General features: G+C 51.6%; 111 protein-coding genes, 2 pseudogenes and 1 riboswitch (1 of these 114 only partly in view). Of the genes and pseudogenes, 64 read left to right on the forward strand and 49 right to left on the reverse strand.

The features are described 5' to 3' along the window. Positions 1-152 precede the first annotated feature (152 nt). From ACLPHM_RS07560 to ACLPHM_RS07575, 4 genes and pseudogenes are all read left to right on the forward strand, one after another. A complete protein-coding gene (locus ACLPHM_RS07560) occupies positions 153-1,670 on the forward strand; it encodes a tetratricopeptide repeat protein (protein WP_430220615.1) in 1,518 nt (505 codons plus the stop codon). Between the two features lie 435 nt (positions 1,671-2,105). Then, positions 2,106-2,882: an HNH endonuclease signature motif containing protein gene (locus tag ACLPHM_RS07565; protein WP_430220616.1), complete on the forward strand. Its 777-nt coding sequence runs from the start codon at positions 2,106-2,108 to the stop codon at positions 2,880-2,882. 66 nt (positions 2,883-2,948) lie between these two features. Continuing rightward, positions 2,949-3,569, forward strand: coding sequence for a hypothetical protein (locus ACLPHM_RS07570; RefSeq protein WP_430220617.1), 621 nt, complete (start codon positions 2,949-2,951; stop codon positions 3,567-3,569). A gap of 200 nt (positions 3,570-3,769) precedes the next feature. Continuing rightward, positions 3,770-4,723: pseudogene (locus tag ACLPHM_RS07575) on the forward strand (IS5 family transposase). A 189-nt stretch (positions 4,724-4,912) separates the two neighbouring features. On the opposite strand, the gene ACLPHM_RS07580 reads toward ACLPHM_RS07575, so the two are convergent. The 6 genes and pseudogenes from ACLPHM_RS07580 to ACLPHM_RS07605 form a co-directional block, all read right to left on the reverse strand. Continuing rightward, positions 4,913-6,019, reverse strand: a complete 1,107-nt coding sequence (locus ACLPHM_RS07580) for a hypothetical protein (protein ID WP_430220618.1) — start codon at positions 6,017-6,019, stop codon at positions 4,913-4,915. 151 nt (positions 6,020-6,170) lie between these two features. Next, positions 6,171-6,317, reverse strand: a pseudogene (locus ACLPHM_RS07585) (integrase); the annotation flags it as partial. Between the two features lie 241 nt (positions 6,318-6,558). Continuing rightward, positions 6,559-6,891 (reverse strand): YggL 50S ribosome-binding family protein, encoded by a 333-nt coding sequence (locus ACLPHM_RS07590; RefSeq protein WP_430220619.1) that lies wholly within the window; start codon positions 6,889-6,891, stop codon positions 6,559-6,561. 76 nt (positions 6,892-6,967) lie between these two features. Beyond that, complete coding sequence (locus ACLPHM_RS07595) at positions 6,968-8,371, reverse strand: ATP-binding protein (RefSeq protein WP_430220620.1); 1,404 nt, start codon at positions 8,369-8,371, stop codon at positions 6,968-6,970. Next, positions 8,361-9,029 (reverse strand): response regulator transcription factor, encoded by a 669-nt coding sequence (locus ACLPHM_RS07600; RefSeq protein ID WP_430220621.1) that lies wholly within the window; start codon positions 9,027-9,029, stop codon positions 8,361-8,363. The genes ACLPHM_RS07595 and ACLPHM_RS07600 overlap by 11 nt, the downstream gene beginning before the upstream one ends. A 21-nt stretch (positions 9,030-9,050) precedes the next feature. Next, a complete protein-coding gene (locus ACLPHM_RS07605; protein ID WP_430220622.1) occupies positions 9,051-9,362 on the reverse strand; it encodes a PepSY domain-containing protein in 312 nt (103 codons plus the stop codon). A 186-nt stretch (positions 9,363-9,548) separates the two neighbouring features. Here ACLPHM_RS07605 and ACLPHM_RS07610 point away from each other — a divergent pair, with 186 nt between their 5' ends. Next, entirely contained in the window at positions 9,549-9,851 is a 303-nt protein-coding gene (locus tag ACLPHM_RS07610) for a PepSY domain-containing protein (protein ID WP_430220623.1), read from the forward strand. 64 nt (positions 9,852-9,915) lie between these two features. Then, positions 9,916-11,232, forward strand: coding sequence for a ferredoxin reductase family protein (locus ACLPHM_RS07615; RefSeq protein WP_430220624.1), 1,317 nt, complete (start codon positions 9,916-9,918; stop codon positions 11,230-11,232). Between the two features lie 4 nt (positions 11,233-11,236). Here the strand turns inward: ACLPHM_RS07615 and ACLPHM_RS07620 are convergent, their stop codons facing one another. Further along, positions 11,237-11,878, reverse strand: coding sequence for a LysE family translocator (locus ACLPHM_RS07620; protein WP_430220625.1), 642 nt, complete (start codon positions 11,876-11,878; stop codon positions 11,237-11,239). A gap of 93 nt (positions 11,879-11,971) precedes the next feature. On the opposite strand from ACLPHM_RS07620, the gene ACLPHM_RS07625 reads away from it, so the two are divergent. The 8 genes from ACLPHM_RS07625 to ACLPHM_RS07660 all read left to right on the forward strand — a co-directional run bounded on the left by ACLPHM_RS07625 (position 11,972) and on the right by ACLPHM_RS07660 (position 18,115). Next, positions 11,972-12,883, forward strand: coding sequence for a LysR family transcriptional regulator (locus ACLPHM_RS07625; protein WP_430220626.1), 912 nt, complete (start codon positions 11,972-11,974; stop codon positions 12,881-12,883). 58 nt (positions 12,884-12,941) lie between these two features. Further along, positions 12,942-13,598: a hypothetical protein gene (locus ACLPHM_RS07630; RefSeq protein ID WP_430220627.1), complete on the forward strand. Its 657-nt coding sequence runs from the start codon at positions 12,942-12,944 to the stop codon at positions 13,596-13,598. Positions 13,599-13,631: 33 nt separating this feature from the next. Continuing rightward, positions 13,632-14,267: a DUF2946 family protein gene (locus ACLPHM_RS07635; RefSeq protein WP_430220628.1), complete on the forward strand. Its 636-nt coding sequence runs from the start codon at positions 13,632-13,634 to the stop codon at positions 14,265-14,267. Continuing rightward, positions 14,264-14,854 (forward strand): NUDIX hydrolase, encoded by a 591-nt coding sequence (locus tag ACLPHM_RS07640; RefSeq protein WP_430220629.1) that lies wholly within the window; start codon positions 14,264-14,266, stop codon positions 14,852-14,854. Before ACLPHM_RS07635 ends, ACLPHM_RS07640 begins: the two co-directional genes overlap by 4 nt. A 3-nt stretch (positions 14,855-14,857) precedes the next feature. Continuing rightward, a complete protein-coding gene (gene aat, locus ACLPHM_RS07645; protein WP_430220630.1) occupies positions 14,858-15,622 on the forward strand; it encodes a leucyl/phenylalanyl-tRNA--protein transferase in 765 nt (254 codons plus the stop codon). Beyond that, positions 15,619-16,347: an arginyltransferase gene (locus ACLPHM_RS07650; RefSeq protein ID WP_430220768.1), complete on the forward strand. Its 729-nt coding sequence runs from the start codon at positions 15,619-15,621 to the stop codon at positions 16,345-16,347. Before aat ends, ACLPHM_RS07650 begins: the two co-directional genes overlap by 4 nt. Positions 16,348-16,359: 12 nt before the next feature. Further along, positions 16,360-17,403, forward strand: a complete 1,044-nt coding sequence (locus ACLPHM_RS07655; protein ID WP_430220631.1) for a quinone-dependent dihydroorotate dehydrogenase — start codon at positions 16,360-16,362, stop codon at positions 17,401-17,403. Between the two features lie 127 nt (positions 17,404-17,530). Further along, on the forward strand, positions 17,531-18,115 hold the full coding sequence (locus tag ACLPHM_RS07660; RefSeq protein WP_430220632.1) for a TetR/AcrR family transcriptional regulator: 585 nt from the start codon (positions 17,531-17,533) through the stop codon (positions 18,113-18,115). A 94-nt stretch (positions 18,116-18,209) separates the two neighbouring features. Here ACLPHM_RS07660 and phaP read toward each other — a convergent pair whose 3' ends face one another. From phaP to ACLPHM_RS07680, 4 genes are all read right to left on the reverse strand, one after another. Next, positions 18,210-18,800, reverse strand: coding sequence for a TIGR01841 family phasin (gene phaP / locus ACLPHM_RS07665; RefSeq protein ID WP_430220633.1), 591 nt, complete (start codon positions 18,798-18,800; stop codon positions 18,210-18,212). Between the two features lie 246 nt (positions 18,801-19,046). Beyond that, entirely contained in the window at positions 19,047-19,844 is a 798-nt protein-coding gene (locus ACLPHM_RS07670; RefSeq protein WP_430220634.1) for an IclR family transcriptional regulator, read from the reverse strand. Between the two features lie 64 nt (positions 19,845-19,908). Continuing rightward, positions 19,909-20,706 (reverse strand): competence/damage-inducible protein A, encoded by a 798-nt coding sequence (locus tag ACLPHM_RS07675; protein ID WP_430220635.1) that lies wholly within the window; start codon positions 20,704-20,706, stop codon positions 19,909-19,911. Positions 20,707-20,739: 33 nt separating this feature from the next. Next, complete coding sequence (locus ACLPHM_RS07680) at positions 20,740-21,525, reverse strand: EI24 domain-containing protein (RefSeq protein ID WP_430220636.1); 786 nt, start codon at positions 21,523-21,525, stop codon at positions 20,740-20,742. A gap of 79 nt (positions 21,526-21,604) precedes the next feature. On the opposite strand from ACLPHM_RS07680, the gene ACLPHM_RS07685 reads away from it, so the two are divergent. Next, entirely contained in the window at positions 21,605-21,991 is a 387-nt protein-coding gene (locus tag ACLPHM_RS07685) for a thioredoxin family protein (RefSeq protein ID WP_430220637.1), read from the forward strand. Here ACLPHM_RS07685 and ACLPHM_RS07690 read toward each other — a convergent pair. The 3 genes from ACLPHM_RS07690 to ACLPHM_RS07700 all read right to left on the reverse strand — a co-directional run bounded on the left by ACLPHM_RS07690 (position 21,968) and on the right by ACLPHM_RS07700 (position 24,471). After that, positions 21,968-23,344 carry a DEAD/DEAH box helicase gene (locus ACLPHM_RS07690; RefSeq protein WP_430220638.1) on the reverse strand — a complete coding sequence of 459 codons (1,377 nt, stop codon included), beginning with the start codon at positions 23,342-23,344 and terminating at the stop codon, positions 21,968-21,970. The two genes, ACLPHM_RS07685 and ACLPHM_RS07690, sit on opposite strands and share 24 nt — an antisense overlap. Before the next feature lie 108 nt (positions 23,345-23,452). Continuing rightward, positions 23,453-23,791, reverse strand: coding sequence for an AzlD domain-containing protein (locus ACLPHM_RS07695; protein WP_430220639.1), 339 nt, complete (start codon positions 23,789-23,791; stop codon positions 23,453-23,455). Continuing rightward, positions 23,788-24,471, reverse strand: coding sequence for an AzlC family ABC transporter permease (locus ACLPHM_RS07700; RefSeq protein WP_430220640.1), 684 nt, complete (start codon positions 24,469-24,471; stop codon positions 23,788-23,790). Before ACLPHM_RS07700 ends, ACLPHM_RS07695 begins: the two co-directional genes overlap by 4 nt. 282 nt (positions 24,472-24,753) lie before the next feature. Here ACLPHM_RS07700 and ACLPHM_RS07705 point away from each other — a divergent pair, with 282 nt between their 5' ends. Beyond that, entirely contained in the window at positions 24,754-24,948 is a 195-nt protein-coding gene (locus ACLPHM_RS07705) for a zinc-finger domain-containing protein (protein ID WP_135862239.1), read from the forward strand. A gap of 52 nt (positions 24,949-25,000) precedes the next feature. After that, a complete protein-coding gene (locus ACLPHM_RS07710) occupies positions 25,001-26,107 on the forward strand; it encodes a YheT family hydrolase (protein ID WP_430220769.1) in 1,107 nt (368 codons plus the stop codon). A gap of 2 nt (positions 26,108-26,109) precedes the next feature. Here ACLPHM_RS07710 and ACLPHM_RS07715 read toward each other — a convergent pair whose 3' ends face one another. Genes ACLPHM_RS07715 through ACLPHM_RS07725 form a run of 3 tightly spaced genes read right to left on the reverse strand, consistent with a single transcriptional unit; the run spans position 26,110 to position 28,843 of the window. Next, a complete protein-coding gene (locus ACLPHM_RS07715) occupies positions 26,110-27,597 on the reverse strand; it encodes a M48 family metalloprotease (RefSeq protein WP_430220641.1) in 1,488 nt (495 codons plus the stop codon). Positions 27,598-27,613: 16 nt separating this feature from the next. Then, positions 27,614-28,477, reverse strand: coding sequence for a cytochrome c oxidase assembly protein (locus ACLPHM_RS07720; RefSeq protein ID WP_430220642.1), 864 nt, complete (start codon positions 28,475-28,477; stop codon positions 27,614-27,616). Positions 28,478-28,504: 27 nt separating this feature from the next. Further along, positions 28,505-28,843 carry a hypothetical protein gene (locus ACLPHM_RS07725; RefSeq protein WP_430220643.1) on the reverse strand — a complete coding sequence of 113 codons (339 nt, stop codon included), beginning with the start codon at positions 28,841-28,843 and terminating at the stop codon, positions 28,505-28,507. A 296-nt stretch (positions 28,844-29,139) separates the two neighbouring features. Here ACLPHM_RS07725 and ACLPHM_RS07730 point away from each other — a divergent pair, with 296 nt between their 5' ends. From ACLPHM_RS07730 to ruvA, 6 genes are read left to right on the forward strand one after another with little or no spacing between them, the layout of a single operon-like run. Continuing rightward, entirely contained in the window at positions 29,140-30,411 is a 1,272-nt protein-coding gene (locus tag ACLPHM_RS07730) for an FAD-dependent monooxygenase (RefSeq protein WP_430220644.1), read from the forward strand. Positions 30,412-30,451: 40 nt separating this feature from the next. Further along, positions 30,452-31,462: a tRNA dihydrouridine synthase DusB gene (gene dusB / locus ACLPHM_RS07735; protein ID WP_430220645.1), complete on the forward strand. Its 1,011-nt coding sequence runs from the start codon at positions 30,452-30,454 to the stop codon at positions 31,460-31,462. Positions 31,463-31,500: 38 nt separating this feature from the next. Then, a complete protein-coding gene (locus ACLPHM_RS07740; protein ID WP_135861587.1) occupies positions 31,501-31,740 on the forward strand; it encodes a helix-turn-helix domain-containing protein in 240 nt (79 codons plus the stop codon). A gap of 25 nt (positions 31,741-31,765) precedes the next feature. After that, positions 31,766-33,358, forward strand: a complete 1,593-nt coding sequence (purH, locus tag ACLPHM_RS07745; protein ID WP_430220646.1) for a bifunctional phosphoribosylaminoimidazolecarboxamide formyltransferase/IMP cyclohydrolase — start codon at positions 31,766-31,768, stop codon at positions 33,356-33,358. Beyond that, positions 33,358-33,900, forward strand: coding sequence for a crossover junction endodeoxyribonuclease RuvC (gene ruvC, locus ACLPHM_RS07750; RefSeq protein WP_430220647.1), 543 nt, complete (start codon positions 33,358-33,360; stop codon positions 33,898-33,900). Before purH ends, ruvC begins: the two co-directional genes overlap by 1 nt. Before the next feature lie 10 nt (positions 33,901-33,910). Then, the gene (gene ruvA, locus ACLPHM_RS07755) at positions 33,911-34,495 is read left to right on the forward strand and encodes a Holliday junction branch migration protein RuvA (RefSeq protein ID WP_430220648.1); all 585 of its coding nucleotides are present in this window, start codon (positions 33,911-33,913) and stop codon (positions 34,493-34,495) included. Here ruvA and ACLPHM_RS07760 read toward each other — a convergent pair. Continuing rightward, a complete protein-coding gene (locus tag ACLPHM_RS07760; protein WP_430220649.1) occupies positions 34,451-35,473 on the reverse strand; it encodes a threo-3-hydroxy-L-aspartate ammonia-lyase in 1,023 nt (340 codons plus the stop codon). The two genes, ruvA and ACLPHM_RS07760, sit on opposite strands and share 45 nt — an antisense overlap. A gap of 119 nt (positions 35,474-35,592) precedes the next feature. Here ACLPHM_RS07760 and ruvB point away from each other — a divergent pair, with 119 nt between their 5' ends. Further along, positions 35,593-36,663, forward strand: coding sequence for a Holliday junction branch migration DNA helicase RuvB (ruvB, locus tag ACLPHM_RS07765; protein ID WP_430220650.1), 1,071 nt, complete (start codon positions 35,593-35,595; stop codon positions 36,661-36,663). On the opposite strand, the gene recQ is transcribed toward ruvB, so the two are convergent. From recQ to ACLPHM_RS07785, 4 genes are all read right to left on the reverse strand, one after another. Then, a complete protein-coding gene (recQ, locus tag ACLPHM_RS07770; protein WP_430220651.1) occupies positions 36,652-38,475 on the reverse strand; it encodes a DNA helicase RecQ in 1,824 nt (607 codons plus the stop codon). The genes ruvB and recQ overlap by 12 nt on opposite strands. Positions 38,476-38,569: 94 nt before the next feature. Continuing rightward, complete coding sequence (locus ACLPHM_RS07775) at positions 38,570-40,321, reverse strand: ClcB-like voltage-gated chloride channel protein (protein WP_430220652.1); 1,752 nt, start codon at positions 40,319-40,321, stop codon at positions 38,570-38,572. Between the two features lie 35 nt (positions 40,322-40,356). Further along, on the reverse strand, positions 40,357-41,406 hold the full coding sequence (locus ACLPHM_RS07780; protein WP_430220653.1) for a cytochrome d ubiquinol oxidase subunit II: 1,050 nt from the start codon (positions 41,404-41,406) through the stop codon (positions 40,357-40,359). Further along, positions 41,403-42,740 carry a cytochrome ubiquinol oxidase subunit I gene (locus ACLPHM_RS07785; RefSeq protein WP_430220654.1) on the reverse strand — a complete coding sequence of 446 codons (1,338 nt, stop codon included), beginning with the start codon at positions 42,738-42,740 and terminating at the stop codon, positions 41,403-41,405. Before ACLPHM_RS07785 ends, ACLPHM_RS07780 begins: the two co-directional genes overlap by 4 nt. A gap of 114 nt (positions 42,741-42,854) precedes the next feature. On the opposite strand from ACLPHM_RS07785, the gene ACLPHM_RS07790 reads away from it, so the two are divergent. The 4 genes from ACLPHM_RS07790 (at position 42,855) to minE (ending at position 46,580) form a co-directional block, all read left to right on the forward strand. After that, positions 42,855-44,612, forward strand: a complete 1,758-nt coding sequence (locus tag ACLPHM_RS07790; protein WP_430220655.1) for a glutamine--tRNA ligase/YqeY domain fusion protein — start codon at positions 42,855-42,857, stop codon at positions 44,610-44,612. 2 nt (positions 44,613-44,614) lie between these two features. Then, entirely contained in the window at positions 44,615-45,391 is a 777-nt protein-coding gene (minC, locus tag ACLPHM_RS07795) for a septum site-determining protein MinC (protein WP_430220656.1), read from the forward strand. Between the two features lie 102 nt (positions 45,392-45,493). After that, positions 45,494-46,309: a septum site-determining protein MinD gene (gene minD / locus ACLPHM_RS07800; RefSeq protein ID WP_430220657.1), complete on the forward strand. Its 816-nt coding sequence runs from the start codon at positions 45,494-45,496 to the stop codon at positions 46,307-46,309. A gap of 1 nt (position 46,310) precedes the next feature. Then, positions 46,311-46,580 carry a cell division topological specificity factor MinE gene (gene minE, locus ACLPHM_RS07805; RefSeq protein WP_430220658.1) on the forward strand — a complete coding sequence of 90 codons (270 nt, stop codon included), beginning with the start codon at positions 46,311-46,313 and terminating at the stop codon, positions 46,578-46,580. Between the two features lie 173 nt (positions 46,581-46,753). Here minE and ACLPHM_RS07810 read toward each other — a convergent pair whose 3' ends face one another. The 3 genes from ACLPHM_RS07810 to ettA all read right to left on the reverse strand — a co-directional run bounded on the left by ACLPHM_RS07810 (position 46,754) and on the right by ettA (position 49,332). After that, the gene (locus tag ACLPHM_RS07810; RefSeq protein ID WP_430220659.1) at positions 46,754-46,987 is read right to left on the reverse strand and encodes a glycine zipper 2TM domain-containing protein; all 234 of its coding nucleotides are present in this window, start codon (positions 46,985-46,987) and stop codon (positions 46,754-46,756) included. A gap of 116 nt (positions 46,988-47,103) precedes the next feature. Beyond that, positions 47,104-47,640, reverse strand: coding sequence for an isochorismatase family protein (locus tag ACLPHM_RS07815; protein WP_430220660.1), 537 nt, complete (start codon positions 47,638-47,640; stop codon positions 47,104-47,106). 18 nt (positions 47,641-47,658) lie between these two features. Then, a complete protein-coding gene (gene ettA, locus ACLPHM_RS07820; protein ID WP_430220661.1) occupies positions 47,659-49,332 on the reverse strand; it encodes an energy-dependent translational throttle protein EttA in 1,674 nt (557 codons plus the stop codon). Positions 49,333-49,500: 168 nt separating this feature from the next. Here ettA and ACLPHM_RS07825 point away from each other — a divergent pair, with 168 nt between their 5' ends. Beyond that, entirely contained in the window at positions 49,501-49,974 is a 474-nt protein-coding gene (locus ACLPHM_RS07825; RefSeq protein WP_430220662.1) for a hypothetical protein, read from the forward strand. Here ACLPHM_RS07825 and ACLPHM_RS07830 read toward each other — a convergent pair whose 3' ends face one another. Continuing rightward, complete coding sequence (locus ACLPHM_RS07830) at positions 49,975-50,910, reverse strand: glycosyltransferase family 2 protein (RefSeq protein WP_430220663.1); 936 nt, start codon at positions 50,908-50,910, stop codon at positions 49,975-49,977. 138 nt (positions 50,911-51,048) lie between these two features. Beyond that, positions 51,049-51,177 (reverse strand): hypothetical protein, encoded by a 129-nt coding sequence (locus ACLPHM_RS07835; RefSeq protein WP_278249003.1) that lies wholly within the window; start codon positions 51,175-51,177, stop codon positions 51,049-51,051. Between the two features lie 148 nt (positions 51,178-51,325). Between ACLPHM_RS07835 and uvrA the strand changes: the two genes are divergently transcribed. The 3 genes from uvrA to ACLPHM_RS07850 are packed head-to-tail and all read left to right on the forward strand — an operon-like array spanning position 51,326 to position 58,688. Continuing rightward, positions 51,326-56,935 (forward strand): excinuclease ABC subunit UvrA, encoded by a 5,610-nt coding sequence (uvrA, locus tag ACLPHM_RS07840; protein ID WP_430220664.1) that lies wholly within the window; start codon positions 51,326-51,328, stop codon positions 56,933-56,935. A gap of 3 nt (positions 56,936-56,938) precedes the next feature. Next, entirely contained in the window at positions 56,939-58,051 is a 1,113-nt protein-coding gene (gene pabB, locus ACLPHM_RS07845) for an aminodeoxychorismate synthase component I (protein ID WP_430220665.1), read from the forward strand. 10 nt (positions 58,052-58,061) lie between these two features. Continuing rightward, positions 58,062-58,688: an aminotransferase class IV gene (locus ACLPHM_RS07850; protein WP_430220666.1), complete on the forward strand. Its 627-nt coding sequence runs from the start codon at positions 58,062-58,064 to the stop codon at positions 58,686-58,688. Here the strand turns inward: ACLPHM_RS07850 and ACLPHM_RS07855 are convergent. Next, entirely contained in the window at positions 58,685-59,476 is a 792-nt protein-coding gene (locus ACLPHM_RS07855; protein WP_430220667.1) for a tRNA threonylcarbamoyladenosine dehydratase, read from the reverse strand. The two genes, ACLPHM_RS07850 and ACLPHM_RS07855, sit on opposite strands and share 4 nt — an antisense overlap. A 135-nt stretch (positions 59,477-59,611) precedes the next feature. Here ACLPHM_RS07855 and ACLPHM_RS07860 point away from each other — a divergent pair, with 135 nt between their 5' ends. From ACLPHM_RS07860 to purU, 4 genes are read left to right on the forward strand one after another with little or no spacing between them, the layout of a single operon-like run. After that, the gene (locus ACLPHM_RS07860; RefSeq protein WP_430220770.1) at positions 59,612-60,280 is read left to right on the forward strand and encodes a gamma-glutamylcyclotransferase; all 669 of its coding nucleotides are present in this window, start codon (positions 59,612-59,614) and stop codon (positions 60,278-60,280) included. A 2-nt stretch (positions 60,281-60,282) separates the two neighbouring features. Further along, complete coding sequence (gene pdxH, locus ACLPHM_RS07865; protein WP_430220668.1) at positions 60,283-60,912, forward strand: pyridoxamine 5'-phosphate oxidase; 630 nt, start codon at positions 60,283-60,285, stop codon at positions 60,910-60,912. 19 nt (positions 60,913-60,931) lie between these two features. Then, positions 60,932-61,444, forward strand: coding sequence for a flavin reductase family protein (locus tag ACLPHM_RS07870; RefSeq protein WP_430220669.1), 513 nt, complete (start codon positions 60,932-60,934; stop codon positions 61,442-61,444). Positions 61,445-61,483: 39 nt separating this feature from the next. Beyond that, complete coding sequence (gene purU, locus ACLPHM_RS07875; RefSeq protein WP_430220670.1) at positions 61,484-62,335, forward strand: formyltetrahydrofolate deformylase; 852 nt, start codon at positions 61,484-61,486, stop codon at positions 62,333-62,335. A 688-nt stretch (positions 62,336-63,023) separates the two neighbouring features. Here the strand turns inward: purU and ACLPHM_RS07880 are convergent. Continuing rightward, positions 63,024-63,917, reverse strand: a complete 894-nt coding sequence (locus ACLPHM_RS07880; RefSeq protein ID WP_135861562.1) for a LysR family transcriptional regulator — start codon at positions 63,915-63,917, stop codon at positions 63,024-63,026. Positions 63,918-64,066: 149 nt separating this feature from the next. Here ACLPHM_RS07880 and ACLPHM_RS07885 point away from each other — a divergent pair, with 149 nt between their 5' ends. The 3 genes from ACLPHM_RS07885 to ribB all read left to right on the forward strand — a co-directional run bounded on the left by ACLPHM_RS07885 (position 64,067) and on the right by ribB (position 68,094). Further along, on the forward strand, positions 64,067-65,764 hold the full coding sequence (locus tag ACLPHM_RS07885) for a thiamine pyrophosphate-binding protein (protein ID WP_430220671.1): 1,698 nt from the start codon (positions 64,067-64,069) through the stop codon (positions 65,762-65,764). 17 nt (positions 65,765-65,781) lie between these two features. After that, positions 65,782-66,975 carry an acyl-CoA dehydrogenase gene (locus tag ACLPHM_RS07890; protein WP_430220672.1) on the forward strand — a complete coding sequence of 398 codons (1,194 nt, stop codon included), beginning with the start codon at positions 65,782-65,784 and terminating at the stop codon, positions 66,973-66,975. A gap of 150 nt (positions 66,976-67,125) precedes the next feature. Then, positions 67,126-67,295, forward strand: a riboswitch (FMN riboswitch). 112 nt (positions 67,296-67,407) lie between these two features. Then, positions 67,408-68,094 carry a 3,4-dihydroxy-2-butanone-4-phosphate synthase gene (ribB, locus tag ACLPHM_RS07895; RefSeq protein ID WP_430220673.1) on the forward strand — a complete coding sequence of 229 codons (687 nt, stop codon included), beginning with the start codon at positions 67,408-67,410 and terminating at the stop codon, positions 68,092-68,094. On the opposite strand, the gene ACLPHM_RS07900 is transcribed toward ribB, so the two are convergent. Beyond that, a complete protein-coding gene (locus tag ACLPHM_RS07900; RefSeq protein WP_430220674.1) occupies positions 68,091-68,720 on the reverse strand; it encodes a TetR/AcrR family transcriptional regulator in 630 nt (209 codons plus the stop codon). The two genes, ribB and ACLPHM_RS07900, sit on opposite strands and share 4 nt — an antisense overlap. An 86-nt stretch (positions 68,721-68,806) precedes the next feature. Here ACLPHM_RS07900 and ACLPHM_RS07905 point away from each other — a divergent pair, with 86 nt between their 5' ends. Both ACLPHM_RS07905 and ACLPHM_RS07910 read left to right on the forward strand, forming a co-directional pair. After that, the gene (locus tag ACLPHM_RS07905) at positions 68,807-70,027 is read left to right on the forward strand and encodes an arabinose transporter (protein WP_430220675.1); all 1,221 of its coding nucleotides are present in this window, start codon (positions 68,807-68,809) and stop codon (positions 70,025-70,027) included. Continuing rightward, the gene (locus ACLPHM_RS07910) at positions 70,020-70,757 is read left to right on the forward strand and encodes a siderophore-interacting protein (protein ID WP_430220676.1); all 738 of its coding nucleotides are present in this window, start codon (positions 70,020-70,022) and stop codon (positions 70,755-70,757) included. The genes ACLPHM_RS07905 and ACLPHM_RS07910 overlap by 8 nt, the downstream gene beginning before the upstream one ends. A gap of 25 nt (positions 70,758-70,782) precedes the next feature. On the opposite strand, the gene ACLPHM_RS07915 is transcribed toward ACLPHM_RS07910, so the two are convergent. Then, positions 70,783-71,697 (reverse strand): LysR family transcriptional regulator, encoded by a 915-nt coding sequence (locus tag ACLPHM_RS07915; RefSeq protein WP_430220677.1) that lies wholly within the window; start codon positions 71,695-71,697, stop codon positions 70,783-70,785. 204 nt (positions 71,698-71,901) lie between these two features. On the opposite strand from ACLPHM_RS07915, the gene ACLPHM_RS07920 reads away from it, so the two are divergent. The 9 genes from ACLPHM_RS07920 to ACLPHM_RS07960 all read left to right on the forward strand — a co-directional run bounded on the left by ACLPHM_RS07920 (position 71,902) and on the right by ACLPHM_RS07960 (position 80,298). Then, positions 71,902-73,239, forward strand: coding sequence for an aminotransferase family protein (locus ACLPHM_RS07920; protein WP_430220678.1), 1,338 nt, complete (start codon positions 71,902-71,904; stop codon positions 73,237-73,239). An 82-nt stretch (positions 73,240-73,321) separates the two neighbouring features. Then, positions 73,322-74,089, forward strand: a complete 768-nt coding sequence (locus tag ACLPHM_RS07925) for an ABC transporter substrate-binding protein (protein WP_430220679.1) — start codon at positions 73,322-73,324, stop codon at positions 74,087-74,089. Positions 74,090-74,101: 12 nt separating this feature from the next. Further along, positions 74,102-74,764: an amino acid ABC transporter permease gene (locus ACLPHM_RS07930; protein WP_430220680.1), complete on the forward strand. Its 663-nt coding sequence runs from the start codon at positions 74,102-74,104 to the stop codon at positions 74,762-74,764. Between the two features lie 3 nt (positions 74,765-74,767). Then, entirely contained in the window at positions 74,768-75,526 is a 759-nt protein-coding gene (locus tag ACLPHM_RS07935) for an amino acid ABC transporter ATP-binding protein (protein ID WP_430220681.1), read from the forward strand. 21 nt (positions 75,527-75,547) lie between these two features. After that, the gene (locus ACLPHM_RS07940; RefSeq protein ID WP_430220682.1) at positions 75,548-76,243 is read left to right on the forward strand and encodes a CoA transferase subunit A; all 696 of its coding nucleotides are present in this window, start codon (positions 75,548-75,550) and stop codon (positions 76,241-76,243) included. Then, positions 76,230-76,877: a 3-oxoacid CoA-transferase subunit B gene (locus tag ACLPHM_RS07945; protein ID WP_430220683.1), complete on the forward strand. Its 648-nt coding sequence runs from the start codon at positions 76,230-76,232 to the stop codon at positions 76,875-76,877. Before ACLPHM_RS07940 ends, ACLPHM_RS07945 begins: the two co-directional genes overlap by 14 nt. Before the next feature lie 16 nt (positions 76,878-76,893). Beyond that, complete coding sequence (locus ACLPHM_RS07950) at positions 76,894-78,201, forward strand: ArgE/DapE family deacylase (protein ID WP_430220684.1); 1,308 nt, start codon at positions 76,894-76,896, stop codon at positions 78,199-78,201. Next, positions 78,198-79,391: an acetyl-CoA C-acyltransferase gene (locus ACLPHM_RS07955; protein WP_430220685.1), complete on the forward strand. Its 1,194-nt coding sequence runs from the start codon at positions 78,198-78,200 to the stop codon at positions 79,389-79,391. The genes ACLPHM_RS07950 and ACLPHM_RS07955 overlap by 4 nt, the downstream gene beginning before the upstream one ends. 91 nt (positions 79,392-79,482) lie before the next feature. Then, entirely contained in the window at positions 79,483-80,298 is an 816-nt protein-coding gene (locus tag ACLPHM_RS07960) for an alpha/beta fold hydrolase (protein ID WP_430220686.1), read from the forward strand. A gap of 11 nt (positions 80,299-80,309) precedes the next feature. Here ACLPHM_RS07960 and ACLPHM_RS07965 read toward each other — a convergent pair whose 3' ends face one another. The 6 genes from ACLPHM_RS07965 to mog form a co-directional block, all read right to left on the reverse strand. Next, entirely contained in the window at positions 80,310-81,338 is a 1,029-nt protein-coding gene (locus ACLPHM_RS07965) for an L-threonylcarbamoyladenylate synthase (protein ID WP_430220687.1), read from the reverse strand. Continuing rightward, positions 81,331-82,503, reverse strand: a complete 1,173-nt coding sequence (locus ACLPHM_RS07970) for a 5-(carboxyamino)imidazole ribonucleotide synthase (protein WP_430220688.1) — start codon at positions 82,501-82,503, stop codon at positions 81,331-81,333. Before ACLPHM_RS07970 ends, ACLPHM_RS07965 begins: the two co-directional genes overlap by 8 nt. 23 nt (positions 82,504-82,526) lie before the next feature. Next, positions 82,527-83,036 (reverse strand): 5-(carboxyamino)imidazole ribonucleotide mutase, encoded by a 510-nt coding sequence (purE, locus tag ACLPHM_RS07975; RefSeq protein ID WP_135861669.1) that lies wholly within the window; start codon positions 83,034-83,036, stop codon positions 82,527-82,529. Positions 83,037-83,056: 20 nt separating this feature from the next. After that, entirely contained in the window at positions 83,057-83,938 is an 882-nt protein-coding gene (locus ACLPHM_RS07980) for a phosphoribosylaminoimidazolesuccinocarboxamide synthase (protein ID WP_430220771.1), read from the reverse strand. Positions 83,939-84,043: 105 nt separating this feature from the next. Beyond that, positions 84,044-85,108, reverse strand: coding sequence for a class II fructose-bisphosphate aldolase (gene fba / locus ACLPHM_RS07985; RefSeq protein ID WP_135861670.1), 1,065 nt, complete (start codon positions 85,106-85,108; stop codon positions 84,044-84,046). 83 nt (positions 85,109-85,191) lie between these two features. Next, positions 85,192-85,812, reverse strand: a complete 621-nt coding sequence (gene mog / locus ACLPHM_RS07990; protein ID WP_430220689.1) for a molybdopterin adenylyltransferase — start codon at positions 85,810-85,812, stop codon at positions 85,192-85,194. A 97-nt stretch (positions 85,813-85,909) separates the two neighbouring features. On the opposite strand from mog, the gene ACLPHM_RS07995 reads away from it, so the two are divergent. Further along, entirely contained in the window at positions 85,910-86,749 is an 840-nt protein-coding gene (locus ACLPHM_RS07995; RefSeq protein ID WP_430220690.1) for an NAD-dependent epimerase/dehydratase family protein, read from the forward strand. 20 nt (positions 86,750-86,769) lie between these two features. Here ACLPHM_RS07995 and ACLPHM_RS08000 read toward each other — a convergent pair whose 3' ends face one another. From ACLPHM_RS08000 to tkt, 3 genes are read right to left on the reverse strand one after another with little or no spacing between them, the layout of a single operon-like run. Further along, positions 86,770-87,966 (reverse strand): phosphoglycerate kinase, encoded by a 1,197-nt coding sequence (locus tag ACLPHM_RS08000; RefSeq protein ID WP_430220691.1) that lies wholly within the window; start codon positions 87,964-87,966, stop codon positions 86,770-86,772. Positions 87,967-88,026: 60 nt separating this feature from the next. Next, on the reverse strand, positions 88,027-89,043 hold the full coding sequence (gene gap, locus ACLPHM_RS08005; RefSeq protein ID WP_430220692.1) for a type I glyceraldehyde-3-phosphate dehydrogenase: 1,017 nt from the start codon (positions 89,041-89,043) through the stop codon (positions 88,027-88,029). A 15-nt stretch (positions 89,044-89,058) separates the two neighbouring features. Then, on the reverse strand, positions 89,059-91,104 hold the full coding sequence (gene tkt / locus ACLPHM_RS08010; protein WP_430220772.1) for a transketolase: 2,046 nt from the start codon (positions 91,102-91,104) through the stop codon (positions 89,059-89,061). 165 nt (positions 91,105-91,269) lie between these two features. On the opposite strand from tkt, the gene ACLPHM_RS08015 reads away from it, so the two are divergent. Then, entirely contained in the window at positions 91,270-92,019 is a 750-nt protein-coding gene (locus tag ACLPHM_RS08015) for a 16S rRNA (uracil(1498)-N(3))-methyltransferase (RefSeq protein WP_430220693.1), read from the forward strand. Positions 92,020-92,025: 6 nt separating this feature from the next. Here the strand turns inward: ACLPHM_RS08015 and ACLPHM_RS08020 are convergent, their stop codons facing one another. The 3 genes from ACLPHM_RS08020 to ACLPHM_RS08030 form a co-directional block, all read right to left on the reverse strand. Further along, positions 92,026-92,508, reverse strand: coding sequence for a barstar family protein (locus ACLPHM_RS08020; protein ID WP_430220694.1), 483 nt, complete (start codon positions 92,506-92,508; stop codon positions 92,026-92,028). A 383-nt stretch (positions 92,509-92,891) separates the two neighbouring features. Continuing rightward, complete coding sequence (locus ACLPHM_RS08025) at positions 92,892-95,183, reverse strand: NADP-dependent malic enzyme (RefSeq protein ID WP_430220695.1); 2,292 nt, start codon at positions 95,181-95,183, stop codon at positions 92,892-92,894. Between the two features lie 119 nt (positions 95,184-95,302). Continuing rightward, complete coding sequence (locus ACLPHM_RS08030; protein WP_430220696.1) at positions 95,303-96,229, reverse strand: hypothetical protein; 927 nt, start codon at positions 96,227-96,229, stop codon at positions 95,303-95,305. 92 nt (positions 96,230-96,321) lie between these two features. On the opposite strand from ACLPHM_RS08030, the gene ACLPHM_RS08035 reads away from it, so the two are divergent. Then, positions 96,322-97,482 carry a pyridoxal phosphate-dependent aminotransferase gene (locus tag ACLPHM_RS08035; protein ID WP_430220697.1) on the forward strand — a complete coding sequence of 387 codons (1,161 nt, stop codon included), beginning with the start codon at positions 96,322-96,324 and terminating at the stop codon, positions 97,480-97,482. Positions 97,483-97,543: 61 nt separating this feature from the next. On the opposite strand, the gene ACLPHM_RS08040 is transcribed toward ACLPHM_RS08035, so the two are convergent. Further along, positions 97,544-98,377, reverse strand: coding sequence for a lytic transglycosylase domain-containing protein (locus ACLPHM_RS08040; RefSeq protein ID WP_430220698.1), 834 nt, complete (start codon positions 98,375-98,377; stop codon positions 97,544-97,546). A gap of 75 nt (positions 98,378-98,452) precedes the next feature. Here ACLPHM_RS08040 and ubiD point away from each other — a divergent pair, with 75 nt between their 5' ends. Then, positions 98,453-99,997, forward strand: a complete 1,545-nt coding sequence (ubiD, locus tag ACLPHM_RS08045; protein ID WP_430220699.1) for a 4-hydroxy-3-polyprenylbenzoate decarboxylase — start codon at positions 98,453-98,455, stop codon at positions 99,995-99,997. Positions 99,998-100,037: 40 nt separating this feature from the next. Here ubiD and ACLPHM_RS08050 read toward each other — a convergent pair whose 3' ends face one another. The 5 genes from ACLPHM_RS08050 to dacB all read right to left on the reverse strand — a co-directional run bounded on the left by ACLPHM_RS08050 (position 100,038) and on the right by dacB (position 103,524). Further along, the gene (locus ACLPHM_RS08050) at positions 100,038-100,424 is read right to left on the reverse strand and encodes a hypothetical protein (RefSeq protein WP_430220700.1); all 387 of its coding nucleotides are present in this window, start codon (positions 100,422-100,424) and stop codon (positions 100,038-100,040) included. Continuing rightward, positions 100,417-100,824, reverse strand: coding sequence for a phage holin family protein (locus ACLPHM_RS08055; protein WP_430220701.1), 408 nt, complete (start codon positions 100,822-100,824; stop codon positions 100,417-100,419). The genes ACLPHM_RS08050 and ACLPHM_RS08055 overlap by 8 nt, the downstream gene beginning before the upstream one ends. Before the next feature lie 64 nt (positions 100,825-100,888). After that, entirely contained in the window at positions 100,889-101,206 is a 318-nt protein-coding gene (locus tag ACLPHM_RS08060; protein ID WP_430220702.1) for a DUF883 family protein, read from the reverse strand. Between the two features lie 157 nt (positions 101,207-101,363). Beyond that, entirely contained in the window at positions 101,364-101,999 is a 636-nt protein-coding gene (upp, locus tag ACLPHM_RS08065) for a uracil phosphoribosyltransferase (RefSeq protein WP_430220703.1), read from the reverse strand. Between the two features lie 88 nt (positions 102,000-102,087). After that, a complete protein-coding gene (gene dacB / locus ACLPHM_RS08070; RefSeq protein ID WP_430220704.1) occupies positions 102,088-103,524 on the reverse strand; it encodes a D-alanyl-D-alanine carboxypeptidase/D-alanyl-D-alanine endopeptidase in 1,437 nt (478 codons plus the stop codon). 134 nt (positions 103,525-103,658) lie between these two features. On the opposite strand from dacB, the gene queA reads away from it, so the two are divergent. From queA to lnt, 10 genes are all read left to right on the forward strand, one after another. Beyond that, positions 103,659-104,726 (forward strand): tRNA preQ1(34) S-adenosylmethionine ribosyltransferase-isomerase QueA, encoded by a 1,068-nt coding sequence (gene queA / locus ACLPHM_RS08075; RefSeq protein WP_430220773.1) that lies wholly within the window; start codon positions 103,659-103,661, stop codon positions 104,724-104,726. After that, positions 104,723-105,859 carry a tRNA guanosine(34) transglycosylase Tgt gene (gene tgt, locus ACLPHM_RS08080; RefSeq protein WP_135861688.1) on the forward strand — a complete coding sequence of 379 codons (1,137 nt, stop codon included), beginning with the start codon at positions 104,723-104,725 and terminating at the stop codon, positions 105,857-105,859. The genes queA and tgt overlap by 4 nt, the downstream gene beginning before the upstream one ends. Before the next feature lie 92 nt (positions 105,860-105,951). Continuing rightward, a complete protein-coding gene (gene yajC / locus ACLPHM_RS08085; RefSeq protein WP_430220705.1) occupies positions 105,952-106,296 on the forward strand; it encodes a preprotein translocase subunit YajC in 345 nt (114 codons plus the stop codon). 59 nt (positions 106,297-106,355) lie between these two features. Further along, positions 106,356-108,230 carry a protein translocase subunit SecD gene (gene secD, locus ACLPHM_RS08090; protein WP_430220706.1) on the forward strand — a complete coding sequence of 625 codons (1,875 nt, stop codon included), beginning with the start codon at positions 106,356-106,358 and terminating at the stop codon, positions 108,228-108,230. 12 nt (positions 108,231-108,242) lie between these two features. Beyond that, the gene (gene secF, locus ACLPHM_RS08095) at positions 108,243-109,205 is read left to right on the forward strand and encodes a protein translocase subunit SecF (protein ID WP_430220707.1); all 963 of its coding nucleotides are present in this window, start codon (positions 108,243-108,245) and stop codon (positions 109,203-109,205) included. Between the two features lie 159 nt (positions 109,206-109,364). Continuing rightward, the gene (gene miaB / locus ACLPHM_RS08100) at positions 109,365-110,762 is read left to right on the forward strand and encodes a tRNA (N6-isopentenyl adenosine(37)-C2)-methylthiotransferase MiaB (protein ID WP_430220708.1); all 1,398 of its coding nucleotides are present in this window, start codon (positions 109,365-109,367) and stop codon (positions 110,760-110,762) included. Next, the gene (locus tag ACLPHM_RS08105) at positions 110,759-111,799 is read left to right on the forward strand and encodes a PhoH family protein (protein WP_430220709.1); all 1,041 of its coding nucleotides are present in this window, start codon (positions 110,759-110,761) and stop codon (positions 111,797-111,799) included. Before miaB ends, ACLPHM_RS08105 begins: the two co-directional genes overlap by 4 nt. Further along, a complete protein-coding gene (ybeY, locus tag ACLPHM_RS08110) occupies positions 111,789-112,280 on the forward strand; it encodes an rRNA maturation RNase YbeY (protein ID WP_430220710.1) in 492 nt (163 codons plus the stop codon). Before ACLPHM_RS08105 ends, ybeY begins: the two co-directional genes overlap by 11 nt. Positions 112,281-112,339: 59 nt before the next feature. Further along, on the forward strand, positions 112,340-113,215 hold the full coding sequence (locus ACLPHM_RS08115; protein ID WP_430220711.1) for an HlyC/CorC family transporter: 876 nt from the start codon (positions 112,340-112,342) through the stop codon (positions 113,213-113,215). Further along, positions 113,212-114,081 carry the 5' portion of an apolipoprotein N-acyltransferase gene (gene lnt, locus ACLPHM_RS08120; protein ID WP_430220712.1) on the forward strand. It continues 747 nt past the right edge of the window, so 870 of the gene's 1,617 nt are visible here — the first part of the coding sequence; it begins with the start codon at positions 113,212-113,214; its stop codon lies off the right edge, out of view. The genes ACLPHM_RS08115 and lnt overlap by 4 nt, the downstream gene beginning before the upstream one ends.

A 114,081-nucleotide genomic window follows, 5' to 3' on the forward strand; every position in this document is an offset into this window, starting at 1 on the left:
TGACCACGGGACATCCTTACACTATTTAACCCTCTTTATACCTAAGCATTGTTACTCTGCCACCACCTAAACATGGGCAAGTTTATGCTTTCGCGCCCTACGCCAAACCGACTAATTAGTCTAAAATTGGCGCGAAATGACAGGAGAGGTTAATGGGTTTTTTTTCTAAGTTACTACAACGTTTGACGGGATCATCCTCCCAAAATTCTGCACCTGTGCAGTCACAACAGAATCGTGCTGAATACGCACACGGCGAGATGGAGAGCTATGATGCCGTCATCACGCGCTATGGCGATTCCACTGAAGTACAGTTCCAAGAGCAAGTCGCTAAAGCCTTGCGCAACAAAGGTATCGCGCAAAGTGAGCGTGGCGACTACCAAGCTGCATTGAACACCTTCAATGACGTTGTGACACGTTTTGGTGAGTCCACCGAACCCGTCTTGCAAGAGTTGCTAGCTCGAACCCTTCTGAGCCGCGCTACGGCACAAGACGAACACGGCGACCCTCACGCTGAAATGGCTACCTACGACGAAATAGTTCGCCGCTTTGGTGCGTCGGATACCCCAATGCTGGCAAGCTTGGCCGCTAGATCCCTGTTAAATAAAGGTATCACTCTAGGCCAACTGGAAGACCCCAAAGCCGAGATGGTTGTTTACGATGAGATCGTCAGTCGTTACGGTGACTCCGATGAGCTGCTACTGCAGCAATGGGTTGCCCGTGCCTTGATGAACAAAGGTATTACTCAGGGTCAACAAGACGACTCTCAGGCCGAAATTGTTACTTACGACGAACTGTCCAAGCGTTTTGGTGCATCCGATGACGAAGTCCTGCAAGATCAAGTCGCTAGAGCCGTTGTCAACAAAGGTATTACGCAAGGCATGCTGGACGATCACGAAGGCGCCATTGTGACCTTTGATGGTCTGATTGCGCGTTACGGTTCTTTTGACACAGAAGAGCTGCAAGATCAAATCGGTAAAGCACTGGTTAACAAAGCGGTTGCGCTGGATCAGTTGGGTCGTCATGACGAAGAAATCGCCGTGTACGACGAAATCATTCGCCGCTTTGGTGATTCCACTCTACCAAACATGCAAGAGCGTGTAGCGAAATCATTGCTGAACAAAGGCATTACACAAGCCCAAGCCGATGATTTCCAAGATGCGCTGAAAACCTACGACACCCTGATTAACCGTTACGATGCGTCTGCTTCTATTGACGTGCAAGAGCGTATCGCCAGCGCGATGCTGAACAAAGCACTGCTGTACGATCAACGCGATGAGCACGACAAAGAAGTAGAAACCTACGATGAAATTATTCGTCGTTTCAGCAACTCTGAGTCCACTTACATCCAAGAGCGTGTTGGTCGATCCATGATCAATAAAGCCATGGTAATGGACCAAAGCGGCGATCACCGCAAAGAAATGGCGCTGTACGATGAAGTGATCCAACGCTACAGTGGTTCCCCAGAACAAGCACTACAAGAATTTGTCGCCCGATCCCTGATGAACAGCGGTATTACGCTGGATGACATGGGTGATCTAAAAGGTGCAATTCGCAGCTACGACGAGCTAATCAAACGCTTTGGTGATTCTACCGACGAGAACCTGCAAGAGTTTGTAGCTAAAGCGCTGGTTAACAAAGGTGCAGTACAAGGTAGACTGGGCTCTGCCTAATCTACGCAACGCTATTGCACGGTGGGCGTAACGCCCACCCACAAAAAATGGCCGATATCAAGCCTTTCGTGCAAACCATGCGGGGCTTGAAATCATATACGGGGCAATAGGTTAGCTCTGTGTAGTGCCGCTTGCAGGGAATGCGGCGTTGTGGACCAGGAGCCACATAAGAGCCTTGGGAAAGTAAGCGAGGTCGCACTGTAGCGGCGTCGATTGCAAAAGGAGGCTGGCTTGTTTGTGGTCATCATAGCCCGTTCTCCCACCCTATAAAACAAAGACCACACCGAACTGACAGGGACGATGGATGTTGGTTTCCACTCAAAGCAGAAGTTCAAAAAAATAAGAATCTAGAGCAGTTTTAAAGGGGTGACGCCGACATTAGCCGCTGCCTGTCCATTATATATTACTAACCATGTTTAACGCAGGAGAGGTTTTGTGGCGATAACAAATAGTACAGTTTCCAAGCTATTTGGTTTGGCAGCTGGGCGATGCAGCATATGCAAGGAGCCAGTCGTTAAGCGACGTGTAAAGATTGGCGAGATGGCTCACATTATCGCCAAGAACACTGGCGGGCCACGTGGCGATCTGCCATTCATAGGGCGTAGAGACGACTACGAGAATCTTATTCTTTTATGCCCTAATCACCATACAGAAGTCGATAACGATGAAGCCAACTACCCTCCAGAAAAGTTACATCGCTTGAAGAACGAACATGAACACTATGTTGACCAAGTCTTCAAGCGTCAAACGCAAGCGCGATCCATGGATGTTGGTGCACTTATAGGGTTGATGCGATACCTGCCTCTTACCCAGATGTATTCTTTGGTGGACGGCTTACCTGCAAGATTCAGCATGAAACTCTTCTCAGTCGAAGATGTTTGTGAGAACTTTGGCAAAGACTTTCCGCACTGCCGTCCTTTCTATGACCCACACTTGGAAAGCCATTTTTATGGATTCTGGTCTGATCTTTGCCATTTGAATAACTACATTAGGACTGCAAGCTATGATGGAAGGCCGCTATATGACACTGCTGACAATGGAGATTTTAATAACCTATATATATCTAGGGCGCTGACCTATGAGCAGCGGCAAGAAGTTGATCAGGACGTGAGTGAGCGCTTGGATAAGCTCATCAAAAGCTCCAGCGATTTATTGCAGTTTTTAAAATACAACTATCAGGATGTTCATCTAGCTTCATTTATTGGGTGGTAAAAAACGCCTCATCGTGCCACTATAATGATTGAGCCGCAAAGCTGCTGGTGCAGCACTGGAGCCTAAATGGAAATTCAACTTGAAAAAGCTTTTCGGGAAGCTGCACATGCAGCAGACCGTGCTGTGAGCGCAGCTATGGCGAAGTACGCCTCTGGATATATTACGGATGAGGACGATATCACGGGTGCTCTGATAGGTCGGCTGGACGCAGCTTTTGATGAAAATATTGGCGGCGTCAACTGGTCTTCATCCATTCTGCGGCACCGCAAAGGTGTGGCTGCACAAGAGAAGAAGACCGGTGCAGACATGCTGTTTCATGTGTCGATCGAGACGCCACAGCTTACTTACTCCAAAGGGGTCCTGATTCAATCGAAGAGAGTCGATGATGGCGTTGAAATGACGGCAAGCAGTCACAAAGAACTGCTTAGTCAGTGCGACAAGATGCTGAACATCACTCCTGATTCGTTCATCTTCAACTACACGAAATCAGCAATGCGCTGTGCTTCCGCAAACAGGATTGCTGGCGCAAGTAACCGTATCTTGAACGACTCTTGCAACCTGACCTCGTATCGGTTCTTCTTGGAACTTTTCAGATGCACCACTGGAGATCGCCGCATCACTTCGGCCAAGTTTGACGATCTGCAGATACCTCAAGGCATCGCCATCAAGGGCACCATAGGGCAATAATTTTCTGAGGCAGGACACAGCGCTTCGCCCTGACACGGGTAAGGACAACACCCGGCAACAAGGGCGCAAGCGTCCCTGACGTAGCAGGCAGCCTCTTGCATGGGGCGCACGGCGGTGACGCCGACACTCATTAAGGAAGGTCTGCAAAACCTCTCTCGCTTGAGCTTCATCCAGCGCCAAGCATCCAGCACAATCCCGGCATGGATCATCAATACACCCTAGGCCTGGACCCGCTGCCCAAGAAGACCCGCAAGGAGGTCTCCCTTGAAGAGATGAATCAGGTCGTTCCCTGGGCGGCATTGGTGGCACTCATTGCCCCGTTTGCCCATGGCCCGCACCAAGCCCTCGGCGGTCGCCCGCCGTTGCCCATTGAGACCATGCTGCGCATCCACTGCCTGTAGCTGTGGTGGAACCTGAGCGATCCTACCATGGAAGAAGAACTGCACGAGCGGCCTTTGTACCGCCGCTTTGCAGACCTCGATGACACAGCACGCATGCCCGATGAGACCACCATCCTGCGTTTTCGCCACTTGCTGGAGAAGCACCCAATTGGCACCTCAGGTGCTGGCTGCCATCAACACCAGCTTGGCCCAGCAGGGCCTGATGCTCAAGACCGACACCATCGTGGATGCCACCATCATTGCAGCGCCCAGTTCGACCAAGAACAAGAACGGTGAGCGGGATCCCGAGATGCACCAGACCAAGAGAGGCAAGCTGTGGCACTTTGGCATGAAGGCGCACATTGGCGTGGATGCCGACTCAGGGCTGGTGCACACGGTCATCGGCACGGCCGCCAACGTCAACGACGTGACGCAGGCCGCGGGCTTGCTGCATGGCAAGGAACAGCACGCCTGGGGGTGATGCGGGCTACCAGGGCTTGGACAAGCGCCAGGAGATGCAAAGGAGCAAGGCACTGTGGCTCGTGGTCATGCGCCCAGGCAAGCGCAAGACGCTCGATCCAGAGCGCGAACTGCACAGGCTGCTGGACAAGGCCGAGCGGCTTAAAGCCAGCGTTCGGGGTGATCAAGCAGCAGTTTGGGTACGCCAAGGTGCGCTACCGGGGATTGGAGAAGAACACGGCGCGTCTCACGATGCTGTTTGCGCTGGGCAATCTATGGATGGCCAGAAGGCGCATCATGGTGCTGCAGGGGTAGGTGCGCCTGCGGGGTTCCAAAGTGACATCGGCGAGGCCAAAACTGGCTTGCAAACCGCGCAAGACGGGTGTAAACAAGCCGGTTGCTCAGGCATCAGGCGAGCCCGTGTGCACTACCGGGCTGCGCTGGTCTGACAAACGGGATTTTGCAGACCTTCCTTAACCGTTGGAATCTTAGGTAAATACCAAATTAAATTCCGCTGTATCTGTTAAGCCAGTTTTCTTCAAGCCTAGCTGAAAATGACTCATAGTCCTCATCAAAAACTTTGTGACCTCTAAAAATCCCTGATTTAAAGAATTTCACAATATCCTCTTGTGATTTGTTTATCTGAAAATCGTTTATTCCGGCAACTTTAGATATATATATGGCACATACATCGTATGTGATTGCAAGCACGCTTGCCGCAATTTCCCCTCGACGATTGAGGTTTTCATGTATTTCGGAAGGAATGTCAGCGGAGTGAACGACGCGATTTCTTATGGAATTTAATAGCTTTAGCCTATCCCTTTCTTCCTTGTCTGGCTCTTGCGAGAGCAAGCCTTGAGATATTAGGAAGGAGCGAAGTTTCATTAATGCTGATGGAGCAAAAATCCCTGATATTCGCGGCAAAACATCATTTGCAATAGAAGAGTTCTTAAGGCTGTCACGAATAACAGCTTCGATTTTCTTCCGAGTTTCACGTATCGCGTCTTGCTCATCCTCTCTGTAGGTCTGTCCCTCGCTCTTAAACCATTTCGTAGAGATAGTGTCCAGCGCAGCACTGGCATAGCATATTTTTCCAATCATGTCGTTTGTTGAATTGGAGTTAACCATCGCCCACAACACGGGAAACATGCCTTCTCGATGGAGTGAACTCACACCAGGCCAATTGGGACCGGCCGTGAGAAAGTAGTTCCTGCCGACAACAGACTCACCATAGTGCCCTCCTTCAAGGCCACTCATCTCCGATTCCTGAAAGACTCGGCGCCCCGTTAGAAACGACAGTAAAAGACAAAGATCGCCAATCTCATCGGAAACAAGGGGATTGTTGCGAGCATCAATGTCCTCGGACTTTGAATAGATGCGACGAACAGTTGCCGTTTTTAATATCCTACCAACTTTCGCTGGGGTTTTTGAAACAACGGGCTTGCCTTGCGGACTCCACGTCAATTTAGTGATGGCGCGCCGCGACAACTTGGCGGCTGCATTGATATTCGTCTGCGATATTTTGATCTCAAACGGATTTAATCGAATGGTTGTGGGCTTATCGAAGCCATGATCGAAGTTGTATAGGGAAAAAGTTTTTGAATATTTCATGTGCCATAACATTCCAAGAAAGATGCAAAATCTTACGACCGAAATGCTTGAGTTGGGAATGCTTCATGCCGTGCGTGTGCCCCCCTCGCCGCCGCCCCGAAGGCGGCGAAGGGGCGTTCTGGCTTTGTGCCTTGAAACCGGGGCTCTCGGTGGTGGTGAAGGTCAGGCAGCAAGTGCGTGGGCCTGCTGGGGTGATCTTACAAAGGAAGCCGGGCACCATGGTGTCCCGTAGTTCGATGGCCTTATCTTGAGGTTGTGCCGCATCGACTGCGGACTTGGTGGGCTTGATTTTCACCATAATGACTCCTCGGAAAGCCCGGTTTCCAAGAGCCGCATGGGAGCCAGGCGAGGGAAAGCCGGGTCAAGTTTCGGAAAGCACCGGCATACATTGAACTCGCCTAAGTGATTGATAAACCTGCTGTATCGAGCTTTGGCGTAGTCCAGCGAATTGCGGTACTGGAGTCATCGTGAAACAAAAAAGGCCAGAAAAATTCCTGGCCTTTTTTTGACTGTAGCCGCTGTGGCTACTTCATCCAAGCTTATTCGCTTTGGTTGATGTCAGCCAATGCGCTCACCACTACGTCGGAGCATTTAGCTTGTTCGCTCAGCCATTTTTGAACAGCTGCACGGTCATCTTCGCTTGGGGAGTCGTAACGGCCAGCAGCCACTACAAAACCACCGAAGGATGTGCTGTTTACACCGCCACCCAACAACAGGTTACGGTCTTCGATAAAAGCGGTGAAAGATTCCACCAGCGCATCGATTTCTGTTTCGCTTTCCATTGCTAGCGTGCAAGAGAATTCAAATCCCAGTACGACGAATTCACCGGTGTACAGTTTTTTTCTCAAGCGTCTGCTGCGTTGTTTTGCCATCTTTATACCTTTGCCTTAGCAATTTACATGGTATGGGCCATACGGCACTATGCACACACGCCCACTCATCCCGCTATTACACCACACCCGGCAAGCGTAGCGCCATCTTCAAGCCGCCTAGCTCTGATCGCTCAGCCTGTATGCTGCCTTGGTACAACTCCGCCATTTCAGCCACGATATGCAGCCCTAAGCCAGAACCGGGGGTTTGACTATCCAACCTCACACCACGCTTAAAGGCAGCAATGCTTTCTTCGGCTGATAAGCCTGGGCCGTCGTCTTCCACCAGAAACACCACACACTGACCATCTGCCCTAGCCTGTATACGCACCTGTGTAGTCGCCCATTTGCAGGCGTTATCAATCAAATTGCCCAGCATCTCGTGCAAGTCTTGCTCCTCACCTTTGAAGGACAAATCCGGCGGTGATACCTGTGCATGAATATCCAGCTTGCGCTCCATATACAAACGCTGCATAGTGCGCACCATGGCGGCAACCACTGGTTCTACTGGCGTATGCAGTCCGCTGGCCTGCATGGCTGCAGCGGCTCGTGCTCGTGCCAAATGGTAGTCTATTTGCCTACGAGCTATAGCGACCTGCTCACTCACTAACGCCCCCAGCGCCCCTGAGTCGTTGTGTGCGGCGTTCTCCAGAATACTTAATGGTGTCTTGATGGCATGCGCCAAATTACCTGCTTGGGTGCGGGCACGCTGTACGATTTCGGTATTGGTGGTGAGCACGGCATTGAACTCATCCACCAAAGGTTGCACTTCGCTAGGAAACTCCCCTTCTAACTGTGACGCTGTGCCCTTACGCACCAACGCTAGCTTTTGGCGCAGTCTGGCCAACGGACGCAATCCACCAGCTATCAACGCTATAGATGCCACACCCATACCCAATGCCAGTGCCCCTAGGGCTACGCTTAGCATGGTGGTGAAGTGCGCTAAGGGTTCGTTCAATAACCCCTGATCCGCCGCCACCATCAGGCGCCAATTCTGATGCGCTTCGTCTTCGTCAGTTAGCTGTATACGACGCGATAACACGTCTAAGGTTTCTAACGTGGGAGAGTCATAGGAGTACAGTGTGTCGCGCTTGCCATCCTCACGTTCAGGGCCTGCAGGTAGCACCTGATCCCACAACGAACGCGAACGCAGCACCCCAGCTTGTTTAATCTGGCCTGAGGCATCTACTACATCCACCTGCCAGTACAAGCCAGACAAAGGCTGATCTAGCCTAGGATCGCTTAAGGGAACGACTAATACAGGTTCGTCATCTTCTACCGAAAAAGCACCAGTGAGTTGGTTCAGGTGCAGATCCATTTCGTTTCTGAACTGCTGCGAAGCATGCTGTACAAACAGTTGCTGCAACGCCCAACCAGCGACGGCTACCGACACCACAATCCACATCAGGCTCCCCACCAACATGCGAAAGCGCAGGGATTGCACCCGTTTTGTCTGGGGAGGTGGAGAATGATTAGGCGTCATCAGTCATTGCCAATCGGTAGCCCATGCCGCGCACCGTTTCAATAAAGCCGTCAGGTAACTTGCGGCGCAACCTAGCAATAAACACATCAATGGTGTTGGAGTCTCTGTCGCCATCCTGTGCATAAATCGCGTCTATCAACGACGAGCGTGACACCACCTCGCCGGGTTGGCGCATCAACACTTCCAGCACTTTATATTCATGACTGGTTAGGCTTAACGGCTGCTCACTCACCAACACGCGACCACTGACGGTATCCATAACCACCGGGCCACATTGCCACTGCGCACTGGCATGCGTTCCTGCGCGTCGATTCAGTGCGCGTAAACGCGCTAGCAGCTCTTCCATGTGAAAAGGTTTAGTCAGATAGTCATCCGCGCCTGCATCGATACCCGCGACTTTTTCATACCAGTGATCCCGAGCGGTCAATATCAGCACAGGCATCGTTAGGCCTTCGGCACGCCAGCGCTTCAATACGCTGATACCGTCCATGACCGGCAAGCCTAAATCCAATACCACCGCATCAAAATGTTCCACGCTGCCCAGATAATGCCCTTGCTCGCCATCGGCTGCTTTATCCACAACATGGCCAGCGGCTTGCAGCGCCGTCACCAATTGCGCTTGTAAGGTAGGTTCATCTTCTACGACCAGAATACGCATCCGTTCCTCTGCTTGTATTGATTACTTGCTTTTAACCTTCAACACCTCGCCTGTGCGAGCATCCAGAACCAGCTTCAGCCGTTGCCCTGAAGCCTGTAACACTTTGATCTCATAGACCAACTGGCCGTCTTCGTGCTCCAGCTCTACTTCTACCACTTGGCCAGGATAATCGTTTTCCACCGTATCCAACAAACTACGTAACGGCATGATCTCGCCTGCCTCTACCGCACGGCGCGCACGTTCATGGTCAGACCTACTGGCGTCGGCTGGCCCAGCCATCATCGCAAGCCCCACACTACCTGCCACAACCAGGGCGGCTACTTTTTTGCTCAATAGGTGATTCCACATAGTTACCTCTGCCAGCACAAAGCGTGAATAGACCCTAGTTATACCGTCTGTAACATGAACGGAATATGAACAAGCGCTTCAGAATAGGTTCATGCGGGTTGGCGCAAACTGCTCAACATGAATTCCATTTTTAGGAATTTTTCTTCACGTTGACGACTAGGAGTCTACCTTATGAAAACCCGCCACGCTGTTATCACTAGTGTTTTGTGTTCCGCTCTGTTACTGGGCGGCGTCGCTCAAGCACAAACTACCGCCCCAGTCACTGCCCCTCAGGCTACCACCCAACAACAAACAGCACTAACCATCCGCGATGTGTACGACCTGCTGGAAAAACAAGGCTACCAAAACATCCGCGAAATTGAACGTGAACGCCGTCACTTTGATGTCAAAGCCGATGACGCCCAAGGCCAACGCATGAAACTGCGTATGGATCTACACACCGGTGACATAGTACGCAGCCGTTTTGATGACTAAGCCTGATTAGCTCAGCCTCTACAGGGGCTGAGCCCCACCCTTGAACACCTACTGGAGAATAAACATGATTGGGACACGCAAGGCCTTAGTTGCATTTAGTGGCGCGTTTGGCCTCGCCTGGGTAGTGGAACTGATGCTTGCCAGCCCGCTGGCAGGAGACAACCTGTGGATTCTGCGACAACAAACGCTGTACCTCACAGGGGTTTTATCCATTGCATTGATGTCTCTGTCCATGTTTCTCGCCGCACGGCCTGCATGGTTAGAAAAGCCTTTAGGTGGCTTAGACCGCATGTATGCCCTACACAAACAAAGCAGCATTTGGGCCATTATCATGGCCGCTGCACACTGGCTGAGCAAATTAGCCAGCGGCCCCCTACGCGACCTCATTGGTACCGAAAACCGTCCTGCACGCGATAGTGTGCTTTACGGTATGGAAAGCCTACGTGGCATTGCCAAAGACATGGGTGAATGGACGCTGTACCTACTGTTCGGCATGTTGCTACTCAGCTTATGGAAACGGTTTCCTTATCGCCCTTGGCGACTGCTGCACCGTAGCATGCCTGTGCTGTACTTGGTACTGGTGTTTCACACCATTGCACTAAGCCCTATGCGTTACTGGCTGCAACCCTTAGGTGTGATGTTGCTGGTCATGATGGCAGCGGGGAGTTGGGCCGCCCTACGTGCACTAAGCAACCGTATTGGCCAACAGAAAAAACATGACGGTGTAGTGCAATCTGTGACCCAGCACGATGATTTGGTAGAAGTGCAATGTAAGGTGGATAGCAACTGGCAGCACCAAGCAGGTCAATTCGCGTTGGTTACCTTTGATGCTAAAGAAAGTTCACACCCATTCACGATTTCTAGCGCCTGTATGCCCGGCACTGGTTTAGTCAGCTTTCACATCAAAGCCTTAGGTGACTACACCGCTACCTTGGCAAACTCAGTACAAGCTGGCCAAACCGTAACTATTGAAGGCCCTTATGGCTGCTTTAACACCCAACATGCCGACGACCGTTACGAACAAGTATGGGTAGCAGGTGGTATAGGTCTTACCCCTTTCTTAGCTATGTTGCAGCAACGTCAGCAGCACGCTCCTGACACACGCACACCAGTACACATGCACTACTGTACTCGTGATGCTGCACAAGATGCCTTACTGCCTACCTTGCAACAGTTATGCGTGAAAGACGGCCATGTAGAACTGACCCTACACGATGCCGCCTGTAAGCAGCGCTTTAGCGCCCAACAACTGCCTACTGCCTCTGCTTTCCAAGTATGGTTCTGTGGCCCCAAAGGCTTACGTAGCGCGCTAAAAACGGGCATTGAATCACTGCAACTGCGCTGCAAAGGCTTTCACCACGAAATGTTTGATATGCGCTAAGGCCTTATACGCTGCCCAGCAGCAAGCGCAACGCAAACCCCACTAATACAACGCCCATCCCGCGGTCTACCCAGTAGCCACTGCGGGTAAAGCGTTGTCGTACTTGCTGATTAGAAAACAGCAAACACACCAACACAAACCACGCCGCATTCACCAAACACATCCACAACCCATACAGTGCTTGTACGGACAAGGGCGTTGTTGCTTGCACCACCGATGTAAACACCGCCAAAAAGAACAACGTCGCTTTAGGATTTGTGGCATTGGTCATAAAACCAATCCAAAACGAGCGTGAGGCACTCTGCCCTGCATCTTCAGGTTTGCAATCTGGGTCCAGCGCATCCGGCGATGCAGGTTTGCTACGCAAGAAGTTAATCCCTAAATACAGCAAATACGCGCCCCCAATAAACTTGGCTGCGGTCATTAACCACGGCGTGGTATGCATCAAGGCGCTCACCCCTATGAGGGTGTACAGCACATGCACGGAAATACCTGCCCCAATACCTAAGGCTGTAAAAACCCCCGCACGTCGGCCAAAGCGCACACTTTGTCTAATGGTGATGGCGAAGTCTGGCCCAGGAGCCAACACTGCCAAGAAGTGAATCAGCGCTAATCCTAAAAATTCCTGCCAATATGTTGCCAACATGCTCAACTCGTACCTGTGGGGATTCAAGGTGATTATTGTAGCCACCTCTTAGTGCTGCGATAATCATCCAAAATATCAAATAATTATTTCCCCATGAGCACAAATCAATTACTGCCTTTACTGGCTGAAATGGCGATATTTGTTAGGGTGGTAGAGGTAGGCAGTTTTTCCGAAGCTGCTCGCCAGCTAGGTTCTACGCCTTCGGCTGTCAGCCGCGCTATTGCACGGTTAGAAAAAGCGTTGGGTAATCGCTTGCTACAACGCACCACCCGAAAGCTGCGCTTAAGCGATACTGGCAAAGCAGTGTACGCCCACTGCCAAGACATGTTGCATGCGGCCCAAGCGGCCATTGAAGTATCTGGTCATCATCATGAAGAGCCGTATGGGCAATTGCGCTTAAGCGTTCCTAAAGCCGTAGGCCATTTTCTGATTCACCCACATATTCCGGAGTTTCTGGCGCGTTACCCCAAGGTGGATATTTCCATGCGCTTGGATGATCGCTATGTAGACCTGATTGATGACGAAGTAGACCTAGCCATACGCATCACCAATCAACCGCCTCCGGGGTTGATGGGTCGCCCCTTGCTGTCTATTGAGCATCTGCTTTGTGCCACGCCAGAATATCTAGACCAACATGGCACACCACAGCACCCGCACGACCTTAAGCAACACAGTTGTATTTACTTGGGTGAAGAACCCAGTGACTCACGCTGGAAATTCACTCAAGGCAATAAGCAACTTACCGTACAAGTGCAGGGACGCTATGCTGCCAACCATACCGGTGTGCGTTTAGATGCCGTGCTACAAAATCTGGGCATAGGTAGCTTACCTTTTTTCACCGCGCGACAGGCTTTGGCAACAGGCCGTATTGTGCCTGTACTGCCTGAGTGGAATTTCAAAACCAATTACAGCGGGATGGCATGGGCGCTGTATCCACCCACCCGACATTTACCCTCTAAACTACGGGCCTTCTTAGAATTTCTCTCAGACCGTCTAGAACACTAGTAGTCCCCACATAAAGTGCCTCATAATAGAAGCTTGGCCTTTTTACACCGCATCTTGCATGAAACGTTCCCATATAGAGCAGCTGAAACAGCGTGCTAAACAATTTCACCAGCACCAACCTTTGCCATTACAGCAGGGGCTGTACAACCTGCAGCGCCTAGGCCGTTCCAGCGATGCCTTCACGTATGAGGCCAATGTCACCTTTGTACAAAATGACTACCGTGTGTATGTGCACTGGGAGCACCCTCGCCTGCGCTACATGCGTCTGGTAGAAGAACTCGCATGGCAGCAGCTACAGCATCAGCCTACGTTGGAACAAGAGTTATGGATTGCCGATAACAGTGCCAACTACCGCAACCTTAGCCTGTCATCACACCAGCTGTTAAGCTGGTCTCCTGCCTCACACGAAGCCAGACAAGCCTTCTACCAAGAGCTTAGCCAAAAGATTCAAGAAGTAGGCCCAGACACCGACTTCCATATACGCCCTGAGCTGCGTAGCTATTGGACCGCACAAGGTCGCGTGGTAGATCTGTGTTGCCCCATCGAAGTGCGTAATACCCACGACTTGCACGCGCTTACCGCCTTGGTCAAACAACTGCTACAAGGCCAGCAAAACCTCACAAGCCTGTACGCTGATGCCGACTACACCCAAGCGGACTGGGCGCGTGAATTTACATCCCCCACTTCGGCTACCACGCCTATAATGCCTGAGTGACTGTTTGATAACGCTGCTCAAGCGTGACATCTGATGGATGAACTCGTGCTGCAAGGCCAGCAAAAATGGCCTAATGTCCCGCATACTTATGGCTACCTGGCGCTTTCTGCACAGGGTAATTGGCATCTTTATGCTGCCCCCCATTCTGCACCTGATTTTGCGGCATCCAGCCGCGTCACATCGCCGGCTTTGCAGCACTTCATTGAGCGCAATTATGCGGCAGATGAGCGAGGTTGCTGGTACTTCCAAAATGGCCCGCAGCGCGTGTATGTGATGCTAGAAAAAGCACCTTTGCTGCTACGTTTGAATGCAGCCCTACAACTGTGCAGCCATACTCACCACATTATTGAACACACCTCGGCGTGGTATATCACCGATCTGGGTGAACTTTATCTGCAAAGCCCTGAGGGGTGTGGCCTGATTGCCGGCAGAGATCTACCCGCGCTTGCAGAACAATTACGTCTTAGCGATGACATGTCATTGCTGGACTATCTGGAACATCACGATCCCCACACCCTGCATGGCAAAACGTTACAGTACCACTGTGCAATGTTCGCCATACCGCAAAGTGCTACGGTGTACTACACTCAGGATCACGATCTGCCCGGGCTATCCGGCTTTGTTAGGCTCCCTGCCCCCACCCCTATCACAGACCAATCATCATTATGAGCAGCCCCTCTCCCGATTTTTATTTCCCCGTTCCACGCAGTCAAAAATATTGCAGTCAATGCGCCCATCCCCTGACACAAATGGTGCCTCCGGGGGATAACCGTCTGCGTGACGTATGTGAAAAATGCGGGGCTGTGCATTATCAAAACCCACGCAACGTCGTGGGCGTATTGCCTATTTGGGATGGCAAAATTTTGCTGTGCAAACGGGCCATTGAGCCGCGTTATGGGTTGTGGACCTTACCCGCTGGCTTTATGGAGCTCAGTGAAACCACCGCAGAAGGGGCGTTGCGGGAAACAGATGAAGAGGCAGGCGCATCCGTAGAATTAAGCAAACTGTACACGGTGATTGATGTACCGCACGCCGAACAAGTGCACTTTTACTACTTGGGTAATTTGCGCAGTCCTGAACTGAACCCCGGGCCAGAAACGCTGGAAACCATGTTTGTCACCCCCGACGAGATCCCTTGGGATGAGTTGGCGTTCCGCACTGTTCGCACCACCTTAGAACACTACTGCAACGATGTGAAGCGTGGCCGCTTTGACTCCCACTTCTACGCGCTGGAAACCCCTTTCCACGTACGCTAAGTCATGAGCACTCTGGCGCTGCTGTCCCCCCATAGCCCTTTTCCTCCTGTGGAAGCCGCCTTGCCAGGCGGTTTACTGGCTGTGGGTGCAGATTTAAGTCTGCAACGCCTGATTACCGCTTATCAACAGGGCATCTTTCCGTGGTTTAGCGAAGGCGACCCTATCTTGTGGTGGAGTCCTGATCCACGCATGGTACTGGCTACTGAGCACTTTAAGCTGTCGCGCTCTTTAGGCAAAAAATGTCGACAAATCGCTAGGCAAGAACAAGCGCCCAACGCCTCTATACAAGTACATACCGATCGTAGTTTTAGCGATGTCATACGACATTGCTCCGAAACACGTGCCGAAGAAGGTACGTGGATTACACAAGACATTATGGATGCCTACGAACGTATGCATCACGCTGGTTACGCCCACAGTGTAGAAACCTGGGTAGATGGCCAACTGGTAGGTGGGCTGTATGGTATTTGCATGGGCCGCTTCTTTTTTGGTGAGTCTATGTTTGCCCTGCAAACAGATGCCAGCAAAATTGCCCTGTATTATTTGGTGCAATTTTTACGTGCCAATCAGGTGCCCTACATAGATTGCCAGCAAGAAACCGCCCACTTGGCTAGCCTCGGCGCTGCCGCAATGCCTAGGGCTGACTTTGTGCACCTGCTACAACAAGGGCAGCGTCATGCCGCACCAACGTGGCATCAAGGCCAACTGCTGCACGATGGTGTGCTATGTTCAACATTCCAGCCTTTAGCAGACCAGAGCGCCCTATGATGCATGCGCCAGACCCCACCATACAGCCCCTGCAGTTTTACACCACAGCGCCTTACATTTGCAGTTACCTGCCTAAACGACAAGCACGTTCCAAGGTTGCGGTTCCTGCCGATGCCATTAGCCCCAGCACGTATTCACAGTTGATGGATCAGGGCTTTAGACGTAGTGGCACATTTGTATATAAACCCAACTGCCAACAATGTAAGGCCTGCACGTCGTTACGCATTGATGTGCAGAACTTTAAGGCGGACCGTACTCAGCGCCGTGCGTGGAAACGTCTGCAGCACCTGAGTGTGCAATTGCTGCCACTGGAATGGAACGAAGAGCACTACTTGCTGTATCGCGACTATCAGGCACAACGCCACGACTTGCATCAAGACGACCACGAGGTGCGTGCGCAGTATGCCCAGTTTTTATTGTCCAGTCAGGTAGAATCCCGCCTAGTTGAGTTCCGTGACCCCGATACGCATGAGCTAAAAATTGTGGCGCTTTGCGATATGCTCGACCAAGGGCTCTCTGCGGTCTATACTTTTTTTTCGCCAGACTCTACAGAGAGTCTGGGAACTTATGCCATACTTTGGCAAATACATTTCTGTCAATCTTTGGGGCTGCCTTGGCTGTATCTAGGCTACTGGATTGAGCAGAGCCGAAAAATGGCCTATAAGACCCGATTTACTCCCTACCAACTTTTACAAAACGGGAGTTGGTCGGCCCCCCAACCCTAGTTCTTTGTGCCTATGTCTCTACTATTCAAAAGTTACGCTGCTGTTCGCCCACTTCTGTTTTCCATGGATGCAGAGCAGGCCCACAACTTTACTTTGCAGCGCTTGAGTACTCTGCACCAGAACCCGGTTACTCAACGCCTACTACCTAAACCGCCTGAAGGTAAACCTATTCAACTGATGGGGCTGACCTGTAGGAATCCGGTAGGTTTGGCTGCCGGTTTGGACAAAAACGGTGCACACATTGATGCGCTAGCAAGCTTGGGCTTTGGTTTTGTAGAGGTAGGTACAGTGACCCCTCTAGCGCAGCCAGGCAACCCACAGCCTCGTCTATTCCGCTTACCTGAGCGTCAAGCGCTGATCAACCGTTTTGGTTTTAACAACGACGGTTTGGATACCTTTTTAAGTAACGTCAAACGCAGCAACTGGCGTAAACAAGGCGGTATTCTGGGGCTGAACATTGGTAAAAATGCCAGCACACCTATTGAAGCGGCCGTGGATGATTACCTTAAAGGCTTGGTAGGCGTCTACCCCGAAGCGGACTACATCACCGTCAACATCTCGTCGCCCAACACACAAAACCTGCGTGCGCTACAAGCGGCTGACGAACTCAGCAGTCTGCTACGTGCCTTGTCTGAAAAGCGTAAAGAGCTTAGCGACCAGCATCAGCGTTATGTGCCTATCGCGGTCAAAATCGCACCCGATTTGAACCAAGAGCAAATTGCTGCGATTGCTGACAGTCTGCGTGAAAACGGTATTGATGGCGTGATTGCTACCAACACCACACTAAGCCGTGAAACCGTAGAAGGTTTGCCGCATTCGGACGAGCAAGGCGGCTTATCTGGCCCGCCAGTACATGCTCTGTCGTTGTCGGTGATTCGTGGCCTACGTCGCCAACTGGGCGATGACTTCCCCATTATTGGGGTAGGTGGTATTCAATCCGCACACGATGCGCAAGACAAACTCGATGCCGGTGCTAACGCCGTGCAACTGTACACTGGCTTGATCTACCGTGGCCCCGCATTGATTCACGAATGCATACGCGCCCTGAAAGACTAACGCTATAGTCTCTCACGTCACACTAGGCAGAGTCGCATACGCGCTCTGCCTTTTTCTTTGCCTGCTGCCTTGCAGCTTCTTGGCTCCCCAGCGACAATACATGCATACCGTATGTAAGGAGAACACAATGGCCAGACGTACCCGCGCCGAAATGGAAGAAACCCGCCAACAGCTCATCACATCGGCCAGGCAAGCTTTTAGTGAGCACGGCTATGCCAACACGTCTATGGATGAGCTAACCGCTCAGGCAGGCTTTACACGCGGTGCGTTATACCATCACTTCGGGGACAAGAAAGGCTTGCTACAAGCAGTAGTAGAGCAAATAGACGCCGAAATGGATGCACGTCTACAGGCTATTTCCAGCAATGCTGACGATGCATGGGAAGGTTTTTGCGCCCGCTGCCGTGGTTATTTGGAAATGGCTTTAGAGCCTGAAATACAGCGCATTGTGCTACGCGATGCCAAATCAGTATTAGGTGGAGCCACACCCGAATCTCAACGCCATTGCATCAGCTCTATGCAAAGCCTAATCCAAAATCTGATCACGCACGGCACAGTTAGCTCGGTAGACCCGCAAGCACTGGCATCATTGATTTACGGCAGCTTGGCCGAAGCGGCCTTTTGGATTGCCGATGGTGAAGATGGCAACGCCAGACTTGGCCAAAGCATCGTCGCACTCGACTTACTCTTACGTGGTCTACGCGCACACTAGACACACATCAGACAAAAAAATCCCCCGAACCTGTCGGGGGAAAATATACAACGCAGATGAGGTACTGGCAGCCTATTGGCTGCCATGCAGCGTGTTAGGCTGGTGTGGAAGCAGCGCGTGTTGCACGGCTTACCGTTTTCTCTACAGCTTCAGCAGCTTTTTCTGTGGCTTTAACAGCGGCGTTACGAGCAGCAGTGATATTGGAATCAACCACATCGCTTACTTGGCGGCCAGCTTTAACCATGCTGTCAGCCACGTGAGTGGAGTTCAGCACAGCAGTTTTCAACACAGCAAAGAAGCTTTCGCTACCGGCTGGAGCATTTTTCTCGGCTTGCTCGATCAGCTGGCTAACTTGCTGTTGGTTTTGGTTGATTTGAGCTTCTGTCAGGTTGCCCAGATCACGTTGCAGACCAGCAATGATGTCAAACACTTGCTGACTGTAGTTCAGTGCGCCTTCAGCGGAAGGTTGCAACAATGTAGTAGCGAAGGAAGAAGCTTGCTCTGGGTTTTTCAAGCTAGCAACTTGTTGGCTTTTTTCAGCCAGATTTTCCAAAGAAGATTTGAACACTGTCAGGTTCAAATCAATCAGCGCTTCAAAACCGGCAAACATGCGATTTTGTGCTGCAACCAAATTATCTAAATTGGCTTTGCCTGTGGCGATGAATTGCTGTTGTGGGGTGCTCATGTCGTTAACCTCTGGTGGAGTAAAGTGTAAGGAGACAACTTACGAGGAAGGCTGACCGTTAACGCTACCCTACGGTTACCCTCATGCTGCAATGCAACATAACAATCATTTTACATCTTACGCCACTGCGGTCAAGTACATACGACCAAATAGTTGGTTTGCATGCACAACAGAGAGCTTTTTATTATCAGTACGTTATATAGATATAAAAAAACCGGACTACGTTTTACGGTGTCCGGTTATTGTTTAGTGACCATGTCCCAAGGCATGCGAAATGGTTTTGGCCGTGCTCATTAATACAGGTATCCAGTCGTCACGCATGCGCTCGGCCGGAGCTGATAACGATAAGCCTGCTCGCAGTTTACCCGTATCGTCGTAAATCCCAGCAGCTATGCAACGCACACCTAATTCTAGTTCTTCATTATCCCGCGCATAACCATGTCGTCGTACCAACGCTAGCTCGCGATCCAGGTCTTCGATTTGCGTAATACTATTGCGTGTCGTGCCTGATAAGCCTGTGCGCATGACGTAAGCACGCACTTGACGACTTTCCCAAGTAGACAAAAACAATTTGCCTGTAGAGGTTAAATGCAAAGGGGCATGACCACCAATAGCGCGCACTACCTGCATGCCAGAGTTCTCGCTCCACGCACGCTCTACATACACAATTTCGTCTGCTTGCTGCAAAGACAGGTTTACCGTTTGTCCGGTGATACGATGCAACTCGCGCATAGGTTCTAACGCTACCGCTCGTACGTCCAAGCGACCTTTTACCAACGAGCCTAATTCCAGCAAACGCATACCCAAACGGTATAAGCCGCTATCCACACGCTCTACATACCGCCCTACTACCAAATCATTCAGAATTCGGTGGGCAGTAGAGGTGTGCAGGCCAGTAGCCTTGGAAAGATCTTTAAGGGGAACAGGTTCGGATTGGCGGGCCAATTCATCCAGAAGGATCATGGCGCGCTCCAGTACTTGAATGGTGATTACACCTGAACCAAACGGAGAACTGGAGGAAGGATTAGTAGCTGGTCGTGACATAAGATTATTTGATGCAGCGCAACATTCCCATATTATGGAAATGTATCAACTAAAGCAAGTCATTTTAGGAAGCGGAGAGCTCACCACCCAAACGCTCTACCTCTAGCCGTAGAAACTGCAATGCAGCCGCGGCTGCTTGAGCTTCGCCTTTCACACCCAGTTCTATATGGGGGCGACCACCGGCCTCACCGACGCTAGGCAAGCTAAACACTTTGATGCCCGGCCATTGTTGCTCCACCGACTCCAATGCTGGTGTGATGCGAGACTCAGGCAAACCAAAGGCCAAAAAGGAATATTCCATGCTGGGCTGTCGGTGCTGTAACGCGCTGTAGCGGGTATCCAGCGTCCATTTCATCATGGGCCATGCCATCACCGGAAAACCGGGCATGAAGGTATGGTTCTGAATGAAAAACCCGGGGATTTTATTGAATGGGTTAGGGACGATTTCTGCCCCTTCTGGAAACACACCCATCTGCAAACGCTGCTGGTTTTCAGGGTGGTTAGGATCAGCACTGCCTTTACCAGCGGCGGCCATTTCTTGGCTACGCTCGTTAATCAGCGCAGCAGCCTCGGGGTGCAACTGTAGTGGCACACCTAATGCACGCGCGGCTGATTGACGAGTTTGGTCATCGGGCGTTGCACCAATACCGCCACAACAGAACACAATATCGGGCGTCGCAAAACTACGGCGCAAGGTTTCTTCTATGTGTGCGGGATCATCAGAAATGATTTCTGCGCCACTGAGTCGCATGCCACGCTGTGCCAACATCTCTACCAAGCTTGAGAAATGCTTGTCTTGACGTCGTCCAGAAAGAATTTCATCGCCAATAATAATCAGGCGAATTCGTTGTTGCTCTGCCATGCCGTACGCTATCCCATCAATGACAAAAGGCCATTATCCTCTAGTTAGGCGCTCTTGAGAACGTAACTGATGCAATTGCTGTAACGAGAAATGAGAAAAGGCCAACGCCGAGAACACTGGCAACACTAACCACGCCGGTGGTAAAAAGTTTAACAACGCCATCGCCAGCCCTAAGAGCCAGTATTCACGCTTGTTTTTGGCCATAATCTCATCGCGCTCCGCCCCATCCGCATGCTCAACCAGCGAGTCCATGCGCAGCAAACGGGTAAACAAGAAGCTACCCCAAAACAACGGCACTAAGAATCCCAAAAAGGGAATGAGCCACAGTGGCATGGTTAATACCCAACCCACCATAAAAATAATACCCACACTGATCGCATTCGATACGCTCAACAACGTGGCATTACTGCTTTCTTGTTTTAAATCTGGATAGTATTTTTGCTGCACATGCGCCAGCGCCAAGGGCATCACAAAGATAGAGGCCACAATCATGCCTAGCGCACCAGAAGCGGGAAAAATAATCAGCACCACAATAATAGGGATCAGGCTCGCGCTTAAGCTAAACCAGCTCAACCAACCTTGTTGCGCAAACCAACCATCTGTCTGGTTCAACCATTCTGAGTGGTTCATCCAATTGCCTACATAGAGGCTCAAAGGGGTCCACAACGTCCAGAGCATGATGATCACCCCCACCAATGCCACCACTATAGGCAGTAGCAAAGCCGCCAGCATTTTGGGGTGTAACTGTGAAACAGCGGCTTGTTTGAGAGTAAACAGCACGCGTCCCACGCTAGAAGAAAAAGAGTGTTGCGTCGTCATCAAAACATCTACAAAGGTTGAATGGGGCTATGATAATGCATACTTAGACACTTCTAACTTGTAACGTTCAACACCCGCCATGCATTTTTTACCTGACGACCTACCAGCCCTGCAACAACGTCTACAAGGGCCACACCCAGAACTGTTGGTAGTGTGTTACTGCGCCGCATGGTGCAAAACCTGTACGGCCTATCAACCACTGTTCACGTCATTAAGTGCACAGTATCCGCAGGCCGTGTTTGTATGGGTAGATGTGGAAGAAAATGAAGAACTGCTGGGCGATGCCGACGTAGACGACTTCCCCACGCTATTAGTGCAAAACAGCCAAGGCACACTGTTTTTTGGCAGCGTATTGCCGCACATAGAGCATTTACAACGTTTGCTGGATCACGCCGCAGAGATGCCCGTGCTCACTAACACGGGCCCTGGGCAATTTACTGACTTAGTAGCGACCGCCGCCAAGTAACACCCCTACCGAACGCTTACGGGTCTCGCCATTACCAGAGCGGGACTCTTGCGTGGTACTAGGTGCTGCAGATTGGGGCTGATAAGGCTTGGTAAAGAAATCATCCAGCGGTGCTTGATTGCGGCTGTAGCTACGACGGTTGTTGCTGCTATTACTGTTACCGTTGTGATTGCTACGCTCGCGAGGCTCAGCCAACTGTGGTGTTTCTTGTTTGATCTTCCGGCCAATCAGTTTCTCGATGGCATCCAATAAAGGCTGCTCAGCAGGTGAGTACAACGAAAAGGCCTCACCACTTGCCCCTGCACGACCTGTACGACCAATTCGGTGCACGTAATCTTCAGCGCTAAATGGTAAGTCTACGTTGATCACGCAAGGCACACCGGCCACATCCAGACCACGCGCAGCAACGTCAGTCGCCACCAACACATCTAACTCTTCTGCTTTAAACGCATCCAGTACTTTCATGCGCTCAAGCTGGCTTTTGTTACCGTGAATGGATTCGGCTTTCAAGCCATCACGTTCCAGCTCACGTGCTAGACGTGCTGCACCGGCTTTGGTATTGGTGAACGCAATCACTTGCTTTAAGCCTTTGGACTTCACGATATGGCTAACCGCTGCACGTTTCTGCTCGGGGCGTAAAGCGTACACCACCTGAGTCACCGTATCAGCCGTCGCGTTGCGCGCAGCCACTTCGATGGTGACAGGGTCACGCAAGAAGTTAGAAGCCAACTTGCGGATTTCTGGGCTAAAGGTAGCCGAGAACAACAAGCTTTGGCGCTGCTTAGGCAGCATCTGCACAATACGCAACAAGTCGGGCATGAAGCCCATGTCTAGCATACGATCGGCCTCATCCAGCACCAAAATGCCGACCTGAGACAGATTCACCGTTTTTTGTTCAATGTGATCCAACAAGCGCCCTGGTGTGGCCACCAGAATTTCACACCCACGACGTAGCGTATCTTTCTGAGGCGCAATATCTACACCACCAAACACGACTGCCGAACGTAGCGGCGTACCTTGTGTATATAAACGCACGCTAGCAGCGACTTGGTCGGCTAACTCACGCGTGGGTGTCAGGATCAATGCGCGCACGGGGTGGCGTGCAGGCGAAGCACTGCTATTCGCCAATGGCATCAGCCTATGCAGGATAGGCAACGAGAACGCAGCCGTTTTACCAGTTCCTGTTTGTGCCGCCCCCATCACATCTCGGCCATCCATAACCGGAGGCAAAGCTTGCGCTTGTATGGGCGTAGGTTGACTATAGCCAGCGCCTAAGACGGCAGCAAGAATGGCCGGATGTAGGCCAAAGTCAGAAAAAGATTGTGTAACGTCGAAACTTGTGGCTTCTTTCATGGAAAAAGTATAAGACCTGAGTGGCGTGTCATCAGGTGAATGCAAGGGCAACGGAGCATCATCACGATGCCATCCCGTTTACTATATGGGCCCGAGGCAGGCCGGCAATCAGGCAAAGAAGTACTTCAACAGCCAAAACATCACCATACCCGCAATAATCACGACAAGCGTGTTACGTGTACGCAAATAAGCCAGTACCGCAAAAATTGCTGCAATTGCCTTGATATCAATTTCAGGGGAACTGCCTGCTCGCCAGGGCAGAAGTTCAGGAACAATAATAGCAATCAGTGCTGCCACCGGTGCGTAACGCAACGCTCGGCGTACCGAGTCCGGCAATGGTAGGTGGTCACCAATTAACCAATAACCGGAGCGGGTTATCAAGCTGCATACAAATAGCAACCCTATAACCGCTAAAACATACCAATCATACTGCCATTGCGTACTCATGGGGTCGTCCTCTTGCGTTGCAGTTGTTCAACTACCACGCCCGCTATCACGCCACAGATGACGGCAGCAAGCAAGCCTAAGCGCAGTGGCAACAGCTGCCCAGCCCATGCCACAACACCCGCTACAACGAGACAGGCAAAGAGCGGACGCGTTGCTACCAACGGTAACAAAACGGCTAGCAACGCCAATACAGCCGCAAACTCTAGCGACCAATCATCAGGAATAAAGGTGCCAAAAAAGATACCCGCAATAGACGCTACCTGCCAAACAATCCAGCCAGGAACAACGGCGCCCATCAAGTACCACACGTGCTGAGGAATGCCACGTTGAGCACTCTCGCCAAAACGTGCCATGAATAATACAAAACTAATATCGCCAGTCAGATAGCCCAAGCCTAAACGCTTCTTCCAACTTAAGTGCCTAAAGAAGGGATACATCGCGGCAGAGAAAATCACAAACCGTATATTCACAATACAGGCCGCCACAAAGACCAACCATAACGGTGAACGAGATTCGATCAGAGGAAGCGACGTTAGCTGCGCCGAGCCGGCATACACCAACACGGTCATCCAAGAAGCCATCGCTTCTGTGAGGCCAGATTTCAGCATAGCTACGCCTGTCACAAACCCCCACACGGAGGTAGCGATCATGGTGGGCAGCAAGTCTTGAACGCCTTGCATAAACCACGACCGCCGCGTTGCATCCGGCCAGTGCTGTTTTATTTTTCTAATTGCTCCCACAACCTTTTCTCTACACGCAGTTTCTATGCATTCATGTGGATAAATGGTAGCGCAATTCCCCTACACACCCCATACGCAACCACGGTGCTATGGGATCAAAACAACAAACTGCTCGTACACCAAACAGAAACCAAACAGAATCTTACTGAACTGCCTAAGCCCGCATGGGCTTGCTACAATAGACGGCATGGAAAAATCACCTTGTTGATACAGGATCGCACCATGAGCAACACGCAACACCAAAACGACATTATCGAAGTACCTAGCGAAGACCTTCCCGTACATTGCCCTGGTCCACACACACCATTGTGGAATATGCACCCACGCGTATTTATCGATACCAGCAAAACCGGCGAAGCTAGCTGTCCTTACTGCGGTACTACGTACAAAGTGATCGGTGATCATTCTCACCACTAAACTTTTCACGTCCACTGCTGCCTAGCATGACTGCCTGCTTAGGCTCATCTCCATTACGCTTCATCTTGTGACAGCCAAACTCGACCTCTCGCCGTGCCCTCTCCCCGTCTGGTTACCCGGAGGACACCTGCAAACCATTTACAGCGCGTATTGTGCCCAACACCACAATATTGCGTTTGTACGAGAACGCGTGGACACACCTGATGGCGACTTCGTTGATTTAGATTGGGCTGGCCCCGGTTTATTTGCCGACCGCCTTGCCGATGGCACCATGGCGGGCAAAGACGCCCATCTGCAAAAAACGGCCGCGCGTCGTTGGCTGCAACCCGAAGATTGGAAAAGCCTGTCACAGCACCAAAATCTACAAGCCCTGATTTTATTTCACGGCTTAGAAGGCAGTAGCGACAGCCATTACGCTCAAGCCATCGCCCAATACTTTCGTGCGCGCGGCTGGGTAGTTGTGGTGGCCCATTTCCGAGGCTGTTCTGGGTTTCCTAACCGTATGGCCCGTGCCTACTACTCCGGTGACAGTGACGAAATTTCGTTCATGCTGCAAACCGTACGACAACGCCTACCCCAAGCCAGTTGGCATACAGTAGGGGTATCGTTAGGCGGCAATGCCATGCTCAAGCATTTGGGCGAACATGCCGAACAAACCGACTGGATCAAAGCCAGCGCAGCCGTTTCCGTACCCACCGACTTAGTAGCCTGTGGCGAACGTTTATCGACGGGATTTGTAGGCCGCTATATTTACTGTCCGTATTTTCTACGTAGCATGAAAAGCAAGATTTTCGACAAATCACGCCGCTTCCCCGGCATGATCGATATCCTGCGCCTAAACCATGCACGTACGTTGCGTGACTTTGATGATGTGTACACAGCACCCATGCACGGTTTCAAACATGCACTGGAATACTGGACCAAATCATCCAGTAAACAGTTTTTGAATCGCATTCAACTACCTACGTTGGTACTGAATGCACGCAACGACCCCTTTGTGCCGCCTAGCTCCTTACCTACCCTGCAAGACGTGTCTGAACACGTAGTGCTGCACCAACCTTCTCAAGGTGGGCATGTGGGCTTCACTACTGGGGCGTTTCCCGGCAACATCAATTGGTTGCCGGCACGATTAGCGCTATTTTTTGAAACCGGCCAATAAGCTTAAGAACGGAAACGTTCTAACAATAAGCGTTCGGATTCTAAGCGGCTACGCAACTCTCTAATTTGCACATCCAGTTCAGACTGCTCATAGAAGTCTTTACTGCGTGAGCGTGCTTGCTGCAACTGCTCGACCGCCGTAGGTAGCGCACCAATCATTTGGTAGTACTTCGCCATGGCCTTACGAGCCGCGATGGGTTCGCCCAAACGCTCATAGCCCTCGGCCAAGAACTTTTGAAACTGTGGAATATGCGGCCACTTGCGTAACACTGTCGTGAGGTAATCCACCGCTTGCTGCTCTTGGCGCTGTTGCTGCAACGACTGCACATACACCAACGCTACGGCTTGGCTATCCGGCCACCGACGGCGTGCTTGATCTGCCAATGTGGCTGCTTGCTGGAACTCGCCTTGGCCTTGCGCTAGGTTAATCGCCAACACATCTAACGCGCTAGACTGGTAACGCCCACCATCTCGCGCTGCCGTTAAATGCTGTTCAGCGGTAGCAAAATCCCTGCGCTGCCACGCGGCATACGCTAAACCGTACTCAGCCGCTGATCGCTGCACACCACTACCACTTTCAGCCTCGCTGCGCATGGCTTGCATGGCATTTTGCAGATTACTTCCGCTTTTAGCCTGTATGACTCGCAGTGCCGCACGCACATACCAGAAGGTAGGATCTTGGTGGAAGTTCTCTCTGCTCAGTGACGTTATACGGCTTTCTATGTCAGACAAACGCTGCAATGATAACGGGTGAGTACTGGCATACACATTACGCGGCCCTTCATTCAAACGCGATACTTCCATCAAACGTTTGAACATATCTGCCATACCGGTAGGGTCGTACCCTGCTTTCTGTAGCATCTGAAAGCCTACCCGGTCAGCCTCTTGCTCAGCCTGTCTAGAAAACCCCAACTGTCTATCTATAGCAGCCGCTTGACCAAAAGTAGCCACCCCCATCGCTAAATCCGCACTACCGGATAAGGCGGCTAGCAACGCACCCACCATCGCCGCAATCATAATATGACCCGATTGCGAGCTTTGCGTCATACCGCGTGCAATGTGGCGTTGTGCTACGTGGGCGATCTCGTGCCCTATTACAGACGCGAGTTCAGCCTCACTTTTAGAGGCCAACACCAGGCCACTGTTAATACCTATATAACCACCCGGCAACGCAAACGCGTTGATCTCCGGATCACGCAGCGCAAAGATGGTGATGTTCTGCTGCAATGAGTCGGGCGCATGTTTAGCTAGACGCTGACCTACTTCACTCAAATACTGCTCAACCATCAGGTCAGCAATATAGGTAGGGTCGCGACGCCCTTGCTCCATGATGGCATCGCCCAGCAACTTTTCTAACCCAGGCGTTAACTCTGCACCGGATGCCGCTCCCATAGACGGTATGCCTGCAGGCTGAGCCTGAACCATCATGGTAGGTTGTACTAATAGGGAAAGCGCCAGCGCTGATGACAGCAAAGTTCGCTTGAAACTCATAACCATTCCTTCCGAGTTAGGAGGCACTTTTTTTTAGTTGCGCAACAGCGGGGGTTTTACGTAGCGGCAAAGGTAGACGATTACGGCTAGACAATCGCATGACCGTTGCCAGCGCATAAATAACGCCGAAAGTCTCTACCAAACCTGCCAATACCCACATGATGATTCCACCCATACCTTGATCTTCTAAGGCATTAATAGAAGGAATTGCTCGCCCACATAAATCAAAAATGGGGTAAAGATCGTTGGCAGAGAAAGTAATCCATACACCCACAATGATTTGCGGTGTCATGGTGATAATGGGCGACAACACCCTGCCTACCGGTCGCATGGCTGCGGGCGGGCTGGGGCGTCTATCCAGAATCAGGTTCCAGTACAGCACACCGCTAATCACTACCGACCAATTCATGAAGCGATACAAACGCCAATCAATCATGGAGTAGAACTGCGGGATAGGCAGTAACCAGATGAGAACAAAGAATACGAATAAAAAGGGAATCAGTAGAGGATGCGTGAGCAAGCGCTCGGTCACTTTGCCTATGCCTGTTGCACGAAAATCGCGCAGCTTATAGCGCCAAGACATAGGCAGCCCAGCTCGCATCACCTGCCCAGGGTAGGCACCCATGATGATGAGTGGCCCTAAATGGTGCAACACCAAGTGCTGCAACCGGTGGATAAAGAACATGCGTTCGGCATAGTAATCCACACGAGTATGCAACGAGAGATACAGCATGATCAGGCCTACCCAGAACAACCACTGCCTGAATCTACCTACGTGGTGCACCCTGGCACCACGCCAGAATAGCCATGCGCTGGCGATAAACAACACCACCAGCGTAGGCGAGAATTCCCAAGGGGTAAGCCAGTCAATAACGATCATGAGAGCCCGTATTCAACATAACAGGCTCTAGTTTAATGCATTACTGCGCTGACGCGGTTCCCATTGCACATTCAAAATAGCTGGATTATCGCGCAGCCTACGGGCTTGTGTCATAAGCTCTGGACGCATTTCCGGAGGGCAACTGATGGTTACACACGCTTTGGCATTTTCATGCGAGGCATGTTCCACACTTAAGTTGCTCACACGCAGACCAGCTGCTTGAAAGTCGGTATAGATACGTTTGCGCACAGACGCCATATCTTGACGCATGCACAACACGGACAGCCGCGACTCAGAGGCCGATGCTGAACGAACCACAGGCTGCTGTACACCAGCCCGACGTAAAAAACGATTGAAGATTTTCATCGCCATCTCCCATCTCCCGGCAACGCGAAGCGCGCCCAGGATCAAAAACATAGAGGGACAGTAATGACGTGAGATTCTAGTGAGGAATAACACGCCCTTTTGCTTTGTGTAGCACCAGGGCGTGGCTGTGTAGAGAAGGCTCTAGCCTAACGCGCCTGGTTAATAAGTTGCCAGCCAATGCTGGCTGCTACTTTCACCGGGGTCTGGATTCACCACACAGTCCTTTTAAAGTTAAGTTGGCAATATTTTAGCCAATCTAACCCAATGACTCAAGCCGTGGCCAAAGAACGCCCCCTATGCGCAACATCAGCACCACAGGCCGCAAAAAGCCGTTCGGTTTTGGCATTATCAAGGCTGACCCAGCAGGCATCCGTTACAATGCCAGCACTCTTTGCTTTGACTCCAACGCCATGCACGCCACTGATTACGATCTAGTCATTTGCGGCGCCGGGCCGGTAGGTTGCGCCCTAGCATTACAGCTAGCACAACTGGCCCCCGATCCCAGCCGCATCGCCCTTATCGGCCGCCCTATGCCTGAGCACAGCACGGTTACACCCGGAGATCCTCGCGCCTTAGCGTTGAATCACGGTAGTGCCATGCTGTTAAAAGGCGTACAGGCGTGGCCGGAAACGGGCTTGGCGACGATGGAAACGGTGCACGTTTCTCAGCAAGGTAGATTAGGCCGGGCATTGATAGAAGCATCCGAGTTGCAGGTGCCCTTTTTGGGTGCCGTCATACGCTATGACACCGTTTTGCGTACTTTGCATGCCGCTATTGCTCGCAGCCCTATACACTTCTTGCACGCCGACATAGACGCCACCAAAAGCCTGCAACAGGCCAACCTTATCGTGACAGATCAAGGTCAGTTCAGTACGCGTGTACGCGTGCTCTCCGATGGCGTGCGCCCCCAAGGCATGCATAGAAACTACAAACAACACGGTGTGATCAGTACCCTACGCAGCCAACTGCCGAAAAAAGGGTGGGCCTATGAGCGTTTTACCAAAAATGGCCCTTTTGCCCTGCTCCCCCATCCTGATGGCGACGATTTATTTGCTCTGGTATGGTGCAATCCCCCAGAAATAGCGGCCAATCTCGCGGCTATGCCCGAGGAAGAGTTCAACCGCCACGCACAAGCCGCCTTCGGTTCGCGCATGGGGAACCTAAGCGTTGTAGAGAAACGATCGGTGTTCCCGTTGAGCCTATACGCAGGCGCTACGTTGCCCGACCACCACACTGTAGCGATCGGGAATGCGGCGCAAACCTTGCACCCAGTTGCGGGTCAGGGGTTAAACTTAGGATTACGCGATGCAGCGCAACTTGCGCAAGTGTTACGCCCTTGGCTAGCCTGCCCCACAAATGATGCTGCACCCGTACTTGCTCACTATGCCAACACGCGACGACAAGACCGATGGCTGACCCTTGGTGTCACCGATATATTGCCGCGTGTTTTCAGCACCACCAACCCACTGCTGCAACACGCATGTGGTCTGGGTTTGCTAGGCATGGACCTGTTTGCTGCAACAAAAAATTCCTTAGCCACGCACCTGTTGCAAGGCACCCGAATCTGAACCTTGGCCTGCATTGAGCAGGCCTCACTATCTCTGTTTTATGCATATAGGCTCCTGGTCCTTCGCTAACCCTGTCTTTGTTGCCCCTATGGCAGGGGTGACGGATCGTCCTTACCGACGTCTGTGCAAAGCGTTGGGAGCGGGCCATGCCGTATCAGAGATGGCTGCTAGCAACCCCAAGTTGTGGAACAGCGTTAAAACCTCTAGACGCATAGACCACCAAGGTGAAACCGCCCCTATTGCGGTACAGATTGCAGGTTCCGACCCCGAAATGATGGCCGAAGCCGCCCGCTTTAATGTTGAAAAAGGCGCACGCATCATTGATATCAATATGGGCTGCCCCGTTAAAAAAGTGTGCAATGTGGCGTCTGGCTCCGCATTATTGCGTGATGAGCCCCGCATTGCCGCTATATTGGAAAGCGTTGTAGCAGCCTGCCAGCCCCTAGATGTACCAGTTACACTGAAAACCCGTACCGGCTGGGATAGAGAATCAAAAAACGCATTACGTATTGCCCGTTTAGCACGCGAAAGCGGTATTGCCGCCCTCACGTTGCACGGCCGTACGCGCTGCGATCTGTACCAGGGCGAAGCCGAATACGACACTATTCGCCACGTTAAGCAAGAGGTAGATATACCCCTGATTGCTAATGGGGATATCGATAGTCCCGAAAAAGCCAAATACGTACTACAGTACACTGAGGCCGACGCAATCATGGTAGGCCGAGCAGCACAGGGCCGCCCCTGGATTTTCAGAGAAATCAATCATTACCTGCAACATGGTGAGCACCTCGCACCACCCACCTTTGGTGAGTTGCGCGATGTGTTGCTGGAACACCTAGAAGACCATTACGCTTTCTACGGTGAGTTCACGGGCGTACGTACTGCCCGTAAACACATAGGGTGGTATTTCGCCCATCTTCCGGATATCCGGACGTGGTTAGATCAGATTAATAAGATCGAAACTACGCACGAACAGTTTCACGCTATATCGCAGTGGTTTGATCAACGCGATCCTACTGCACCTTTTGTAAACGAACCTGCTGTTGCCTGATCGGAACAGCGTTGCCTGTTACACCCAATTTAGAAAATATGTCTACTACCAACCCACTAGAACAATCTGTCAGAGACCGCCTAGAGCGTTATTTTGCTGACCTAGGCGAATCTGAGCCGCGCGATATGCTGGCCATGGTCATCAGTTGTGTCGAACGCCCTGTTCTTCAAGTGGCACTGGAGCGTACCCAGGGCAACCAGTCCAAAGCTGCTGAGATGCTGGGTATTACCCGCAGCACTCTGCGTAAAAAGCTGCAATCGCATAATCTACAACCCTGATTTTTAACTACTCTCGTCTACTCTCATGAAAATCCAGACCGCTTTGCTCTCGGTTTCCGACAAAACCGGCATTGTTGATTTCGCCCAAGCGCTAGCTAGCCGTGGCGTACGCCTACTCTCTACTGGCGGCACTGCTAAGTTGTTGAAAGAAGCTGGCTTGTCCGTCACCGAAGTGGCCGAGCACACCGGCTCCCCAGAAATTCTGGATGGCCGCGTTAAAACCCTGCACCCAAAAATTCACGGCGGCTTGTTGGCTAGACGTGACGATGCTGCTCACCTGAAAACACTGGAAGAACACGGCATCAGCCGCATCGACCTGTTGGCAGTGAACCTGTACCCATTTCGCGAAACCATTGCGAAAAAAGACTGTAGTTTTGGCGACGCCATCGAAAACATCGATATTGGCGGCCCAGCTATGTTGCGTGCAGCAGCGAAAAACCACGGTAGCCCAGCAGGTGGCGTAACCGTTGTCATCGACCCTCTGGATTACAGCCGTATCTTGGCTGAGATGGATGCAGACGAAGGTCGCACCAGCTACGCATTGCGTTTGGAATTGGCTGGCAAAGTGTACGCACACACAGCGTCCTACGATGGTGCTATTGCCTCTTACCTGAGCAGCCTGACCAACCCTGAGCCTGCTGCTGAGAGCACACCTGAACGCGAAGAATGGCCACAGGTATTGAGCCTGCAACTGCACCAATCTCAAGCATTGCGTTACGGCGAAAACCCACACCAAAGTGCCGCCTTCTACAAAGACCAAGAAGTAGGCCGTGGTTTGCTGGGTAACTACCAACAACTGCAAGGCAAAGAACTGTCCTACAACAACATTGCCGATGCTGATGCAGCATGGGAATGCGTACGCAGTTTTGACGCCGGTGCATGTGTGATTGTTAAGCACTCCAACCCTTGCGGCGTAGCCTTGGGTGACACACCATTGGCTGCTTACCAACAAGCACTGAAAACTGATCCCACCTCGGCATTTGGCGGCATCATCGCCCTGAACCGTACTGTAGATGCTGCAGCAGCCACCGCCATCAGCGCTCAGTTCTTGGAAGTATTGCTGGCACCTTCTTACTCCCCAGAAGCGCTGGATATTCTGGCTCAGAAGAAAAACGTACGCGTGTTGGTAATACCTGATGGCCAATCCCATAACGACTTCAACGTGAAGCGTGTGGGCGGCGGCTGGTTGGTACAAACGCCTGACACCTACCGCGACGCTGTGGAAAACTTCAAAGTGGTTTCCGAGAAGCAGCCTACAGAACAACAACTGCAAGACATGCTGTTTGCATGGAACGTGGCTAAATACGTGAAATCCAACGCTATTGTGTTTACCGCTGGCGGTATGACATTGGGCGTAGGTGCTGGCCAAATGAGCCGCGTAGACTCCGCACGTATTGCTTCTATTAAAGCCTCTAACGCTGGCCTGACCCTGCAAGGTTCTGCCGTAGCGTCTGATGCTTTCTTCCCCTTCCGTGATGGTCTGGACGTGGTTGCTGATGCAGGTGCTACCTGCGTGATTCAACCCGGTGGCAGTATCCGTGACGACGAAGTAATTGCAGCCGCTAACGAACGCGGTATTGTGATGATCTTCACCGGCACACGTCACTTCTATCACTAATGCGCATACTTGGCATTGACCCTGGCCTACGACGCACCGGTTTCGGTGTGATCGAGGCTCAGGGGTCCAGCTTGACCTATGTGGCCAGTGGCACCATCGTGGTGCCTACTGAGCTAGCTCTCTCCGAGCGTTTAAAGGTGATTCTGGATAACGTACGTGAAGTTGTTGGCCTGTATACGCCTGATCAGGCGGCCATCGAACATGTGTTCGTCAATACCAATCCGCAATCTACGCTTCTATTGGGGCAAGCCCGTGGCGCTGCGCTGTGTGCGTTAGCTGACCGCAATTTGCCCGTCATGGAATACACCGCCCTACAAATCAAAAAAACCACGGTAGGCCGCGGTCACGCCGCCAAAGAACAAGTACAAATGATGGTGCAACATCTACTGCGTCTGGATGGCCCACCTGCCCCCGATGCGGCCGATGCCTTAGCATGCGCCATCTGTCACGCCCATCACTACCCACTGACTAACCGCTTAGGTATTCAGCTGGAACAAGCAAGCTCTACACCCCGCATACGCGGAGGCCGACTGATTTCTTAATGGAGTCCTCATGATTGGACGCATTACAGGCACGCTCATTGAAAAACAGCCCCCCACCATCTGTGTAGATGTCAATGGCGTGGGCTACGACATTGATGTGCCGATGAGTACCTATTACGATCTGGGTGATGTAAACAGCCGCATCTCACTCTTTACGCACCTCACCGTACGTGAAGATGCCCATGTGCTGTATGGCTTTGGCAATGCCTCTGAACGCGCTGCTTTTCGTACACTGATTAAAGTCAGTGGTATTGGCGCACGCACAGCCCTGTCTATTTTGTCGGGATTAAGCGTGCAAGATTTAGCCAATGCCATTCAACAGCAAGATGCTGGGCTATTAACCACTGTTCCGGGCATTGGCAAGAAAACAGCCGAGCGACTGCTCTTAGAGTTACGTGGGAAATTTAGCGCCGACAGCGCCATTGCTGCAAGCCTGCCAGAACAAGCTCATAACGAACGCAGTGATATTCTTAATGCCTTGCTAGCCTTGGGTTACAACAACACCGAAGCCAGCAAAGCACTTAAAGCCCTACCCGACGACGTGTCGGTATCAGACGGTATCCGGTTGGCACTGCAAAGCCTGTCCAAGCGCTAAATACTTGCATAGCTGCACGCTATCCAAGTTGCCGCCACTCACCATTACCCCTACACGCTTACCACGAATCTGCTCAGCAGCCTGCACGGCTGCTGCGGCAGCCAAGCACCCAGTAGGCTCTACCACCATCTTCATACGCTCAGCAAAGAAGCGCAGCATGTTTAATAACTGCTGATCATTCACCGTCACAATGTCGGTCACGTTCTGGGTGATGATGTTGAAAGTCGTGGTGGATAAGGACTGAGTTTGCGCGCCATCGGCAATAGTCTGCGGCGTAGCAATACGCACCAACTGACCTTGACGCAACGACTGCTGCGCATCATTACCCAGTTCTGGCTCTACACCAAACACCTGACACGCTGGCGATAAGGCTTTAGCGGACAACAACGAGCCTGACAACAAGCCGCCGCCGCCTATAGGCACATACAACTGATCCAGTGTGCCTACGTCATCAAACAATTCTTTAGCAGCAGTTCCTTGCCCAGCGATGATGCCCTCATCACCAAAGGGGGGGATGAAATACAAGCCTTGCTCTGCGGCCAACTGTCGCGTCAGGCTGTCTCTGTCATCTAGCTGGCGGTCATACTCCACAATGGTGGCGCCATAACCTTGGGTCGCTGCTTTCTTAGCCTGTGGTGCATCGGCAGGCATCACAATCGTTGCATGCACACCTTGCATGCGTGCTGCCAGCGCAACAGCTTGTGCCATGTTGCCGGAAGAATACGTAATGACACCTCGCGCTCGCTGCTCCGGCGTGAGCCGCGCAACCGCGTTGTAGCCCCCTCGGAACTTGAACGCACCTACACGCTGAAAGTTTTCGCATTTAAAGAAAACTTCTGCGCCTAACCAGGCATTCAAGGTAGAGGATTGCAATACCGGTGTACGATGCGCCACACCTTTTAAACGCTGTTCAGCCCGCTCAACCTCTTCAAAATCGAGCCCATTCGACACAGCATACATCTTCGTAAATTCTCCCATGGCTCTGTCATAGAGCTGACAGATAAGTAAAGCATTATGCCACCAGCGAGGCTTGCGCGACACTCCCACGGGACTATGTGATTGGTGTACCATACTGTGTATTCATTCAGTGAACTGCTATGGCCATTTATTCAGACTCTCTTCGCAGCGATCCGTCCCCCGCACCCCGTATGGTTGAGGCTACTGCACAGTCTCCCAACGAAGAATCCATCGAACGCGCACTACGCCCTAAAACGCTGCATGACTACGTAGGTCAGCAGCGTGTACGTGACCAACTAGAGATCTTCATTACCGCTGCCCGTGGCCGTCACGAAGCACTGGATCATGTACTGTTGTTTGGCCCTCCAGGTTTGGGGAAAACCACACTGGCACACATCGTGGCGCAAGAAATGGGCGTACGCCTGCACCAAACCTCTGGCCCTGTGCTGGAAAAACCCGGTGACTTAGCTGCATTGCTGACTAATCTGGATAAAAACGATGTGCTGTTCATCGACGAAATCCACCGACTATCCCCCGTGGTAGAGGAAATCCTTTACCCCGCCATGGAAGACTATCAAATCGACATCATGATTGGCGAAGGCCCGGCCGCCCGCAGCGTCAAAATCGATTTGCAGCCCTTTACCTTAGTAGGTGCTACAACACGCGCTGGTATGCTCACCAACCCGCTGCGTGACCGTTTTGGTATTGTCTCCAGACTAGAGTTCTACAACACCGCCGATCTACAGCATATTGTGGAGCGTAGCGCGCGTTTATTGAATGTGGAATGTGTGGGCGACGGCGCTCAAGAAATTGCCCGACGTTCTCGTGGCACCCCACGTATTGCTAACCGCTTACTGCGCCGCGTACGTGACTACGCTGATGTCAAAGCCAACGGTACGATCAGTCCACAAACGGCCAACGATGCCCTAGCACTGCTAGAGGTAGACCCCTTAGGCTTAGATTTAATGGACAGAAAATTACTGGAAGCCATCATTCATCGTTTTGATGGTGGCCCTGTAGGCGTAGACAGCTTGGCGGCTGCCATTGGCGAAGAACGCGACACCATCGAAGACGTGATCGAGCCCTATCTGATTCAGCACGGGTTTATGCAACGTACCCCTCGTGGGCGTACCGCTACCCGTATGGCATGGACACATTTGGGGCTTACGCCTAATGCTAATGCAGCCGCTGGCGGTGCCTTATTCGACTGACGACTCAACAACGCTGGCCACGCAGGCCAGTAGGTCGTCACCGTAGGCTTTAAGCTTACGCACCCCTACACCCGAAATACAGCGTAAATCGTCTAAATCTTGAGGCTGCTCTATGGCTATCTGCCTCAAGGTAGCATCATTAAAAATAATGTAGGCAGGCACTTCGTGCTCTTTAGCCACGGCTGAACGCCATTCTCGCAAAGCTTGGAAAAAGGGCTGTGCCTCAGGCGGCAACTGCGTGGCGGGTTTGCTGCTACGTGTAGCTTTGGAAGCAATGGTGGCTTCACGCCTGAACATCAGTTGCTGCTCACCTTTAAGCACTGGTCTGGCTTTTTCTGTTAGCCCCAAGGTGCCATAGCCTTGCGTGTCTACCGCCAACACATTGAGTGCCAGCAACTGTCGCAATACACCACGCCAGCCTTGATCGTTAATGTCGCTGCCTATGCCAAACACGCTGAGGCTTTGATGACCGTACTCTTTGACTCGTTCGGTTTCTTTACCGCGCAAAATATCAATCAAGTGCCCTGCACCAAAACGCTGTCCACGCTCTCGCCATAAGCGATATACCGCTGACAATAATTTTTGAGCGGCTACCGTACCGTCCCAAGACTCTGGCGGCTGCATGCACGTATCGCAGTTCTGGCAGTTATGTATGGTTTCACCAAAGTATGCCAATAACGATTGGCGTCGGCAGCTCACGGTTTCGCACAAACCCAGCATGGCATCCAGCTGACGCCCTTGCGTACGCCGGTGACTTTCTTCGGCTTGTGAATCACTAATCATGCGGTGCAACTGCACCACGTCTTGCAACCCATACGCCAGCCATGCCGTAGCCGGCTCACCATCGCGGCCTGCACGCCCCGTTTCTTGGTAATACCCTTCGATGGATTTAGGTAAGTCGATATGCGCCACAAAACGCACATCTGGCTTATTCACCCCCATGCCAAAGGCGATGGTTGCCACCATCACCACCCCTTCCTCTCGCAAGAAACGGGATTGGTTTTGTGCACGTACGGCAGCACTCAGACCTGCGTGATACGGCAGTGCATTCACACCTTCTCGTACCAAAAACTCGGCGGTATCTTCTACCCGAGCACGCGATAAGCAATACACAATACCGCTTTCGCCAGGATGCTCGTCTCGAACCAAGCTCAACAATTGGCGACGCACATCGTTTTTCTCTACGATGCGATAGCAAATGTTGGGCCTATCAAAGCTGGAGACAAAATGCTCAGCATGATGCAGCGATAAACGCTCGGCAATTTCATGACGAGTTTCGGCTGTGGCCGTTGCCGTCAGTGCAATACGCGGCACATCTGGCCAACGTTCTGCCAAATACGACAAGCCCAAATACTCTGGGCGGAAATCATGCCCCCACTGTGACACACAGTGCGCTTCATCAATCGCAAACAAAGCAATATGACCACGCGCTAACAAATCTAGGCAACGGTCCGTCAACAAGCGCTCGGGAGCTACATACAATAAATCCAGCTCGCCTGCCAGAAACGCACGCTCCACCTCGCGGGTTTGCGCCCATTCTTGAGTAGAGTTTAAGTAAGCCGCACGTACCCCTAGCTCAGTCAGGGCATCAACCTGATCTTGCATCAACGCAATAAGGGGGGAAATCACAATGCCTGTACCCGGCCGTATCAAGGCGGGGATTTGATAACACAGTGACTTACCGCCACCGGTTGGCATTAACACCAGCGCATCACCGCCAGCCACGACTTGTTCAATAATCGCGCGTTGGTCTCCCCTGAAGGCATCATAGCCAAACACATTTTGTAGGGTTTCCAGAGCGGGATCAGACATGAAAATTTTCAATCAAAACAAGAGATAAGCGTGGCGTAGAAAGCGCAACGCTTTTACTTCAGCCCGTAGACTGTACCAGAAAACCCTAGGTGACTCACGATTTGGTGCTATTAAAAACCGCTGTGACTTCTGCGGCATCTAGGGAGCGTTTGATGGCCGTATACTTTTCCAACAATGCCGACTTATAGACTACACCCAATAAGCGAGGCTCGGCCTCTTCGCTTAACACCGGCAAACGTTCACCGCTAAAGCTCACAAAGTAATCTTGAGCTTCATCCAAACTCATATTGGCTGTTAAGGTTTTCACAAAGTCTGGGCGCAACACATCAGCCAATGTGAGTTTTTCAGTATCCAAGTGATGCAACAACAAGCGGGTTAAATCTTGTTGGGCCACCACCCCTTGGAACACATTATTCGCATCCACCACGTACACGTATTTGACGGGGTAATCCAAGAACATCTGCAATGCTTCGCTAATCGTAGCGTCGTCTTTCAGTACCGTTTCGGCGGGCCGTACCAATTCGTTCAAACGCGTATGCCTCAAGGTACTACGCAAGCGTTCGTTTTGCTCACGCACCAGCACCACGTCATACATAGCCACTTCGGCGAGCAAGCGGGCCACAAAGTACGCCACCACCGTCGCAATAATCAGTGGCAACACCAACGCATAGCTAAGCGTCATTTCAAACAACATCAAAATAGCCATGAGTGGTGCACTGGTCGCCGCGCCCAAAAACGCCCCCATGCCCACCAACGTAAACAGATGCAAGGGGATATGCAAACCTGGCACCACTGAGAGCAACAACTGCCCGCACAAGGTACCAAATGCAGCGCCTACAAATAGCGCCGGGGTAAACACCCCACCAATCGCCCCAGAGCCTACGGTTAACGCTGTAGCCAGCACTTTGGCAAACAGCATGCCCACCACCATGTACCACGCCCACGGCTCTTGCAATAAGGCTGTCACCACGCTGTAGCCGTTACCTGCCACATCGGGGATAGCAATCAACAGTAAGCCCAGTAACACGCCACCTACCGCCAAACGCAAAAACAGCGGGATACCCGTGCGTTCAAAGTAGGCTTTAAACACGGTCATCAGTTTTAGAAAACCCGGAGCGGCTACCCCTACCAAGACACCTAGTAGCACAAACACCCAGATATCTATGCCCACTACACTTTGTACATCAGGCATTTCGTACAAGGGCTGATAAATCCCCAAAAGACGCATGCTTAGGTTAGCGACGGCTGCCGCGACTAATAAGGGGCCTAGGCTTTGTATGTTCAGAGTACCCAGCACAATCTCGGCCACAAATACGGCTCCGGCCAACGGGGTTCCGTATGCGGCACTGACACCGGCCGCCCCACCACAGGCTACCAACAAACGTAGATGCGTTGCCCCCACTTGCAGCAGCCGCCCCAACATAGACGCCACCAGCGATGCCAAGTGAATCATGGCCCCTTCCCTACCAATGGAGCCACCTGTAGCCACTGTAAACAGGGACGACAATGTACGCAGCAACCCTTGGCGTATAGACAAGCGCCCATCACCTAAGGTGACCGCTTCCATATAGTCATCGGCCATCGTGCTTTTGCGTCGCTTCGCTAGCCACAGCAAGATACCCGCCACCAGCCCGCCAATAGCGGGTAGCGATAAACGCCACCACCACGGCAAGTCACGCATCACATCGGAAATTTCTCCGGATTGCCCCGTTAATAAACGTTGCACCAGAAACATGGCTTCATGAAACAGCCAAATAGACAGGGCACCAGCAATGCCCATTAGCACAGCCCACCCCAGCACCCACAGCATGGTAGATGCTTGCCCCAGCTTTTGTCGTGTAGACATCAGCCAGGGGGATGGGCTAGGCGTGTCCTCCACTGTTAACCTCGGAACTCAGGTGGCTCAGGTGGTTTAGAAAGCCCGAACATTCCCTTATAAACCCAGATATTGAAGAGCAACATGATAGGAATGATCAGTACCGCCACGCCCCCGACGATTTGCATCACGGGCAATGAGGCGGCAGCATCCCAAATGGTGATTTCATCCAACACCAAGAATGGGAAAAAGCTAAAAGCCAAACCGGACATCACAGCCACAAACACAATCAGGGTCAGCATAAAAGGCAACGCGGTTGTGCGATAACTGCTGTTGATCATGCGCTGCAAACACATCTCTAGCGAGATAAAGCACAGCAGCAAAGCCCCCCATAGCACTAACACAATCACACGCTGTAGACCTTCGCTCCATTTCAGTAGCACGCCAGGGTTAGCCAACGCCAACACCACCGACGCTGCTATTGCTCCCGCCGCAAACCAGCGCACGGTCACACTGCCCCAGCGTACGGCTCTAGCTCGCAACTCACCGGCTTCACGCATGATTAACCAGCTAGCACCTAGCAACGCATACGCCGCAACAGAGCAAAGCCCCATGAAGATACTGAACCAAAAGTAGCCAGCTCCACTATTAAAGCTGACCACTACTTTGGCTAACAACACACCGTGTACAAAGGCGGTAATCACCGAACCCACACCAAAGGCCACTTGCCACTTGGCCTGCAACTCGGCTGGTGCACGCAAGCGCATTTCAAAACTGACCGAACGCAACAACACACCCAAGGCCAGCCCACACAGGGGTAAATACAAACTGCCCATCACGGCTTCCCACGCATAGGGGAATGCACAAAAAAACAGCACCATGCCCAAAAACAGCCAGTACTCATTGGCATCACGCCATGGGCTCAACAAGGACAACATGCGTGGTCGCAGCGAGGCAGGTGCAATCAACGACAAGCTGCCCACACCTATATCAAAACCGTCCAAGATCGTGCCTGCCAGCACTACTATGAAGAACAGCCCCAAAAACACCAACGGCATCCAGAATACAGGGTCGGTAATCGCCAGCCCCATCGCATTGGCTAAGACTTCAATCATGCACGTCCCCTTCTACGAGCCACCGGCACCACACCGTAACGCACGATATAGCGAACCAGCATGAAAAATCCTACTAAGCAAAAGCCATAGACCACGGCATAGCTCACCAATGACACCAACGCTGACTCAAACGGTACGTCTGAAAATACGTCAGTAAATTTGATAGACCCATTCACCATGTACGGTAAGGCGCCTGAGAAGTGGTACAGCAAGCCCACGACTAACAGCAACCACCCGGCCGCCCCCATGGCAATTAAGACTCTACGCCACCCAACCGACAACGCAGAAGGGTCGTAATGCTGTGGACGCACGCGCCAGCACGTCAGTACCGTCGTCACCAGAATGGCTGCACCCAACAGCAATGCTATTCTGAAACTGAAAAACACAAGCGCCACTGGAGGCAACAGGCTTTGCCCCTCTAAGCCCCGATAATCGCCTGTTTCGGACACAGGAATCCACATTGCGCCTAGGCCGCGCCAACCGTAGCTATATACGTTTCCGGCTTCGGGGCTCACTGGATAGGCAAAAAATGGCCAGAACACGTCGGCATCAGCATGCCAGCGTGCCATGGTCGCCAGCGCTTTCAAAGGTTCGTATTGCACCACCATCTGTCCATAGCCCCATACTGAGGCAACTAGCAAGACCGTGCTTAGCAACAACACCCACAGCACTAGCCTAAAAGCGCGACGCTCACTTTCATCAGCAGGCCTACGCAAACTTTTAGCAGCGGTAACGGCCATCACAAAGCAGCACGCGACCACCATGCTTAAGAGCAAAAACACCGCCAACTGCCAGACAAAAGCAGGGCCTGTTAAGAGCTCATACCAATCGGTTACCAGATACCCTTTGTCTTGCCATTGCACACCGGTAGGCACTTGCATCCACGACGACAAAGCAATCAACACACTCACTGTGACCGTACTACCTATGGCCACAATTGCCACAACAGCTGTGTGCAACCAATGCGGTAAGGTCCTGTAAGCAAAGAGCATTAAGCCCAAGAAACCACTTTTGAAGACCAGTGTCACCGCCAACGCCAACGCGATTAACGGCCCTGATACTTCGCTAGTACGGCTACTAAAGCCTGGCCACAAACTGCCTAATTGAATAAGGATAGGCAAGCTGGAAGCAAAGCCCAACACGACGGTTAATGCAAACACCCGTACCCAAAAGCGGTAGCTGGCTAGCCAGACCGAATGCAAGCCAGACAAGGTACGTAATCTAAATATCAGCAGCAGCCACGCCAGTCCAAGCTCCATCGCAAAGAAGATTGCCATGAAGCTCAGACTGCTAAAAAACTGCAACTGTGATAACCAAAGGGCAGAATGCGTCATAATGTCAGCTAGTTTAGAACGTGTTTATGAATTGTGCTGATGAAAAGCGCATGATGTGAACAGAACATGGCAAAATGGGTGATTCACCCGATTTATTTTCTTTGTATTTTACGTATGACCACTGAATCTACAACGGCTCCTGTTTCGAATTTCCTACGCTCCATTATCGACCAAGATCTGAAGGCTCAGCGTCATGCGTCCAAACGCTGGGGCGGGAAACCCGGCCCTGCTCAGGTACACGCCTCTGCAGACGTAGACCCCGCGCGCATCCGCACCCGTTTCCCCCCCGAACCCAACGGCTACTTGCACATTGGTCACGCCAAAAGCATTTGCCTGAACTTCGGTTTGGCACGCGACTATTTAGGCGCCTGCCATTTGCGTTTTGACGACACCAACCCTGAAAAAGAAGAACAGGAATACGTAGACGCCATTATTGATATGGTGCACTGGTTAGGCTTCGATTGGAATTTCCAAGATGAAACTAACTTGTACTTTGCCAGCGATTATTTCGATGACATGTACGCGTTTGCCGAAGCCTTAATCCAAGGCGGCTTTGCCTACGTCGATGAGCAAAGCCCTGAGCAAATGCGTGAGACCCGTGGCACATTAACATCGCCCGGCTCCAACTCACCTTGGCGCGATCGCCCCGCAGAAGAGTCCCTGACCCTGCTGCGCGAAATGCGTGATGGTAAACATCCAGACGGCAGCATGGCCTTGCGTGCAAAAATTGATATGGCATCGCCCAATATCAATATGCGCGACCCTGTGATGTACCGTATTCGTCATGCTGAGCACCACCGCACTGGCGACAAATGGTGTATTTACCCCATGTACAGTTGGGCGCACCCTGTAGAAGATGCGCTGGAAAAAATCACGCACAGTATCTGTACGCTTGAATTTGAAGACCAACGCCCCTTCTATAACTGGACACTAGAACGCCTGCGCGATTTGGGTTTCTTAACCGATCCTCTGCCGCAGCAGTACGAGTTCGCACGCCTGTACCTAAGCTACGTGGTTACCAGCAAACGCAAACTGCGTCAGTTGGTCGTCGAAAACCACGTTAACGGCTGGGACGACCCACGTATGCCTACCTTGGCTGGTTTGCGTCGTCGAGGCTACACCCCCGAAGCGATTCGCCTATTCTGCGAACGCATTGGTGTATCCAAAGCTGATTCTCGTATTGATTACAGCATTCTGGAACAAGCACTGCGTGACGATCTGGATCCTAAAGCACCGCGTAGCGTAGCGGTGTTAGATCCTATCAAACTGATCATCACCAACTACCCAGAAGGCCAAAGCGAAGAGTGCACTGCGCCGGCGCATCCTAAATTCCCCGAAGCCGGTCAACGTAGCTTCCCACTCACTCGTGAGTTGTGGATTGAGCGCGATGACTTCCGCATTGAGCCTGAGAAAAAATACTTCCGCCTGTACCCTGGTAACACCGTGCGTTTGAAATACGGCTATGTAGTGACCTGCACAGGTTACAAACAAGACGATCAAGGCAATGTGACCGAAGTACACGTTGAATACTTGCCAGACACCAAGAGCGGTACGCCTGGTGCTGATTCGGTCAAAGTGAAAGGCAACATCACATGGATTAGCACCGAACACGCTATTCCTGCCAAAGTACGTCTGTATGACCGTCTGTTTAGTGATCCACATCCAGACACCGGCGACAAAGACTTCTTGGCGCTGTTAAACCCCAACTCACTGACTACCGTAGATGCATGGGTAGAACCAGGTTTGGTAGCCGAACCCGGTGCAAACTGGCAGTTTGAGCGTTTGGGTTACTTTATGGCTGATCCTATTGAGTCCACGCCAGAGAAACCTGTACTGAACCGTACAGCAACCTTGCGTGATACGTGGGTGTAATAATGTCTGGAACACGTAAAGGTCCTCAGGCGCTAGACTTCAAAAGCGCCACCTTATATACCGTGCGACTGGTTCTGCACAGTAACGACCAAGATGAGCTACTCGCCGCATTGGCACAGCGCATGCACGACGCCGGTTCATTTTTTGAAAATGAACCTGTGGTGGTGGATGCCAGCCAACTGGCAGATGACTCCGCTTTGGATTGGTCTGCCCTGCTGGAAGCCCTGAACACCCACAAGCTAAATGCTGTGGGTGTGGTCGCTACAGGGGCTCTGCTGAAAGCGGCGCAAGAGGCTGGTTTACAGGAAGTAGACCTGTCTAATGCGCCTACCCGACCTGCTCCCAGCCCTAATGTGCCTGAGGCCGAGGTTCCTACCCTGTCTACCGCACAAGAACAAAGCACAGAACCCGCCACTATTACCCCTGAAGTCATTACCCAGATCGCCCCCGCTGCAATGGTGATCAACAAACAATTACGTTCTGGTCAACGCATTTACGCGCGTGATACAGATTTAGTGGTGATAGGTGTGGTAGGTCAAGGTGCTGAGGTCATTGCCGATGGTAACATCCATGTGTATGGCCCCTTGCGCGGTAAAGCGATGGCAGGAGCCCGTGGCGACACCAATGCTCGCATCTTCACTACCGAGTTAGACCCGGAACTGATTGCGATTGCAGGTGTGTACCGCGTCGTGGAAGAACCGCTGGAAAAACCAGTACACAAACAACCCGCTGTAATCCAGCTAGAAGGCGAGAACCTGAGCATCCATCCGCTTTCTTAACAGTTGATTACAAATGAAGTCTGTCAAGCAGTTACACTTGCCAGATGCGTCCCGTACGGCCTAGCCGTATAACCGATCAAAAACCTGAGGAATAGCTCTATCATGACGCGAATTGTTGTGGTGACATCCGGTAAAGGTGGTGTAGGTAAAACCACCACTAGCGCCAGTTTTGCTTCCGGCCTTGCCATGCGCGGCCACAAAACCGTAGTAATCGACTTTGACGTAGGCTTGCGTAACCTGGATCTCATCATGGGTTGCGAACGTCGTGTGGTCTACGACTTTGTTAATGTCATCCAGGGTGAAGCCACGCTGCACCAAGCCCTGATTCGCGACAAACAGCTTGAAAACCTGTATATCCTGCCCGCGTCACAAACGCGTGATAAAGATGCACTGAGCAAGGATACTGTTCGCAAGGTTTTGGATGACCTAAAAGCCATGGACTTTGAGTTCATCGTCTGCGATTCCCCTGCCGGGATTGAAACAGGTGCATTGATGGCCTCTTACTTTGCAGACGATGCATTGGTGGTCACCAACCCTGAAGTATCCTCTGTACGTGACTCTGACCGTATGTTGGGTATTTTGTCTGCCAAATCCCTGCGTGCAGAAACAGCTCAACCCCCCATCAAAGAGCACCTGCTCATTACACGTTACAGTCCTAAACGTGTGCTAGATGGTGAAATGCTTTCCCTGAAAGACGTGGAAGACATTTTGCGCATCAAGTTAATTGGCGTGATTCCAGAATCCGAAGAAGTTTTGCAAGCCTCCAACCAAGGTGTGCCCGTGATCCACGATCGCGGCTGCGATGCAGCAGCAGCGTATCAAGACGTGGTTGATCGTTTTTTAGGTGACGAAAAACCCCTGCGTTTTGTTGATTACGAGAAGCCAGGCCTGTTTAAACGCCTTTTCGGAGGAAAGTAATATGTCTTTCCTTTCTTTGCTACTGGGCAAGAAAAAAACGTCCGCCAATGTTGCCAAAGATAGATTGCAGCTAATTTTGATTAACGAACGGGGCAAAGGTGGCGTTACACCTGATTACCTCCCCCGTTTGCAAAAAGAGCTGATTGAGGTTATCTCGCGGTACGTCAGCATTAATCCTGACGACATCAAGGTCAACCTGGAACGCCAAGACGACCTAGAAGTTCTGGAAGTGAAAATTGAAATGCCACAAGTAGAAAACGAAAAAGCGTAATCATCTACGCCCTCTTTTTCTTGTGGTGTAAGGCATTGCCCTTACATTAAAAAGGCCTGAGCCCACCCTAGAGCTCAGGCCTTTTTGCTGTCTTACGACCACAAAAAAAGCTTGCCTAGAGTAGACAAGCTTTTTAGGTTTACCTGATGACTACGCATCAGGATAGGTACGGCTTAATTGGAGTTCTTGCCAATTTGATCACCGATCAAACCACCCAATGCTGCACCGCCAATCGTACCCAGTACACCGCCATCTGTAATCACAGCACCCGCTAGACCCCCCACCCCAGCGCCGGATACTGCGCCTTTTTGACGGCTATTCATGCCATCCCAAGCAGAACACCCTGCCACGGAAGCTAACAACGCTACTAACGCACCAACTTTAGCAATACGGCTGTGAATTTTCATGACGATACTCCTTAAAACTCTAGTCAGATAGATATAGCTTAACGGACTTCACGATCAGGAATGTGTACGGTTTACGACAAATTGTATGGAGAAGAAACAGCCTTATCCAAGATATTTCACTTCACCAACTTCAAGACGGACTTAAAGGCTGGGTTTGCCGGTGTTTCCAGCCACTCAAACAACGCCATTTCCATGGTGACACTTTCTAAGCCATGATACGCCCAGCGCTTGCAAGCCGCTTCATGACTGGATGACAACCGTGAACCTATGCCATCCACTACCAAGATAGGATGATAGCCCGCCTGATGCAAGCTTAAGCCAGTCTGCAGTACGCAGATATGAGCCTCTACGCCCAACAACAGCACTTTAGGCCTATGTGTGGGCAGATTCTCGCGTACTGCTGGCTCACGCAACGCATCAAAATGCGTTTTAGCGATTACCGTATCCACATGCGGCAACAACGTCGGGTGTGTAGGCCCAATTTTATCCGGCCAATGCTCGGTAGCCACCACAGGCACCGAGCATAGCTTGACCCCCTCTATGAAGCGCTGTACTCGCTCCAACAATGCCTCGTGATCCGCAATAGCAGGCAGTAACTTCTCCTGCATATCAATCAATAACACACTGCACTGATGTGCTTTCAATAACGCCATAGAGGACTCCTTTAAGGATTATTTCAGGGCTTTGTAACGAATACGTGTAGGTTTGGCAGCTTCCTCACCTAAACGACGACGTTTATCTTCCTCGTACTCTTGGTAGTTACCGGCGAAGAACTCCACATGGGAATCGCCTTCGAACGCCAAGATGTGGGTAGCAATACGGTCCAAGAACCAACGGTCATGGCTGATCACCATCACACAACCGGCGAATTCCAGCAACGCGTCTTCCAACGCACGCAAGGTTTCTACGTCTAAGTCGTTAGAGGGTTCATCCAGCAGCAACACGTTACCGCCAGAAATCAGTGTTTTAGCCAAGTGCAAGCGACCACGCTCACCACCGGACAACTCGCCTACGATCTTGTTTTGATCGGAACCACGGAAGTTGAAACGGCCTACGTAAGCACGGGCAGGCATCTCAAAACGGCCCACGGTCAGAATATCGGAGCCATCAGAAATCGCATCAAAGACTGATTTACCGTTAGGCAACGAGTCACGAGACTGATCCACGTACGACAAGTTCACCGTTTGACCAATGTCTACGCTACCGGAATCAGGTTGCTCTTCGCCAGCAATCATGCGGAACAGCGTGGATTTACCCGCACCGTTAGGACCGATAATCCCAACAATCGCTCCTGGCGGCACTTTGAAGCTCAGGTCTTCAATCAGCAAACGATCGCCGAAGGACTTGTTCACGTTTTTGAACTCAATCACTTCATTACCCAAACGCTCTGCTACAGGGATAAAGATCTCCTGAGTTTCATTACGTTTCTGGTACTCGTGGGATGCCAATTCCTCAAAGCGGTTCAAACGTGCTTTGGACTTAGCCTGACGGCCTTTAGGATTCTGGCGTACCCATTCCAACTCTTTCTGAATGGTACGTTGGCGAGCGCTTTCAGACGCTTCCTCTTGTTTCAGACGGTCTTCTTTTTGCTCCAACCACGAGCTGTAGTTACCTTTCCAAGGAATACCGTGGCCACGGTCAAGCTCTAGAATCCACTCAGCTGCGTTATCCAAGAAGTATCGATCGTGCGTCACCGCCACAACCGTGCCGAGGAATTTGCTCAAGAACTGCTCCAACCAGTGCACGCTTTCCGCATCCAAGTGGTTGGTAGGTTCGTCTAGCAGCAGCATGTCGGGTTTAGACAGCAGCAACTGACAGAGCGCCACACGACGTTTCTCACCACCAGACAGGTTGGCAATCTTGGCATCCCATGGTGGCAAACGCAGTGCGTCTGCAGCAATTTCCATTTGGGTAGCGATGTCATCACTACCACTGGTGGCAGCCGCCTCAATAATGGCTTCTAGCTCACCCTGCTCGGCAGCCAATGCGTCGAAGTCAGCATCGGGCTCGGCGTACGCTGCGTACACTTCTTCCAAACGCTGTTTGGCAGTAAACACTTCGCCCAGACCCGCTTCTACTTCTTCGCGTACGGTATGCTCTGGGTTCAGCTTAGGTTCCTGAGGCAAATAGCCAATGTTCAACCCCGGCATGGGGATGGCTTCACCTTCAATTTCTTTATCCACGCCTGCCATGATTTTCAGCAAGGTAGACTTACCTGACCCGTTCAGACCCAGCACACCAATTTTGGCACCAGGAAAGAAAGACAGGGAGATATCACGTAGAATCTGACGTTTGGGAGGGACAATCTTGCCCACCCGGTTCATGGTGTATACAAACTGAGCCATAAATACTCGATGCTAAGAAAAAGGGGAAATAGCAAAGCCCCAATTGTAGGCCAGGCACTGCTCATTACGCTAATGTCAGACGCAACAATGCGGGAAAGCCGCAACCACTGACAAGCCAAAGCGGTGCATCTGCTTTAAAATGATTTTTTATTCTTTTACGACATAAACATGACTGACTCCGCTTCCCTGCTGTTCACCGAAGCCGATATAGACCTGCTGGCACGCACTGCAGACGCCTTGAGCGCCTACTTAGGCAAACCAGTACTCGCCGAAGTCATGGATGCTGGTGAAACAGGTTTTGAATGGGTGATATTCGCCATTCCACTGAATGTGGAAGAGGATTCCACCGACATGACCGTTGTGCAAATAGGCGGTGCTAACGCACGCCTGCTCGGTAGTCAGGGTGGCGTTCAGTTGGCTGAAAATGAAACCTACAGTTGCCGCTTCTTGTGGGCGGTACAACGTATAGACATGGAAGGCATACGCTATGTCAAACTTGATGAGCAAGGCGATGATGTGGGTTGGAGCGAAACGCTAAACGAACTACTGCCTTTTGATCTAAGCGTCGATGACGAGCCCGACGACGAAGAAGGCGATGCCCAAATCTTCATCCCCGATGCTCCTAGCCGTACGCTGCACTAATTAGTGTCGCTTATCTCGCAGATATAACGCCCATCCCACTGGCCACATCAGTGCCACCAACAGATGGGCGACTATGCCCTTCAAGGTATAGCAGGGTGGCTTAGTCTGCTGCGAGGCTTTGCAATGCAACCTAAAACGCGTGTAGCGCGCTGCCGCCTTTAAGAACTCGCTCGGTGCGTACCTAAACCATGGCATACAGTTGCTCAAGGTATCTTGTGCAAGCAACCATAATCCCAATGCATGCTGTTGGCTATTGCGCCCTTGGTGAGACAGCGAATCTACGCTGTCGTAATACACCCTAAATACCTGATTCACAAAACGGGTCAAAAACCCTGCTCGTGCAATGGCTCGCCACACTAGGCTTTCAGGCACAAAACCCGACACATGCTCGGGGAACGGGAATTGCCTCAGCACCGTAGTGCTTAAACAGCCAAACTTCTCGCCCCGCACTTTGTATTGGAAATTCAGGTCTAACGAGGTCACATCCAAGGGGTCTGTAGGAAATCTATCACCCACAACTTGGCCATCCGGCCTTTGGCATAGCCCAACTACCGCCACATAGAAGTGACGCGATTCGGCAGGAATACTTAACCACGCTTGCTCTAGTCGACTTAGCGCGTCATCCAGCAGGCTATCATCGCTATCCAGTGCAACGATCAACTCGCCTTGCGCTAAGCGCACCCCAGTATTAAAGGCTGTTTTTTTATGCTGATTAGGCTGCCAGTGATACACAATGGAGAAGTTCGCTTCGTTCTGCCAACTTTCTATCAGGCTACGGGTGTCATCCGTGGAGCCGTCGTCCACCACCACCCACTCAAAATTCCGTGTGGCCTGTGCGCACAAGGAACGGTACACCCGCTCTAAGGTATGAGCACGATTGTAAGATGGGGTCAGTACCGTAAACCGGTATGCCCAACACGCAGTTGCAGGAGCCATATACCCTCACCAAAGGGACACGTTGAGTTAACACCAACTATACTGCTACAAACAGGCATAAAAAAACCACAACCTACTTTCGTAGTTGTGGTTTTTTTATGCTAAAGCATACTGAGCGGAAACCCGCCTACACTACACTTAGGCGCGTTTTACTTTCTCAAGCATTTTGAACACGCCCTTAGGGGAGCGAATGAACAAACGTTTGAAAGCTTTACCCAGGCAACGACGCTCAAGCGTGTTGCGGCGAGTGCGTTTGATTTCTGCCATGCTGATCTCCGAATTCTATAACCCGGCGACAAATAAAAAGCCGCCTTTAGGGACAATCCGAAATTCTACCGTAAACCGCGCTAAGATACAAAGAACCGCAGTCTAATCTTGGGCTACTTTCCTTCCTAACTGTCGTTTTCTCTGCACCATGAGCTCTCAAATACGTCTGTATGGCGCCCGCCAAAACAACCTAAAAAACCTGGATGTCAGCTTTAACAGGGGCGAACTGACCGTACTAACGGGGGTATCTGGCTCAGGGAAAAGTTCATTAGCCTTTGACACGCTGTATGCCGAAGGCCAGCGCCGCTACGTAGAAACCTTTTCTCCGTACGCACGACAGTTTTTGGATCGTATGGATAAACCGCAGGTAGACCGCATTGAAGGCGTGCTGCCTGCCATTGCCATCGACCAAGTAAACCCAGTGCGTAACTCGCGCAGTTCGGTGGGCACCATGACCGAGCTAAACGACTACCTAAAACTGCTCTATGCACGGTTAGGAACGTTGTACTGCCGCAGTTGTGCTCACGAGGTCAAGCCAGATAGCGCCCAATCCATCGCTGAAGATTTACAGCAACGTTGCGCTGAGCATGATCCACGTTTGGTGATCAGCTTTGCTGTCACCATCCCCACCAACTTCACACAAGAAGAAGTAGAAAACTTCTTGGCGCAGCAAGGCTATACCCGCGTTCACAAAGAAAAGCCCGAAGACGCGGCGTCTCTGCGCACACTCTATGTAGTGCAAGACCGTTTCCGTCTTAGTAACGCCGAACCTGCCCGCCTGATGGAAGCCTTAGATGCTGCCCTCGCCCACGGCAACGGGCAAGTCAGTATCTTTGCCTCTCAAGCCGCTGATGGCCCTGAACAAGAGTGGCGCTACAACAACCGCCTGCACTGCACGCGCTGTGATATTGATTACCAAACCCCACTGCCTAGCACCTTTTCGTTCAACTCGCCTTTAGGCGCCTGTGAGCATTGCCGTGGTTTTGGTCGGGTGATGGGTATTGATTACGGTTTGGTTATCCCTGACGAAAACAAAAGCTTGTTAGAAGGTGCGATACGCCCTTGGCAGAGCGCCTCGAACAAGCAATGCCAAGAAGACATGCAACGCTACGCACCCGCTGCTGGCGTACGCTTATCCGCCCCTTGGAACACCCTCAGTGAGCACGAAAAGCATTGGGTCATCTACGGCGCAGACGACTGGAAGGAAAGCCGCAAAGCGTGGGAAACCCAATGGTATGGTGTGGCCCGCTTCTTTGACTGGTTAGAAAGCCGCAGTTACCGCATGCATGTACGGGTAATGCTGTCTAAATACCGCAGCTACACCCCTTGCCCACACTGCAAAGGCTCACGACTCAAACCAGATGCCCTCTTGTGGCGCGTAGGGACGGAATCACACGATGCCGAAGGCAGTTACCAACGCTTCATGCCTGTACGCGCACTGTGGAGCCAAGCACAGCTAGACGCCCTACCCGGCTTACACATCCACGATTTGATGCGTATGCCCATAGATCAGGTCAATGAGTACTTCAAACACTTCCAAACCGGTAGTGCGTTTGACGTGGCCACCGCATTGCTGCGCGATGAAGTGTGCTCACGCTTGCAGTTCCTGTGTGATGTGGGCTTAGGCTATTTATCGTTAGACCGACAAAGCCGCACCTTATCGGGCGGTGAAGTCCAACGTATTAACCTGACCACGGCGCTAGGTACCTCGTTGGTGAACACGCTATTTGTGTTGGATGAGCCTTCCATCGGTTTGCACCCTCGCGATATGCACCGCATCGTAGAGGTTATGCACCGTCTGCGTAACAACGGCAATACCTTAGTGGTGGTAGAGCACGACCCACAAGTGATGGTGGCAGCGGATCGTATTCTGGATATAGGCCCTGGCCCCGGAGAGCGGGGCGGCCAAATCTTATTTGATGGTGCGCCCAAAGACCTGCGCAATGCCAATACACTCACTGGCGATTACTTAAGTGGTAGAAAACGCATACTCGCGCCTAACCCTATGCCGGTGCAAAACAATACACCGCGTCTACTGTTAGAAAACGTTAGCGCTCACAACCTAAAAAACATCAACGTCTCTATACCGTTGGGGCGCTTGGTGTGCGTGACTGGGGTATCCGGCTCAGGCAAATCCACGCTTATTCAAGACGTGCTGTACCCCGCCATCCTCAAACACAAAGGGTTGGCCACCGAAGCACCGGGTGAGTTTGGTGCTCTGCTAGGGGCTGAACAGATCGCTGAAGTCTTTATGGTGGATCAAAGCCCCATAGGTAAAACAGCACGCTCTAACCCCGCCAGTTACGTGGGTGCGTTTGACCCCATACGTAAACTCTTTTCCCGTGCACCTCTGGCGCTAGAGCGCAGCTATACCCCTGGTATGTTCAGCTTTAACAGTGGTGAGGGTCGCTGCCCTACCTGTGGCGGTACAGGCTTTGAACACATAGAAATGCAGTTCTTGTCAGACGTATATTTACGCTGCCCAGACTGTGACGGTAAGCGTTTCCGCCCCGAAGTGCTGGAAGTAGAAATTGAACACTTAGGTAAACGCGCCAACATTGCCGATGTATTAGACATGACCGCGCACGAAGCGTTGGCCTTCTTTGCTGGATTACGCGATGTACAACTCGCCCTGACCCCATTATGTGACGTGGGCTTGGACTACCTGAAGTTAGGTCAACCTGTGCCCACCTTATCAGGCGGCGAGGCCCAACGTCTAAAACTAGCAGGGCACTTGGCGGGGGCGGCAAAAAGCCCGCTCGCCCAAGCTAGAGTCGCGAAAAAAGGCAATCTGTTCCTGTTTGATGAGCCTACGACTGGCCTGCACTTTGATGACATCGCCAAACTGATGTTGGCCTTCCGCAAGCTGTTGGCTGCCGGTCATTCATTGGTGGTGATTGAGCACAATCTGGATATGGTGCTAGCGGCTGACTGGGTGATAGACCTTGGCCCCGACGGCGGCTTATATGGCGGTGAACTGGTCGCCACAGGCACACCTGCCGACTTGATGCTCAGCACCTCGTCCTACACAGGTAAAGCCTTAAAAGAATACCAAGCCAGCATCGTGGGGGAAGGCGCTATCCCCATGCCGGTAGTCAAAGAGCCTACGGCATCGTATGAGCTACAAAATGTGATCAGCATTTTGAATGCCAAAGAGCACAACCTACAGAATATTAATGTCAGCATTCCTCGCGATACCTTTACCGTAATTACCGGTGTATCGGGCTCGGGGAAATCCACCTTGGCTTTCGACATTCTGTTCAATGAAGGTCAGCGCCGCTATTTAGAATCGCTGAATGCGTATGCACGCTCTATTGTGCAGCCTGTTGGTAAGCCAGATGTAGATGCTATCTATGGCATTCCGCCTACCGTGGCTATTGAGCAGCGCACTAGCCGTGGGGGGCGCAAGTCTACCGTGGCCACCATGACAGAAATCCATCACTTCCTACGCTTGCTGTATGTGAAGCTGGCGACCCAATACTGCCCCACCTGCCATGTGCCGGTTGAGCCACAAACGGCTGAGCAGATTGTGGCGCAAATCATGACGCAGCATCGTGGTGAACACATAGGTATTTTGGCGCCGCTGGTCAGTGCCCGAAAAGGCTACTACACCGACTTGGCCACATGGGCTGGTAGCAAAGGCTACAGCCACCTACGTGTGGACGGTGAGTTTATCCCTGTCTCGCCTTGGCCGCGCCTAGACCGCTATAAAGAACACAGCATTGATCTGCCTATTGCTGACCTGATCGTAGACCCCAAAGAAGAGCAAGCGCTTCGACAAGCGCTACACACGGCCTTAGATCATGGCAAAGGTAGCGTGATCGTGCTGGCTCCTATCAGCCAAGCGACGAGTGGCACGGTAGAGAGCAGACGCGACAGTGGCCTACAACTGCAACCGAACACACAGCGCTTTTCTACCAAACGCTCTTGCCCATGCTGCGCCACCAGTTTCCCTGAACCTGATCCGCGCATGTTCTCGTATAACTCCAAGCATGGCTGGTGTACTAGCTGCTTTGGTACTGGCGTACAGCTAAAAGGCTTCACCAGCGAACAAAGTGGTGAGGAAGCCAGCTGGACCACCCAATACGAAGGCGAAGCCCATACCTGCCCAAGCTGCCAAGGCAAACGCCTGAACCCCGTATCACTGGCCTTCTCGTGGCGCGACCGTTCTATTGCCGAGTTAGCTGCCCTACCTGTGGACGAAGCCTGCTCATTTTTTACGGGTTTAAACGCCAAAGGTCGCGAAGAAGAAATTGCTCGCGATTTGCTGGCTGAAATACGTAGCCGCCTGCACTTTATGGAAGAGGTGGGGCTGGGCTATTTAGCCTTAGACCGTGCCGCCCCCACCCTATCTGGTGGTGAGGCACAACGCATACGTCTCGCATCACAGTTGGGGTCCAACCTGCAGGGCGTGTGCTATGTACTGGACGAGCCCACCATTGGGCTGCACCCACGCGACAACAAGATTTTGTTGAATGCCATGCAAAGGCTGGAGTCCAACGGCAACACGTTAGTAGTGGTGGAACACGATGAAGACACCATACGCCAAGCCAAACACATTATTGATATGGGGCCTGGTGCTGGTTCTCGTGGCGGTAAAGTGGTTGCCGAGGGAACGGTAGAAGAAATCATGCAAAACCCAGACTCGCTAACGGGTCGCTATTTGCGTCAGCCTATTGTTCACCCTATGCAGCCTCGCCGCGCCATTGATGGTGAGCACCCTATGCTCACTGTGGTAGGCGCACACCTGCATAATCTGCGTAATGTAGAGGCTCAAGTACCGCTGGAACGTCTCACCGTAGTCACCGGCGTATCAGGCTCCGGGAAATCCACCTTCGCGCGCGAAGTGCTGCTGGATAACCTGCTGCGTACGCTGCCCAAACGCGAAGATGGCCCATGGCAAGGTTGTGTCAGCATCAAAGGATGGGAGCCGTTAGACCGCGTGTTAGAAGTGGACCAAACACCTATTGGTAAAACACCGCGCTCGTGCCCCGCCACCTACATTGGTTTCTGGGATAGTATTCGTCGCCTATTAGCCGATACTCGTGATGCCAGAATGCGCGGTTGGAATGCCTCTCGCTTCTCGTTTAATACCGGCGATGGTCGCTGCGCTGCTTGCGGTGGCCAAGGCATGTTGACGCTAGAAATGAGCTTCTTGCCTGACATTAAAGTGCCTTGCGAAAGCTGCCACGGCCAACGTTTCAATGACGATACCCTGAGCATTCGCTGGCAAGGTAAAAATGCTGGCGAAATCCTGAAAATGGAAGTGGATGAAGCGGTAGAGTTCTTTGCTACCAGCCCTAAAATTGCCCGCCCATTAAAGCTCATGCAAGACGTGGGCCTAGGATATTTAACCTTAGGCCAAGCCTCACCCACCTTATCAGGTGGTGAAGCACAGCGCGTTAAACTGGTGACTGAACTGAGCAAAGCCCGTTTGGACGAAGGCGTGATCCGCACCGGTAGAGCCAGCCGACTGCCCCACACTTTATATGTGTTGGACGAACCTACTGTTGGTCTGTCTATTCCTGATACCGAAAAACTCATTCAGGTGCTGCACCGCCTTACCGATGCGGGCAATACTGTCATGGTGATTGAGCACAACCTGGATGTGATTGCCGAAGCCGACTGGATTGTAGACTTAGGCCCTGAAGGGGGTTCTGGCGGTGGTCGCTTGGTGGTACAAGCAGACCCAGACGTTGTACGTCGCACCAAAGCCTCCCATACCGGTATGGCTCTCAACGAATTTTTAACCCCCTGATTCATGTATTGTCGTTTTGAAAACCGCCTGACTCGTCAGGCGTTAGTGCTAGAAAACCCCGTTGATCGCGTGGCCGCTCACCATGCTGACGAATTGCCTGCTGTCTTTGAGGCCATTCGTCGCGCTCAGCAAAAAGGGCTGTGGACAAGTTTGCTGCTGGACTATGAGTTAGGTGCTGCCCTGTTGGGCGTAGCTAAACCTACAGCCCCTCGCTCTACCCCTTTGCTCACCGCCCAGTTTTATAGTTCTGCACAACACACCCAACCATGGGAATCCGCAGAACACGAACCCACCCTACGCTGCACGTTGGCACAGAAAAAAGCAGATTACGTTCGCGCCATAGAACGTATACGCACTGACATCCACAACGGCGAATACTACCAAGCCAATTACACCGTACCCATTCACGTACACAGTGATAATTCCCCCGATCAGGTGTACAGAGCACTGGCGCAGCGTCACCCTACGGCTTATTCGGCATTCATCCAAGACGAAGACCGCCAGATTGCCTCGTTTTCTCCGGAGCTATTTGTAGAACGCACAGGCGACATGCTACGCGTGCGCCCCATGAAAGGCACTCGCCCACGTTTCACAGACCCAATCAAAGACCAAGCCTCTGCCCACGCCTTACGCCACAGCGAAAAAGACTGTGCGGAAAACGTCATGATTGTGGATTTGCTGCGTAATGACTTGGGCAGATTGGCACGCCCTGGCAGTGTTAAGGTGGAATCATTACTGAGTGTGGAACAGTACCCCTCAGTGTGGACCATGACGTCCACCATCCAAGCGCTGTGCGATGAACACGATATTGAACAACTGCTACTGGCGTTGTTCCCTTGTGGCTCCATAACGGGCGCACCCAAACTGGCAGCAATGACGGCGTTACAAGCCCTAGAACAGCGCCAGCGTGGTATTTATTGTGGCAGCATAGGCTGGCTAGCCCCTCAGGGCAATTTCCGCTTTAACGTGGCAATACGCACGCTGGAATTCCACACTAATCATGAGGCTATTTTTGGTGTGGGCGGAGGCATTGTGCACGATTCCGATCCCGAACTAGAATGGCAAGAACTGCTTTGGAAAGCACGGATTCTGGGCAGCCCTATTCTTACCCAATAAGGACGAAGTCATGAGCATACATCCCACGCTAATTGAAACCATGCGCGTAGAACATGCCCAGATCGCCCTGCTGCAACCGCATCTAGATCGCTTGCAACGTTCAGCACAGCAACTGAATTACACCTTTTGCCGCGACAACATCAGTGCACACATAGCGCAGTACGTAGCCTCACTGGAAGATGGTATGTGGCGCTTGCGCCTTACCTTGGATAACGAAGGGCAGCCTGTTTTAGAACACTCTGCTCTTGCGCCGGATGTAGAGCCTGTGCCTATCCTGCTGGCCGACACGCCCTTACCCGAAAGCCCCTGGTTAGCCATCAAAAGCAGCCATAGACCGTGGTACCAAGCAGCCACCCAAACGTTACTCCATCAGCCACAACTGTTTGATGTGATCTTCTGCAATCAACAAGGCGAGCTATGCGAAGGCAGTCGCAGCAATATTTATGTGCAACGCGAGGGCGAATGGCTGACGCCCCCCTTACGCTGCGGGTTATTGCCTGGCGTGATGCGTGAACAATTACTGCAAAGCGGCCAAGCTAAAGAAGCGGTACTCACTCCTGCTGACTTACAACACGCACAAGCCATACGGGTATCCAATGCGTTACGTGGCTGGCTGAACGCCAAACTGGTGAATTAACCCGCCTGTTTCACCACAATCTTATTGATAGCTAGTTGTGCTGCGGCCAGCCCCATGCTGGCCGTTAAGGTCACGGCTGACCCATAACCCGCACACGACAACCCTTGTGGTGCCTCTGGGCTTTCCCCTTGTGTCCACAACTCAGGCATCACAGCGGTTTCTTCCACCCACAAACACGTCACGCCCATTTTAGGAATACGTGCTCCCTTGTCGGCTTTGGGTCTAGGAAAACCGTACTGGCGGCGTAATTGATTACGCAATCTGGCCAACAAGGCATCGTGCGAGGTTTGCGATAAGTCGCTGCTACGCAACGCCAACACATCACGTTTCCCGCCAGCAGCACCGCACACTATCAGGGGAATCTTGCAACGCTTGGCTTCCACCACCATGGCCAATTTGGCACTAATTTGATCCGTGCAATCAATCAGTACATCTGGCTGCAACCGCAACAGTTCAGCGATATTGTCAGCACTGACAAAGTCATCCACGATCTCTACCTGAGCCTGTGGATTAATGTCTGCTATACGCTCAGCCATAGCCAGCACTTTAGCCTTACCAATGGTGCTGCCCAGCGCGGGCAACTGGCGATTAATGTTGGATTCGGCAATATGGTCCAAATCGATCAGCGTGATTTTCCCTACGCCATGACGCGCTACCGCCTCCGCACACCAGCTACCCACACCGCCTATACCGGCAATCATGATGTGTGCGGCGGCAAAGCCAGCTGTACTACCTGCACCGTATAAACGGTCCAGAGCACCAAAACGTCGTTCAAAGCTCTCGCTCATTAGCTACTATCCTTTGCATTCAAAACAGCGCGCTTGCGTGAATTACCCCACATTTTAACGCGTGGTTTCGCCAGTCGTGGCCGGTTGTTCTACAATACAAGACTATATTCTGTCAATGGAATCTTCTACTAAGCCATTACCGTGAACACCTATCCTGCTTCTGACGTACCCACTCCCGCATCCTTTAAGGTGCTTAGTGACGCTGAACGTAATCAATCCATGCAACATAGCTTGGCACACTGGACTCCCGGAACGGATGTCTGGGTGTATGGCTATGGTTCCTTGATCTGGCGCCCAGAATTTGATTTTCTGGAGCAACGTCATGCCAGATTACATGGTTACCACCGCTCGTTGTGTTTGTGGTCGCACATCAACCGCGGCACACCTGAACGCCCGGGGGTTGTCTTTGGTTTGGATAATGGTGGCTCGTGTCGTGGCATGGCCTTTAGGATTGCCAGCGACGAAGTACCCCAAGTCTTTGACGCCTTATGGCGCAGAGAAATGCCTAGCGGCGCCTACATTCCGCGTTGGTTGCCATGCCATACCGAACACGGCATGGTAAATGCGCTGGTATTTGTGATGAACCGCAGCTATCAAGGCTACGTACCCCGCATGCCGTTAGAGCAGCTTATCCATGTGATCTATGGTGCTCATGGTATTAATGGCCCTTGCATTGAATATGTAATGGAAACAGCCGAGGCCCTAAAAAGGTCTAAAATTGAAGACAAACGATTGCAATCCCTAGTACACGCATTGCAAAACAGTTCGCCCCTATTATCTTCTGCAGCTTTACAGACAGCCTGACCATGAAACTTTCCGATTACCGCAACGAATACAACCGATTCACGCTGGACGAAAGCGGGCTGGATCCCAACCCCCGTGTACAGTTTCATCACTGGCTCAAAGAGGCCATGGACGACAATGCCATCGAGCCTACAGCCATGACACTGTCCACCGTCAATGCGGAAGGCCAACCTACCTCACGCATTGTTTTGCTGAAGAACTACGAAGAAGACGGTCTGCGCTTCTTCACCAACTTCGACTCACGTAAAGGCCAAGACTTGGCCCACAACGATCGTGCTTGCTTAATGTTCTTCTGGCCTAGCCTGCACCGCCAAGTACGCTTTGAAGGCCGTGTGCACAAGCTTAGTGCTGAAATTGCTGATGAATACTTCCACAGCCGCCCTGTAGAATCCCGCATCAGTGCACTGGCTTCGCCACAAAGCCAACCGGTAAGCCGTAGCGATTTAGAGCAGCGCGTGCAAGCGTTACAAAAGCAGTATGGTGATCACCCACCACGCCCAGAAAACTGGGGGGGCTATGTATTAGTGCCGGAGCACATTGAGTTCTGGCAAGGCCGCTCCTGCCGATTACACGATAGATTTGTGTTTAATCGCACAGATTCTGAGTGGACTGTATCGCGTTTAGCGCCTTGATATGGTAGTGTATGCCGCCATGTCTGAACAGCTTTCTCCCCCTGCATTTGATACACCTTTCTTCAAATCTGCGCTCAGCCGCTTTGCTACAGGTGTCACCGTAATTACTACCGAAGGGCTCGCGCCTGAGTGCGAGCCGTGGGGTCTTACGGCCAGTTCATTTAACACGTTATCGCTGGATCCCCCGCTCATCGTTTGGTCGCTGGATAAAAAAGCCCGATCATTGCCACACTTTCTGCATGCCCCCAGCTACGTCATTCACGTGCTAGGTGCATCCCAAGAAAAAATGGCCAAACGCTTTGCGATGGGCCCTCAAGCCGAACGTTTTCACGGCCATCCTTTAGGTCGTGCGCCCGGTGGCACATTAATGCTGGACGATCAGGGCTTGTGTGCCTGGTTTGAGTGTCGCAATGTCAGCCAACATGAAACTGGCGATCACTATCTGTTTATTGGTCAGGTAGAACACTGCATGCACACTGATACCGCCCCTCTGATCTATCATGCTAGCAACTTTGGGCTGACCCCGCGTTAAGCTTTAGCAAACAATTTTAATTACCTCCTACACCTCACAATGTCTGACTACATCCTGACCCTTTCCTGTCCTGATCGCACAGGTATCGTCCACGCCGTTACAGGCTGGTTGCTGGAACAACACGGTAACGTGGTTCAAGCCCAGCAATTTGGCGATGCAGAAACCGAGCGTTTCTTTCTGCGCATTCACTTTTCGTTGTCAGGTAAAGAAACCAACGTCACTGAACTGAATGAGGCGTTTGCTCCACTGGCCACTGAGTTCAACATGGATGCGCACATCTATGATGCCAACCGCAAAGCGCGTATCTTGATTTTGGTCAGCCGTCAGGGTCACTGCTTGAACGATTTATTGTTCCGCACGCATAGTGGTCAGTTGCCGGTAGAAATTGCAGCGGTGTTGTCCAACCACCAAGACCACGCCACCTTGGCATCGTCTTACAACATCCCGTTCCACCACCTGCCTGTTACGGCTGAAACCAAGCAAGAACAAGAACAGCAAATTCTGCGTTTTGTGGATACGTTGGGTATTGATCTGGTGGTGTTGGCACGTTACATGCAAATCTTGTCACCTGAACTGTGCCGTGCGTTGTCTGGCCGCGCCATCAACATTCACCACAGTTTCTTGCCTAGCTTCAAAGGTGCACGCCCTTACCACCAGGCGCATGCTCGCGGTGTGAAGATCATTGGTGCAACGGCTCACTACGTGACTGAAGATTTGGATGAAGGTCCAATCATCGAGCAAGACATCGAGCGCGTGAACCACTCCATGAGCGCCCACGAACTGACACAAGTGGGTAGCGATGTGGAATCGCTGGTGTTGTCCCGCGCGGTAGCGGCACACGTTCAGCATCGTATTTTGCTGAACGGTCAGCGTACGATTGTGTTCCGTTAAGGCGGTAAGCTGTTTACACAGGGGCTGAGTTCTTCTTCCCCTAGGTAGCTAGACTGAAGAACCTCTGGTGTTGTTGCGCCAGAGGTTTTTTGTTTTGGGTGGTACATGTTGCTGACGTGGTGACGGATTAAGGTTGTATCCATTGCACGCGCTAAGGGGCTGGGTGAGTACTTGATGCAGTATTCATCGCACGCGTTGATGCCACATTCATCGCACACGCCGGGAACTGCAGGAATACTTTTTGTGATTTGTACACCAAATCAAAAAAGTTTCCTCTCCGTCCCCCGGTTGTTCTGACTGTGGATAGGTTTACAGCCCTTTCTTTTGGGTTGTGAGTGCAACTTGATCCAATTGGGAGGCAGGTTTAGATCGTCTGTAATATCAGCTGTACCATCAGGAAATCCAGCTTAGTTTTAATGAAGGCAACAGGTGCCGAAATTATCAGCACACGGAATAAGTAGGCATCTTCAGCAATTGGTAAATATGCCTCTTTCTTCCACCGCAGAAGTACACACTAGCTTCAACGGCAACTACACTCAAAACCGTTGCAAGCGATGGAGGGAAAACGGAGGAAAGTATTTTTTTATTTGGTGGTCAAATTAAAAAATACTTTTCGCAGTGCTAGCTACAGCAACCAGTGATGAGTACGTTGGTGCTGCATTCCTGCAGCCCAGTATTCTGAACGTTACTAGCCCTTCGCCGGCAGTCCCAGTCTACGTTTCAGCCAATCCCTAAATGCCACCAACGCTTCCATATTTTCGTTATCCACAGGGTAACTAAAGAAGTACGCCTCGCGCCCGGCCAAAGTACCTTCATGCGCTGTCACCAAACTGCCATTTTGCAATTCGGTCTCAACGAGAAACCTTGGAATTAATCCCACCCCCATTCCTGCTCGCACCGCTAACAAGGTTAAGGAAAACAGTTCATAACGTGGCCCTGCTTCGGCCAATGGTAAGTGCTCCAGCCCTTGCTCGCGATACCACATGCGCCATGCGTCTGGCCTAGAGATCATGTGCAAGTGCGTCATCTTTTGTATCTGACCTTGAGCATGCTCCAAGGTGGCAGGTGTACACACCGGCACTAAGTCACTTTCCTCAAACAGCTTGATGCCCTGCGTGCGTGGCCACAATTGTGCGGCGTGATAAATAGCCGCGTCAAAGGGGTTGTCCGCAAACTGGAAGGGCAATGTGCGTATGGATAAGTTGATGGTGATGTCGGGACGCACTTTGGCAAACTCAGCCAGAATGGGCATCAACCATACGGTTGCCAGTGTGGGCAGTACGGCCAAGTGCAAACTGCGCCCCAAGGCCGAACGTGTCATCAAACTGAGTGTGTCTTTTTCTAATTGCTCTAGATGCAAGCGCACACGCGCGGCATATTCTGCCCCCGCATCCGTCAACGCAATACGGCGTCGTACTCGTGTGAGCAATTGCACGCCTAGGCTTTCCTCTAGCCCGGATACCTGTCGGTACACCGCGCTATGTGTGAGCGATAGCTCTTCAGCCGCTCGCGAAAATGATCCTAGTCGTGCGGTGGCTTCAAACGCCTGTAACGCCCCTAAACTTGGTACTCCGTGTCTCATGGTTTACCCGTATCCCATTACAAATGTTGCGCTGCAACTATCTGCTGCACCAAACATTCTCTACTATATTTTTTGGTCGTGCATTTAACACACGATGTTGTGCAATTTTATCAATTGATTTGTGCCACAAACGCACATAACCTGCAACTATGACTACTACTACAAAAACACATATGCAACACTCCCGTTTAGGTGGCCATCTGCTGGTAGACCAGTTGGTCAAACAAGGTGTTGAGCACGTATTCTGCGTGCCAGGTGAGAGTTACCTGGCCGTATTAGACGGGCTGCACGACGCCAAGGTTGATATTACCGTATGCCGCCAAGAAGGAGGCGCAGCCATGATGGCTGACGCTTATGGCAAGCTGACGGGCCAACCAGGGATTTGCATGGTCACACGTGGCCCCGGTGCTTCCAATGCACTGGCTGGCATACACATTGCTCAACAAGACTCCACTCCACTGATTTTATTTGTAGGCCAAATCGAACGCGGCATGCGCGAGCGCGAAGCCTTCCAAGAAATGGATTACCGCGCTGTGTTTGGTACGCAGTGCAAATGGGCAACTGAAATCGATCAAGTTGATCGCATTCCAGAAATCATTGCTCGCGCCTTTCATATTGCCACCAGCGGACGTCCCGGCCCAGTCGTCATTGCTTTGCCGGAAGACATGCTGGTAGAAACCAGCACCGCCCCTGATGCTCGCATTCCTGAGCCTGTCAGTGGTGGCCTAAGTAGTAGTCAATTGCAGTCACTGGACAGCCTACTGTCCAACGCCAAAAAACCGTTGGCGATTCTGGGTGGTAGCGGCTGGACAGCGGAAAGCTGTAAAGCTTTCCAAGACTTTGCTGAAAAGAATCACCTGCCGGTTGCCGTACAGTTCAGACGACAAGCGCTGTTTTCTGCCGACCACCCCAATTACATTGGGGACGTGGGCTTAGGCGTGAATCCTAAACTGATTACCGCCATCAAAGAAGCCGACACGATTTTGCTGTTGGGTGGACGCATGTCCGAGGTGCCTAGCCAAAGCTACACCTTGTTTGATATCCCTACCCCACATCAAACCCTGATTCACGTGCACCCCGACATCAGCGAGCTGAACCGCACGTACCAAAACACACTTGGTATTGCACTTAGCCCCAAAGATTTCGTGGCTGCCTTGCCTGAACAGTTGAGCAGCAAAGCGGATGCTGAGCGCGTTAAAACGCTGCATCAAAGCTACGTAGACTGGAGCAATCCAGACGCCATTCGCAGCCCAGGTAAGTTCCAGATGTCGGATGTGATGCGTCATTTGCGTACTGCGCTGCCCGCTGATGCCATTATGTGTAACGGTGCCGGCAACTATGCCACATGGCTACACCGCTTCCACCGCTTTAACGAATTTGGTACACAGTTAGCACCTACCTCTGGCTCTATGGGCTATGGTTTGCCTGCAGCGGTAGCAGCCAAACGCATCAATCCTGAATCCACTGTTGTCTGCTTTGCAGGTGACGGCTGCTTTATGATGCACGGCCAAGAATTTGCCACAGCGGTGCAATACGACCTGCCTATTATCGTTTTGCTGATTGATAACGGTATGTACGGCACCATCCGTATGCACCAAGAACGTGAGTACCCTGGCCGCGTGTCAGCCACGGTATTGAAAAACCCCGACTTCGCCCGTTATGCTGAAGCCTTTGGCGGCTACGGCGAGCGGGTAGAAAATAGCGCTGACTTCCCTGCTGCTTTCGAGCGAGCACGGGCAAGCGGCAAACCCGCAATTTTGCATTGTTTGCAGGACCCCCAAGCCATTACGCCAAGTATGAGCTTGGATCAGATCCGCGAACATGCACTTAACACTCAACATCGTTAGAACACTAGGAGAATCACATGTCCAGCAAGCCATCTTTTCACTGGGAAGACCCTCTCTTGCTATCCACGCAGTTGACGGAAGAAGAGCGTATGGTGCGCGATGCAGCACACGCGTATGCTCAGGAAAAACTGGCACCTCGCGTGTTGGAGGCTTTCCGCAATGAGCAAACAGACGTATCTATTTTCCGTGAAATGGGTGAGCTGGGCTTGTTGGGACCAACCATCCCTGAAGAATACGGTGGCTCTGGTCTGAACTACGTGTGCTACGGTTTGATCGCGAGAGAAGTGGAATACGTAGACTCCGGTTACCGTTCCATGATGAGCGTTCAGTCTTCGTTGGTGATGGTACCCATCAACGAATTCGGTAGCGAAGAGCAGAAAAAGAAATACCTGCCTAAACTGGCTTCCGGCGAATGGATTGGTTGCTTTGGTTTGACTGAGCCTAACCACGGTTCCGACCCAGGCGGCATGGAAACACGCGCAGTGAAAACTAGCGACGGCTACCTGCTGACCGGCGCAAAAATGTGGATCACTAACTCCCCTATCGCTGATGTATTCGTTGTATGGGCGAAGGTAGTTGGCGGTGAAGACGACGGCAAAATCCGTGGCTTCATCTTAGAAAAAGGCATGAAAGGTTTGTCCGCTCCTGCTATCCACGGCAAAGTTGGCCTGCGTGCTTCTATCACAGGTGAAATCGTCATGGACGAAGTACCTGTAGCAGAATCACAAATGCTGCCTAAAGTGACTGGTCTGCGTGGCCCATTCACTTGCTTGAACTCCGCTCGTTACGGTATTGCTTGGGGTGCTCTGGGTGCTGCAGAAAGCTGCTGGCACACTGCACGTCAGTACACACTGGATCGCAAACAGTTTGGTCGCCCATTGGCTGCTAACCAATTGATCCAGAAAAAACTGGCCGACATGCAAACTGAAATCACACTGGGCTTGCAAGGTTGCTTGCGCTTGGGCCGCATGAAAGACGAAGGTATTGCTGCTGTAGAAATCACCTCCATCATGAAACGTAACTCTTGCGGTAAGTCTTTGGATATCGCACGTTTAGCTCGTGACATGCTGGGTGGTAACGGTATCTCCGACGAATTCGGCGTTGCCCGCCACTTGGTGAACTTGGAAGTTGTGAACACCTATGAAGGTACACACGACGTTCACGCTCTGATCTTGGGCCGTGCACAAACAGGTCTGCAAGCCTTCTATTAATCAAAAGCAGTGCTGGTCTTTTTTACGTGAAGATCCGCTTTTTTGAAGCACCCTTACCCAAGGGTGCTTTTTTTTGCTTATAACTAAACGCGAGTTGAAGAGTCTAGCCCAGCGCTATAAACTTCAAACATTGGTACTTCTGCCAATACTAAGCGTCTTCAGGGCGGGGTGTAACTCCCCACCGGCGGTAGGTAAAGCAACAGCATCGCGCTGATTGGTCTTTACAAGCCCGCGAGCGCCCATGCAGCAATGCGTGGGGTCAGCAGATCTGGCACACAAACCAGAGCCGACGGTCATAGTCCGGATGAAAGAAGATGTGTGGTATTACACAACCTCATCACATAGGCACGCGCCTATGCCGTGGGTATTGTGTGTGCTGCTGCATGCCCCGAAAACGTCTTCTCATTATTGTTGTCTACGAGGAGCGTTTATATGTCTCATACCCCCCTAGCAGAGCGCACAGCGCCTGCCCTTGCGAACTTCCCTTCTACCACTGAAGCTGTACACCAACGCGTTCACGCCGCCTTAGAGGCTGTGCGGGCCGGTATTCCTGTTGTCGTCATGGATGACTATGACCGCGAGAACGAAGCTGATCTGATCTTTGCTGCCGAATGCTTGTCCGAAAGTGGCATGGCGCAAATGATCCGCGATGGTAGTGGCATTGTTTGCCTGTGCCTGACTGAGGACACTCTGGCTCGTTTAGGTTTACCGCAAATGGTGCCCAACAATGAAAGCCCTTATGGCACAGCGTTTACCGTCACCATTGAAGCGCGTGAAGGCGTTACCACCGGTGTGAGTGCTCGCGACAGGCTTACCACTATTCAGGCAGCTATCGCCCCCACGGCACAACCTCATGATTTGATCCGCCCCGGACACGTATTCCCGCTACGCGCTCATCCGGGTGGCGTATTGGCAAGACAAGGCCATACCGAAGGCTCGGTATGCTTGGCTGCCTTAGCCGGCTTACGCCCTATGGGCGTGTTGTGCGAGCTAATGAACCCAGACGGCACCATGATGCGTGGCGATGCTGTGTTTGACTATGCTGAACGCAACCAGTTGCCCGTACTGGCCATTGCCGATCTGGTGACCTACTGCCAAGACACGGGTTCAGTGTATTAACAGGGGCTAGGCTGTCTGCTCACCAAGTAGCCAGCCAAGGTATCCACAATCGCCTGCTCTACATCCTCCATAGAATGCTGTGGCAAGGGCGTAATCACTGCCGCATGAATCAGCGCCTCCATCGTCTGCAATACCACCCAGGTGGCTAAATCCAGATTGGTGGGGGCGACTTCATTACGGTGGTCTTCCAGCAATTTCCGTATACGCAAAAAGATGCTTTGATCCGCAGGGCTTTGATCCCGTGGCGCATCAAAAAACGGAAATTCTTTTTCCAACACCCTATGCAACTCAGGCGACACCTGATGGGCTGCCAACAACGCATGCACAATAGCCCGCAGATGCTCGTAAAGACTGCGCGGCTGTGCCGTCACTAATACAGTCTCTATGGCTGCCTGCATTTCTGCAGCATGCCGCTCATGCAACGCTGTGATCAGTGAGTCCTTATTAGGAAAGTACTGATACACCGATCCCACACTGACTCCAGCACGTTCTGCCACCACATTGGTATTGGTGCCGGCATAGCCTCGTTCGGTTAAAACGCGAGCCGTTGCTTCCAAAATTGCTTCTACTAGCGCCCTAGAACGGGCTTGACGCGGGACGCGCCGTGGTTGAGGTAAGGCTTCCATATACGTCATCCAAACATGAGTTTTCAACGTGAGTAAACATTCATATTATATCAAATATCGAGTAAATGCTCATGTTTGGAGTTTTCATGTCTGATCGTTCGAAGGCTACCTCTGCCGCCACGGCGGCATCACCAGTAGCGAATGTTTTTGTGACGTTGCTGCCTATTACCTTGGCAGTGTTTATAGGTTTTCTCACCATCGGGCTACCGTTACCCGTTCTGCCGCTGCACGTGCATGACGGTTTGGGAATGAGCACGTTGGTGGTTGGGATAGTAATAGGCACACAATTTGCTGCCGCCCTACTCTCCCGTGCATGGGCTGGCAATTTAGCCGATACCCGTGGTGCTAAACGCGCTGTAGTCATGGGCTTTCTTTTGGCCTCAAGTTCGGGGATTGCTTACTTAGCCTCCTTAGCTTTCACTCAATCCCCCGCCACCTCAGTGTGGGTGCTGCTCCTAGGGCGTGTGCTACTAGGCTGCGGTGAAAGCTTGGTAGTCACCGGTGCGCTCAGTTGGGGCGTAGGTCTGGTAGGCCCACAAAATGCGGGCAAAGTCATGGCGTGGGTAGGTATTGCCATGTACGGTGCTTACGCCGTGGGTGCTCCGGTAGGTGTCGCTATCAATGATCTACAAGGTTTTGCTGGTATCTCTGTCGTGGCGGCGGTACTACCTATTATTTCTCTGGCTGTGATTGCCAACCTGCGTGCATTGCCACCTACCGCAAATCGCCGCACTCCTTTCTACAAAGTGCTGGGCGTTGTGTGGGGTGCAGGGATGGGCTTAGCGCTGTCCAGCGTAGGCTTTGGGGTGATTACAGCCTTTATCGCGTTGCTCTTTGCTGCGCACGACTGGGGTAATGCCTCGCTCGCCTTCACAGCCTTTGGTTTAGCCTTCATCGCTGCGCGTATTTTCTTTGGCCACTTACCCGACAAACTGGGTGGCGCGCGTGTCGCACTAGTGTGCGTACTTATCGAAGCATTGGGCCAACTGCTGATCTGGGGTGCGGATACCGCCGTCATTGCCTACTTTGGTGCAGCACTTACTGGCTTTGGTTACTCGCTGGCCTTCCCTGGTTTCGGCGTAGAAGCTGTGCGTCGAGCCCCACCACAAAACCGTGGTGTAGCCATGGGGGCCTATGTGGCTTTCTTAGATATTTCGTTAGGAATTACCGGCCCTGCATTGGGTGCTGTAGCCGGTACATGGGGCGTTGATGCCGTGTATTTGGTAGGTGCTATAGCCGTAGCGTCTTCCTTGCTGGTCGCGGTACGCCTATTGATCTCTGCACCTAAAGGAACACAACATGTCTGAAGTAATACAAAAACCTCGTACCGCCCGCGCTGTAGGCGTGGTGCACGATGTATACCCCATCACCCCACTGATGCAACGCATTACCGTTAGTGGTGACGAAATCGCTGAATTCTTAACCGTAGAAGGCGTCAACGAGCCTGCGGCGTGGGTGAAAGTATTTCTACCTTCTGGTGAAGGCAGGGCCTATACCATCCGTCATATCGATCACGACGCCGGCACAGTAGATCTGGACTTTGTTCTACATGGCACAGACGCTGATTCTGGCCCAGCATCATTCTGGGCCGCACAGGCGACTAAAGGCGAGCACGTGGGTATCGCTGGCCCACGTAGTGGTGGCTTTTCCCTGCCTTGCGATGCCGAATGGGTGCTACTTGCTGGTGACACCACGGCCTTGCCCGGCATACAAAGTATTGCGGCTCAACTCCCACCTGAGATTGATGCCCACGTCTTTATTGAAGTGCCAGATAAACTGGAGCAACAACCCATACCCAGCCCCGCCATCTTGCGTACACAATGGGTTATCGCATCGTCTGAGCCCTGCCAAAGCCTGTGCAAAACACTGCTATCACAATCGCTACCCGTAGGCCCTGGCTATATCTGGATAGCGGGTGAGTCCACTGCCATACGCACACTGCGACTGCATTATCTGCAAGATATGGAGTTACCTAAGCATCGCGTGAGTGCCAAAGGTTATTGGAAAGCTGGCGAAGGCGACCACAAAGATTCATAACGCCTACGCCCTTTACCATGCAAGCTTAGTGCCCCATCTGCGTATATTTAGTTAAGTCAGGCAGATTGTTTTTCAGTAACTCAATCAGTCTGTTTTCAGACCAGTTCTGTTTATATACCAAACCAAAACGGTATTTAAACGCTGGTCTGAATGGCTTAATAGACAAGCCACCATTGGTATTCATGTCATGCGCCGTCAGCGGGTTAATCAACCCCACCCCCACGCCATTAGCGACCAAACTGCAAATACTGGCGATATTGGATTCGGTTTTCCCCGCAATATTCACCCCATGTTGAGCAATCAACAACAGCAACTGATCTGCCGCCAAGTTGGGCTGATTCGGAATCACCAAATGCTGATCTTGTAAGTCCTCCAGCCCTATTTGCTCACGCGATGCCAAAGGGTGATCGGAAGGAATCAAACACACCGCCTCAACATCAAATAGCTCCTCTACCACTAGCGACTGCGTGGACACCGGTAGCGTGACAAAACCAGCATCAAATAAGCCTGATTCAACGCCACGTACAATTTCTGGGCTAGATAAAATGTCGAAGGAAAAACTGTAGTGCGGATTAATGCGCAGTACGCTAGCAATCAGTTGCGGCACATAACCAAATCCCAACGCCGGTGCAGACACCAAGCGTAAACGCGACACCCCAAACTCACGCAACGCCACAATACTGTGCTTCATTTCTTCTAAATTACCAATCAAGCGCAGTATCTCGTTATACAGCTCATCGGCCTCAGGTAACGCCACCAAGCGTTTTTTATGCCGCATGAACAACTGTATGCCTATGTTCTCTTCTAGCTGTGCTAACGAACGGCTTACCCCCGATTGCGTAATACCTAAATCTTTGGCAGTACGGGTAGCCGTGCCTGTTTCGTATAACACTTTGAAAATAATCAGGGATTTCAATGAATTCAGATTGATATCCGACATATAACCTAGTCTCCGCATAGCCGTCATCCTCTGCTTCTCTCTGCAGCGTTACGGCTCTTTTTACGTGTTAATTTGGCCCTAAAGTTGATGATTAAAAATCATCAAATAATGAAAAAACATTATAATTTACAATAAAAAAACACACACCTATAATCTGCTCAAATACCTCAAATCTTGAACCTTTTCTTTAGTTCAGAGATAACAATGACCACAAATACCGAGACAGACAACAGCCCACTTTTTTATCAAGCCAATACCCAGTTGCCGCTGGTCAGCCATGCTGACGGCGTGTATCTGTGGGATCAATCCGGCAAACGCTATTTGGATGGTTGCTCGGGCGCAATCACCTGCAACCTGGGGCATAACCACCCCAAAATCAAAGCAGCCATGAAAGCTCAACTGGACAAAGTGGCCTTCAGCTACCGCACCCAGTTTGAAAGCTCCGAAGCCATTGAATTGGCTTCCATGCTGGCCGACATGACTGATCGCTACCTGAACAAAGTGTTCTTTGTAGGCAGCGGTTCTGAAGCCGTAGAAAGCGCCATCAAATTAGCCAGACAATACTTCTTTGCGACCAACCAACCGCAACGTACACGTTTTGTCTCGCTCACGCCTTCCTACCACGGCAGCACCTTAGGTGCGTTGGGGCTAACCAGCTACTTCCCACTGGAAGAGCCGTTCGAACCCATCACCAATACTGCGGTGAAAGTCCCTTCGCCTGATTTGTACCGCTATACCGAAGCGACGCTGGAAGAGCACATTGCTGCCGTCCTAGCAGAAACCGAAAAACGCATTGAGGCCGTAGGTGGAGACACTATTGCCGCCATCGTTATCGAACCTGTAGGTGGTGCGAGCACGGGCGCTCGCATGCTGACCCAACAATACTTTGAAGGCATCCGCGCACTCTGCGATCGCTATGGTTGCTTGCTGATTTTTGATGAAGTGTTGGCCGGTATGGGCCGTACAGGTCAATGGCTGGCCTACCAAAACTGGGATGTTAAACCCGACATCGTGTCACTGGCTAAAGGCTTGGGCGCAGGCTACTACCCCATTGCAGCTATCTTGTCTCGTGGCGAAATCGTGAACGCCGTCATGGCATCGGGCGGTTTCCAACACGGTCATACCTATGCAGGTAATCCGATGGCATGTGCGACAGGTGTAGCCATCATGCGCACTATGCTGGACGACGACATTATTGCTAAGTCCAGAGAAACCGGTGCTTACCTAGGTCAGCAGTTGCACCAACTGGCTGAAAAACACCCCATCGTTGGTCATGTACGCGGCATAGGCATGCTGTATGGCATGGAGTTGGTACAAGATCGCGATACTAAAGAACCTTGGCCTGCCGAACTGAACCTTTTTAACAAAGTCACTCAGATCGCTAAAAGCAAAGGCTTGTTGATTTACCCACGCCGTACCTTAAACGGCATTAAAGGCGACCACTTCTTGGTTTGCCCACCCCTGACGATTACCCCAGCAGAAATAGACACATTAATCCAATTGCTGGACGAGACACTGACAGAGCTACGTAGCTCTCTCTAAGACCAGAGGCTTTGCCTTTTGTTATGCCCCCTCTCAACGGGGGGGCATAACGCCTGGTGTACACAAAAAAAGGAGGACAACCATGATAAAAATTGCCATTGCCACGGCATTCCTAACGCTGGGCCTGCTTGGTCCAGCACATGTTCACGCTGATACGCCTGATCATGGTCTTAAAAACCAAACGCTTTCTTTTGCGATGACGGGCGCTTACCCACCCTTCAGTTTTGTGAATGAACGCGGTGAGCTTACCGGCTTCGACATAGAAATAGGCAATGAAGTTGCCAAAAGACTAGACGCCAAAGCTCAACCACTCACCACCTCGTGGGACGGCATTATTGCCGGTCTGATGGCAGATCGTTACGACACCATCATAGGCTCCATGGCCATTACCCCTCAGCGCCTGGAAGCCATCGACTTCTCTGAGCCCTACTACCGTGATGGTGCTCAGCTCTTCGTCAAACAAGGTTCAGGCTTACAAAGCATTGAAGACCTTAAAGGCAAAACCATCGGCGTCACCCTAGGCACCACCTTTGAAGACTGGTTACGTCAGAACGTACCAGAGGTCGAAGTACGTACCTACAAAGGCGATCCACAAATCATCATGGATGTGATGACTGGACGTTTATCGGGTTTTGTCACCACGCGCCTCACCGGCCTGATGGCGATTAAAGAGCGCAACGCCCCCATGGAAATGGCGGGCGACCTGCTGTACCAAGAAGAAGTTGGTATTGCGATCAAGAAAGGCAGACCTGAGCTGCAGCAAGCCATCAACACCGCCCTGCAAGCCATGCGCGACGACGGCACTTACACCCAAATCAGTGAAAAGTACTTCGGTACAGACATACGCTAAAAAGAGATTCTCATGTTTGACTGGAGCATCATTGCACAGTACCTGCCCGTACTTTCCGAGGCAGCTCTGTTAACCCTCTATTTGTCTATCGTTTCGCTTATCCTAGGCCTAATTTTTGGCCTAGGGGCGGCGTTAGCCAAACTGTCCCACAACCCTATTTTGAATGTGATTGCCAGCTTTTATGTCTGGTTGATTCGTTCCACACCGCTGTTAATTCAGCTGTTCCTGATTTATTACGGCCTGCCTCAGTTGGGCTTTGACCTATCGCCCTTTACTTCGGGTGTATTGGGCTTGGCATTAAACGTAGGTGCTTATAACGCCGAAACCATTCGCGCTGGGATTCAATCCGTAAACTTCGGCCAAACTGAAGCGGCGCTCTCTATTGGTATGTCGCGTGCTAAAGCCATGCGCCGCATTATTTTGCCGCAAGCCATTCGCAACATCATTCCACCACTGGGTAATAACTTCATCATTCTGGTGAAAGATACCTCGCTGGTTTCCACCATCACGCTGGTGGAGCTCACCATGAAAACCCAACAGTTGGTGGGCACCACCTACAAGCCTTTCGAGCTGTATTTGGGCGCCACCCTGCTGTACGCCATCATGACCACGGCTATCGCCTTGTTGCTGCGCTTGGTTGAAAAACGTCTACACCTGAAAACAAGCCGGAGATAAGCCATGACACAACCTATTATCCGTATTAAAGGTCTGAAGAAAAGCTATGGCGATCTAGAGGTACTACGCTCTGTAGACCTAGAGATCATGCCCGGTGAAGTGATTGTAGTGATTGGCCCCAGTGGTTCAGGAAAAAGTACCTTATTGCGTACCGTGAACCATCTGGAAGTCCCCACTGGTGGCACGATTTTCCTCAAAGAGACGCTGATCAATGACACCAGCCTTAAAGGTCGTGCCTTTGAACGTCACCTGTGCCATATACGTACCAACTTGGGCATGGTGTTCCAGCACTTTCATCTGTTCCCGCACTTGAGCATCCTACAAAACATTATTGAAGGCCCCACTCAAGTACTGAAGCGCGATAAACAGCAGTCTATAGAACAAGCTATAGAACTGTTGAACAGCGTCGGGTTGGCAGACAAAAAAGACGTCTACCCTGACCTGCTCTCTGGTGGTCAAAAGCAGCGTGTCGCCATTGTGCGCGCACTGGCCATGAACCCCGACGTGATGCTATTTGATGAACCCACTTCAGCGCTGGACCCTGAGCTGGTAGGCGAGGTGCTAAGCGTGATGGAGTCCTTAGCCACTAAGGGCATGACCATGATGGTGGTCACACACGAAATGGACTTTGCTCGCAAAGTGGCTGATCGCGTCATTTTCATGGACGGCGGCTACATCATCGAGCAAGGCACGCCCGAGCAAATTTTCAATAACCCCCAGCATGAGCGCACCCAGAAATTCCTGGCCAGCATTCACCTCTAGTTTTATCGGTTAGTGAACAGCATGAATAAATGTATTTCTTTGGAATCGGCAATTGCGCAGATCCCTTCCGGCGCCAGCATTATGGTTGGTGGCTTTGGCAGCCCCGGCACCCCGTTTGCGTTGATTAATGAACTACTGCGTCAAGGGCAAACCAACCTGACCTTGATCAAAAACGATGCCAATGAAATGGGCTTAGGCATTAGCAAGCTCATCGAGGCAGGTCGAGTCCGTAAACTGATTGCTACGCACATTGGTTTAAACCGTAATGTGATCGAGCAAATGAATGCCGGTACCTTAGAGGTAGAGTTTTACCCTCAAGGCATTTTGGCAGAGAAAATTCGCACGGCAGGCGCTGGCAGTTATGGCTTTTTGTCCGATATTGGCCTGAACTCTGAGATCACCGCCCCCGACGATGTGTTGTCATGGAAAGGTGATCGCTACAAAGTAGAGATGGCCCTGCAAGCCGACTTTGCCTTAATACACGCTGCGCGTGCTGACCATGTGGGTAACCTGTCGTACCACGGCTCTGCCATCAACTTTAATCCGTTAATGGCTATGGCTGCAGAGCATGTGATTGCGGAAACCGCAAACTGCTGCCCACCCGGCGAACTGCCCCCTGCCGTTGTACAAACCCCCTGCGCGTTCATCAAGAATGTGGTGGTACTAGACGGCTTGTCTACTGAATACGGAGTGATAGCTCATCATGTCAAACACTGATCGCATCATCGCGCGCGCTGCCCGCGAAATTACTCCCGGCAGCATTGTGAACCTCGGCATTGGCTTACCTGCTCAAGTGGTGAACTACTTACCCGATAATTTGGAAGTATTGATTCACGCTGAAAACGGCATTCTGGGTGTAGGCCCACAACCAGCTGTGGATGACATTGATCCACAGATGATTGACTCAGCCGGTAACTACGTCACCACCTTAGCTGGCGGCAGTCACTTCGATAGCGCGGTGTCCTTTGCCATGATTAGACGTGGGAAGTTAGACCTCACCATGATTGGTGCGTTTGAAGTAGACCAACACGGTAACTTGGCCAACTGGAAAATTCCTGGCAAGTTCTCGCCCGGTATTGGTGGGGCCATGGAATTGGCCCAGAAAACCCCTCGCATCGTCGTGCTCAGCACGCACTGCGATAAATACGGTAATTCCAAAATTCTTAAAGAATGCCGTTTACCACTGACCGCCGAACGTTGCGTGTCACGCATCATCACTGATAAAGCCGTCATGGATGTCACGCCTGAGGGTTTACTGCTGGTTGAAAAAGCCTCTGATGTCACGCTGGACGAGCTCATCGCCATGACCGAAGCACCGCTCATTCTGTCTGAACACATCGCGGAATTCTAAGCGCAAAGGAATCAATGTGAGTCACAACACTACTTTTCCCGCTGTACGCGACATTACGGCGGCGGAGCAGCGCATCCTAAACAGTTGCGACAGCGTCTTTGAAGAGGTACTGGAATTCACCGAAAACATGGTGAGCCAGTACGGCGTACTGAACCACGAGCAAGGCGTTTTGGATGTGGTTGAGGACAGGCTGACACGTCTAGACCTCGCGCCACAACGTGTACACATGAAGCACCATGCCTTGTGCAGCCACCCACTGTACGCCCCTGTGGATTGGGATCACGACCATAAATACAACTTGGTCTCCCAACTCAACCCCGGTGCTGCCGGTAAATCGTTAGTGCTAAACGGTCACCTGGATGTGGTCAGCGCTGAACCTTCTGATATGTGGTCACGCCCCCCACATCAGCCGTGGCGTCATGAGGGCTGGCTGTATGGCCGTGGTGCAGGCGATATGCAATCCGGTGTAGCTGCCATGATCTATGCGGTACACGCCATACGACATGCAGGCTTTACGATCACCTCGCCGTTAACCATACAGGCCGTGGTAGAAGAAGAATGCTCTGGCAATGGCACACTGGCCTGCTTAAACCAAGGTTTTGGTGGTGACTTTGCGCTGATTCCTGAACCGTTTGGCGCACAGATTTACACGGGCCAAGTGGGTGTGCTGTGGTTCAAACTTACCGTCAAAGGTAAACCGGCACACGTGCTGGACACTTCTGCAGGGATCAATGCCATTGAAAAGCTGCAACGCTTGATTCCGTGGCTAAAAGGCTTAGAAGCGGAGCTAAACGAGCACCATAGACAAGCCCCTTACGACACGATGGCACAGCCCTTCAACTTGAACATAGGCAAGATGGAAGGCGGCAACTGGGCATCCAGCGTGCCTTCACATGCACAGCTAGAAGCCCGTATAGGTTTCCCGCCCGGCATGTCTGCCAATGAGATCATGCAAAAGGTGAGCGATTGCATTGAAGAGGCCGTCGCTAAAGACCCTGCTTTTGCAGACCAACGCCCTATTCTACGTTTCCATGGTTTCCGTTCTGAAGGCCACTTGGTAGACATGAAACACGATGGCATACGTGAGCTTTCTGCCGCACACCAAAGCCTGACACACGCTGAGCCAGGCCATTATTTGTCTACGTGTACAACTGACTTACGTGCTTTCCATTTCTACAGCCGCACCGCTGGCACCTGCTATGGCCCTGTCGCGCAAAACATTCATGGTGTGGATGAGTGCGTCAACATCGAATCCATACGTCAAACCCTTAAAACCTATGCACTGTTCATCAGCCGCTGGGGGCAGTTGGAGTCTCGTTCATGAAACCCGTATACCTGAGTTACTACAAACGCTCGGCCTTTAGTCGTGCCAATTCACGCAAACCTGAAATCGACAGCTTTGCCGAGCAACGTGCTGATGTCTTATTGGCCCATTTGATTGATCATTGCTTAGACGACAATGGTTTGAATAGCGATAGCGTAGACGACCTGAGCGTTGGGTGCGCCTTGGGCGTCAAAGAGCAATGGAGCTTCGGTGGACGTTACCCCCTGCTGTTAAGCCAGTTAGGTGACCAATGTGCCAGTCGTAGCATTGACCAACAGTGTGGTTCCGGTATCGCCGCCTTGCGCACCAGCGCGCTAAACATTGCGTCGGGTGCTGCGGACTTGGCGATAGCTGGCGGCTACGAGCACATGACGCGTATCCCCATGGGACCTAGCCTATTCCAAGAAGGAACACTCACCGTTCCACAACTCTCTGCCGCAATACAGAACAGCAAAGCCTATGACATGGCACACGCTATGAACATGGGACTCACCGCCGAAAACTTGGCTACTTTTGCCGGGATTAGCCGTGAGCAAATGGACCGCTTTGCTGTACGTTCCCATGAGCGTGCTGCCCAAGCACAAGCGGATAACTATCTGGCCGGAGAAATCATAGCGCTGCCTGCCGTGGAAAACGGTGAAGCAACGGTGCACCTCGACAGTTGCATACGTGCAGGCACCACGGCAGAAGCTCTGTCCGAGCTGAAAACCGTGTTCAAAGAAAATGGTGTGATTAGTGCGGGTAACAGCTCACCACTGACTACTGGTGCAGCTTTAGGTTTATTGGCCTCGGAATCTGCTGTACAGCAGTACAACCTCACACCTATGGCCCGTATTGTGGCGTGTGTAGACCGTGGTGTGCGCCCAGAAATGATGGGCCAAAGCGTAGTACCCGCCGTGCAGCGTTTGCTGCAACAAACCGGTTTCAGCGCGTCGGATATTGATTTCTGGGAAATCAACGAAGCCTTTAGCGTGGTGCCGCTGTATGCCATTCAATCGCTAGGCATTGATGCTGAACGCGTTAACGTGCATGGTGGTGCCTTGGCATTGGGCCACCCACTAGGCGCAACAGGCATACGCTTAGTCGGCACACTGGCACGCACATTGCATCAACAACAAGGTCGCTATGGCATTGCTGCTGCCTGCATAGGTGGCGGGCAAGGTATCGCCATGCTCATTGAGCGCGTCTGATAAGCCCGCACAGCCTAACGGGGGTACTGAGAGCCATACGTAGTTTTCACGTATACTCAAAAAGTTTTCCTTCGTTAGGCTAGGCTTTACCATGCGTCAACCTGCTACACATCAAACGCTGCAAATCACCGAAGACGGCAACTTGCTGGACATTGAATATCAATGGGTAGGAAGCCAAGACCCTCAAGCGCCACTGCTGGTCTTTTTACATGAAGGCTTAGGCAGCATTACGCACTGGTCTTTTTGGCCTGAAGAATTGGCCTCTTTCTTGGGCTGCCGTGGATTACTGTACTCACGCCCCGGCTATGGTCAAAGCACACCACGTAACCCTAACGAAGACTTACCCATCAACTACTTGCATCGTGAAGCGCAGCAGCGTTTGCCTGCCGTGCTGGCTGCGTTGGGTTTAGCTGACGAACGCCCTATTTTATTTGGTCACAGCGACGGCGGCTCGATTGCCCTTTTGAATGCGGCCATGGATAACAGTGCTGCACGAGCCATCATTTGTGTCGCGCCCCACATCAATGTAGAACCCTTTATGCACCACGGGTTAGAGCATTGCATCAACTGGTACGACAGCGGCGATCTGCGCCAACGACTGGCTCGTTACCATCAAGATGTAGATGGCACCTTCAAACCCTGGAGCCGTGCGTGGAGTAGCCCTTACTTCCAGAAGAACTGGAACATAGAAAGTGATGTCGCCAATATCCAATGCCCTACGCTACTGATACAAGGCGATGAGGATGAATACTCATCCTTACATCAGGTATATGGGGTGCAATGCTTGGTGCCTCATGCCGAGGCCATGGTGTTGGCGGGCGTCCGGCATAGTCCACACTTTGAACAACCGGAACGCCTCAAGAAGCGCTGCTTGCGCTTCTTACAAGAGCAGAACTTACTGGATTAAATCGTAGTGATTTATTCGAACGCGGCAGCGGCCCTGTTGAGCCGATCTGCCACGGCCAGCCATTCTGGCGTCGTCGGCAACTGCTCAATATAGAAGGCATCAAAACCTTGCTCATCCAACTCGCGTAGCAACGCATACAACGCGTGTGCAAAGTGTGCTGGTTGGCTAGGCAACTCTACCCACTGCAGTCCAGCCGCTAACGCTGCTGGTGCCTTCCCAAAGCCCAACAACCCTACTTTCTTAGGTGCTGTAGCCTCAGTTACTTTGGCGTGCAACGCTGCACGCGACAAGCTAAAGAGTGGCGTCGTTGGCGCATAGTGAGCCTTTAAGCTGCCCGACACGCGTGGTGCATGGTGCTTGGCCCCTATTTGTACCGAACGCCCTAGCGCTGCCTCTATTTGGGCCACGCTAATCCCACCAGGGCGCAAGACGGCTACTTCACCCGTCGTTGCAACACGCGATACATCCACAATGGTGGATTCAATCCCTACTTCGGCTGGGCCACCTTCCAAGATCATCTTGGGCTGCAATACACACCCTTTGAACTCTTGTTGTACGTGATACGCCTGTGTAGGTGAGATGCGTCCAAAACGGTTGGCCGACGGCGCCGCCACACCGCCCTGCCCACCTTTGCACTTGGCAAAGGCCGTCAATAAAGCTTGTGCTACCGGGTGCGATGGGCAGCGTACCCCTACGCTGTCCTGTCCACCGGTAATTTGCAGCGGTACATGATCTGCCTTAGGCAAAATCAAGGTTAATGGGCCTGGCCAGAAACACTCCACCAAGCGCCAACCTTCATCGGGAATTTGTTTGGCCCAGTAGTACAAATCAGCCCCGGGGGCGACGTGCACAATCACCGGGTGATTGCTAGGACGCCCCTTGGCCTCATAAATACTGGCCAGCGCTGCAAGATTTTCTGCATCTGCCCCTAAGCCGTAAACGGTCTCGGTAGGAAATGCGACTAGCTCGCCCGCATACAGCAATTCAGCAGCCTGCTGCACAGACTGCGCATCAGACGGGCTGATTACAGTCTCATGCATGGTACACAAAACCCAAAGGCAAGGCGGCTTGTGCCGCACGTTGTTGCGCTTCTTCCAGCGTGCTACCTACCACGTTGATATGGCCCATCTTGCGGCCTTTACGGGCTTCTGCTTTGCCATACAAATGCAAACATGCACCGGGCACCGCTAACACACCCGTCCAGTCTGGCTCACGGTATGTGCCTTGCTCGTCAAACCACAAATCACCCAACAAGTTCAACATCACGGAATAGCTGTGTGATGTCGCCGAACCCAGCGGCAAACCTGCCATCACACGTGCTTGTTGTGCAAACTGGCTAGTCACACACGCATCCATGGTGAAGTGGCCACTGTTATGGGGGCGTGGAGCAACCTCATTAGCGATCACCGAGCCGTCTTGCAGAATGAAAAACTCCACACAGAACACACCATAGTAACCCAAGGTTTGTGCAATTTTCGTTGCGGCAGCAATGGCCTCTTGGTACACCGGCAAGTTAGAAGATGCTGCTGTGGAAACCGCCAAGATACCGTCACGATGCTCGTTATGCGAAGGCACAAATGCCGCGACCTCACCGTTTAAAGATCGTGCCATCACCACAGAAATTTCATCTTTCAATGGCTGCAATGCTTCTAGCACACAGGGTACTTCGCCAAATTGGGCAAACGCATTCAGCGCCTCTTCTCGGCTGCTCACACGCGCTTGACCTTTACCGTCATAACCCAAGCGTGCGGCTTTCAAAATACCAGGGAACAATGCCGCATCGGCATTTTGTAAATCGGCTTTGCTGTGTATAGGCGCATAAGGCGCTACAGGCACACCCGCAGACACAATAAACGCTTTTTCAGCAATACGGTCTTGCACAACGGCCACAGCAGACGAAGAAGGCGTCACACGGCTGCTTTGTTCTAAGAACTGCAAGCTAGCTGCTGGTACGTTTTCAAATTCAGTCGTGATGGCTTTGCACTGTGCCGACAACGCACGCAAACCGTTTTCATCATCGTACGCGGCACGAATATGTTTGTCCGCTACAGCGCCCGCAGGGCTGTTGAGATCAGGATCCAACACAGCTACTTTGTAGCCCAAGCTTTGGGCCGCATGACAAAACATACGTCCCAATTGACCGCCACCAATCATACCTAGCCAGTCGCCAGGTTGGATCACGGCCTCGTTTGTAACCTTGTTCATATACTGCTCGTTTCGCTTAAAAATCAGGCTTGCTCAGGTGGAGGCACCTGCATATTACGTGCCACTTCAGTTTGGCGCGCACGGAATGCGTTTAACTTCACACGCAATGCATCGTCATACATCGCCAAGTTGGCCACCACATGCAAGGCGGCATTGGCTGCACCGGCTTCACCAATCGCAAAGGTTGCTACCGGTACGCCTTTAGGCATTTGTACGATAGACAATAGCGAGTCTTCGCCACGCAAGTAGCGTGATGGCACCGGTACACCATAGACAGGCACTTCAGTTAGGGCTGCCAACATACCTGGCAAATGCGCTGCACCACCCGCACCAGCAATAATGGCTTTCATGCCAGTTTCACTGGCTTTACGACCATACTCCACCATATCCAACGGCATACGGTGAGCCGATACCACTAGGGTTTCAAAGGCAATACCAAACTCTTCCAGAATGGCGGCTGCATTTTGCATTACCGGCCAATCGCTGGAAGACCCCATGACTACCCCTACTGTTACGGGTGCTACTGTGCTCATGTCCTTACTTACTCCGCGTATTACTTAGTCAATTTGTCCAAGGCTTCTTGGTACTTGGCTGCAGTGCGAGCAATCACATCAGCAGGCAAGCGTGGCGCTGGCGGTGTTTTATCCCAGTCTTGGGTTTCCAGCCAATCACGTACAAATTGTTTATCAAAGGACGCTGGGCTAGTACCAGGTTGGTAACTGCTCGCATCCCAGAAACGGGAAGAGTCTGGTGTCAGCACTTCATCCATCAAGTGCAATACACCGTCTTCATCCAGACCAAACTCAAATTTTGTGTCGGCAATGATAATGCCGCGCGTTGCTGCGTAAGCAGCGGCTTCTTTGTACAAACGCAATGTGATATCACGAATTTGCTCAGCCAACGACTGACCTACTTCTGCCACAACGTGGGAGAAGCTCACGTTTTCATCGTGAGAACCCATTTCTGCTTTTGCCGCAGGCGTAAAAATAGGCTCAGGCAACGGGCTAGCTTGTTGCAAACCTGCGGGCAAAGCAATGCCACAGATCGCACCTGTTTTTTGATATTCTTTCCAGCCCGAACCAATGATATAGCCGCGTGCTACGGCCTCTACCATGATAGGTTTTAAACGCTTTACCACTACCGCACGGTCTTTAACCTGAGCTTGCTCATCTGCAGCTACCACATCAATAGCACGTACAGTTGTAGAGTGATTAGGTACGATGTGCGCTAGCTTCTTCAGCCAAAACTCCGTCATGTTCGTCAGCACAGCCCCTTTACCGGGAATGGGATCATCCATGATCACATCAAAAGCTGACAATCTATCGGAAGCAACCACTAGAAGTTTATCGTCGCCCACCTCGTACATGTCACGCACTTTACCGCGTGCCAACAAAGGTAGGGATTTCAGAGTGGATTCGAAAAGCGCCTGTTGCACCATGTTTTCCTTAAAAAAGCGCCTTGCTGCGGGCAAGCAGCAAGTCAGAGGGACCTATACCCCGCAAACAAATCAGGCCATCCGTGGGATGGCCTGTATTAAGCCTTACTGTACCTTTTGGGCCAGTTCGCCCGAGGCATAACGGCGGGCAATTTCATCCAAGGCTATAGGTTTGATTTTGGATGCATTACCTGCAGTACCAAACTGCTCATAACGAGCCACACACACTGCTTTGGCAGCAGCACGTGCTGGTTTCAGGTATTCACGTGGATCAAACTTGTCTGGATACGTAAACAAGAAACGGCGGATCGCAGCAGTCATCGCCAAACGGATGTCAGTGTCGATATTTACTTTGCGTACACCGTATTTGATGGCTTCTTGAATTTCCGCTACGGGCACACCGTAGGTTTCTTTCATATCGCCACCGAATTCACGAATTTCGGCCAACAACTCTTGTGGCACGCTTGAACTACCGTGCATCACCAAGTGAGTGTTAGGCAAACGAGCGTGGATTTCTTTCACGCGCTGGATGGACAAGATATCGCCTGTAGGTTCGCGAGTGAACTTGTACGCACCGTGGCTAGTACCAATAGCAATCGCCAACGCATCCAACTGAGTGCGACGAACGAAGTCTGCCGCTTGCTCTGGGCTAGTCAGCAACTCGTCTAGGGTCAACACGCCATCAAAGCCGTGACCGTCTTCTTTGTCGCCTTGCATGGTTTCCAATGAACCCAAGCAACCCAACTCGCCTTCTACCGTAACGCCCAGCTTGTGAGCCATTTCTACAACGCGACGAGTCACGTCTACGTTGTATTCGTAGTCAGCAACCGTTTTACCGTCTTCTTCCAAAGAACCGTCCATCATCACGCTGCTAAAGCCCATCTCGATGGCGCCTTTACATACAGCGGGTGACTGGCCGTGATCTTGGTGCATCACCACAGGAATGTGCGGGTAGCTTTCAACGGCGGAACGAATCAAACCTTGCAGGAATTTTTCGCCTGCGTATTTGCGGGCACCTGCCGAAGCTTGCATGATAACGGGGCTATCAGTCTCAGCTGCCGCTTCCATGATTGCCTGGACCTGCTCCAGATTGTTCACGTTAAATGCGGGAATGCCGTAGCCATTTTCAGCCGCATGATCCAACAGCTGACGCATGGAAACCAAGGCCATGAAGATCTCCTGAGTACTTGAATAAAATAACTAAATCACCCGTAATTTTACGGGTGAAAACGAATTCTTGCTTGTTTTGCGTATTATTGTTTGGGCCTACGTGCCGATTTTGGGCGAAATGCCGACACTATGTGCTCATGTGTTTCCACATAAGGACCGCCAAGCAGATCAATGCAGTAAGGCACAGCCGCAAAAATACCGGGCACCACTATTTTACCCTGATCGTCCTTTAAGCCTTCCAGCGTTTCTTTAATCGCTTTGGGTTGACCAGGCAAATTCAAAATCAATGCCGCATGATCTGCCGTTTCGCGCAGTACGCCCACTTGGCGTGACAAGATCGCCGTAGGTACAAACTTCAAACTAATCTGGCGCATTTGCTCGCCAAACCCTGGCATTTCACGTGTAGCCACAGCCAACGTGGCTTCCGGCGTCACATCGCGGCGCGCAGGGCCTGTACCACCCGTGGTCAGCACCAAATCGCAGCCTAGCTCATCGACCAATTCTTTCAATGTGGCCGAGATTGTATCCGTGTCATCCGGCACTAAACGCGACACGCACTGCGCGGGCTGTATCAACGTTGCCTCTAACCATGACTCTAACGCAGGGATGCCCTCATCTTGATATTGGCCGCCAGAAGCCCTATCAGACACCGACACCAACCCCACCAACAATTCATCTGGATGCGTACGCTGTAATTTTTTCACAGGTCCCTCACAGTACAATGGAACAAACTATTCACTATGCCCAAAAAGCAGCCGTAGTGCAAACGCATAACCCACAGCCAACCTAGGAGTTTTTGCCATGTCAGACCAACCTCTTACTGGGATTTTATACGCAGGTGCCGGTGACATTGCAAAACGCTGTTATCAACAGCTTAAACAGATCTCCGTTTCGCAATGGGCCTTACGCCGTAACCCCAACCCTGCAGAAACAGGCATACCTGCTATTCAAGCCGACCTCACCCAAGCAGACAGCCTGCAACAGCTACCCATATGCAGCCATGTGCTGTACACCGCCACGCCTAGCGAACGCTCTGAAGCTGGGTATGCCGCCATTTACGACACCGGCCTCAATAATCTGTTAAACGCATTAGATCTTGATGCCTTACAACGCTTTGTGTTTGTCTCTTCTACGGCCGTCTATGGTGCTAGCGAATCATGGTTAGACGAACACAGCCCTACTCACCCTGAACAGTTCAACGGCATCGCCTTGGTAAAAGCTGAGCAGTTGCTGCGCGAGCGCTTGGGAGACAAACTGGTAGTGATTCGCTTTAGTGGCATTTATGGCCCAGAGCGTCTGCAATGGCTGCAACGCATACGTAAACCAGGTTGGGTAGTACCCACTTCACCCGGAAATTGGGCAAACCGTATCCATATTGATGACGTGGTGCAAGCGTGCAGTCTGCTGCTGCAGCACCCACAGCCAGAAGCCCTTTATGTGGGTACTGATGACACCCCGCTAGAACAAATAGACTTGTACGCTCCCTTGGCCGAATCGTTGGGTATCACGCCGCCACAGCGTAATGATCAGGCTCCTGCCCAAGGTAAGCGCTTTCGCAACCAACGTTTAAAACAGCTAGGCTGGACACCAAAATGGCCTGACACCCTAGCAGGTTATCAGGCCATTTTGAGCGCGTTATAACACCCAACTAGGTTGGCTATTTATTCAGCTGCGCGTTCCTGCAATACCGCTACGGCAGGCAAACTTTTACCTTCCAGGAATTCCAAGAAAGCACCACCGCCAGTAGAGATATAGCCAATCTTATCGGCCACATCAAACGCTGCAATTGCCGCCAAGGTGTCACCACCGCCAGCGATAGAGAAAGCATTTGAGTCTGCAATAGCTTGTGCCAACACGCGTGTGCCGCCTGCAAAATTCGGGAACTCAAACACGCCCACTGGGCCGTTCCACACAATCGTGCCTGCGTTACGCAAAATGCCAGCCAACTGTTGTGCTGTTTCAGGACCGATGTCCAGAATCAGATCATCGTCTGCCACATCCGTAGCAGCTTTCACGGTGGGCTCGGCATCAGTAGCAAAGCTTTTTGCACATACCACATCCACTGGAATAGGTACTTCAGCACCACGCTCTTTCATCACCGCGATGACTTGGCGCGCTTCTTCTATTTGGCTTTCTTCTACCAACGACTTGCCGACTTTCAAGCCTTTAGCCAACATGAATGTATTGGCAATACCGCCACCCACGATCAGTTGATCTACTTTGTTCGCCAAGGCCAACAAAATGGACAGCTTGGTAGAAACTTTGGCACCACCCACAATCGCCACCAAAGGACGAGCAGGGTCTGTCAATGTGCGACGCAATGCGTTCAACTCGGCTTCCAACAAAGGACCGGCACATGCGATAGGAGCGTAACGCGCCACACCTTCGGTAGAGGCTTGGGCACGATGCGCTGCGCCAAATGCATCATTCACGTAGATGTCGCACAGCGCTGCCATTTTTCGAGCCAGTGTTTCATCGTTGGCTTTTTCGCCTACATTGCAGCGGCAGTTTTCCAGCAGCACGATTTGACCGGGAGCAATATCTACCCCTTCGATCCAGTCGCGTTGCAACGGCACGGAAACACCCAACAACTCGCTCAAACGCTCAGCAATAGGAGTAAGCGTGTCGCGAGGCATTATTTCGCCTTCTTTGGGACGGCCTAAATGGCTCATCACCATAACGCCTGCGCCTGCTTCCAATGCCATGCGAATGGCTTCCAGCGATGCACGAATGCGTGTGTCTTCAGTAATCACACCGCCAGCCATAGGCACGTTCATATCAGAACGAATCAGCACGCGCTTGCCTGCCACTTGGCCTTCGGCCACCAGTTGGCTTAGTGTTTTAATCGTAGTAATCATGATTGCTTTATCCTAGGCACGACAAAGGCGGGGAACCCCCGCCTTTTTGAGCCGCTGTATTTATTTGGCGGTCATCATCGCATGAGCCGTATCCAGCATACGCACGGAGAAAGCCCATTCGTTGTCATACCATGCAGCAACTTTCACCAAGCTACCACCCGATACTTTAGTCAGCATAGAATCCACTGTGCTAGACGCAGTGCTGTGGTTGTAGTCGGTGGACACCAGCGGTTCGTCGCTGTAGTCCAGCACACCTTTCAATGCACCTTGGGAGGCTTTTTTCAGGATGCTGTTTACTTCTTCTACGCTAGTAGGACGAGCCGACATAAAGGTCAGATCAACCATGGACACGTTGATGGTAGGAACACGTACAGCGTAACCATCCAACTTACCGTTCAGCTCAGGCAATACCAAACCTACTGCTGCCGCTGCACCAGTTTTGGTTGGGATCATGCTCATGGTAGCTGCACGGGCACGGCGCAAATCTTTGTGCGCAACGTCGATCAGTACTTGGTCGTTTGTGAAGGCGTGAATAGTCGTCATCAAACCGTTCACAATCCCCAACTCTTGGTTCAAAGGCTGAGCCAATGGTGCCAAGCAGTTGGTGGTGCAAGAAGCGTTAGACACAACTGTGTCAGTGGCTTTCAGCACGTTGTGGTTCACACCGTACACGACCGTAGCGTCTACATCTTTGCCACCAGGTGCAGAGATTAACACTTTCTTAGCACCCGCTTGCAAATGCGCGCTTGCTGCTTCTTTGGTTGTGAAGCGACCTGTGCAATCCATGACCACGTCTACATTCAATTCGCCCCAAGGCAATTTAGTAGGATCACGCTCAGACAACAAACGAATACGATCACCGTTGATGACCAAATACTCTTTGCCTTCCAGCTCTACCTCGGCGTTGAAACGGCCATGTACCGTATCAAAGCGTGTGAGATGTCTAGCCACTTCGTCTTGGCCAGGAGCATTAATTGCTACGATTTCAATACCGTGTTTCTTACCGTACTCGTAGTGAGCACGCAGTGTCATACGGCCAATACGACCATAGCCATTGATAGCGACGCGAATCGTCATCTTGGATCTCCTAATTTACAGAATCTTTTCTACAGCTTCGACCAGCTTCTCAGTGGTCAGACCAAAGTGCTTGAACAGTACATCAGCCGGCGCAGACGCACCGTAGCTGTCTATACCTAGAACCGCACCATCTAGGCCTACATATTTGTGCCACAAGCCAGTGGAACCCGCTTCAATCGCCACACGGGGCATGCCAGCAGGTAACACGGCATCACGCCACGCTTTATCTTGTGCATCAAAGATATTGGTGCAAGGCATGGAAACCACGCGCACTGGAATACCTTTTTCTGCCAATTCAGTTTGCGCCTTCAACGCCAGTTCTACTTCAGAACCTGTAGCCATGATGATGGCACGTGCGTTAGCCGCATCACGCAATACATAACCACCGCGCGCAATCGCCGCAACAGTTTGGCTATCACGCTCAACGAAAGGTAGATTTTGACGGGACAACAGCAGCGCACTTGGGCCACCGTCTTTCACGTTCAAGCCTACGCTTGCTGGACGGCGCACGGATTCAATCCATGCCACAGCCGTTTCGGTGGTGTCGCAAGGACGCCATACGTGCAAGTTAGGAATCAAACGCAGGCTAGAAGCGTGCTCAATGGACTGGTGAGTAGGACCGTCTTCGCCCAAACCGATGGAGTCGTGTGTGAACACGTGCACCACGCGCTGTTTCATCAACGCGGCCATACGAATGGCATTACGGGAATAATCAGAGAATGTCAGGAAGGTACCGCCAAATGGCAGGTAACCACCGTGCAAGGCCATACCGTTCATCACAGCAGCCATACCGAACTCACGCACACCGTAGTTGATGTGACGACCGAACTGTACGCCGTCGTCGGTTGCACGCACAGGAGCAACGCCAGGCCAGTTAGTCAGGTTAGAACCGGTCAAATCAGCCGAACCACCCAGCATTTCAGGCAAGCCATCTACCAGACCTTCAATGGCCAATTGGGAGGCTTTACGTGTAGCAACGGTTTGTGCTGCCGCTTGGGTTTTGTTCAGTAGCTCTTGAGCCAACTCGTCGAAGTTAGCAGGCAATTCGCTGCGCAAACGACGGGCCAGTTCTTTAGCCAACTCTGGGTGTGCAGCTTGGTAGGCGGCAAAGCGTTGTTCCCACTCGGATTGAGCGGCAGCGCCTTTGCTGCGGCCATCCCAGTATTCATATACGTCTGCTGGAATTTCAAAGGCGGCATGAGGCCAGCCAATGGCTGCGCGTGTGGCAGCAATCTCTTCGTCACCAAATGGGGCGCCGTGAGATTTCTCGGAGCCAGCCAGTTTAGGTGAGCCTTTACCAATCACTGTCTTACAGCAAATGATGGTTGGGCCGTTACCTTCTTTCACGTAGGCTTTTGCTGTTTGTACGGCTTTTTCCAGTGCCTCAACGCTATGGCCATCCACGTTTTCTACAACGTTCCAGCCGTAACTGCGGAAGCGCTCTGGTGTGTTATCGCCAAACCAAGACTCCACTTTACCGTCAATGGAAATACCATTGTCGTCGTAGAACACGATCAGTTTGGACAGTTTTAATGTACCTGCCAACGAACATGCTTCGTGGGAAATACCTTCCATCAAGCAGCCGTCACCCACAAACGCGTAGGTATTGTGATCCACTACGTTGTGACCTGGGCGGTTGAATTCTTTTGCCAGCAAAGCCTCGGCCAATGCCATACCTACGGCGTTGGAAATACCTTGTCCCAATGGGCCGGTAGTAGTTTCCACACCCGCAGTCTCGCCCACTTCAGGGTGACCGGCGGTACGCGAATGCAACTGACGGAAATTACGCAGTTCTTCCATCGGCAGATCGTAGCCTGTCAAATGCAACAGGGCATAAATCAGCATAGAGCCGTGGCCGTTAGACAATACGAAGCGGTCACGATCAAACCATGCAGGATCAGCTGGATTATGTTTGAGGTGGCGTGTCCACAGCACTTCGGCAATTTCTGCCATCCCCATAGGCGCACCAGGGTGACCCGATTTAGCTTGTTGCACGGCATCCATCGCCAGTGCACGAATGGCATTCGCCATGGGCGATACGGAGGAAGAGGATAAGTCCATTGGAAACTCTTGAAGGGCAAAAGACACTGTGGCCCGCCCCATCATCAACAGGTAGTTATTAAAGCCATTCATTTTACCACCGCAATGCCCGCAGAACCGCCACCCAAGCACGACAGAGCTCGGTTATGCTGTAACAAGCATGACTCTTCAAACTCAGCCAAGCATATGAATCTGCCACGTTTTTTTTGTGAAATAGACCTGCAAACAGGCACTACCGTTGAACTTAGCACCGAGCTGGCCCACTATATGCTCCGTGTTTTACGTCTCAAAGACCAATCTAAGGTCTGGCTTTTTAATGGCCAAGGCGGACAATTTTTGGCATCTTTACAACATCAAGGTAAAGGTGTGCTGGCGCACTTGCTGGAATTTCAAGACCTTGAACGCGAGCTTCCACAACGCATCACCGTCGCCCAAGGTTTAGCCTCTGGCGACAAAATGGATTGGATTGCCGAAAAGTGCACTGAGATAGGCGTCACTGCCCTCGCCCCCATTGCAGCTCGCTACAGCGTTCTGCAATTACAGGGTGACAGACTGCAAAAGCGTATACAGCATTGGCAAAAAGTTGCCCGATCAGCCAGTGAGCAATGTGGCCGCAACCGTGTGATGCACGTATCCCCCCCACAACAACTGGCTGCTTTTCTACAATCACTCCCTAGCTCTGCCCACACTCGCGTGATTTTTTGCGACCCAGATGCCGAGCACGATTTGGACAGCGCCTTAGCAGGAGTGTCCGACTGGCCTGATGCGCATGTAGTATTTTTGATTGGCCCAGAAGGCGGGTGGTCAGAAGAAGAAAAGGCCCAAGCAATCGCTGCTGGGGCCTTATCTATGCGTTTCGGTACTCGTATTTTGCGCACCGAAACCGCTGCAATCGCATTGGTGTCAGCAGCCAGCGCCAGAATGGGCTGGCTGTAGTCATTCTCAATCTTCGTAGGTTGCGTCTACGTCAGCACCTGAGTACGGCGTAGGCGCTACACCTGGCTCAGCATCAGGGTGCTTGCCCGCGTGAATAACGGTGTAAGCGAACATCTTGTCTTTGGTGCTGACAAAGTCGGCCACATCATTACACACACTCAAAATAGCCTGCGCATGGGTTTCCAGCGCTGGGTCACCTGTGTGCAATTTATCAAACCACAGATACAACCCTGTTTTTTGATCCAAAACGGTGTCGCACAGACAATCATAGAGCGCATCCAGATCACTGCCGAAGAAATCGGGGTAATCCACTGCCTTCACAATAGCGCGCAATACAGCGGAACAACTACGAGCGCGATCACAATCCACTTCACCTACAGTGATCTCGGCCGCTTGTGCCATGGTGAATATCTTACTTTTTTGTGCATCGGTTGCATTAATCAGGCCACCCTGCTGCAACAGCTCTTGCAAATTGAGGCTTTGACTCATTGCGATGCCCTTCTAAAAACGTTGACTTCCTGTCGATCCATAATACCTGCTCAATCTGAACCGATCAGCCTTTTACTTCCGGCTAATCCGAACAATAAATTAGAAACTTGTCTATCGCCAGTACATTCGTCATGACTGAGAAATTTTCGTTGACGGTAAGAGACGTGCGGTGCGCACAGAAACAACCCGTAACGTTTTTATCTTAGGCGATATTTAGACGTAGCGAATGGGTTTTTAATCCATTTAGCAGTCTCTGTGCAAGCGGTCGAAGAATCCGTTTCTTTCCCTCAACACTTCAATTCAGGTATTGCAAAATACCTACAATAGCATACGCACAAAAAAACTGGCCTGCGCTCCGTTAAGAGGCAGGCCAGTAGCGAAACTTAGTCGCGTGCGGTGTTGGCATCCACCACCGTCAGCGCCGTCATATTAATGATACGGCGTACCGAGGAGCTAGAAGTCATAATACTGATAGGAGCATTAGCGCCTAGCAAGAATGGCCCTACAGCGACGTTACCACCCGCTTCTGTTTTTAACAGGTTGTAAGCAATATTACCGGCATCCACGTTCGGGCAAATCAACAAGTTTGCTGCGCCACTCAGTGTAGTTTGCGGCAGAATGCGTTTACGTAGGCTCTCATCCAACGCGCAATCACCGTGCATTTCGCCGTCCACTTCCAGCTCAGGCGCTTGTTGACGGATCAAATCTAGTGCTTCGCGCATTTTGCTACCAGACGACGAGCTGCCCGTACCAAAATTGGAACGTGACAACAACGCGGCTTTAGGCTCGATGTTCAGCTCACGCATACGACGAGCCGCTGCAATCGTGATTTCAGCGATTTGCTCTGCGTCAGGGTTGTCATTCACATGTGTATCAGCCAATGCCACAGTACGCTCACGCAACAGCAAGATATTCATCGCGCTGTAGGTTTTTGCACCAGGACGTTTGCCAATTACTTCATCAATGAAACGCAGGTGGTTGGCATAACTACCCACGGTCCCGCAGATCATGCCATCCGCTTCGCCCAGATGCAGCATCATGGCACCAATCAGCGTAAAGCGACGACGCATTTCTACACGAGCCATCTCTTTGGTCACGCCATCGCGGCAGCGCATTTCCCAATAGGCTGTCCAGTAACGGTTAAAGCGATCATCTTGCTCGGGGTTAGTCACATCGACATCAACACCCAGACGCATACGCAAGCCGAAACGCTCAATACGTTGCTGCAACACGGCTGGTCTACCAATCAAGATAGGCGTGGCCAGTTTCTCGTCTACGATTACCTGTACAGCACGCAGCACACCTTCGTCTTCGCCTTCAGCGAACACAATGCGTGATTTGCCACCGTTTTTAACGATATCCTTAGCTGCACCATACACGGGCTTCATGAAAGCGCCTGAACGGTACACAAACTGCTGCAACTGATAAACGTAGGCGTCTAGGTCTTCGATAGGACGTGTTGCCACTCCCTCTTCCATACCGGCTTTAGCAACAGCAGGTGCAATACGTGCAATCAGACGAGAATCAAACGGTTTGGGAATCAGGTACTCAGGACCAAATTCCAGATTTTCAATGTTGTAGGCCGCCGCAACCAGCTCATCTTGCTCTTCACGCGCCAATTGGCAAATCGCGTGTACTGCCGCAATTTCCATGCCACGTGTAATGGTGGTTGCACCAATATCCAACGCGCCACGGAAGATGTACGGGAAGCACAGTACGTTGTTGACCTGGTTAGGGTAGTCAGAACGGCCTGTAGCAATCACTACATCATCACGTACAGCATGTGCATCTTCGGGCAGAATTTCTGGATTAGGGTTAGCCAAGGCCAAAATCAACGGACGCGCAGCCATACGGGCCACCATCTCTTGCTTCAACACACCACCAGCGGACAAGCCCAAAAACACATCAGCGTTATCGATCACTTCGCCCAGCTTACGTGCATCAGTATCTTGTACAAAACGCGCTTTGGCTTCGTCCATCAAGACGGTACGGCCTTTGTAGACCACGCCTTCGATGTCTGTCAGCCAGATGTTTTTCATTGGCAGGCCTAGGTCTACCAACAGCTCCAAACACGCCAATGCCGCAGCGCCCGCACCGGACACTACCACTTTTACTTCTTCCAGCTTTTTATCTACCACTGCCAAACCGTTCAGGAATGCAGCAGCTACACAGATAGCTGTACCGTGCTGATCGTCATGGAAGACAGGAATCTTCATGCGTTCACGCAGTTTTTTCTCTACGATGAAGCACTCTGGCGCTTTGATATCTTCTAGGTTGATACCACCGAAAGTGGGCTCTAAACCGGCAATGATATCTACCAGTTTCTCTGGGTCGGTTTCGTTGATCTCGATATCGAATACATCGATACCAGCAAAGTTCTTGAACAGAACCGCTTTACCTTCCATCACAGGCTTGGATGCCAACGCACCAATATTGCCCAGGCCCAGCACAGCGGTACCGTTGGTGATTACACCAACCAAGTTACCGCGACCGGTATAACGGAACGCATTTTGCGGGTCGGTGACGATCTCCTCACAAGCGGCCGCAACGCCTGGAGAATACGCCAACGCTAAATCGCGCTGGTTAGATAACTGCTTGGTAGGTGTCACTGACAGTTTGCCAGGGCGACCTTGCTCATGATATTCGAGCGCTGCCTTGCGGAGATTTTCATCCATAACGTTTAACCACTTATTCTAGAAATTCAAACACTAAATACAGGGCTAACCCTAAAGAGACCCATTCTATCCTCTAGGTCACACGGAACACATGCTGCAGGGCAGCAAAAATAGTAGAACTATGATTTTAGACCATCCCACTCTTGTGCAGGATGCGTAAAATACCCTTTTGGATCAAAGCACTGCTTCACTTCCATCTCTATATCAGCGGCGGCGATTTGTAGGCTTTTTTCACTCACCACACCGGCTTGCGACTGCTCCCACAATGCCTCTGTGGCTAAGCAACGGGCATCTAGCACCACCCACTCTAACCAACCCAAATCCCCCCCGCTTCCTAACAGCAGGTGAGCTAAGTTCAAATCTTGGCCTGCTTGCACAGGTTGCAAGGCATCGAGCCTATAGCGGGCTTCCCACTCTGCTACCGCCAAACACGCTTGCCCCGCTTCACTGCTTTGTAATTGAAATAGTTGCGGCACCAGTTGGCGCAACCGTGGCGTATTCAGTGGCTTGGTATTATTCTGCCCGAACGCCCCCAAACTCGACACAGTGCCATCGTCCATCAATAATGAGGCATGAACCACACCAGACAAATGGGTATGACCCGTGCGCCAACTTTGGCTGTGCCTATCTAGCAGCCACGCCGCAATCGTCCACTCTGCAGGCCAGGCTGCTAAACCGTGTAGGCCCGCTTCGCTTAACGCTCCTAGCAAGCAGCCCGGCTGCACAAACCACTGACCGGTTTCTGGCTGCAGAATCTGAAATTTATTTAAACGTTGAGGATCCAGCCACAAGGTGGGTAATACGTCATCGCTATGCCTGTGCGGTACGCCTTCTACACCCATCACCACCTGATGCAGAGCGCAGACATTACGCGCGTGATGCACATCTGCTGGGGTTTCAGGCGTAAAGCACAACTGCCCTTCGCCCAACAATCGCTTCTCACCATGCGCTTTTTGACTCAGTTGCAAACAGAACTGATCCCACGCACTGACCTGCTCTACATGCTTACGACCTGACAGAAAAGCCCGTCGCGACTCAGAATGCATTGTATTTTCCTGCCATATGCTTATGATTAAAGGGTTAATCCTGACTCAGCCACCGCAACGACGCGGCCTTTTATACCGAGATTCTCTGCTTTATGTTTCGCCCAGCGCATCGAACTGCACACATCACTCCCTTTCATGCGGTAGAACTGTTCAAAGAAGCCAATGCCTTGATCGCTCAAGGCAACGATATTATCAGCCTGGGCATAGGTGAACCAGACTTCACCGCCCCTGCCGCTGTAGTACAGGCACTACATGCAGCGAGCGAAGCTGGGCGCAGTCAGTACACACCACCACTGGGTGAGCCGGCACTGCGTGCTGCCATCAGCCGTTACTACCAAAGCTTTTTTGGTGCTACACAAGTCACCCCTGATCGTATTGTAGTCACCGCCGGTGCATCTGGCGCACTCACCTTGGCAGCATTGGCATTGATCAATCCCGGTGATGAAGTACTGATGCCAGACCCATCCTACCCCGCCAACCAGAACTTTGTGACGGCTGCTGGTGGTAAAACGGTTTTAGTGCCTACAACGGCTGAGCAACGCTTTCAACTCAATGCAGAACACGTACGCCAACACTGGAACGAGCGTACCCGTGGTGTGCTGATTGCATCCCCTAGCAACCCTACCGGTGCCACCATCAGCCGTGAAGCGCTGCAGGAGCTCATTACCGAAGTACGTGCTCGTAACGGTTTCATCATCATGGATGAAATCTACCTAGGCATTTACTACGAAGAACAACCGCTGAGCGCGCTAACGCTGGACGATGACATCATTATCATCAACAGCTTCTCCAAGTACTTTCACATGACGGGTTGGCGCCTGGGGTGGATGATTGTTCCCCCTGCGCTCATCCCTACCATTGATCGTATGGCTGCGAGCTTAGCTATTTGCGCACCTGCTCTGGCCCAACACGCTGCCCTTGCCTGCTTCACAGAAGACAGCATGGCAATTTACGAAGAGCGTAGGCTAGCCTTCAAAGCGCGTCGCGATTTCCTGCTGTCTGCCTTTGAGCAAATTGGTTTAGATGTTCCCGTCAAACCTGATGGCGCCTTCTATATCTACGCGGACATTAAAGCGCACAGCAACGACAGTGAAGACTTCTCCAAACGCTTGTTACACGAAGCTGGTGTAGCGGCTGTACCGGGCCGCGACTTTGGCCCTAACATGGCTCACCACACTTTACGTTTTTCGTACTCCACCTCGTTGGAACGTTTGCACGAAGCCATAGAACGTATGCGCCGTTTCTTGGCTTAATGCACTAAGAGTCTGGCTAATAAAAAACGCCACGATTATCTCGTGGCGTTTTTTATTGAACTTAATCGCGTATAGGAATGCCTGAGGCCAGAGCCATGCGTCGGCGTTCTGCCAACACTCGCGCACCATACCCGCCATCACTAGGGCCTGTAGCCCCTACGTAGCACGCCAAGGCCCCTGTTAACGAGCCTCTGCGCTTTCTACAGTCGTACAAAATCTGTGTACCAGCACGAATGTTGGCCTCGGGGCTAAAGACGGCCAGCTCTCGCTCTACATAGTTCTCTAACTTATCGCGGTGCACGCGGGTCATCACCTGCATCAAACCTTGTGCTCCAGCATGACTTTCTGCAAACGGGTTATAGCTAGACTCAATCGCAATCACCGCCAAAATCAGTTGTGGGTCTATGCGTTTCTCGGCCCCCACGGTGAAGGCTGTTTGCACCAATGCCCCCGACACGCTGTGCGCTATTTTATATTTACGTGCTATGTAGCTGCGTAGCGCCTGAAATTGGGTTTTGGACACGCCGCCCACATTCGCGCCCGCAACGGTACGCTGCAAGGTATCCACAAACCCTTGGTAAGCAGAATACTCCACCACCTCCTCTTCAATCGGCGGCGGGGGCTCTTCACCTTCTTCGGTGACTTGTTCTGTATTGGTGTCCGGCATCATCCACGCGAACTGTGCGAAATTGTCGTTATTCAACACTTCGGGGCGTAGAGCATCTACCATCACCGAGTACAACTGACGGGCTTGTTCGCGAATCGACGGCACAACCAGCCCCGCTGCAATAGTCACCAGCACAGCAATACCCAAGTAAATCGCACACATATGTACGAACTCGCTAATGCGATAACGTACTAGACGTAAGCCTTGATGTGCCCAGTCTGGATTCATGTCCGGACTCCTTCTTAATCCTGTAGGTATAATCTTAACAACCTTTACCCCAGAAAACCGGAGTATCTCTTCACAGTGAAATACCGCGACTTACGAGATTTCATCGCCCAGCTTGAGCAGCACGGCGAGCTAAAACGCATACAAACACCAGTGTCCACCCACTTGGAAATGACAGAAATCGGGGATAGAGTCCTGAACGCAGAAGGCCCTGCACTGTTGTTTGAAAATGCCATGCATCAGGGCAAAAAAGCCACAATGCCGGTGCTCACTAACTTATTTGGTACCCCTAAACGGGTTGCTTGGGGAATGGGAGCGCAAGAGGTTTCCGCCCTACGTGAGGTAGGCGAACTACTGGCTACTCTGCGTGAACCCGAAGCCCCCCGAGGCTTGCGTGATGCTTTCTCTAAAGTATCCATGCTGAAGTCGGCACTGTGGGATATGGCTCCCAAAATGATACGTAACCCCGCCTGCCAAGAAGTTGTATTGGAAGGCGACGACGTAGACCTGAACACTATTCCCCTACAGCATTGCTGGCCTGACGATGCAGCACCACTGTTGACTTGGGGCTTGGTCATTACCAAAGGCCCTCACGCCAAACGCCAAAACTTGGGGATTTACCGCCAACAACAAATTGGCCGTAACAAGCTCATCATGCGCTGGTTGTCGCACCGTGGTGGCGCGCTGGACTTTCGTGACCACGCCTTAGCCAACCCCGGCAAGCCTTTCCCTATCGCCGTCGCACTGGGGTGTGACCCTGCCACTATTCTGGGTGCGGTGACCCCTGTGCCGGATAGTTTGTCTGAATACCAATTTGCTGGCCTATTACGTGGCTCCCGTACCGAACTGGCTAAAGCCATCGGTAGCGACTTATCTGTACCCGCGTATGCCGAGATTGTTCTGGAAGGCCACATTCTGCCTGCCGATCACCCCGATGCATTGCCCCCTGTAGTACCCGAAGGTGCACCCGCCCCGCATAACAGTGCCTACGAACAAGCACTAGAAGGCCCTTACGGCGACCACACCGGCTACTACAACGAGCAAGACTGGTTCCCCGTCTTTACCGTGGACCGCATCACCATGCGCCGCAACCCTATTTACCACAGCACCTACACAGGCAAACCGCCTGATGAGCCTGCGGTATTGGGCGTTGCGCTAAATGAAGTCTTCGTACCGTTACTGAAACGCCAACTGCCAGAAATCGTAGACTTCTACCTTCCACCCGAGGGCTGCAGCTACCGTTTAGCGGTTGTGTCCATACGCAAACAATACGCAGGTCATGCCAAACGCGTGATGTTTGGGGTGTGGAGTATTTTGCGTCAGTTCATGTACACCAAGTTCATCGTGGTAGTAGACGAAGACATCAACACCCGTGATTGGAAAGAAGTAATCTGGGCCATGACCACACGTATGGACCCTGTGCGTGACACCGTTCTGGTAGAAAACACCCCCATTGATTATCTAGACTTCGCCTCACCTGTATCGGGACTAGGCGGCAAAATGGGTATGGATGCGACCAACAAGTGGCCAGGCGAAACCAACCGTGAGTGGGGTCGCTCTATTACGATGAGTGATGATGTGAAAAAACGAGTGGATGATTTGTGGGCTGATCTGAAACTGTAATCGTCCACAGCACTGCAGAAAAAACCCTGAGCACTACTGCTCAGGGTCCTATTACACGATCGCTACGCTCATCATTGTCTTTGCGTTTCTTGGCAGAACGTGAGGTAAACAAACGGAACAAACGCCAACCTATTAGCGCAACTGCTCCTGTTTTCAGCTTTTTGCCCCCAACACCACCCAGCATCGAAGAAAACAACGACAACAGCAAGGGATAGCGTGTAGAAGCCGAGAACAATAAACTTCCCCAACCACCCAACAAACTATTGCGTCCAGCTCCTAGTACAGAACTAAACAAGTTGGCCGGTTGCATCTTCCCGTTGAAGGCTTGTACTTGTTTACGTAGGTCGTCACGCTCGATGGCTGCACGCGCACGCAGTAACTCAATGCGAATTTCAGCGTCTAACGCTTTATTACGTCTGCTACTCATGATTGTCCTCCCTTGCTTCATCGCGTGAGGCTTGGCGCAAGTTTTCAATCACTTGTATGTCTTTTTTGATTTCCTCTACGGTCGCTTCAAACGGGTACGAGCCCGAGTTCAAACGACGCATTACCATCAAACCAAAACTTAGCCCTAGCACGGCATACACCACAAACAAGCTGGCTATCGCCCAATACCGGTATTCCGTTGGCCAAAACAAAAGCGCAATAAACAGTGTAAACACCAGCAATGCCAAGGTGCTAAATAGCAGTGCTCCAAACAGCATCACCATGATGCGTGCCAATCGAGCTTTTTGCTGACCGGCTTCTACCGCTGCCAACTCCAAACGGGTGCGGAAGATCGCCAGAACGGTGCAACCTATGTCGCCCACAGATTGTCGTAATGTCATGAGACCTCTTTGCAATAAAACGGCCGCCTGAGTTCAGGCAGCCGTAGTGAACAACCGGAGGTAATTAGCGACGGCTTACCAACATACCAAATAGCAAACCTACTACGGCAGCCACACCAATGGCTTGCCAAGGATTGTCATGCACGTAGTGATCCGTTGCTTTGACTGCTTGACGACCACGCTCCACAACGGCTTCCTGCGTATCATGCAAGACTTCACGCGTGTTGCGCAGCGCACGCAATGCGCTTTCACGCAGTTCCGTTGCTTTCTCACCGGAGGCAGAAGCGGCTTCACGCAGCAATTTCTCTGCTTCGTCTAGGCTGCTTTTCACATCGTCGATGAAGTTTTCTTCCACTGCTTGTACACGTTTTCTAGTCACCATAGTTCGCTCCTTGAAAAGCAAAAAGTTGAACAGTCCGCAGACTCTACTTTCATAGAGCCTACTGCACTACGTTTACATTAAGCTTAACTGATTTTTACAACTAGCCTGAAGGCCTCCGTTACAAGATTTGTAAAAATTAGATTCAGCTCAAACTTTCTTAGATTTTCTGGCGTGTACCAAAGATTCTGTCACCGGCATCACCTAGACCAGGCACGATGTAACCGTGCTCGTCCAAACGCTCATCAACAGAAGCGGTGTAAACATGCACATCGGGGTGTGCGTCTTCTACCGCTTTAATACCTTCGGGGGCAGCCACCAATACCAATGCACGAATATTCTTGCAACCGGCTTTTTTCAGCATGTCGATGGTTGCAACCATCGAGCCACCAGTGGCCAGCATAGGGTCAATAATCAAAGCCAAACGCTGATCTAACTCGCCTACTAAACGCTCTAGGTAGGTTTGTGCTTGCAAGGTTTCTTCATTACGCGCAATACCCACTACGGATACTTTTGCGCCAGGGATCAGGCTTAACACACCATCCAGCATCCCTATGCCCGCACGCAAAATAGGTACTACGGTCACTTTCTTGCCTGCCAGCTTTTCCACATTAACCTGGCCACACCAGCCTTCGATTGCTGTATTTTCCAGCGGTAAATCTTTACACGCCTCGTAAGTCAGCAACGCCGCAATTTCCTGAGACATCTCACGGAAGTTTTTAGTGCTGAGATCCGCGCGGCGCATCAAGCCCAGTTTGTGGCGAATCAAAGGGTGGCGTATTTCATGTATGGGCATGGAAACTATATTCCTTATCGTTAGAATCCTGACACGGTGCCAGTCTGACACCGCACCAGCTCTCTATTTTAAACCAAACTGCGAGAGACTAACGAGCTGCCAGCCATTTCACTAGCGCATCATCAAAAGGACGCACCACATCAGAGCGTGGATCGTTCACCAAACTGACCATGACGTAACGCTTCCCTTGGCTGTCTACGACATACCCAGCCAACGCGCGCGCATCACGCAACGTTCCTGTTTTCAGGTGAGCACGCCCTGCCGCATCACTGTCTCTGAATCGACGCCCTACCGTGCCATCCACCCCTGCAATCGCTAAAGAAGAAATGAATTCAGGCATGTAATTAGAGCGCCAGGCCTGTTGCAGCATTTGCGCCAAACCTTGTGCCGTCAACCGCGCTTCACGCGACAAACCCGAACCATTATCAATGCGCCAACCTTGCGTATTTACCCCTTGGCGATTCAACACTTGTTCTACGGCTCGCTCAGCAGATGCTGTGGTCGCACCACGACCCTGCAGGTTTTCACCAGCGGATAGCAACAACATGGTAGCCATGAGGTTATTACTTTGCTTGTTGATCATGCGTATTTGTTCTAGCAATGGGCGAGAATCATGCCACACCACTGTTTTGGCGCTGCCTGGGATGCTCCCAGCTTTCACGTCACGTGACAGCGTACCGCCCAGCTCTTTCCACAGCATGCGGAACACCGCCTCAAAAAACTCTGGCTGCGAGTGAGATAACCTGTAGACGCTAAACTCACCACACGAGCCTGCTGCTCTACCGCTTAATGAAATCACTACATTACCAGCGGTTTGCCCAACCCGAGTATTGATCGCTGGTGATCCTGGGCAGCTACCATTCGCCCACTCCACATTACCTTCAACACGCACTCCTGGCAGCGGAGGATCAACAAACGCTAGCCACTGCTTGGTATCTGCATCGGGCTGCAGCACAATGCGAGAAGCTCCTAGCCCCACCACCATCGCATCCGGACTAGCGTTATAAGGCCTGTCGCCCGCACCATCAAAAGCATAAGGATCGGTAGAGATAGTGCCAAAGATGGATCTATCAATCACGACATCGCTAAGGTTTTTAACCCCGCGCATACGCAATTCACGCAGCAAGTTCCAGAGATCAGGTATTGTCAGAAAGGGATCGCCACCCGCTTTGATATACAACGGCCCTTGCAAAGAACCTTGAGCGTCTATCACACCACCTTGCTGCGCCATCAAGCTAGTACGCCACGTATGCTCGGGCCCCAACGTGGACAACGCTGCCCAAGTACTGACCATTTTCATCACTGAAGCTGGATTACGCGGCACCGTCGGGTTATGGCTGATAAGCACATTGCCATCCACATCTTGCACCACGAGTGACAAGGCACTATCTGGCAACCCCGTGCTTTTCCAGATTCGTTCCAGATCGTCTGGCAATCCCTCTATACGCGCTTGTACAGCGGTCAGGGGCAGAAACAACGCTACGCAACACAACAGGCTTTGAGACAGACGATAGAGGGATTTCATAACATGCTCTGGCGGCAGAAAAACAAAGCACCAGCATAACGAAATTTCCCTGTTAAGAGTGTAAAACCAAACGTTTTTTCTGCAACAGCGTTAAAATGGCGGGTTTTCTACCTTGCACGGCCAAAGTTTCTGTTATGCCCGTTGATCCCTCTTTGGAACTCTCCCAGTTTGACTATGATCTGCCACCTGAGCTGATTGCCCAAACTCCTGCAGCCACGCGCACAGGCAGCCGTTTGCTGCATCTGAACGCAGCCGGCCTGCTCACCGATATGCAATTCAGCCAGATCAGCCAGCTTTTGCGGCCAGGTGATCTACTGGTGTTTAACAACACGAAAGTGATCAAAGCCAGATTACTGGGTGAAAAACAAAGCGGCGGTAAAGTTGAAGTACTGGTAGAACGTATTACCTCTGCCCACCAAGCGCTTGCTCACATACGTGCGAGCAAGTCACCCAAACCCGGTACCCGCTTGATATTGGCGGATGGGCAACTAGAGGTTACCGTCACAGGCCGTCAGGACGCGTTGTTTGAACTATCGTTTGAGCAACCTGCCTTGGATGCACTGGAGCAATTCGGTGCTACCCCTTTGCCCCCTTATATTCAGCAAGTACCTACCGCCGAAGACGATCAACGCTATCAAACCGTTTACGCAGAAGCCCCTGGTGCCGTCGCGGCCCCTACGGCTGGCTTGCACTTTGATGAGAATCTGCTGAACAGCCTGCAAGAACTGGGCGTTGATCAAGCCTTTGTCACGCTGCATGTAGGTGCTGGTACTTTCCAGCCTGTGCGCAGCGAGCAACTTAGCGAGCACCAAATGCACGCTGAGCGCTTTTTCGTACCATCGGAAACCTTAGAAAAACTACAGCGCACCCGCGAACAAGGTGGACGCATTATTGCTGTGGGCACTACGAGCGTACGCGCACTGGAGTCTGCAGTGCGTTACCAAGAATGCAATGGCCACCAAAATGCTGATGGCAGTATTGAGGGTGACACCCGCCTGTTTATTACGCCGGGCTACACCTTTACGTGGATAGATGCGCTGATCACTAACTTCCATTTGCCGCAATCCACCTTGCTTATGCTGGTCTCTGCGCTGTCAAAACTCCCCTTTATTCAGCAGGCGTATAGCCATGCTATAAAGCAACATTACCGTTTCTTCAGTTATGGCGATGCCATGTTTATTGAGGCCGCCCAACAATCATGAGTGGATTAGATTTCAAGCTACTTAAGCGTGATGGTAAGGCCCGTCGAGGCCAAGTCACGTTGAACCACGGTGTGGTTCAAACTCCTATTTTTATGCCTGTGGGCACGTATGGCAGCGTCAAAGGTATGCTGCCCCACGAACTCACCGAAATTAAATCGCAGATCATTCTGGGCAATACCTTCCACTTGTGGCTACGCCCTGGCACTGAAGTCATTAAACAGCACGGTGGCTTGCACGGCTTTATGCAATGGAATGGCCCCATTCTTACCGATTCGGGCGGTTTTCAGGTATTTAGCCTTAAAGGTATGCGCAAGATCACCGAAGAAGGTGTGAAATTTGCCTCGCCCATTAATGGCGACCAAATGTTTTTAACGCCTGAAGAATCCATGCGCATTCAACATGCGTTGAATTCCGATATCGTCATGGTGTTTGATGAGTGCACGCCTTATCTTATTGATGAGCGCCCAGCCACTCACGAAGAAGCCGCGAAATCCATGCGTATGTCGTTACGCTGGGCTAAGCGCTCACGCGATGAGTTCAATGCACTAGAAAACCCCAATGCCTTATTTGGTATTGTGCAAGGCGGCATGTACGAAGACCTTCGCGAAGAGTCCTTAGCTGGCCTCACTGACATTGGCTTTGAGGGCTACGCTATAGGCGGTTTGTCAGTAGGTGAGCCCAAAGAAGACATGTTCCGCATTTTGCAGCACACCACACCTCGTTTGCCTGAGCACGCCCCCCGTTACCTGATGGGCGTGGGCACACCCGAGGACTTGGTAGAGGGCGTAAGCCAAGGCGTGGATATGTTTGACTGCGTAATGCCTACCCGTAACGCTCGTAACGGCTGGCTATTCACTCGCTTTGGCGACGTAAAAATCCGTAATGCACGCTACCGCGATGACACCAGACCGCTAGACCCTAGCTGTCATTGCCATACCTGCCAGAACTTTTCTCGTGCATATTTGCATCACTTGCAGCGTTCTAATGAAATTGCGGGTGCTCGCCTGAACACTTACCATAACTTGCATTTTTATTTGCAAATCATGCAGGAAATGCGCGATGCTATCGAAGCTGAGCGTTTTGAAGAGTGGAAAGCGGCTTTCGCACGCGACCGTTCTCGCGGTATAGAATAAGTCTTACAGACGAAGAAGATGTCGCTACAATAACGCTTTGCTTACATAAAGCTTAATTTTTTAAGAACAATTCCGATCACACAGGAGCCTCTATGTCTATTGCTGACATTCTGACAGTTATCCCCGCCCAAGCCGCAGCCGGTGGCGAAAATGCTTTGGTAGGTATGCTGCCTATCATTTTGATGTTCGTCATCTTGTACTTCCTGATGATCCGTCCTCAAATGAAACGTCAGAAAGAGCACCGTAATCTGGTAGCCAACCTGAGCAAAGGCGACGAAGTGATTACTACTGGTGGTTTGCTGGGCAAAATCACAAAAGTGCAAGACAACTACGTTACTGTTGAAGTTGCCTCCTTGGCCGAAAAGCCTGTGGAAATCCTGATGCAACGTCAAGCCGTTGGTTCTGTTCTGCCTAAAGGCACTATCAAAAGCTTGTAATTCTCTCTCCAGCCCGAACATCCGTTCGGGCTTTGTGTACCGTTTCTGCCGAAGTACCCATGAACCGTTATCCTATCTGGAAATATCTCACTGTACTGGTCGCACTGATCATAGGCGTGATCTACACACTGCCTAACTTCTACGGCGAATCGCCAGCAGTGCAGGTAGCCTCCGCCAAGTCCACGGTCAAAGTGGATTTAAGTACCTTGTCGCGCGTTGAAAGTATCTTGCAACGTCACAACCTTGTATCCACCGGATCCTATTTCGAGCAGCACGGTACCTCTGGCACTATTCGTGTACGGTTTGACTCAACCGACACCCAGTTCCGCGCCAAAGACATTATTGAGCGTGAGCTGGTACCCGATGCTGCCGACCCTGAATACACCGTTGCACTAAACCTGATGCCCGCATCCCCCAGCTGGTTGACTGCCATTGGCGCACAACCTATGCACTTGGGTCTGGATTTGCGTGGTGGGGTTCACTTCCTGCTGGAAGTAGACATGAAAGGGGCCCTGACAGGCCGCTACGAGTCCTTAGCCTCTGAGGTTCGTACCGTATTACGTGAAGCTGACATTCAGCAAAAAGGCGTAGAGCGTCAGAACTTATCGTTGGTCGTGACTTTAGCGTCTACCGAAGCGCGCTCTGATGCCATGACGGCATTGCGTCGCCAAATACCTGACCTGCAATTCGTGAATGGCGGCCAAGATGGCAGCATCGAGTTGGTAGGTACGCTGTCTGAGACAGCACTGATTCAGGCACAAACCAATGCCCTGCGTCAGAACATCACCACATTGCGCAATCGTATTAACGAGCTGGGCGTATCTGAACCCGTCATTCAGCAACAAGGTGCTGATCGTATTGTGGTGCAGTTGCCGGGCGTGCAAGACGTAGCTAAAGCCAAAGAAATTCTGGGCCGTACCGCTACTTTAGAAATCCGTTTAGTGGATGACTCCCCAACCGCTACAGCCGCCTTGATGGCTGGTACTGTACCGTTTGGCTTAGAGCGCTACACCGACCGCGATGGCCGCCCATTGCTGCTGCGCCGTCAGATTGTACTGACAGGCGAAAACCTGCAAGATGCGCAGCCAGGTCGTGACCAACAAACACAACAGCCTACCGTTAACCTGACACTGGATAACAAAGGCTCACGTATTTTCCGTGATGTGACTCGCAACAACATCAACAAACGCATGGCTATCGTGCTGTTTGAGAAAGGTAAAGGCGAGGTGGTGACTGCCCCGGTGATTCGTTCAGAAATCCCTAACGGTCAAGTACAGATCTCCGGCAGCATGAACGCTCAAGAAGCCACCGATATCGCCCTGCTGCTACGCGCAGGTTCGTTGGCCGCACCAATGAAAATCATTGAAGAGCGCACCATTGGCCCAAGCTTGGGTGCAGAAAACATCAAACAAGGTTTTGATTCCACGCTGTACGGCTTTATTGCCATTGCCATCTTCATCATCATTTACTACCAGTTGTTTGGTGTGTTCTCTACGCTGGGCCTGACCTTCAACGTGTTGCTGTTGCTGGCCATGCTATCCATGCTGCAAGCCACACTGACCTTGCCAGGTATCGCCGCGATTGCGTTGACGCTGGGTATGGCTATTGACGCCAACGTGCTGATTAACGAGCGTATACGTGAAGAGTTACGAAACGGTGCTAGCCCCCAGCAAGCGATCAACTTAGGTTTTGACCGCGCTTGGGCCACCATTTTTGACTCCAACTTGACCAGCTTGATCGTTGGTATTGCGTTGCTGGCATTCGGCTCCGGCCCCGTACGAGGTTTTGCGGTAGTGCACATTCTGGGCGTTCTAAGCTCTATGTTCTCTTCCGTCGTGGGTGTACGTGCCCTAGTAAACCTGTGGTATGGCAAACGTCGTCGCCTACAGAGTCTGGCTATTGGCCAGGTCTGGAAACCTGATAACAAACAGTAAGCTGGGAATAACATGGAATTTTTTAGAATTTCCCGCACTATCCCCTTCATGCGCCACGCGTTGGTGCTGAACTTAATTAGTGCCATTTTCTTTGTTGCAGCGGTATTTTTCATTGTTACTCGAGGCTTCAACCTGTCTATTGAGTTCACTGGCGGTACCGTCATTGAAGTCAACTACGAAGAAGCTATACCGCTAGACGATGTACGCCAAACCATTGGCGGCTTGGGCTACCGTGATTACCAAGTGCAAAACTTTGGTACACCACGCGATGTCATGATTCGCCTTCCAACTCATGGCGATGGCGACACTAACGCCAGTACCGAACAAAGCCGTGCCGTACTCAGTGCACTGCAAGCCGCAGATGCCTCTAGCAGCAACAAAGTTGAACTGCGACGCGTTGAGTTTGTTGGCCCACAAGTGGGTCAAGAGCTGGTGCATAACGGCTTGATGGCACTGCTCTTTGTAGTGGTAGGTATCATGGTGTACTTGGCATTCCGCTTTGAGTGGAAACTTGCCATCTCTTGTGCACTGGCCAACTTGCATGACGTGGTGATCATTCTGGGCTTCTTCGCCTTCTTCCAGTGGGAGTTTTCTCTGGCGGTATTGGCTGGGGTGCTGGCGGTATTAGGTTACTCCGTGAACGAGTCCGTGGTGGTCATGGACCGTATTCGCGAGAACTTCCGTAAACAGCGCCGTATGTCCACCTCTGATGTGATTGATACCTCTATCACACAAATCATCTCACGTACTGTGATCACTCACGGTTCCACCCAGATGATGGTGCTGTCCATGCTGTTCTTTGGTGGCCCAACGCTGCATTACTTCTCGTTGGCGCTGACCATTGGTATTTGGTTTGGTATTTACTCTTCTGTGTTTGTGGCGGCTGCAATTTCCATGTGGCTAGGCATCAAACGCGAAGACTTAATCAAACCCGTCAAAAAAGACGAAGACTCCGAAGCAGAAGTGCTTGGGTAACCAAAAAAGCCAGAGTTCTTACTCTGGCTTTTTTTATACCTATTTTCCGCACATACACCACACCTGCAACACCAGCATCACAGTCGCCCTGCCGGTCGCGTTATACTAGATGCTTTCATTTTTTTGCCCCCGGAGTCTACACCCGCTACGGCACCTATCATGCAAGATACACTCTCTAGCTCTCCTGCTACTCAAGACGAGCAGCTCCCTACCCGCAAACTGTTTATTCGCACCTTTGGCTGCCAAATGAATGAGTACGATTCGGAAAAAATGGCCGACGTACTGAATCAGCAAGGCCCTGTGGAATTAACATCCAATCCTGATGAAGCGGACATCATTTTGTTCAATACCTGTTCTGTGCGCGAGAAAGCGCAAGAAAAAGTCTTTTCTGACTTAGGTAGAGTGCGTCACCTCAAACAGCAAAACCCCAATCTGGTGATTGGCGTGGGTGGCTGTGTGGCTAGCCAAGAAGGCCAAGCCATTGTTGAGCGTGCTCCCTTTGTAGACGTGGTATTTGGCCCGCAAACGCTGCACCGTTTGCCTGAACTGATCAAACAACGCCGTCATAGTGGCCGCTCGCAGGTAGACACCAGCTTCCCTGAAATCGAGAAGTTCGATCACCTACCACCTGCCCGCATTGATGGCTCTACTGCTTTCGTGTCTATCATGGAAGGCTGTAGTAAGTACTGTAGTTTCTGTGTGGTGCCTTACACCCGTGGTGCGGAAGTATCACGTCCCTTTGAAGACGTATTGATCGAAGTCGCCGACTTGGCTGACCAAGGTGTAAAAGAAGTCACGCTGCTAGGCCAAAACGTAAATGCCTACCGTGGCCCTATGCAAGACAGCTCTGAGATTGCTGACTTCGCGATGCTGCTGGAATACGTACACGATATTCCTGGTATTGAGCGTATTCGCTACACCACGTCTCACCCTAAAGAAATGACCACCCGCTTGATCGAAGCGCACGGCAAACTACCTAAACTGGTACCGTTTTTGCACCTGCCCGTACAAGCTGGTAGTGATCGCGTGCTGGCAGCCATGAAGCGTGGCTACACCTCATTGGAATTCAAATCTATCGTGCGCCGCCTGCGTGCGGCTCGCCCTGGTATTACGTTGTCCTCCGACTTTATCGTAGGCTTCCCTGGCGAAAGCGAAGAAGACTTCCAAAAAACCCTGCAACTGATTCAAGACGTAGGGTTTGATACGTCTTTCTCGTTTGTGTACTCCCGCAGACCAGGCACACCCGCTGCTGATCTCGAAGACACCACCAGCAAAGAAGAAAAGTTCGAACGCTTACACCGTCTGCAAGCTCTGATTAACGAGCAAGCTACCGCTATTGGTGAAGCCATGGTAGGCACTGAACAACGTGTGCTGGTAGAGCGTCTGTCCCGTCGTGACGAAAACGAAGTGATGGGCCGTACCGAAAACAACCGCATTGTGAACTTCCCTGCAAATGCCCGCCTCATTGGCCAAATGGTGACTGTACGCATCACACAAGCGATGACCAACACGCTACGTGGTGAAATGGTGACCTCTGAAAGCACAACTACTGCATGAGCCAACACGACACGCCAACCGACCCTATTCACACCATTCATCTAGAAGGTGATAACACCCATCTGGCCAACTTCTGTGGGCCACTAGATGAAAACCTGAAACAGATTGCCCACGCGTTTGACGTTACTCTCAAACGCCGTGGCAATCACGTCACCTTGCAAGGGAAAGATGTACGCCTCGCTACAGAAGCCGTTGAATGGTTTCACGACAGAGCCGTACACAAAGCACTGAGCATTGATGATATTCAGCTAGGGTTGGTTGAGCTGAAAAGCCGTGAGCAACGCACACAATCAACCAGCAGCAAAGGCAAACAGCGCCAAAACCTACCATTAGTCGACGCCAGCACACCTGCTCCGGCGCTGGATGATGACGAGCTGAATCTGCGTACTCGCCGCCGTGACCTGCGCCCGCGCACCCCACGTCAACGCGATTACCTCAGCCAGATTCTTAGCCACGACATCAGTTTTGGTATTGGCCCCGCCGGTACGGGTAAAACCTTTCTGGCAGTAGCCTGCGCCATTGATGCACTGGAACGCGAAGCGGTGCAACGTATTGTGCTGACTCGCCCTGCGGTAGAAGCCGGCGAACGCTTGGGCTTCTTGCCTGGCGACCTAAACCAGAAGATTGACCCCTATCTGCGTCCACTCTACGATGCGCTGTACGACTTGATGGGCTACGACAAAGTACAACGTTTGTTTGAAAAACAAATGATTGAAGTCGCACCACTGGCCTACATGCGTGGTCGCACACTGAACCACAGCTTTGTGATCTTGGATGAAGCGCAAAACACCACATCTGAGCAAATGAAAATGTTCCTGACCCGCATAGGCTTTGGCAGCAAAGCCGTGATCACAGGCGACCCTACACAAGTCGATTTGCCTCGTGGACAACGCAGTGGCCTAGAACACTCGGTACGTGTGCTGCAATCCGTTCCCGGCATTGCTATTACCCAACTTACCAGCAAGGACGTCGTACGTCACCCGCTGGTTGCCCGCATTATTGATGCCTACGAAAGCCATCAGAACGATGAAAACTGAATTACACCTCAGCATCCAATACGCCAGTGATTGCCAAGATATTTTGCCTCGCTGGCGCTTGCGTAACTGGGTACAAAAAGCACTGGATAACGCTGTAGCCGTCTACCACGAAGCCGGTGAAGAGCCACCTTTTACCTGTGCACAATTTGCACTGCGCATGGTGGGTCCAGAAGAAATGACCGAATTAAATGGTCAATATCGTGACAAAGCCTACGCAACTAACGTTCTGACGTTTGAGTACGGCGTAGACGAAAACCAGCGCATTACTGCCGACATCATCATTTGTGACGATGTGCTGAAACGCGAAGCAGTAGAACAAAAGAAAACACTTTTACAACACGCCGCACATTTAACCGTGCACGGTGTATTGCACGCTCTGGGCTACGATCATATTGACCCAGAAGACGCGGAAGATATGGAAAGTCTGGAAATAGAGATTCTTCAATTACTGAAAATCCCTAACCCTTATCTGGCAAAATAACTATTACTTGACCGCTGTTTCGGTTATGCTCAGTGTTTTAATTACGCGTCCACTGGACAATGTCAGACTCACATTCATCAGACCCTGAGCCCCGAAAGAAGAAGCGTCTTGCCCGTTTAAGCGGGTTATTTAAACGCCGCCCTGAACCCGAAGATCGCGAAGACATCAAAGCGATACTTCAAAGTGCCCAACAACGAGGCATCATTGACAGCGAAGCCGCTGCCATGATTTCCGGCGCACTGGATGTTGCCAGCAAAACTGTGGCAGACATCATGGTTCCCCGCGCAAAAATCGACCTACTGGATATTTCCACCCCTCTGGCAGAGCTACTGCCTATCATCATCGAAACCGGTCGTTCCCGTTTTCCGGTGTATGAAAATGACAGGGATAACATTATTGGCATCTTGTTAGCCAAAGACCTCCTGCTCTCCATTGCCAATCCAGGCATTGATTTGCGACCTTTGGTAAGACCTGCCGTCTTTATCCCTGAAACCAAACGCTTAAACGTTCTGCTGCACGAATTCCGTGTCAGCCGCAACCATATCGCCATTGTGATTGACGAGCACGGCAGTACTGCTGGCCTGATCACTATGGAAGACGTGTTAGAACAAATCGTGGGCGACATCGAAGACGAATACGATGACGAAGCCGAACAAACCATCTTCCAAACTGGTCATAACGGCTGGCGCGTGATGGCAATTACCGAAATCGAAGATTTCAATGATGCATTCGGCACCCATCTTACTGACGACGAGTTCGACACTGTAGGTGGATGGCTAGGCGCCGAGTTGGGGCATATTCCCCGTCGTGGTGAAACCCTCACCAGCCAAGGCTTACGCTTTACAGTATTGCGTGCCGACCCTAAACGCGCACTATGGTTGCACGTGCAACGTGATCTCCCTAACACGGACGACTCTTCTACAACTACGCCATGAACGCCAGCACCACTCCGTCACGGCAATCCAACTACTTTCTCGTGCTGCTCGCTGGTGTCGTACATGCCACCAGCTTTGCTCCCGACCCTTTGCCACTGCAGGCACTGCCTTTCGTCCAGCTAGTTACTCTGGCCGTTTTATTTGCCTGTAGTCTCAATGCCAGCAGCACGCGACAAGCCTTACTGCAAGCATGGATCTTTGGGGTAGGTAATTTTGCGACGGGGCTGTATTGGCTCTATATCAGCATGCACGACTTCGGCAATTTGCACCCTGCACTTGCCGTGCTTGCTGTGGCCTTACTCGCGGCTGTACTCGCCTTCTTTATCGTTGCAGCGATCTGGCTGATACGCCTGCTACAACCACGCCGTGGACGCCCTTGGTTACAAGCTCTGCTGCTAGCCACCATCACCGCTTCAGTGTGGACCCTCTTTGAGTGGCTACGCGGTAGTCTGCTCACTGGTTTTCCGTGGCTTAACATTGCCTACGCCCATGTAGATGGCTTCTTTGCTGGTTGGGCTGCCATATTGGGTAGCTATGCGATTAGCTGGAGTGCTGCCTTTTGTGCCGCTGCACTCAGCTTGCTGACGCCATCGCAAATGCAGAAAAAATCACCTGCTGTTGCGCTGTTAGTTAGCCTCTTTATTGGTGCAGCAAGCCTCTATTGGCAACAAGTAGAGTGGGCAAAAGCAGAAGGCTCGCCCATGCTAGTCAGACTGGTTCAAGGCAATGTGCCACAGTCACAAAAATTTGACCCGCAGTACCTGCTGGATGGCATTCGCACATATCAACACATGAGTGCGCTTCCTCCCAAAGAGCCTGGTGCTGAGCCACAAATCATTGTGCTGCCCGAAACCGTTGTACCCGTG

Origin of the sequence: Paenalcaligenes sp. Me131 (assembly GCF_050487225.1) — a bacterium.
Classification (GTDB): Bacteria; Pseudomonadota; Gammaproteobacteria; order Burkholderiales; family Burkholderiaceae_B; genus Paenalcaligenes.

What these genes read in the sequence shown, in the direction of transcription:
- minC (WP_430220656.1), top strand. Translation starts at nt 44,615, where the DNA reads ATGTCTGGAACACGTAAAGGTCCTCAGGCGCTAGACTTCAAAAGCGCC.
- ACLPHM_RS07925 (WP_430220679.1), top strand. Translation starts at nt 73,322, where the DNA reads ATGATAAAAATTGCCATTGCCACGGCATTCCTAACGCTGGGCCTGCTT.
- ACLPHM_RS07855 (WP_430220667.1), bottom strand. Translation starts at nt 59,476, where the DNA reads ATGAGCGAGAGCTTTGAACGACGTTTTGGTGCTCTGGACCGTTTATAC.
- ACLPHM_RS07810 (WP_430220659.1), bottom strand. Translation starts at nt 46,987, where the DNA reads ATGAAAATTCACAGCCGTATTGCTAAAGTTGGTGCGTTAGTAGCGTTG.
- ruvB (WP_430220650.1), top strand. Translation starts at nt 35,593, where the DNA reads ATGGCCATTTATTCAGACTCTCTTCGCAGCGATCCGTCCCCCGCACCC.
- ACLPHM_RS07930 (WP_430220680.1), top strand. Translation starts at nt 74,102, where the DNA reads ATGTTTGACTGGAGCATCATTGCACAGTACCTGCCCGTACTTTCCGAG.
- pabB (WP_430220665.1), top strand. Translation starts at nt 56,939, where the DNA reads ATGTATTGTCGTTTTGAAAACCGCCTGACTCGTCAGGCGTTAGTGCTA.
- ACLPHM_RS08015 (WP_430220693.1), top strand. Translation starts at nt 91,270, where the DNA reads ATGAATCTGCCACGTTTTTTTTGTGAAATAGACCTGCAAACAGGCACT.
- ACLPHM_RS07825 (WP_430220662.1), top strand. Translation starts at nt 49,501, where the DNA reads ATGACTGACTCCGCTTCCCTGCTGTTCACCGAAGCCGATATAGACCTG.
- ACLPHM_RS08105 (WP_430220709.1), top strand. Translation starts at nt 110,759, where the DNA reads ATGAGCCAACACGACACGCCAACCGACCCTATTCACACCATTCATCTA.
- ACLPHM_RS07815 (WP_430220660.1), bottom strand. Translation starts at nt 47,640, where the DNA reads ATGGCGTTATTGAAAGCACATCAGTGCAGTGTGTTATTGATTGATATG.
- ACLPHM_RS07870 (WP_430220669.1), top strand. Translation starts at nt 60,932, where the DNA reads ATGTCTGAACAGCTTTCTCCCCCTGCATTTGATACACCTTTCTTCAAA.
- ACLPHM_RS07830 (WP_430220663.1), bottom strand. Translation starts at nt 50,910, where the DNA reads ATGGCTCCTGCAACTGCGTGTTGGGCATACCGGTTTACGGTACTGACC.
- ACLPHM_RS07695 (WP_430220639.1), bottom strand. Translation starts at nt 23,791, where the DNA reads ATGAGTACGCAATGGCAGTATGATTGGTATGTTTTAGCGGTTATAGGG.
- ACLPHM_RS07590 (WP_430220619.1), bottom strand. Translation starts at nt 6,891, where the DNA reads ATGGCAAAACAACGCAGCAGACGCTTGAGAAAAAAACTGTACACCGGT.
- ACLPHM_RS08030 (WP_430220696.1), bottom strand. Translation starts at nt 96,229, where the DNA reads ATGCATTCTGAGTCGCGACGGGCTTTTCTGTCAGGTCGTAAGCATGTA.
- ACLPHM_RS07995 (WP_430220690.1), top strand. Translation starts at nt 85,910, where the DNA reads ATGTCAGACCAACCTCTTACTGGGATTTTATACGCAGGTGCCGGTGAC.
- yajC (WP_430220705.1), top strand. Translation starts at nt 105,952, where the DNA reads ATGTCTATTGCTGACATTCTGACAGTTATCCCCGCCCAAGCCGCAGCC.
- ACLPHM_RS07740 (WP_135861587.1), top strand. Translation starts at nt 31,501, where the DNA reads ATGTCTACTACCAACCCACTAGAACAATCTGTCAGAGACCGCCTAGAG.
- upp (WP_430220703.1), bottom strand. Translation starts at nt 101,999, where the DNA reads ATGCCCATACATGAAATACGCCACCCTTTGATTCGCCACAAACTGGGC.
- minE (WP_430220658.1), top strand. Translation starts at nt 46,311, where the DNA reads ATGTCTTTCCTTTCTTTGCTACTGGGCAAGAAAAAAACGTCCGCCAAT.
- ACLPHM_RS07620 (WP_430220625.1), bottom strand. Translation starts at nt 11,878, where the DNA reads ATGTTGGCAACATATTGGCAGGAATTTTTAGGATTAGCGCTGATTCAC.
- ACLPHM_RS07890 (WP_430220672.1), top strand. Translation starts at nt 65,782, where the DNA reads ATGTCCAGCAAGCCATCTTTTCACTGGGAAGACCCTCTCTTGCTATCC.
- ACLPHM_RS07635 (WP_430220628.1), top strand. Translation starts at nt 13,632, where the DNA reads ATGGATGAACTCGTGCTGCAAGGCCAGCAAAAATGGCCTAATGTCCCG.
- ACLPHM_RS07655 (WP_430220631.1), top strand. Translation starts at nt 16,360, where the DNA reads ATGTCTCTACTATTCAAAAGTTACGCTGCTGTTCGCCCACTTCTGTTT.
- ruvA (WP_430220648.1), top strand. Translation starts at nt 33,911, where the DNA reads ATGATTGGACGCATTACAGGCACGCTCATTGAAAAACAGCCCCCCACC.
- queA (WP_430220773.1), top strand. Translation starts at nt 103,659, where the DNA reads ATGCCCGTTGATCCCTCTTTGGAACTCTCCCAGTTTGACTATGATCTG.
- ACLPHM_RS07760 (WP_430220649.1), bottom strand. Translation starts at nt 35,473, where the DNA reads ATGGGAGAATTTACGAAGATGTATGCTGTGTCGAATGGGCTCGATTTT.
- ACLPHM_RS07965 (WP_430220687.1), bottom strand. Translation starts at nt 81,338, where the DNA reads ATGCATGAGACTGTAATCAGCCCGTCTGATGCGCAGTCTGTGCAGCAG.
- ACLPHM_RS07940 (WP_430220682.1), top strand. Translation starts at nt 75,548, where the DNA reads ATGAATAAATGTATTTCTTTGGAATCGGCAATTGCGCAGATCCCTTCC.
- gap (WP_430220692.1), bottom strand. Translation starts at nt 89,043, where the DNA reads ATGACGATTCGCGTCGCTATCAATGGCTATGGTCGTATTGGCCGTATG.
- ACLPHM_RS07935 (WP_430220681.1), top strand. Translation starts at nt 74,768, where the DNA reads ATGACACAACCTATTATCCGTATTAAAGGTCTGAAGAAAAGCTATGGC.
- ACLPHM_RS07570 (WP_430220617.1), top strand. Translation starts at nt 2,949, where the DNA reads ATGGAAATTCAACTTGAAAAAGCTTTTCGGGAAGCTGCACATGCAGCA.
- phaP (WP_430220633.1), bottom strand. Translation starts at nt 18,800, where the DNA reads ATGAGCACCCCACAACAGCAATTCATCGCCACAGGCAAAGCCAATTTA.
- ACLPHM_RS07650 (WP_430220768.1), top strand. Translation starts at nt 15,619, where the DNA reads ATGATGCATGCGCCAGACCCCACCATACAGCCCCTGCAGTTTTACACC.
- recQ (WP_430220651.1), bottom strand. Translation starts at nt 38,475, where the DNA reads ATGTCTGATCCCGCTCTGGAAACCCTACAAAATGTGTTTGGCTATGAT.
- secF (WP_430220707.1), top strand. Translation starts at nt 108,243, where the DNA reads ATGGAATTTTTTAGAATTTCCCGCACTATCCCCTTCATGCGCCACGCG.
- ACLPHM_RS07970 (WP_430220688.1), bottom strand. Translation starts at nt 82,503, where the DNA reads ATGAACAAGGTTACAAACGAGGCCGTGATCCAACCTGGCGACTGGCTA.
- ACLPHM_RS07595 (WP_430220620.1), bottom strand. Translation starts at nt 8,371, where the DNA reads ATGACGCCTAATCATTCTCCACCTCCCCAGACAAAACGGGTGCAATCC.
- aat (WP_430220630.1), top strand. Translation starts at nt 14,858, where the DNA reads ATGAGCACTCTGGCGCTGCTGTCCCCCCATAGCCCTTTTCCTCCTGTG.
- ACLPHM_RS07630 (WP_430220627.1), top strand. Translation starts at nt 12,942, where the DNA reads ATGAAACGTTCCCATATAGAGCAGCTGAAACAGCGTGCTAAACAATTT.
- ACLPHM_RS08115 (WP_430220711.1), top strand. Translation starts at nt 112,340, where the DNA reads ATGTCAGACTCACATTCATCAGACCCTGAGCCCCGAAAGAAGAAGCGT.
- miaB (WP_430220708.1), top strand. Translation starts at nt 109,365, where the DNA reads ATGCAAGATACACTCTCTAGCTCTCCTGCTACTCAAGACGAGCAGCTC.
- ACLPHM_RS07715 (WP_430220641.1), bottom strand. Translation starts at nt 27,597, where the DNA reads ATGAGTTTCAAGCGAACTTTGCTGTCATCAGCGCTGGCGCTTTCCCTA.
- ACLPHM_RS07560 (WP_430220615.1), top strand. Translation starts at nt 153, where the DNA reads ATGGGTTTTTTTTCTAAGTTACTACAACGTTTGACGGGATCATCCTCC.
- ACLPHM_RS07675 (WP_430220635.1), bottom strand. Translation starts at nt 20,706, where the DNA reads ATGGCAGAGCAACAACGAATTCGCCTGATTATTATTGGCGATGAAATT.
- ACLPHM_RS07780 (WP_430220653.1), bottom strand. Translation starts at nt 41,406, where the DNA reads ATGATTGAAGTCTTAGCCAATGCGATGGGGCTGGCGATTACCGACCCT.
- ACLPHM_RS08055 (WP_430220701.1), bottom strand. Translation starts at nt 100,824, where the DNA reads ATGACATTACGACAATCTGTGGGCGACATAGGTTGCACCGTTCTGGCG.
- ACLPHM_RS08060 (WP_430220702.1), bottom strand. Translation starts at nt 101,206, where the DNA reads ATGGTGACTAGAAAACGTGTACAAGCAGTGGAAGAAAACTTCATCGAC.
- ACLPHM_RS07905 (WP_430220675.1), top strand. Translation starts at nt 68,807, where the DNA reads ATGTCTGATCGTTCGAAGGCTACCTCTGCCGCCACGGCGGCATCACCA.
- pdxH (WP_430220668.1), top strand. Translation starts at nt 60,283, where the DNA reads ATGAAACTTTCCGATTACCGCAACGAATACAACCGATTCACGCTGGAC.
- ACLPHM_RS07580 (WP_430220618.1), bottom strand. Translation starts at nt 6,019, where the DNA reads ATGAAATATTCAAAAACTTTTTCCCTATACAACTTCGATCATGGCTTC.
- secD (WP_430220706.1), top strand. Translation starts at nt 106,356, where the DNA reads ATGAACCGTTATCCTATCTGGAAATATCTCACTGTACTGGTCGCACTG.
- ACLPHM_RS07685 (WP_430220637.1), top strand. Translation starts at nt 21,605, where the DNA reads ATGCATTTTTTACCTGACGACCTACCAGCCCTGCAACAACGTCTACAA.
- tgt (WP_135861688.1), top strand. Translation starts at nt 104,723, where the DNA reads ATGAGTGGATTAGATTTCAAGCTACTTAAGCGTGATGGTAAGGCCCGT.
- ACLPHM_RS08050 (WP_430220700.1), bottom strand. Translation starts at nt 100,424, where the DNA reads ATGAGTAGCAGACGTAATAAAGCGTTAGACGCTGAAATTCGCATTGAG.
- ACLPHM_RS07720 (WP_430220642.1), bottom strand. Translation starts at nt 28,477, where the DNA reads ATGATCGTTATTGACTGGCTTACCCCTTGGGAATTCTCGCCTACGCTG.
- ACLPHM_RS07920 (WP_430220678.1), top strand. Translation starts at nt 71,902, where the DNA reads ATGACCACAAATACCGAGACAGACAACAGCCCACTTTTTTATCAAGCC.
- purE (WP_135861669.1), bottom strand. Translation starts at nt 83,036, where the DNA reads ATGAGCACAGTAGCACCCGTAACAGTAGGGGTAGTCATGGGGTCTTCC.
- ACLPHM_RS07610 (WP_430220623.1), top strand. Translation starts at nt 9,549, where the DNA reads ATGAAAACCCGCCACGCTGTTATCACTAGTGTTTTGTGTTCCGCTCTG.
- ACLPHM_RS07880 (WP_135861562.1), bottom strand. Translation starts at nt 63,917, where the DNA reads ATGAGACACGGAGTACCAAGTTTAGGGGCGTTACAGGCGTTTGAAGCC.
- ACLPHM_RS07960 (WP_430220686.1), top strand. Translation starts at nt 79,483, where the DNA reads ATGCGTCAACCTGCTACACATCAAACGCTGCAAATCACCGAAGACGGC.
- tkt (WP_430220772.1), bottom strand. Translation starts at nt 91,104, where the DNA reads ATGGACTTATCCTCTTCCTCCGTATCGCCCATGGCGAATGCCATTCGT.
- ACLPHM_RS07625 (WP_430220626.1), top strand. Translation starts at nt 11,972, where the DNA reads ATGAGCACAAATCAATTACTGCCTTTACTGGCTGAAATGGCGATATTT.
- fba (WP_135861670.1), bottom strand. Translation starts at nt 85,108, where the DNA reads ATGGCCTTGGTTTCCATGCGTCAGCTGTTGGATCATGCGGCTGAAAAT.
- ACLPHM_RS08025 (WP_430220695.1), bottom strand. Translation starts at nt 95,183, where the DNA reads ATGGATGAAAATCTCCGCAAGGCAGCGCTCGAATATCATGAGCAAGGT.
- ACLPHM_RS07850 (WP_430220666.1), top strand. Translation starts at nt 58,062, where the DNA reads ATGAGCATACATCCCACGCTAATTGAAACCATGCGCGTAGAACATGCC.
- ettA (WP_430220661.1), bottom strand. Translation starts at nt 49,332, where the DNA reads ATGGCTCAGTTTGTATACACCATGAACCGGGTGGGCAAGATTGTCCCT.
- ACLPHM_RS07900 (WP_430220674.1), bottom strand. Translation starts at nt 68,720, where the DNA reads ATGGAAGCCTTACCTCAACCACGGCGCGTCCCGCGTCAAGCCCGTTCT.
- ACLPHM_RS07915 (WP_430220677.1), bottom strand. Translation starts at nt 71,697, where the DNA reads ATGTCGGATATCAATCTGAATTCATTGAAATCCCTGATTATTTTCAAA.
- ACLPHM_RS07955 (WP_430220685.1), top strand. Translation starts at nt 78,198, where the DNA reads ATGAAACCCGTATACCTGAGTTACTACAAACGCTCGGCCTTTAGTCGT.
- ACLPHM_RS07615 (WP_430220624.1), top strand. Translation starts at nt 9,916, where the DNA reads ATGATTGGGACACGCAAGGCCTTAGTTGCATTTAGTGGCGCGTTTGGC.
- ACLPHM_RS07775 (WP_430220652.1), bottom strand. Translation starts at nt 40,321, where the DNA reads ATGTCTACACGACAAAAGCTGGGGCAAGCATCTACCATGCTGTGGGTG.
- ACLPHM_RS07705 (WP_135862239.1), top strand. Translation starts at nt 24,754, where the DNA reads ATGAGCAACACGCAACACCAAAACGACATTATCGAAGTACCTAGCGAA.
- purH (WP_430220646.1), top strand. Translation starts at nt 31,766, where the DNA reads ATGAAAATCCAGACCGCTTTGCTCTCGGTTTCCGACAAAACCGGCATT.
- ybeY (WP_430220710.1), top strand. Translation starts at nt 111,789, where the DNA reads ATGAAAACTGAATTACACCTCAGCATCCAATACGCCAGTGATTGCCAA.
- ACLPHM_RS07885 (WP_430220671.1), top strand. Translation starts at nt 64,067, where the DNA reads ATGACTACTACTACAAAAACACATATGCAACACTCCCGTTTAGGTGGC.
- ACLPHM_RS07730 (WP_430220644.1), top strand. Translation starts at nt 29,140, where the DNA reads ATGCGCAACATCAGCACCACAGGCCGCAAAAAGCCGTTCGGTTTTGGC.
- uvrA (WP_430220664.1), top strand. Translation starts at nt 51,326, where the DNA reads ATGAGCTCTCAAATACGTCTGTATGGCGCCCGCCAAAACAACCTAAAA.
- dusB (WP_430220645.1), top strand. Translation starts at nt 30,452, where the DNA reads ATGCATATAGGCTCCTGGTCCTTCGCTAACCCTGTCTTTGTTGCCCCT.
- minD (WP_430220657.1), top strand. Translation starts at nt 45,494, where the DNA reads ATGACGCGAATTGTTGTGGTGACATCCGGTAAAGGTGGTGTAGGTAAA.
- ACLPHM_RS07945 (WP_430220683.1), top strand. Translation starts at nt 76,230, where the DNA reads ATGTCAAACACTGATCGCATCATCGCGCGCGCTGCCCGCGAAATTACT.
- ribB (WP_430220673.1), top strand. Translation starts at nt 67,408, where the DNA reads ATGTCTCATACCCCCCTAGCAGAGCGCACAGCGCCTGCCCTTGCGAAC.
- ACLPHM_RS07700 (WP_430220640.1), bottom strand. Translation starts at nt 24,471, where the DNA reads ATGCAAGGCGTTCAAGACTTGCTGCCCACCATGATCGCTACCTCCGTG.
- ACLPHM_RS07660 (WP_430220632.1), top strand. Translation starts at nt 17,531, where the DNA reads ATGGCCAGACGTACCCGCGCCGAAATGGAAGAAACCCGCCAACAGCTC.
- dacB (WP_430220704.1), bottom strand. Translation starts at nt 103,524, where the DNA reads ATGAAATCCCTCTATCGTCTGTCTCAAAGCCTGTTGTGTTGCGTAGCG.
- ACLPHM_RS07670 (WP_430220634.1), bottom strand. Translation starts at nt 19,844, where the DNA reads ATGTCACGACCAGCTACTAATCCTTCCTCCAGTTCTCCGTTTGGTTCA.
- ACLPHM_RS08020 (WP_430220694.1), bottom strand. Translation starts at nt 92,508, where the DNA reads ATGAGTCAAAGCCTCAATTTGCAAGAGCTGTTGCAGCAGGGTGGCCTG.
- purU (WP_430220670.1), top strand. Translation starts at nt 61,484, where the DNA reads ATGTCTGACTACATCCTGACCCTTTCCTGTCCTGATCGCACAGGTATC.
- ACLPHM_RS08035 (WP_430220697.1), top strand. Translation starts at nt 96,322, where the DNA reads ATGTTTCGCCCAGCGCATCGAACTGCACACATCACTCCCTTTCATGCG.
- ruvC (WP_430220647.1), top strand. Translation starts at nt 33,358, where the DNA reads ATGCGCATACTTGGCATTGACCCTGGCCTACGACGCACCGGTTTCGGT.
- ACLPHM_RS07910 (WP_430220676.1), top strand. Translation starts at nt 70,020, where the DNA reads ATGTCTGAAGTAATACAAAAACCTCGTACCGCCCGCGCTGTAGGCGTG.
- ACLPHM_RS08040 (WP_430220698.1), bottom strand. Translation starts at nt 98,377, where the DNA reads ATGAATCCAGACTGGGCACATCAAGGCTTACGTCTAGTACGTTATCGC.
- ACLPHM_RS07790 (WP_430220655.1), top strand. Translation starts at nt 42,855, where the DNA reads ATGACCACTGAATCTACAACGGCTCCTGTTTCGAATTTCCTACGCTCC.
- ACLPHM_RS07785 (WP_430220654.1), bottom strand. Translation starts at nt 42,740, where the DNA reads ATGACGCATTCTGCCCTTTGGTTATCACAGTTGCAGTTTTTTAGCAGT.
- ACLPHM_RS07640 (WP_430220629.1), top strand. Translation starts at nt 14,264, where the DNA reads ATGAGCAGCCCCTCTCCCGATTTTTATTTCCCCGTTCCACGCAGTCAA.
- ACLPHM_RS07725 (WP_430220643.1), bottom strand. Translation starts at nt 28,843, where the DNA reads ATGAAAATCTTCAATCGTTTTTTACGTCGGGCTGGTGTACAGCAGCCT.
- ACLPHM_RS08000 (WP_430220691.1), bottom strand. Translation starts at nt 87,966, where the DNA reads ATGATTACTACGATTAAAACACTAAGCCAACTGGTGGCCGAAGGCCAA.
- ACLPHM_RS07835 (WP_278249003.1), bottom strand. Translation starts at nt 51,177, where the DNA reads ATGGCAGAAATCAAACGCACTCGCCGCAACACGCTTGAGCGTCGTTGC.
- ACLPHM_RS07600 (WP_430220621.1), bottom strand. Translation starts at nt 9,029, where the DNA reads ATGCGTATTCTGGTCGTAGAAGATGAACCTACCTTACAAGCGCAATTG.
- ACLPHM_RS07680 (WP_430220636.1), bottom strand. Translation starts at nt 21,525, where the DNA reads ATGACGACGCAACACTCTTTTTCTTCTAGCGTGGGACGCGTGCTGTTT.
- ACLPHM_RS07690 (WP_430220638.1), bottom strand. Translation starts at nt 23,344, where the DNA reads ATGAAAGAAGCCACAAGTTTCGACGTTACACAATCTTTTTCTGACTTT.